General features: G+C 42.9%; 103 protein-coding genes and 1 tRNA gene. 49 read left to right on the top strand and 55 right to left on the bottom strand.

Annotated elements, in window-relative coordinates; translation table 11 throughout:
- Together HRU23_13945 and HRU23_13950 are read left to right on the top strand one after the other, a co-directional pair.
- A partial coding sequence (locus HRU23_13945) for a tandem-95 repeat protein (protein NRA55241.1) occupies window positions 1-3,396 on the top strand: 3,396 nt, incomplete at its 5' end.
- Window positions 3,397-3,802: 406 nt separating this feature from the next.
- Window positions 3,803-4,774, top strand: a complete 972-nt coding sequence (locus HRU23_13950; protein NRA55242.1) for an aldo/keto reductase — start codon at window positions 3,803-3,805, stop codon at window positions 4,772-4,774.
- A gap of 126 nt (window positions 4,775-4,900) precedes the next feature.
- Here the strand turns inward: HRU23_13950 and HRU23_13955 are convergent, their stop codons facing one another.
- From HRU23_13955 to HRU23_13985, 7 genes are all read right to left on the bottom strand, one after another.
- The gene (locus HRU23_13955; protein ID NRA55243.1) at window positions 4,901-5,323 is read right to left on the bottom strand and encodes a type IV pilin protein; all 423 of its coding nucleotides are present in this window, start codon (window positions 5,321-5,323) and stop codon (window positions 4,901-4,903) included.
- Between the two features lie 2 nt (window positions 5,324-5,325).
- Window positions 5,326-8,766 carry a VWA domain-containing protein gene (locus HRU23_13960; GenBank protein NRA55244.1) on the bottom strand — a complete coding sequence of 1,147 codons (3,441 nt, stop codon included), beginning with the start codon at window positions 8,764-8,766 and terminating at the stop codon, window positions 5,326-5,328.
- An 11-nt stretch (window positions 8,767-8,777) separates the two neighbouring features.
- Entirely contained in the window at window positions 8,778-9,251 is a 474-nt protein-coding gene (locus HRU23_13965) for a pilus assembly PilX N-terminal domain-containing protein (protein ID NRA55245.1), read from the bottom strand.
- Window positions 9,252-9,256: 5 nt separating this feature from the next.
- Window positions 9,257-10,348 carry a PilW family protein gene (locus HRU23_13970; GenBank protein NRA55246.1) on the bottom strand — a complete coding sequence of 364 codons (1,092 nt, stop codon included), beginning with the start codon at window positions 10,346-10,348 and terminating at the stop codon, window positions 9,257-9,259.
- A 5-nt stretch (window positions 10,349-10,353) separates the two neighbouring features.
- On the bottom strand, window positions 10,354-10,836 hold the full coding sequence (pilV, locus tag HRU23_13975) for a type IV pilus modification protein PilV (GenBank protein ID NRA55247.1): 483 nt from the start codon (window positions 10,834-10,836) through the stop codon (window positions 10,354-10,356).
- Window positions 10,827-11,408, bottom strand: coding sequence for a type II transport protein GspH (locus tag HRU23_13980; GenBank protein NRA55248.1), 582 nt, complete (start codon window positions 11,406-11,408; stop codon window positions 10,827-10,829). Before HRU23_13980 ends, pilV begins: the two co-directional genes overlap by 10 nt.
- A 751-nt stretch (window positions 11,409-12,159) precedes the next feature.
- Window positions 12,160-12,675, bottom strand: coding sequence for a GNAT family N-acetyltransferase (locus HRU23_13985; GenBank protein NRA55249.1), 516 nt, complete (start codon window positions 12,673-12,675; stop codon window positions 12,160-12,162).
- Window positions 12,676-12,852: 177 nt separating this feature from the next.
- Here HRU23_13985 and HRU23_13990 point away from each other — a divergent pair, with 177 nt between their 5' ends.
- The gene (locus HRU23_13990; protein ID NRA55250.1) at window positions 12,853-13,398 is read left to right on the top strand and encodes a L,D-transpeptidase; all 546 of its coding nucleotides are present in this window, start codon (window positions 12,853-12,855) and stop codon (window positions 13,396-13,398) included.
- Window positions 13,399-13,462: 64 nt separating this feature from the next.
- On the opposite strand, the gene HRU23_13995 is transcribed toward HRU23_13990, so the two are convergent.
- The 3 genes from HRU23_13995 to HRU23_14005 are packed head-to-tail and all read right to left on the bottom strand — an operon-like array spanning window position 13,463 to window position 16,290.
- A complete protein-coding gene (locus tag HRU23_13995; GenBank protein ID NRA55251.1) occupies window positions 13,463-14,473 on the bottom strand; it encodes a Gfo/Idh/MocA family oxidoreductase in 1,011 nt (336 codons plus the stop codon).
- Between the two features lie 56 nt (window positions 14,474-14,529).
- A complete protein-coding gene (locus tag HRU23_14000; protein ID NRA55252.1) occupies window positions 14,530-15,429 on the bottom strand; it encodes a sugar phosphate isomerase/epimerase in 900 nt (299 codons plus the stop codon).
- A 33-nt stretch (window positions 15,430-15,462) separates the two neighbouring features.
- Complete coding sequence (locus tag HRU23_14005) at window positions 15,463-16,290, bottom strand: TIM barrel protein (GenBank protein NRA55253.1); 828 nt, start codon at window positions 16,288-16,290, stop codon at window positions 15,463-15,465.
- A gap of 611 nt (window positions 16,291-16,901) precedes the next feature.
- Here HRU23_14005 and HRU23_14010 point away from each other — a divergent pair.
- A complete protein-coding gene (locus HRU23_14010) occupies window positions 16,902-17,831 on the top strand; it encodes a sugar ABC transporter substrate-binding protein (GenBank protein ID NRA55254.1) in 930 nt (309 codons plus the stop codon).
- 187 nt (window positions 17,832-18,018) lie between these two features.
- Here HRU23_14010 and HRU23_14015 read toward each other — a convergent pair whose 3' ends face one another.
- The 3 genes from HRU23_14015 to HRU23_14025 form a co-directional block, all read right to left on the bottom strand.
- Entirely contained in the window at window positions 18,019-19,050 is a 1,032-nt protein-coding gene (locus tag HRU23_14015) for a LacI family DNA-binding transcriptional regulator (GenBank protein NRA55255.1), read from the bottom strand.
- Window positions 19,051-19,265: 215 nt separating this feature from the next.
- On the bottom strand, window positions 19,266-19,616 hold the full coding sequence (locus tag HRU23_14020) for a DHCW motif cupin fold protein (protein NRA55256.1): 351 nt from the start codon (window positions 19,614-19,616) through the stop codon (window positions 19,266-19,268).
- 30 nt (window positions 19,617-19,646) lie between these two features.
- Window positions 19,647-20,267 (bottom strand): LysE family transporter, encoded by a 621-nt coding sequence (locus HRU23_14025; GenBank protein NRA55257.1) that lies wholly within the window; start codon window positions 20,265-20,267, stop codon window positions 19,647-19,649.
- 587 nt (window positions 20,268-20,854) lie between these two features.
- Here HRU23_14025 and HRU23_14030 point away from each other — a divergent pair.
- Entirely contained in the window at window positions 20,855-21,253 is a 399-nt protein-coding gene (locus tag HRU23_14030; GenBank protein NRA55258.1) for a hypothetical protein, read from the top strand.
- A 220-nt stretch (window positions 21,254-21,473) separates the two neighbouring features.
- On the opposite strand, the gene HRU23_14035 is transcribed toward HRU23_14030, so the two are convergent.
- From HRU23_14035 to HRU23_14070, 8 genes are all read right to left on the bottom strand, one after another.
- A complete protein-coding gene (locus HRU23_14035; protein ID NRA55259.1) occupies window positions 21,474-22,016 on the bottom strand; it encodes a hypothetical protein in 543 nt (180 codons plus the stop codon).
- A gap of 71 nt (window positions 22,017-22,087) precedes the next feature.
- Entirely contained in the window at window positions 22,088-22,621 is a 534-nt protein-coding gene (locus HRU23_14040) for a hypothetical protein (protein NRA55260.1), read from the bottom strand.
- Window positions 22,622-22,990: 369 nt separating this feature from the next.
- Window positions 22,991-23,890: a hydroxymethylglutaryl-CoA lyase gene (locus HRU23_14045; protein ID NRA55261.1), complete on the bottom strand. Its 900-nt coding sequence runs from the start codon at window positions 23,888-23,890 to the stop codon at window positions 22,991-22,993.
- Window positions 23,891-23,893: 3 nt separating this feature from the next.
- The gene (locus HRU23_14050) at window positions 23,894-25,894 is read right to left on the bottom strand and encodes an acetyl/propionyl/methylcrotonyl-CoA carboxylase subunit alpha (GenBank protein NRA55262.1); all 2,001 of its coding nucleotides are present in this window, start codon (window positions 25,892-25,894) and stop codon (window positions 23,894-23,896) included.
- Between the two features lie 4 nt (window positions 25,895-25,898).
- On the bottom strand, window positions 25,899-26,693 hold the full coding sequence (locus tag HRU23_14055; protein ID NRA55263.1) for an enoyl-CoA hydratase/isomerase family protein: 795 nt from the start codon (window positions 26,691-26,693) through the stop codon (window positions 25,899-25,901).
- Window positions 26,694-26,701: 8 nt separating this feature from the next.
- Entirely contained in the window at window positions 26,702-28,309 is a 1,608-nt protein-coding gene (locus tag HRU23_14060; GenBank protein ID NRA55264.1) for a methylcrotonoyl-CoA carboxylase, read from the bottom strand.
- 92 nt (window positions 28,310-28,401) lie between these two features.
- Window positions 28,402-29,571: an isovaleryl-CoA dehydrogenase gene (locus HRU23_14065; protein ID NRA55265.1), complete on the bottom strand. Its 1,170-nt coding sequence runs from the start codon at window positions 29,569-29,571 to the stop codon at window positions 28,402-28,404.
- Between the two features lie 32 nt (window positions 29,572-29,603).
- On the bottom strand, window positions 29,604-29,990 hold the full coding sequence (locus HRU23_14070) for a MerR family DNA-binding transcriptional regulator (protein ID NRA55266.1): 387 nt from the start codon (window positions 29,988-29,990) through the stop codon (window positions 29,604-29,606).
- A gap of 388 nt (window positions 29,991-30,378) precedes the next feature.
- On the opposite strand from HRU23_14070, the gene HRU23_14075 reads away from it, so the two are divergent.
- Both HRU23_14075 and HRU23_14080 read left to right on the top strand, forming a co-directional pair.
- Window positions 30,379-32,280 (top strand): propionyl-CoA synthetase, encoded by a 1,902-nt coding sequence (locus tag HRU23_14075; protein ID NRA55267.1) that lies wholly within the window; start codon window positions 30,379-30,381, stop codon window positions 32,278-32,280.
- 86 nt (window positions 32,281-32,366) lie between these two features.
- Entirely contained in the window at window positions 32,367-32,732 is a 366-nt protein-coding gene (locus HRU23_14080; protein NRA55268.1) for a hypothetical protein, read from the top strand.
- 128 nt (window positions 32,733-32,860) lie between these two features.
- Here the strand turns inward: HRU23_14080 and HRU23_14085 are convergent, their stop codons facing one another.
- Window positions 32,861-33,073 carry a DUF3622 domain-containing protein gene (locus HRU23_14085; GenBank protein ID NRA55269.1) on the bottom strand — a complete coding sequence of 71 codons (213 nt, stop codon included), beginning with the start codon at window positions 33,071-33,073 and terminating at the stop codon, window positions 32,861-32,863.
- Between the two features lie 269 nt (window positions 33,074-33,342).
- On the opposite strand from HRU23_14085, the gene HRU23_14090 reads away from it, so the two are divergent.
- Together HRU23_14090 and HRU23_14095 are read left to right on the top strand one after the other, a co-directional pair.
- Window positions 33,343-33,870: a hypothetical protein gene (locus HRU23_14090; GenBank protein NRA55270.1), complete on the top strand. Its 528-nt coding sequence runs from the start codon at window positions 33,343-33,345 to the stop codon at window positions 33,868-33,870.
- An 82-nt stretch (window positions 33,871-33,952) separates the two neighbouring features.
- The gene (locus HRU23_14095) at window positions 33,953-34,600 is read left to right on the top strand and encodes a DUF2913 family protein (GenBank protein ID NRA55271.1); all 648 of its coding nucleotides are present in this window, start codon (window positions 33,953-33,955) and stop codon (window positions 34,598-34,600) included.
- Window positions 34,601-34,757: 157 nt separating this feature from the next.
- Here HRU23_14095 and HRU23_14100 read toward each other — a convergent pair whose 3' ends face one another.
- From HRU23_14100 to pspF, 7 genes are all read right to left on the bottom strand, one after another.
- Window positions 34,758-35,036 (bottom strand): peptidylprolyl isomerase, encoded by a 279-nt coding sequence (locus HRU23_14100; protein ID NRA55272.1) that lies wholly within the window; start codon window positions 35,034-35,036, stop codon window positions 34,758-34,760.
- A 21-nt stretch (window positions 35,037-35,057) separates the two neighbouring features.
- Window positions 35,058-35,828 (bottom strand): ATP-binding cassette domain-containing protein, encoded by a 771-nt coding sequence (locus tag HRU23_14105; GenBank protein NRA55273.1) that lies wholly within the window; start codon window positions 35,826-35,828, stop codon window positions 35,058-35,060.
- Window positions 35,825-36,826 (bottom strand): ATP-binding cassette domain-containing protein, encoded by a 1,002-nt coding sequence (locus HRU23_14110; protein ID NRA55274.1) that lies wholly within the window; start codon window positions 36,824-36,826, stop codon window positions 35,825-35,827. Before HRU23_14110 ends, HRU23_14105 begins: the two co-directional genes overlap by 4 nt.
- Entirely contained in the window at window positions 36,826-37,719 is an 894-nt protein-coding gene (locus HRU23_14115; protein ID NRA55275.1) for an ABC transporter permease subunit, read from the bottom strand. Before HRU23_14115 ends, HRU23_14110 begins: the two co-directional genes overlap by 1 nt.
- Window positions 37,706-38,737: an ABC transporter permease gene (locus HRU23_14120; GenBank protein ID NRA55276.1), complete on the bottom strand. Its 1,032-nt coding sequence runs from the start codon at window positions 38,735-38,737 to the stop codon at window positions 37,706-37,708. The genes HRU23_14115 and HRU23_14120 overlap by 14 nt, the downstream gene beginning before the upstream one ends.
- Window positions 38,738-38,739: 2 nt before the next feature.
- Window positions 38,740-40,371: an ABC transporter substrate-binding protein gene (locus tag HRU23_14125; protein ID NRA55277.1), complete on the bottom strand. Its 1,632-nt coding sequence runs from the start codon at window positions 40,369-40,371 to the stop codon at window positions 38,740-38,742.
- A gap of 101 nt (window positions 40,372-40,472) precedes the next feature.
- A complete protein-coding gene (pspF, locus tag HRU23_14130) occupies window positions 40,473-41,522 on the bottom strand; it encodes a phage shock protein operon transcriptional activator (protein ID NRA55278.1) in 1,050 nt (349 codons plus the stop codon).
- Window positions 41,523-41,746: 224 nt separating this feature from the next.
- On the opposite strand from pspF, the gene pspA reads away from it, so the two are divergent.
- The 4 genes from pspA (at window position 41,747) to HRU23_14150 (ending at window position 43,959) form a co-directional block, all read left to right on the top strand.
- A complete protein-coding gene (gene pspA / locus HRU23_14135) occupies window positions 41,747-42,409 on the top strand; it encodes a phage shock protein PspA (protein ID NRA55279.1) in 663 nt (220 codons plus the stop codon).
- Window positions 42,410-42,449: 40 nt separating this feature from the next.
- On the top strand, window positions 42,450-42,698 hold the full coding sequence (gene pspB / locus HRU23_14140) for an envelope stress response membrane protein PspB (protein NRA55280.1): 249 nt from the start codon (window positions 42,450-42,452) through the stop codon (window positions 42,696-42,698).
- Complete coding sequence (gene pspC / locus HRU23_14145; GenBank protein ID NRA55281.1) at window positions 42,695-43,096, top strand: envelope stress response membrane protein PspC; 402 nt, start codon at window positions 42,695-42,697, stop codon at window positions 43,094-43,096. Before pspB ends, pspC begins: the two co-directional genes overlap by 4 nt.
- A gap of 290 nt (window positions 43,097-43,386) precedes the next feature.
- Window positions 43,387-43,959 (top strand): peptidylprolyl isomerase, encoded by a 573-nt coding sequence (locus HRU23_14150; protein ID NRA55282.1) that lies wholly within the window; start codon window positions 43,387-43,389, stop codon window positions 43,957-43,959.
- Window positions 43,960-44,059: 100 nt separating this feature from the next.
- Here the strand turns inward: HRU23_14150 and bcp are convergent, their stop codons facing one another.
- Together bcp and HRU23_14160 are read right to left on the bottom strand one after the other, a co-directional pair.
- Window positions 44,060-44,524 carry a thioredoxin-dependent thiol peroxidase gene (bcp, locus tag HRU23_14155; protein NRA55283.1) on the bottom strand — a complete coding sequence of 155 codons (465 nt, stop codon included), beginning with the start codon at window positions 44,522-44,524 and terminating at the stop codon, window positions 44,060-44,062.
- Between the two features lie 141 nt (window positions 44,525-44,665).
- Window positions 44,666-45,175 carry a glycine cleavage system transcriptional repressor gene (locus tag HRU23_14160; GenBank protein ID NRA55284.1) on the bottom strand — a complete coding sequence of 170 codons (510 nt, stop codon included), beginning with the start codon at window positions 45,173-45,175 and terminating at the stop codon, window positions 44,666-44,668.
- 171 nt (window positions 45,176-45,346) lie between these two features.
- Here HRU23_14160 and dapA point away from each other — a divergent pair, with 171 nt between their 5' ends.
- From dapA to HRU23_14175, 3 genes are all read left to right on the top strand, one after another.
- A complete protein-coding gene (gene dapA / locus HRU23_14165; protein NRA55285.1) occupies window positions 45,347-46,225 on the top strand; it encodes a 4-hydroxy-tetrahydrodipicolinate synthase in 879 nt (292 codons plus the stop codon).
- A 12-nt stretch (window positions 46,226-46,237) separates the two neighbouring features.
- Window positions 46,238-47,314, top strand: coding sequence for an outer membrane protein assembly factor BamC (gene bamC / locus HRU23_14170; protein NRA55286.1), 1,077 nt, complete (start codon window positions 46,238-46,240; stop codon window positions 47,312-47,314).
- 200 nt (window positions 47,315-47,514) lie between these two features.
- Window positions 47,515-48,018 (top strand): GNAT family N-acetyltransferase, encoded by a 504-nt coding sequence (locus HRU23_14175; GenBank protein ID NRA55287.1) that lies wholly within the window; start codon window positions 47,515-47,517, stop codon window positions 48,016-48,018.
- Window positions 48,019-48,094: 76 nt separating this feature from the next.
- On the opposite strand, the gene HRU23_14180 is transcribed toward HRU23_14175, so the two are convergent.
- Window positions 48,095-49,321, bottom strand: a complete 1,227-nt coding sequence (locus tag HRU23_14180) for a DEAD/DEAH box helicase (protein NRA55288.1) — start codon at window positions 49,319-49,321, stop codon at window positions 48,095-48,097.
- A 79-nt stretch (window positions 49,322-49,400) separates the two neighbouring features.
- A complete protein-coding gene (locus HRU23_14185; protein ID NRA55289.1) occupies window positions 49,401-51,125 on the bottom strand; it encodes a bifunctional metallophosphatase/5'-nucleotidase in 1,725 nt (574 codons plus the stop codon).
- Between the two features lie 208 nt (window positions 51,126-51,333).
- Here HRU23_14185 and HRU23_14190 point away from each other — a divergent pair, with 208 nt between their 5' ends.
- Entirely contained in the window at window positions 51,334-51,498 is a 165-nt protein-coding gene (locus HRU23_14190; GenBank protein NRA55290.1) for a DUF3545 family protein, read from the top strand.
- A gap of 198 nt (window positions 51,499-51,696) precedes the next feature.
- On the opposite strand, the gene HRU23_14195 is transcribed toward HRU23_14190, so the two are convergent.
- Genes HRU23_14195 through HRU23_14210 form a run of 4 tightly spaced genes read right to left on the bottom strand, consistent with a single transcriptional unit; the run spans window position 51,697 to window position 54,882 of the window.
- On the bottom strand, window positions 51,697-52,275 hold the full coding sequence (locus HRU23_14195) for a DUF4202 domain-containing protein (GenBank protein NRA55291.1): 579 nt from the start codon (window positions 52,273-52,275) through the stop codon (window positions 51,697-51,699).
- A 10-nt stretch (window positions 52,276-52,285) separates the two neighbouring features.
- Window positions 52,286-53,518: an organoarsenical effux MFS transporter ArsJ gene (arsJ, locus tag HRU23_14200; GenBank protein NRA55292.1), complete on the bottom strand. Its 1,233-nt coding sequence runs from the start codon at window positions 53,516-53,518 to the stop codon at window positions 52,286-52,288.
- Window positions 53,502-54,521 carry an ArsJ-associated glyceraldehyde-3-phosphate dehydrogenase gene (locus HRU23_14205; protein NRA55293.1) on the bottom strand — a complete coding sequence of 340 codons (1,020 nt, stop codon included), beginning with the start codon at window positions 54,519-54,521 and terminating at the stop codon, window positions 53,502-53,504. The genes arsJ and HRU23_14205 overlap by 17 nt, the downstream gene beginning before the upstream one ends.
- A gap of 13 nt (window positions 54,522-54,534) precedes the next feature.
- Window positions 54,535-54,882: a metalloregulator ArsR/SmtB family transcription factor gene (locus HRU23_14210; protein ID NRA55294.1), complete on the bottom strand. Its 348-nt coding sequence runs from the start codon at window positions 54,880-54,882 to the stop codon at window positions 54,535-54,537.
- 237 nt (window positions 54,883-55,119) lie between these two features.
- On the opposite strand from HRU23_14210, the gene HRU23_14215 reads away from it, so the two are divergent.
- A complete protein-coding gene (locus HRU23_14215; protein NRA55295.1) occupies window positions 55,120-56,013 on the top strand; it encodes a DMT family transporter in 894 nt (297 codons plus the stop codon).
- On the top strand, window positions 56,006-56,956 hold the full coding sequence (locus HRU23_14220; GenBank protein ID NRA55296.1) for a methylated-DNA--[protein]-cysteine S-methyltransferase: 951 nt from the start codon (window positions 56,006-56,008) through the stop codon (window positions 56,954-56,956). The genes HRU23_14215 and HRU23_14220 overlap by 8 nt, the downstream gene beginning before the upstream one ends.
- A gap of 226 nt (window positions 56,957-57,182) precedes the next feature.
- Here HRU23_14220 and HRU23_14225 read toward each other — a convergent pair whose 3' ends face one another.
- Window positions 57,183-58,169: a transposase gene (locus tag HRU23_14225; protein NRA55297.1), complete on the bottom strand. Its 987-nt coding sequence runs from the start codon at window positions 58,167-58,169 to the stop codon at window positions 57,183-57,185.
- A 178-nt stretch (window positions 58,170-58,347) separates the two neighbouring features.
- Between HRU23_14225 and tmpT the strand changes: the two genes are divergently transcribed.
- Together tmpT and HRU23_14235 are read left to right on the top strand one after the other, a co-directional pair.
- Complete coding sequence (gene tmpT, locus HRU23_14230) at window positions 58,348-58,980, top strand: thiopurine S-methyltransferase (GenBank protein ID NRA55298.1); 633 nt, start codon at window positions 58,348-58,350, stop codon at window positions 58,978-58,980.
- A 113-nt stretch (window positions 58,981-59,093) separates the two neighbouring features.
- Entirely contained in the window at window positions 59,094-60,218 is a 1,125-nt protein-coding gene (locus tag HRU23_14235; GenBank protein NRA55299.1) for a carboxypeptidase family protein, read from the top strand.
- Window positions 60,219-60,264: 46 nt separating this feature from the next.
- Here the strand turns inward: HRU23_14235 and HRU23_14240 are convergent, their stop codons facing one another.
- The 4 genes from HRU23_14240 to HRU23_14255 all read right to left on the bottom strand — a co-directional run bounded on the left by HRU23_14240 (window position 60,265) and on the right by HRU23_14255 (window position 66,148).
- Window positions 60,265-62,604 carry an EAL domain-containing protein gene (locus HRU23_14240; GenBank protein NRA55300.1) on the bottom strand — a complete coding sequence of 780 codons (2,340 nt, stop codon included), beginning with the start codon at window positions 62,602-62,604 and terminating at the stop codon, window positions 60,265-60,267.
- 358 nt (window positions 62,605-62,962) lie between these two features.
- Complete coding sequence (locus tag HRU23_14245; protein ID NRA55301.1) at window positions 62,963-63,292, bottom strand: hypothetical protein; 330 nt, start codon at window positions 63,290-63,292, stop codon at window positions 62,963-62,965.
- A 403-nt stretch (window positions 63,293-63,695) separates the two neighbouring features.
- The gene (locus HRU23_14250) at window positions 63,696-64,061 is read right to left on the bottom strand and encodes a DUF2750 domain-containing protein (protein ID NRA55302.1); all 366 of its coding nucleotides are present in this window, start codon (window positions 64,059-64,061) and stop codon (window positions 63,696-63,698) included.
- Between the two features lie 122 nt (window positions 64,062-64,183).
- Window positions 64,184-66,148: an exoribonuclease II gene (locus HRU23_14255; GenBank protein NRA55303.1), complete on the bottom strand. Its 1,965-nt coding sequence runs from the start codon at window positions 66,146-66,148 to the stop codon at window positions 64,184-64,186.
- A gap of 277 nt (window positions 66,149-66,425) precedes the next feature.
- Between HRU23_14255 and HRU23_14260 the strand changes: the two genes are divergently transcribed.
- Both HRU23_14260 and HRU23_14265 read left to right on the top strand, forming a co-directional pair.
- Window positions 66,426-68,837 carry a hypothetical protein gene (locus tag HRU23_14260; protein NRA55304.1) on the top strand — a complete coding sequence of 804 codons (2,412 nt, stop codon included), beginning with the start codon at window positions 66,426-66,428 and terminating at the stop codon, window positions 68,835-68,837.
- Window positions 68,838-68,889: 52 nt separating this feature from the next.
- A complete protein-coding gene (locus tag HRU23_14265) occupies window positions 68,890-69,540 on the top strand; it encodes a DsbA family oxidoreductase (GenBank protein ID NRA55305.1) in 651 nt (216 codons plus the stop codon).
- Here the strand turns inward: HRU23_14265 and benE are convergent.
- A complete protein-coding gene (gene benE, locus HRU23_14270) occupies window positions 69,515-70,729 on the bottom strand; it encodes a benzoate/H(+) symporter BenE family transporter (protein ID NRA55306.1) in 1,215 nt (404 codons plus the stop codon). The genes HRU23_14265 and benE overlap by 26 nt on opposite strands.
- Window positions 70,730-70,875: 146 nt before the next feature.
- Here benE and HRU23_14275 point away from each other — a divergent pair, with 146 nt between their 5' ends.
- The 4 genes from HRU23_14275 to rraB all read left to right on the top strand — a co-directional run bounded on the left by HRU23_14275 (window position 70,876) and on the right by rraB (window position 73,143).
- Complete coding sequence (locus HRU23_14275) at window positions 70,876-71,415, top strand: helix-turn-helix transcriptional regulator (protein ID NRA55307.1); 540 nt, start codon at window positions 70,876-70,878, stop codon at window positions 71,413-71,415.
- 94 nt (window positions 71,416-71,509) lie between these two features.
- Window positions 71,510-71,800: a hypothetical protein gene (locus tag HRU23_14280; protein NRA55308.1), complete on the top strand. Its 291-nt coding sequence runs from the start codon at window positions 71,510-71,512 to the stop codon at window positions 71,798-71,800.
- A gap of 127 nt (window positions 71,801-71,927) precedes the next feature.
- Window positions 71,928-72,656 (top strand): 1-acylglycerol-3-phosphate O-acyltransferase, encoded by a 729-nt coding sequence (locus HRU23_14285; protein NRA55309.1) that lies wholly within the window; start codon window positions 71,928-71,930, stop codon window positions 72,654-72,656.
- Window positions 72,657-72,732: 76 nt separating this feature from the next.
- Window positions 72,733-73,143 (top strand): ribonuclease E inhibitor RraB, encoded by a 411-nt coding sequence (gene rraB / locus HRU23_14290; protein NRA55310.1) that lies wholly within the window; start codon window positions 72,733-72,735, stop codon window positions 73,141-73,143.
- A gap of 91 nt (window positions 73,144-73,234) precedes the next feature.
- On the opposite strand, the gene HRU23_14295 is transcribed toward rraB, so the two are convergent.
- Window positions 73,235-73,765, bottom strand: a complete 531-nt coding sequence (locus HRU23_14295; GenBank protein ID NRA55311.1) for a thioesterase family protein — start codon at window positions 73,763-73,765, stop codon at window positions 73,235-73,237.
- A gap of 168 nt (window positions 73,766-73,933) precedes the next feature.
- Between HRU23_14295 and HRU23_14300 the strand changes: the two genes are divergently transcribed.
- On the top strand, window positions 73,934-74,782 hold the full coding sequence (locus tag HRU23_14300) for a tetratricopeptide repeat protein (protein ID NRA55312.1): 849 nt from the start codon (window positions 73,934-73,936) through the stop codon (window positions 74,780-74,782).
- A 164-nt stretch (window positions 74,783-74,946) separates the two neighbouring features.
- Here the strand turns inward: HRU23_14300 and HRU23_14305 are convergent, their stop codons facing one another.
- From HRU23_14305 to HRU23_14320, 4 genes are all read right to left on the bottom strand, one after another.
- On the bottom strand, window positions 74,947-75,645 hold the full coding sequence (locus tag HRU23_14305; GenBank protein ID NRA55313.1) for an endonuclease: 699 nt from the start codon (window positions 75,643-75,645) through the stop codon (window positions 74,947-74,949).
- A 102-nt stretch (window positions 75,646-75,747) separates the two neighbouring features.
- Window positions 75,748-76,236, bottom strand: a complete 489-nt coding sequence (locus tag HRU23_14310) for a SprT family zinc-dependent metalloprotease (GenBank protein ID NRA55314.1) — start codon at window positions 76,234-76,236, stop codon at window positions 75,748-75,750.
- A gap of 86 nt (window positions 76,237-76,322) precedes the next feature.
- Window positions 76,323-77,852 carry a SulP family inorganic anion transporter gene (locus HRU23_14315; GenBank protein ID NRA55315.1) on the bottom strand — a complete coding sequence of 510 codons (1,530 nt, stop codon included), beginning with the start codon at window positions 77,850-77,852 and terminating at the stop codon, window positions 76,323-76,325.
- 214 nt (window positions 77,853-78,066) lie between these two features.
- Entirely contained in the window at window positions 78,067-79,017 is a 951-nt protein-coding gene (locus HRU23_14320) for a chemotaxis protein CheV (protein NRA55316.1), read from the bottom strand.
- 274 nt (window positions 79,018-79,291) lie between these two features.
- On the opposite strand from HRU23_14320, the gene HRU23_14325 reads away from it, so the two are divergent.
- The gene (locus tag HRU23_14325; GenBank protein ID NRA55317.1) at window positions 79,292-79,714 is read left to right on the top strand and encodes a DUF3010 family protein; all 423 of its coding nucleotides are present in this window, start codon (window positions 79,292-79,294) and stop codon (window positions 79,712-79,714) included.
- A 71-nt stretch (window positions 79,715-79,785) separates the two neighbouring features.
- On the opposite strand, the gene HRU23_14330 is transcribed toward HRU23_14325, so the two are convergent.
- A complete protein-coding gene (locus tag HRU23_14330) occupies window positions 79,786-80,064 on the bottom strand; it encodes a hypothetical protein (GenBank protein NRA55318.1) in 279 nt (92 codons plus the stop codon).
- Window positions 80,065-80,125: 61 nt separating this feature from the next.
- On the opposite strand from HRU23_14330, the gene HRU23_14335 reads away from it, so the two are divergent.
- On the top strand, window positions 80,126-80,635 hold the full coding sequence (locus HRU23_14335) for a M48 family metallopeptidase (protein ID NRA55319.1): 510 nt from the start codon (window positions 80,126-80,128) through the stop codon (window positions 80,633-80,635).
- A 46-nt stretch (window positions 80,636-80,681) separates the two neighbouring features.
- On the top strand, window positions 80,682-81,722 hold the full coding sequence (locus HRU23_14340; protein NRA55320.1) for an aminoglycoside phosphotransferase family protein: 1,041 nt from the start codon (window positions 80,682-80,684) through the stop codon (window positions 81,720-81,722).
- Between the two features lie 34 nt (window positions 81,723-81,756).
- Here the strand turns inward: HRU23_14340 and HRU23_14345 are convergent, their stop codons facing one another.
- Window positions 81,757-82,983, bottom strand: a complete 1,227-nt coding sequence (locus tag HRU23_14345) for an MFS transporter (protein ID NRA55321.1) — start codon at window positions 82,981-82,983, stop codon at window positions 81,757-81,759.
- A gap of 194 nt (window positions 82,984-83,177) precedes the next feature.
- Complete coding sequence (gene metH, locus HRU23_14350; GenBank protein NRA55322.1) at window positions 83,178-86,894, bottom strand: methionine synthase; 3,717 nt, start codon at window positions 86,892-86,894, stop codon at window positions 83,178-83,180.
- 493 nt (window positions 86,895-87,387) lie between these two features.
- Here metH and HRU23_14355 point away from each other — a divergent pair, with 493 nt between their 5' ends.
- Together HRU23_14355 and HRU23_14360 are read left to right on the top strand one after the other, a co-directional pair.
- Window positions 87,388-88,092 carry an SDR family oxidoreductase gene (locus HRU23_14355; protein NRA55323.1) on the top strand — a complete coding sequence of 235 codons (705 nt, stop codon included), beginning with the start codon at window positions 87,388-87,390 and terminating at the stop codon, window positions 88,090-88,092.
- 48 nt (window positions 88,093-88,140) lie between these two features.
- Complete coding sequence (locus HRU23_14360; GenBank protein NRA55324.1) at window positions 88,141-88,842, top strand: aspartate/glutamate racemase family protein; 702 nt, start codon at window positions 88,141-88,143, stop codon at window positions 88,840-88,842.
- 644 nt (window positions 88,843-89,486) lie between these two features.
- Here HRU23_14360 and HRU23_14365 read toward each other — a convergent pair.
- The 3 genes from HRU23_14365 to HRU23_14375 all read right to left on the bottom strand — a co-directional run bounded on the left by HRU23_14365 (window position 89,487) and on the right by HRU23_14375 (window position 94,700).
- Complete coding sequence (locus HRU23_14365; GenBank protein ID NRA55325.1) at window positions 89,487-90,170, bottom strand: MaoC family dehydratase; 684 nt, start codon at window positions 90,168-90,170, stop codon at window positions 89,487-89,489.
- 176 nt (window positions 90,171-90,346) lie between these two features.
- Window positions 90,347-93,451 (bottom strand): efflux RND transporter permease subunit, encoded by a 3,105-nt coding sequence (locus HRU23_14370; protein NRA55326.1) that lies wholly within the window; start codon window positions 93,449-93,451, stop codon window positions 90,347-90,349.
- A complete protein-coding gene (locus tag HRU23_14375) occupies window positions 93,444-94,700 on the bottom strand; it encodes an efflux RND transporter periplasmic adaptor subunit (GenBank protein ID NRA55327.1) in 1,257 nt (418 codons plus the stop codon). Before HRU23_14375 ends, HRU23_14370 begins: the two co-directional genes overlap by 8 nt.
- Window positions 94,701-94,970: 270 nt before the next feature.
- On the opposite strand from HRU23_14375, the gene ffh reads away from it, so the two are divergent.
- The 8 genes from ffh to greA all read left to right on the top strand — a co-directional run bounded on the left by ffh (window position 94,971) and on the right by greA (window position 100,775).
- The gene (gene ffh / locus HRU23_14380; GenBank protein NRA55328.1) at window positions 94,971-96,374 is read left to right on the top strand and encodes a signal recognition particle protein; all 1,404 of its coding nucleotides are present in this window, start codon (window positions 94,971-94,973) and stop codon (window positions 96,372-96,374) included.
- Window positions 96,375-96,700: 326 nt separating this feature from the next.
- Window positions 96,701-96,949: a 30S ribosomal protein S16 gene (gene rpsP, locus HRU23_14385; GenBank protein ID NRA55329.1), complete on the top strand. Its 249-nt coding sequence runs from the start codon at window positions 96,701-96,703 to the stop codon at window positions 96,947-96,949.
- 9 nt (window positions 96,950-96,958) lie between these two features.
- Entirely contained in the window at window positions 96,959-97,489 is a 531-nt protein-coding gene (gene rimM, locus HRU23_14390; GenBank protein NRA55330.1) for a ribosome maturation factor RimM, read from the top strand.
- A 116-nt stretch (window positions 97,490-97,605) separates the two neighbouring features.
- Entirely contained in the window at window positions 97,606-98,373 is a 768-nt protein-coding gene (gene trmD, locus HRU23_14395; GenBank protein ID NRA55331.1) for a tRNA (guanosine(37)-N1)-methyltransferase TrmD, read from the top strand.
- 17 nt (window positions 98,374-98,390) lie between these two features.
- Window positions 98,391-98,747, top strand: coding sequence for a 50S ribosomal protein L19 (gene rplS / locus HRU23_14400; GenBank protein NRA55332.1), 357 nt, complete (start codon window positions 98,391-98,393; stop codon window positions 98,745-98,747).
- Between the two features lie 399 nt (window positions 98,748-99,146).
- Window positions 99,147-99,284 carry a hypothetical protein gene (locus HRU23_14405; GenBank protein ID NRA55333.1) on the top strand — a complete coding sequence of 46 codons (138 nt, stop codon included), beginning with the start codon at window positions 99,147-99,149 and terminating at the stop codon, window positions 99,282-99,284.
- A 102-nt stretch (window positions 99,285-99,386) separates the two neighbouring features.
- Entirely contained in the window at window positions 99,387-100,178 is a 792-nt protein-coding gene (locus HRU23_14410) for a phenylalanine 4-monooxygenase (protein NRA55334.1), read from the top strand.
- A 120-nt stretch (window positions 100,179-100,298) separates the two neighbouring features.
- Entirely contained in the window at window positions 100,299-100,775 is a 477-nt protein-coding gene (gene greA / locus HRU23_14415) for a transcription elongation factor GreA (protein NRA55335.1), read from the top strand.
- 65 nt (window positions 100,776-100,840) lie between these two features.
- Here greA and yhbY read toward each other — a convergent pair whose 3' ends face one another.
- Window positions 100,841-101,137 carry a ribosome assembly RNA-binding protein YhbY gene (gene yhbY / locus HRU23_14420; GenBank protein ID NRA55336.1) on the bottom strand — a complete coding sequence of 99 codons (297 nt, stop codon included), beginning with the start codon at window positions 101,135-101,137 and terminating at the stop codon, window positions 100,841-100,843.
- Between the two features lie 118 nt (window positions 101,138-101,255).
- Between yhbY and rlmE the strand changes: the two genes are divergently transcribed.
- The 8 genes from rlmE (at window position 101,256) to HRU23_14460 (ending at window position 109,090) form a co-directional block, all read left to right on the top strand.
- On the top strand, window positions 101,256-101,888 hold the full coding sequence (gene rlmE / locus HRU23_14425; protein NRA55337.1) for a 23S rRNA (uridine(2552)-2'-O)-methyltransferase RlmE: 633 nt from the start codon (window positions 101,256-101,258) through the stop codon (window positions 101,886-101,888).
- A 78-nt stretch (window positions 101,889-101,966) separates the two neighbouring features.
- Window positions 101,967-103,943, top strand: a complete 1,977-nt coding sequence (gene ftsH / locus HRU23_14430) for an ATP-dependent zinc metalloprotease FtsH (protein ID NRA55338.1) — start codon at window positions 101,967-101,969, stop codon at window positions 103,941-103,943.
- Between the two features lie 78 nt (window positions 103,944-104,021).
- Window positions 104,022-104,849: a dihydropteroate synthase gene (gene folP / locus HRU23_14435; protein NRA55339.1), complete on the top strand. Its 828-nt coding sequence runs from the start codon at window positions 104,022-104,024 to the stop codon at window positions 104,847-104,849.
- A 118-nt stretch (window positions 104,850-104,967) separates the two neighbouring features.
- A complete protein-coding gene (gene glmM / locus HRU23_14440; protein ID NRA55340.1) occupies window positions 104,968-106,308 on the top strand; it encodes a phosphoglucosamine mutase in 1,341 nt (446 codons plus the stop codon).
- A gap of 154 nt (window positions 106,309-106,462) precedes the next feature.
- A complete protein-coding gene (locus HRU23_14445; GenBank protein ID NRA55341.1) occupies window positions 106,463-107,230 on the top strand; it encodes a triose-phosphate isomerase in 768 nt (255 codons plus the stop codon).
- Window positions 107,230-107,571 (top strand): preprotein translocase subunit SecG, encoded by a 342-nt coding sequence (gene secG / locus HRU23_14450; protein NRA55342.1) that lies wholly within the window; start codon window positions 107,230-107,232, stop codon window positions 107,569-107,571. The genes HRU23_14445 and secG overlap by 1 nt, the downstream gene beginning before the upstream one ends.
- 35 nt (window positions 107,572-107,606) lie before the next feature.
- Window positions 107,607-107,691: transfer RNA gene (locus HRU23_14455), tRNA-Leu, on the top strand.
- A gap of 157 nt (window positions 107,692-107,848) precedes the next feature.
- Window positions 107,849-109,090: a protein kinase gene (locus tag HRU23_14460; GenBank protein NRA55343.1), complete on the top strand. Its 1,242-nt coding sequence runs from the start codon at window positions 107,849-107,851 to the stop codon at window positions 109,088-109,090.
- Window positions 109,091-109,257 lie beyond the last annotated feature (167 nt).

Raw genomic sequence — 109,257 nt, forward strand, 5'->3', positions numbered from 1 at the left:
GTCGTTACTTTATCAGCACCGACTAATGCATCTCTTGGCACTAATACCGCCCATAGCTATACCATTACTGATAATGACGCTGCGCCAATGGTGGAATTTGCTTCGAAAAAATCAAATGGTTTAGAGTCGCTAAGTGCTAAAAGCCTAACTGTAAATTTATCAGCTGTTTCAGCGCAAACAGTGACCGTCAAATATGTAGTATCGGGCACTGCGACAGGGTTAGGCACCGACTATAACTTGGCAAATGGCACGTTAACCTTTACCGCGGGGAAAACCTCTAAAACCATCATCATTAGTTCTATTATTGATGATGATTTAGATGAAACCGACGAAACGGTAGTCGTTACTTTATCAGCACCGACTAATGCATCTCTTGGCACTAATACCGCCCATAGCTATACCATTACTGATAATGATACGACGGCTATAGCGCTTACGATACAAGCCGATGAAAAAACAAAAATAGTTGGTGATGCTGATCCTAACTTAAGCTATCAACTGATCTCAGGCAGCTTAGAGGATGGCGATGCGTTAACAGGCAGCCTCAGTCGAGCGGCCGGTGAAACAGCTGGTTCTTATGTGATAAGCCAAGGGAGCGTACAGGCAGATGCTAAATATTTAATCACTTATATCTCAGCTGCGTTAATTATTGCACCAGCAAATAATGCGCCAATTATTGCTGGCAGCCCTGCAATAACAGTTAAAGAGAATAGCGCTTATAGCTTCACTCCGACAGTGACAGATGCTGATGCCAACGATAGTAAAACATTCTCTATTATCAATAAACCAAGTTGGGCATCATTTAATCCGGTTACTGGGGCATTAATTGGCACGCCAACCAGCAACTATGTTGGTATCACTAGTGGCATTGTTATCTCGGTAAAAGATAACAGTAATGCGTCAGCGAGCTTGCCTAGCTTTAATCTAGAGGTGACCAGTGTCAATGAAGCGCCGATTGCTAATAATATTAGCGTTGAGGTCGCAGAAGATAATGAAATAGCGATCACACTTGAAGGTAGCGATGCTGATAACGATCAATTAACCTTTGTCATCACACAGCAGCCGGCACACGGTAGCTTGTCATTATCGAGTACAAGTGATGCAACATGGCTCTATCAAGCTGATGAAAACTATCACGGCAGTGATGAATTTTATTATCAAGCCAAAGATACAGGCTTAAATTCAGACTCAGCACTCGTTAGCATTAACATTACGCCGGTCAATGACCAGCCATTGGCTGAAAATGATAATGTGACCGTTGAATATAACGACAATGGTAATTACGCCCTTGATGTCTTGGTCAACGACAGTGACATTGACGGTGATACGCTATCAATTGTGAGTGCCAGCGTTAATATTGGGTTAGTTGAGGTTGAGAATAATCAATTGACTTACAAATATAATGGCGCGATTGAAGGGGAAGTTGAGCTTAGTTACTTAATTGACGATGGTTCAGGCTCAGAGAATAGTCGTGCTAAGGCAGCTGTAAAATTATTGATTACAGACGCTGATAATACGCAGTTACCTATTATCACTTTACCCGCTGATATTGAATATAATGCTACCGCATTATTTACCAAAATAGACCTTGGTATCGCAACGGCAATTGATAAAAATGGTCAAATAGTACCGGTATCTTTGGTCGATGGGATCAGTATGTTTAAACCCGGCAATAGTCTTGTTTATTGGAAGGCTGTTGATGAAAATGGTCTTGAGCAAACAGCGACCCAAAAAGTAAAACTACGACCACTCATTACTATTGATAAAGATGCAGTCGCAGCAGAAGGGCAGCATTATAACGTTGGGGTTTATCTCAATGGTACAGCACCAGACTACCCGGTTGTGATCCCTTATACGGTCAGTGGCAGTGCCGATGAAAACGATCACCTATTAACTTCCGGTGAGCTTGTTATCACTCAGGGTACTGAGGGTGTGATCGAAATTGAAACGCTGGTAGATAATCTAGATGAAAGCACCGAAACGGTTATTATTACGTTAGGCGGCGATAAAAACTATGGAGAAAAATCGCAATTTACTTTAACAATCACCGAAGAAAATATTGCGCCTGAGCTAAGTTACAGTGTACGGCAAAATGATGAGCAACGTTTATTGGTCGAGGCCAATAGTGCCGATGTTGTTATTCAATCAATGATTACAGATGCCAATACCAGCGACAGTCATACCTACTTATGGGAAAGCCACGATGGACTATTAAATGATATCGATATCAATGAGGATAGCTTTACCTTTGCTACATCTGAATTAGCTCAAGGCATTTATCAAGTGACACTAACGGTTACCGATGATGGCGTGCCGATGGAATCAACATCAACCATTATTTACTTAGAAGTTACCGCTGCGTTACCTACGTTGACTGATAATGATAGTGACGGCGATTTAATCCCTGATAATATCGAGGGTTTTAGTGATACTGATTTAGATGGTATTCCTGATTATCTTGACAGTATTAACCCATGTAATGTTATGCCTGAGCAAGTGACAGATCCGCGACTATTTTTAGTAGAAGGTGAATCGGGAGTTTGTTTACGTAAGGGCTTAACTGTTGCGAATAATGAAAGCGGCGGTATTCAACTGCAAGATACAGAGGTTGTTACAGACCAAGATGCTAAAAATGTTGGTGGTTTGTTTGACTTTGCTGCCTATGGTTTACCATTAGCAGGTCAGTCATATAACTTGGTATTACCGCAGCGTTTACCAATTCCTGAAGGTGCGATATACCGTAAATATACCGAAACTAATGGCTGGGTTGATTTCTTTGTTGATGATAAAAACTACTATTCATCAAGTCCAGGTGTGTTAGGTTTTTGTCCTCCGCCACTAGATGCAACGTGGGTCAAAGGTTTAGCGCATGGCGACTGGTGTGTGCAGGTTACTATTGAAGATGGTGGGCCAAACGATGATGATGGTGAGGCTAACAATACCATTGTAGACCCCGGTGGGGTTGCAGTAACGTTGAGCGAAAATCATCAGCCAAGTATTACTTCTCGACAATTAACCCTAACATGGAACACCAGCATTAGCATTGATGTGCTGAGCGATTCAACGGATATCGATGGCGACTTACTTACAATTAGCAGTGCCAATGTTGATTTTGGAGAGGTGCTAATTGAAGGCGAGAAATTGTTTTATACACCAGCAGATAGTTTCGTTGGCACAGCATTGATTCTCTTTGGAGTTAAAGATAATCATGGTGGTACAGCGTATGGAACGGTGGAAATTCAAGTGACTGCAAATCAAGCAGCCCCAGTGGAAAATGAAACAACAGAGCTGACGATTAATACCAAAGGAGGTGGTTTTAGTTATTTTATATTATTGCTTAGTGGTCTAGCTTTGGTGTTTCGTCATATCCACAGAAAAAAGAGTAGGGCCGTGTAGTGATAGGGTGAAGAAAAACTCACTTAATAGGAGTGGTTAGTTTTTTAACTGCATAGCTTGTAGAAACATAATTGGTGCTGTCATATGGTATCAATTATTCAAGTCCTAAAAACGCCATTCAATAATAAGCAGTGTGTTCGCTGCTTAGCATAAAGGCGTTGCAACCTTGGTTGTACAAAAACTGCTCGCTTGAAATGATTGGTAAACACTATAGTGGCAACTAGTTTGACAAACGTTGACAATATTTTTAGCGAGTTATCAGTTGAAAACCCACCCCGTTGTATCCACAATAATGAGTAGTATAAAAATAAAACTGAATAACTGTTCCTTATTATCCCTATGTTTTAAAACAATTATCAAGTGGATTTAATTGAGTTAGAATGGATGATTTCACTAGGGTCTTGATATGAAAACTATTCCATTATCTTCTTCGTTGAGTGAGGTGAGCACACTCGTTTATGGCTGCATGGGTTTTGGCGGCGGATGGGGACCAGAGCCAGTCACTAAAAAGCATGTTCTAGCTGCACATGACGCAGTTGAGCAGGCGCTCTTAAGTGGAATTAATATTTTTGACCACGCTGACATTTATACGTTGGGCAAGGCCGAGTTAACGTTTGGGCAGGTACTTAAAGAGCGACCAGAATTACGCGAAAAAATTTATCTTCAGTCAAAATGCTCGATTCGGTTCGAAGACTCACAAGGCCCAGGTCGTTATGACATGTCTAAAGACTGGATTACCTCATCGGTAGAAGGCACGTTGAAGCGTCTTAATGTTGAATACTTGGACATGCTGTTGCTACATCGCCCTGATCCATTAATGGCAGCTGACGAAGTAGCTGAAGCACTGCACCAGCTCAAAGCGGCAGGGAAAGTACGCCACTTTGGTGTGTCTAACATGCACAGTCATCAAATGAACTTTTTGCAATCAGCACTAGACCAGCCGCTGGTGGCCAATCAAATTGAAATGAGCCTGTCGCAGTTAGATTGGTTAGAACAAGGCGTGTTGGCAGGTAACCCACAAGGTAAAGACGTTAACTTTGACCCCGCTTTATTAGATTATTGTCGTAAAAACAACGTGCAACTACAAGCTTGGGGAAGTTTATGTGGCGGGCTATTCACCGGAGTAGACACTGCTAACAAGCCGGCACATGTGCAACAAACAGCGGCACTGGTCACGACATTGAGCCAGCACTACAACGTGAGTAAAGAAGCGATAGTCATTGCGTGGTTAGCGATGCATCCTGCCAATATTCAGCCAATTATTGGTACCACAGATGTCGCACGTATTAAAAATTGTGGCGAAGGGGCCAAGTTAACCTTAAGCCGTGAACACTGGTATGCGCTTTATGTGAGTTCACGCGGTCAAGCATTGCCTTAATGGTAAGCTACAACCCAATAACAACTTAAGTTGCAACAGAGTGACACCCAAGTATTGATTTTAATCTTTTAAATTAATGGGTGTCCCTTTTTCATCATACTTTTCCTTTTTCATCAATAATCGAAACTAGTCCTGCCAGCTCGATTTTTCGCCCCAAGTTCTAGCGCCGGTACTACCGAGCGTTAAGTTACCATTGTTTGCCTGTGGCGTGCCAGCTTGCGCCGTGGCTTTAAGGGAAAAAGCTTGGGCTGTGGCACTGGTAATACTCAGTACATAATATTTGTCCGTGCCGTCTTTTGGGACGTGGTTTGACACGGTAATGCTGCCGCCAGCTGAGGAGAAATTCGCGCCGGCATAACTGCTGTTTTCAGAGTAATAGCGTTCCATGGCCGCTGCTAAGCCCTCTAACGCAACTTTCGCTTGCGAACGGTTGGTTTTAATTACCGAGCTTTGATAATTGGGGTAAACCAGCATGGTTAATATCCCAATAATAGCGACAACCACCATTAATTCAATCAGGCTAAAGCCCGTTTGTTTTGAGTTTTTCATGGTTATTCCTTGTCGGTCCAGAACATGGTTGTAGTATCAACCGTGTCATATTGAGTCACTTCTTTACCGACGACAACGAGCTTGTTACCGTTAACTTTAACGATGATCGGATCCGCGGGTAAAGAGGCGGTTTTTAAATTAGCGTAGCGATCGGTAACCGAGCAAGAAACACCATGGTCACTGCATGATTGTCCGTCGACCGCGCCTTCTTCAACGGGGGAACCGTCATAGTAATTGATGCGATAAAGCCGCGATATTCCTGGAGTAACGACACAATCGACAGTCTGAGGATCTGGCTCGAAGGTAGTAAACCAAATTTCTTGATTGGCGGTGGTACTCGACGAGAGCACTTTTTCACCGAGGTTTGATGCTAAATCAAGATACCAGCCATTTTTTGTCGCTAAAACAGTGCGGTCAATGGCGGTAAAGGCGCCATTGGTATCGCTACTGGTAATGTCCATTAAATTCAACGGGTCATGCAGTAAGTCGCTGTGCGTCGTTGGTGTGGTCAGTGGGGTTTTTATTAAATAAAAATTATCTTCAATCGTTGTACTCAACGGGCTTGCATGAAACCCTGTGCCAATGGCAATCGCTAAGGTCGATTCGTCAAACATTGAGACATCGGGCGCATGGTAAAAGCGGCGATTTGTCGCAGCGGTATCACTGTTAAGATCGGCAATGACATCGCCCTTAATTAAGTTAGATGCGCTATTGCCATTGGTGATATCAAATCGCCACAATTGGCCGCCAACATCACCAATGTACATTTGGTCAGCAAGCTGGTCATTATCAACATCAATTACCTTGATGTCAGATGCAAAGCTGTAATTCATTTTCGCCATCGTTTCAGTGGCTAAATTACCAGAACCATCTTGAATTGCAGATCCGCTACCCCACCATAATCTAGCGCCAGTGGCAGCATCGACAATATAAATAGCGCGCCCCATGGTGTCATCAGAGCGAATAAGCTTAGTATCTTGGGCTTTGTCATAACCGCCGGCAAAAATAAGCACATCTTTGGTGTTACTGCCGATTGCTATTTTTGTTTTTATCGGTTTAGACCAGCTTTGTCCAAGCTCTGTAAAATCATCCAAGTCACTGCTAATTTTCCAAACAAGTCTCGGCGCATTTTTGTCAGTGATGTCAAGGGCATAATAGCTGCGGCCACCACGGCGCATGCCGACATAGAGATACTTTTTATCATCGATTAATGCACCAGTTATATCACCATCCAGTCCATAAATGTGGCCTAAAGTCGAGTGTTCACCGTTGTCGTAAAGGGTTTTCTGGTTTGCTAACAGCTCTTTAGGAATAAAGGCCCAGAGTTCTTCACCGTTGCTGGTATCGATAGCATGGAGCAAGCCTTGATTGTCGCCGACAAACACAACATTTTCTTCAGTCGTGGTGCTTGTGTTGATGGTGTTATAAGAAACAGAAAAAGGGACAGAATGCAGCGGGTCATACATTTGGTAGCTAACATCGTTATCGTCATCAAGTCCGCGTAAAAAATTAATGACCTTGTTTAAGTCATCACTGCTGGCGGCGCTTGGCAAGCCCAACATGGTATTGGTTAACAAGCTATTGGTTGTCACAACATGATTACTAGTATCACTTAATAAACCGTTGCCTAAGTTGGTATAAACATTACGCAATGCGCCTTCAAATTTGCTGGCTACACCACCATCTTTAACCTCATCGCCGTCGGCAATTGTCGACCAAAAGCTTATCGAGTTGGCTTCGAACAGGCCTGTCGCGTCGTCAACGGCTACAGCCCCTGTAGAATCGACCACCTTTCCAGAACCATTTAATTCGTAACGCTTTAAGTTACCGTCCCATTGCACCTGCTTGCTTGGCTTAAATAATGAAAAATATAACTCATTATCGTGGTTTAATCGATTAAAGCTGCTCACCGAAATACCGGCGGATGAAAACGAAGTATTTACATCTAAGATACTTGAAATAATAGTATTAAAGGCACTAAGTAACCCTTCTGTTGAGCTGGCGGTATAATAATCACCACCACCATTGTCCGCACTTGCCAAGCTTTCAAGCCAAGTATCCGCGTGATTAAACCCGATGGTATATAACTTACCGCTATCAACCGTGGTTGCTAAATCGGGGCGTAAATCACCGGTACGAATAAATTGAGCGAGTGTTGTACCACATTGTTTTCCGTTACTGCCGGAGCAAGTGCCACCGGTCAACGATTCGATGGCCGTTTGTTCAGGAGCCGAACTTGATGGATAACCGTCAGTTAACAAAATTACATAATTATTATCAGCGTCACAGGTCTGACTAATGGGTGATATGTAGGTGGGAGCGGTGCCGCTGGTAGAGATGGTTTCGTTTCTGCAGTTGTAACCGTTAGGGTGATAACTAAGACAGTTTGCAGGAGTAGCAACGCTGTTATTGATGTACGAATTAGCGTGCGACACTCTGGCGTATTGATTATAGCCCCGGCTCAACCCAATATCGACCGTTGAACCGGTCAGGTAACGAACCCCTTCATACAATGCATTAACCGTAGGGGTACCGCCTCTGGCATGAATTTTATCGATCACTGAAATCATGGCATCGCCAGCTGTTTGCTCTTCAATGGTAATGGGCGCTGTTTCAATCACTAACATCGCAGGATATTCATCCTTCTTGCTATACGCCGTTCTGTTGCCCTGAGTGTTGGTTAATTTTAAAACCAGACTATTACCACTTTCCCAATCTGCATGGGAGGTAATGGCACTAATAATCGATGTGATGTCGGGTGAGTTATACCATGAATTTTTCGACCAGTGGCCAAACGTCCACTCTACCGACTGACTGGTTGAGGAGCGGCTGCTAATGTTGTAATAGACCCGCTCGAATGTACTGGTATTGCCAGCGTTTTGTCCCGTGATTGTTGCCTTAGCGTTGTGTGTCTCATTTTCTTTGGCTTTTAACTGTAAATACGCCGATGTAATACTATGGTCTTTGGGAATGGTGATATCAGTAAAGCGCAAGCCGATGATATTATCATTGGTGCTTGAAATGCTGTTCGCGCTTAAACTCTGAATATAACCATTTGAGTATTCAACTGAGTCATCCGTGTAGTCGCTGATTATTCGTGCCACGCCGTTAATGGTATGGGCTGGCACGGTTGAGTCGATGTTGGCAAAGGGGTAAATGACACTGCTGCTGGAGCCGCTAAATTGCATCAGCCCAACGTTGATATTTTCAGACGAATCAATTAGTTCAATCATAGCGTCCTGCATTTGCCTCATTCGAGATGAGTCTTTGCCATAATCGATGATGCCCATTGAGCCCGAGCTGTCTAATATAAACAAAACATTGGGGATAGTGCCCGTCGAAAATAACACTTCAGTATCGTCAGCTTGTGCTGGGAATAACGCAAGAGTAGGTAATAATAAGCCCAATACAAAACACGAAACTTTAGGTTGTAACTTACTCATTATTTGCTCCGTTAATCATATTCTATGCCCTGTTCAATGTGGGTTTTTGCGCCTGAATCCGTCCATGCTTCACCGGTAATGACAAAGCGATGGCCAGATATGATGGTGGAGTTTTCATCGGCATTAAGCGAGTTGGCAAAATCGGTCGCCATGGTTGATATATAATTTATCTCGGTTGTTACCGTGATAATATTGCCGGCACTGCTGCTGAGACCATTGTCGTAATTGATGGTTGTGGTTGGCGAATTTAATGCGTTGGCTAATAATATTGAGTCGCCATCAATGACGTTAAGCAAGCGTGCTATACCACTTTCGCTGGCTTGAAATGTTTGATTTTTTTGTTGAATGCTTGCCGCCATGTTTTGCTGTAACGAAGCATTATTGATCCCAGATGCTGCAATTACGGTAATAATGAGTAATACAACTAAGCAAACGATAAGCGCAGCCCCTTGTTGATTTTTTAATGACACGCGTTGATTTATCATTGATATTACCTATTTCTTAATACGATGCTGCTGCTGAATATTTGTCGCAACCGTTTATCGTTCTGATGAACATTAATGCTCGAACCTGACACGCCGGTAATGTTGACATCTAATAACGAATAACTGTTGTTATCGACCGATTGGCGCACACTATTGTTACTGGTCAGCATTAAGGCGATTTTTATCGTTGTAACATCAGCCCAAATGCCAATGTCACTGGCCTTCGCAAAATTCATGTCGCCATTGGCACTTTTCTCACCATAAAGAATTTGCATATTCTCGACCCCCTCGACAATTTCTTGGCTGTTAAACGTGTCATCGTCAAAATTTTCATTGGCTTGGTAAAGTGCGTATATTGGATCGCCATGCGCATTGTCGCGCCCGGTATCGGCGACAAAATAGCTAATTGAGTCAAACTGATAAAGCACGGTATCTTCATCGTAACTGTGGGCCAATGATGCTGAAGTATTTCCGGTAGTTGCAACACCATGAGTCACCACCGTTGTTACTCCCGAAACAGTGACATTGGTAGCAGCAAAAAGATCGGCATTGACGCAGTCCGAGATCAACACCAAATCATCTTTGCTGATAAAATCGCTGATATCACCTGAGGTGGTAATATTGTTATTATTTTGAGTAATATTGCCGGTTAAAGCACTGTCGATTGAGGTCGCTATTTTAATGTTGAGTATATCGGTCCCCAATTTTGGGGAGCGCAGTTTAAGGTTGCCACCGACTGCATATTGAGTCGTTTGCCACCAATTGCTTGTCGTTGCATCGTAACCAATAACTTCATTGTCGATCACGCCACCAACGGGAGGTTTCGCCGCATTGACGTTAAATTCAGTCCCTGTCGCTGTTGAGCAGCCAAGGTAACCTGCCATGCGCACTTCTGTCGCGAGATAATTAAGGCTAAAGCGGCCACTCTCTTGTAATCTTGCCAAAGACTGAGCAAGACGGTCGGTTTGTTTAGCCGTGAAAAACGTAGAAAACACACTGCCGATGACAACTGACGTTAGCAACAACGCAATCATTAGCTCGATTAAACTAAAACCATTCTTTTGTCGGTTATTTTTAAACGTCGGGTATTTTATCATTAAATCTATATCACCAGATTAATACTAAAGGTACTTGCGGTGGCACTTTCGCTTTGCCAGCTTACTTCTATGGTATAAATACCCGCCGATTGCGTCACAGTGCCTTTGCCCGTAGGAATTAAGCCGGTGGTGTTGGTTGTTGTTTTAATCTTCTGGCTCCATTCGAATTTATCCATGTTGACTATTTGCGCTGGCGTGCAAGGTGAACACGAGGTTTGGCTATAGCTGTTACTGGTGTCGATGCCGTCATAAGCTGATAATTGCGTGTCATTACTGCGCATGCGCTCTGCCATATCTTGAGTTAGCAATACAGCTTGAGAGCGGAAATAGGCATCACGGTTGTCTTTTAAGCTCATCAATTGCATTGCTGCAATCCCTAGCATTGCAACCGCTAAAATAGAAACGGCGATTAATACCTCTAACAGACTAAAACCTGAAGATTTTCGATAGGGTGGGTAACCACAGCGCTGGCTTTTTGTTAACTGCATGATGATTCTGCCGCTGTCGCCTTTCGGATCTGGCCGCTCATATTCATGACAAGGCCGTGAATATGTGAGCTACGATCATCACAAACCATGATTGAGCCTGTTTTTTCAGGTTTACCACTGGCCAAGAAAACAATTCTATGATTATTAAAACCACTAAAGTCCAACTTGATCTTAGTGTCATTAATGGCGACTTGTTTCAATAAAACATCTGTTCCATCGATACTTCCCATCGTGCCAGCATCGGTAAAAACGATTAACTTAAAGCCCGATGAAGCATTAGAGCAAGACGTGCCGTTAACCGACTTGCATAGCGTGATATTTTCGCCGTGCCTTTTACTCGCATGCATCCGCGCATAGGCTGTCAAACCAACCATTTGGTTATAGGTGGTGCTTAGGCCATTATCTTTTACCATTGTATTTAAACTAGGTACACCAATGCTCATCGCAATGCCCATAATGGCAATGGTAACCAAAAGTTCAATTAGGGTTAGCCCTGCCGATTTTTTTATCGCGTTTTTTCGTCGCATCAGTAACCCGGTGGTTCTAACTAAAGAGGTGTTAATACTGAACATTGCTCATAACCCTTGCCACTTTTTGATTCCATATAGAGCACCGATCTAGTGTGCAGCCCAATTAATGTCGACTAAACTGTTCGACAGTGACTTGTGCTCAACATAAAGATTCAAGTGGTAAGTTAATAAGAAATTGAGGGCTCAAAGGCAAAGGATGATTAGCAAGAACAAGTCTGTACACAATTTTCCTTTAACCACTTAACCAAGCGTGATTTCTTATTTTTCATCCTGAGGTAAATAGAAATCAAGTAACGAGACTATGTTTAGGTCTTTAGTTACGCCGGTGACAACATCATTGTGTACGACCGTTTGATCATTGAAGTAAAAACTAAGGCGGTACTATTAATAAATATGCAAAACAAGCGACTAATTATTGGTTAAATCAAATCGATTTTTGACTTTTATCTGAGCAGTTTTTAACGATGTCGCATAGTAACTGAACAGTACGATTGAGTCGAGAGACTTTATAAAAATAAGAATTCACATGCTTAATAATTGAACTGTATACGTTTTTTACGTGAACTGTTTTGAGGGTTACTTTGAAATGTTTATCTATAAATTAGCTTTGTGCCCTTTATAATGTACCAAGAACTACGGACCAATCAGCGGCTAAATTACTCTTTTTAAGACGCTAAAATATCGCTGTAAATTAACACTGACTAGAGCGCTGACTAAAGGGTACTGAGTAAACTAGTACTCAGTAATCTAGCACTAAGTAAAATAGTACTCAGTAAAATAGTAATTCCCATTTTCATTTATTTTGGGTCTTTGCTCGATATACCAGCACTCGATTTTCTATGGTTTCATTGCCAAATTCAAAATGATATTCACCGACATCTTTGAACCCAAATTTTTTATAAAACCCCATCGATTCATTACGCACCCATGTATACAGCCAAAAAGTATCACCATAGCGTATTTGAATTTCGGACAGCAGACTGGTACCAATATTTAGGCCTTGAAAAGCCGTATGAACATAGAGTTTTTCAATTTCAAAGCCATTTTTCTCAGGGCATGAGTATTCAGATTGATAACTCGACTCTAAATTTACCAGTGCGTAGCCCCGCAGGTATCTATCATCGACATAAACTAACAGCTTATATTTTTTGTTCAACAGGGTTTCTTTAAAACTACTTTCTGTGAATGTAGACAATGCGAACCGAGCAACTTGGGAATTTATCCCATCAATTGCATAAGCTTTAAGCCATACATCTAAAGACAATGCTGCCAAGGTTACGCAGTCATTTTCGTTAGCTTCTCTTATCACTACAACATTCCATAAGTATGCCAGCCTAATTTAATCAAAGAGTATTATTAAAAACAAAAGATTACCAGCACACTAGTACAAAATTAATACGTGACAGGTGAAGGTTTTTAGCCACGCGTTGTACTCGCATCTCGTAATTGCTAATCTACATTCTAATTCGATAAAGAGGCGGTACTAATGGCGCAGAAAATACACATTGATGACATTTTGCAATCATACTTTCAGCAAAAACCAGCGCTAGAACAAGCTATTGTCGTAAACGTTGCGGATCAACAATGTTTGTTAATTGATAGGGCAGGTAAGGTACATAAAACCTACCAAGTATCTACCGCCGCAGTGGGTATCAATAATGCCGCTGGTAGTAATGGCACGCCGGTTGGCTTGCACTCTGTGTGTGAGTTAATTGGTGATACACAACCATTGGGCCGGCGCTTTATTGGCAGAGTCGCAAATGATGAAATTATCGATATTGTTAAAGAGACTCCTAATATTGCGCCGACAGGGGATTATATCCTGACACGTATTCTAAGACTTAAAGGCGAAGAGCAAATCAATAATAGTGAAGGGGTTGATAGTTTCAAACGCTATGTTTATTTTCATGGCACCAATGAAGAATACTTAATCGGCACGCCAGCTTCACATGGCTGCATCCGAATGCGTAACGATGATATCGTAGAGATTTTCGGTTTAGTCGCACTAGATACGCCAGTTATTATTAGCTAACTTTTCAGTCAACGTAGGGAATTGCCAATAAAGCGCCGTCTCACAATAGAGACGGCGTCGGGGATTACTGGTAAAACGCTGGGCGTTCAGGCATTTCTATACTTTCAATTTGGCCACTTTCTTGTGCCTTAACACATGCATCTGCGGCAATTGAGGCGGCAAAGCCATCCCAAGCCGTAGGGCCAATAAGGTTTTGTGCTTTTACCCCATCGATAAAGTCTTGCAACTCTACGTCATAGGCATCAATAAAGCGTTGTTTCCAATCGGTTAATACAGTAGTGGCGAGTTTAGCTTCTTTGCGTATCAGTAAGCTTTGTGGCTCTGGTAAATTGGCGATCCCTTCTTCGCCGACCACTGAACATTGAATGTCGTAACCGTATTGGCAGTTAACAAACACTTCAACGTCTATGCGTACACCTTTAGTGGTTTCAAGCAGCACAATTTGTGGATCGGCCAATTGGCTGTGTGCATAACGACTTTTACGTGGGAATACGACTTGAGCGCTTTTGTAGTCGTCATCGAGTAACCAGCGTAATACGTCGAGCTCATGTATTAAAGTATCGTGAATAGCCATCGGTGTTAGATAACTCTCCGGTACTTCTGGGTTTCTGTGCGCGCAGTGCACCATTAGCGGTTCGCCGATATCGCCATTAGTAATGGCTTGTTTGAGTAGCTGATAGCCACTGTCATAAGGGCGCATAAAGCCGACTTGTACCAGATTTTTACCGGCCTTTAATTCTGCATCAACAATGTTTTTACAGCCTTGCGCTGTGGTCGCTAATGGCTTTTCACAGAACACATATTTGTTAGCAGCAATCGCGGCTAACACGAACTCTTCATGGGTTGGGCCCCAAGATGTCACCAATATTGCATCGACATCATCGGCGTTTATCAGCTCATGAGCGTCGGTATAAACTTTAGCATTGAGTTGCAGTGTGTCTGCAACGGCATGTGCTTGTGCAAGGTTAACGTCATTGAGGGCGACAATGCTAGCGCCAGTTAAACTGTTGGTGATACGTTTTGCATGATCAGCCCCGATAGCGCCGATGCCAATAATTCCAATTTTAATACTCATAACTATGTCCTTAAGCGTTGATATTTTTTGTGGTTCAAAATGTTGAGTGTCGCTGATTATTGGTTCCAGTACTTGTCGACATAGCGCTGGATTTCTTCGCGCATAAACCGAGATGAATGTTCTGCACGCTCTTCCCAGGCAAATACGCAGCTTGATAAAACGCCGTCAAAGCCCACTTCGTGCAAGGTTTTAAAGAAACAGTCCCAGTCGATTTCGCCTTCACCCATGTCTAAGTGTTGATGTACGCGGGCGTTAGAACCTGGTGGATTGACGATATAGCGCAGCTGTGAAGAAGCCTTGTGGTTAAAAGTGTCGGCGATTCTGGCGTGAGCGAGTATGCCTTTTGTATCACGAATACTCTGTGCTAAGTCGTCACCGTAATAGAAAGAGTGTGGTGCAATATAAGAGCACTTGATCGCATCGGAGTTAATGCTTTTTATAATGTTGACGGCAGGCGCCATTTCCTCGACCCAATCTTCAGGGTGGGGTTCAATACTTAGTGTTAGTCCTTCGCGCTCAAGCATTGGAACAAGTACGTCCATCGAGCGCCAAAAGGCATTTTCACAAGCTTCAGGAGTATGGATGCCAGATCTATCTGCCGCTGATCGTTCAGGCGAACCACCACGGCCAAATTCAGAGATTAGTAACGGGTTGTCCATTTCAACGGCCAACTCAATTGTACGCTTCCAGTTGTCCATCGCCATTTCCCACTCATCAGCGTAAGGGCTCGACCAGCGATACATAGGTTGCAGCGTTGCGAGCGATACATTGTGATCGCGCAGGGCTTTTTTGAATGTTTTAATGCGCTCAGGGTAAACGCGGGGCCTGGTCCACCATTGCAAAAAATCTTCGCGAGGTGACAATTCTATATGCTCATAACCTAATTCCGCGCTTAAACGACAGGTCTCTGCTAGTGATAAATGACGGTGCATGTATGGATCTAAAGCAATTTTCATAACTATTGTCTCTATTATTGTATTGGGAAAAAACTACTGCTCACAGGCTTGGCGAATGTAACTAATGCTCTGGGCTACTGCGCTGATAGGATCTTCAAGATCCCAAATGGCCGGAGAAAATGGTTCGAAAGACACCAAGCCTTGGTAACCTGCGTTGTGCAGCTGTTTAATCTGTTCAATGTTGCCAAGGCGATCTTTAGGCCCGACTAAAACGCGATGACCATCAAGCATGTCATTAAAGCTAATGTCCTCATCTTCTAAGCCCGAGATATGCACAAGTCCTGTTTGCTGTGCAAATACCGATTGCTCAGCGGCGCCGCGATGATGAAAAGTGTCGTGTACAACAGAGAAGCAATCGCTGGCATCGATTGCTTCAATTGCCTCGATAGCTTCTTGCTTAAAACGTAATGAAGATATGGGAAAGCCGAGTGGTTCCACTAATCCTTTAATCTGGTGCTTATCTAAAATGGCTTTTAATGCGCTTAGCGCGTTGCGCAAATCGGCGCTTTTCTCTGCACTTTGTTCAACATGATTGCCATCGTTCAACGGGCAAAGCACTAGCGCTTTGGCACCGCAGGCGCTGGCAAGTTCGGCAAGCGAGTCGGCTTGTGCTGCACGTTCGCTGTTCCAGATATTGAATGGGTACAACGCATTGATACTGATGATATCAATGTTCAATTGAGCAGCTTTAGCGCCAATCGCTCGAGCCTCATTGAGAGAAGTAAGGCTATTGTCACCAATATCAGTACGTAACTCTACCGCGCTCAAACCGAGCTCTGCTGCAGCTTCTAGCAATTGAATTGGTGATAATGATGGTGCAACCATGTGATTGAGGGAAAAATTTAGTGGATAGCTTGGCATATTCTTATTCTCTTTAGTGAATGCCTTAACGGCTTTGGTTAATAGGTGATCCCATTGGGTTAAACGACTTAATCTAAGCGTAAATTAACCAATTTGAATTATTGGTGTCAATCAATTACATCATTGGTGATGCATATCAAATCAAAAGACATCATTTGGCTGTTTTTACCATTCACTAATGATGTAATTGCATCATTAGCGAATTACTTTTAATTATTTTTTTATTGTATAAATCACTGCTTCGAACCGAGGGGGTTTAGCTTTATTGTTTGTGGTGAATGCTCAGGGAATATCAGAGTTTCGGCAAAATAACGGCTAGTTCTATAGCCTATTTAATACGAAGAATTGTTGTGTTTTTTATATTGGAAAATTGTGAAAAATACAGATTTAAGCTTTTTTCAAATTTGACAATGAATGGTCTGCTTGGCAGAGTGAAATGCATATTCCGTATACAAAACGTTCGAAATTATTTTTTCGTAAATTTTAAGTTGGAATATAAAAGCTAGTAAATATAGTGCTTTAAGCGTGTTTTTATGCTGAAAGTTCTGTCGGTGTGTTATGGTGTAAAAACATGCTGGCCATTAATTAAAAAATAAAAGGATAATAAAATAATGAAAAAACTAGTATTAACGGCTCTAGCAGTCTCAGCAATTTCAGCGCCAATATCAGCAGGTGAACTTAAAATAGGCGTTTCTATGGCAGCCTTTGACGATAACTTTTTAACCACTTTACGTTACGGTATTGAAGCTGCAGCCGAAAGTGAAAAAGCGTTTGTTCAAATTGAAGATGGCAAGAATGATGTAGGCGCACAGCTTAACCAAATTCAGAATTTTATCGCATTAGGCGTTGATGCGATTATCGTCAATCCCGTTGATACAGATGCGACGATTTCGATTAGTGATGACGCACAAGCGGCGGGTATTCCACTTATTTATGTCAATCGACAGCCGATCAATGTCAAGCAGTTGCCAGACAATCAGGCGTTTGTTGCATCTAACGAACTGGAGTCTGGGACTTTTCAAACCGAAGAAGTTTGCCGTTTGTTAGGTGGTAAAGGAAATATTGTGGTGATGATGGGAGAGCTCTCTAATCAGGCGGCATTACAGCGCACTAAAGATATTCACGATGTGATTAAACGGCCAGAGTGTAACGGGCTAAAGATTGTAGCAGAGCAAACAGCACTGTGGTCACGTACTAAAGGAAATGACTTGATGACTAACTGGATCTCAGCGGGCATCGAGTTTGATGCGGTGATTTCAAACAACGATGAGATGGCAATTGGTGCGATTCAGGCATTAAAAGCGTCAGGTCGTAGCATGGACAGTGTAGTAGTCGCTGGCATTGATGCAACAGCTGATGCATTAGCGTCGATGAAAGCGGGCGATTTAGATGTAACTGTTTTCCAAAATGCGGCAGGTCAAGGTCGCGGTGCTGTCTATGCGGCTATTATGTTGGCGCAAGGCAAAGAGGTTGAGCAGAAAGTTTGGATCCCTTTTGAGCTAGTAACACCAAAGAACCTTGCTAAGTACATGGCTAACTAGTCAATTTAAATAACCGGCATTCAGGTTAAATATCTATCTAGCAGACCTCAGTTTAATGTAGTCGTTAAGCTGAGGTCGCAAACAGGAGTACACCAAGAGTTACAAGTAATGCCTGTCGATGATCAAACTTATTTGGTATTCAACTAAGCAACTCAACTCAAATCAAGTTAATACATGTCTAATGCGGTTAGATATTCTCAGAGATATATAATTCAGAAGGTACGTAGATCGTATTATTTAAGACAGGGCCTCGCGCTAAAAAAGCGCGGTTGAGCATTGCTATTGCCTCTTGCGCGACACGTTCTACCGGCGTAGCAATAACCATATTGACGATACCGTCTCTTAATGCATCACGGGTCGCAGGCATTAACTCGTTGCAAATAGTCACCAAGTTATCGGGTGTTTCTTCTGATCGCAAAGTCGAAATCATGCCACTTACTCCTCCTCCAGCACTGTAAATACCCACTAAATTAGGATGATCAGCCAATAGTTGCGCAGTTGCTTCTGCGGCCAGTCTATCGTCATCGAGGTTTAAAATCGGGGGTAACAGCGTGAAACCACCACCAAATTCACGAAAGTAAGAGATAAAGCTTATTTCAGCTATTTCCTGATTTAAGTAGCGGTGGCTACCTAACAAAATTGCGACTTCACCGGATTTCTTAGCAAGACTAGAAATAGCCCAACCAGCTGTACGACCTACCTTACGACTGTCTTGTCCGATATGGCCACTTTGAACCGGAGATGAAAGTGGAGAGAGCAAAGTGATAACAGGCTTGCCTTGGTAGATTATTTTTTCGACTTCTTTGTTAACGGTATGATGATCAAGAGAAACGAGCACAATAGCATCGGCTTTCGCCGCTTGCTGTTTTAGCTGCTCGGCAATATGACTTGGGGATACCTCAGCCATAAAGACAATGGAAACCTCGAGTTGAAAATCCATTAATTGGGAAGACGCTTGTTCAATGGCCAAGCCGAGCGATTGATAGAAAAAGTCTGAACTGCGTTGTAATAAACACACGACTCGTTTTATCGGCTTGGACTCTTTATGGCGTATTTTGAGTAACCCTGCCGCGTGATAACCTATTTTTTCTGCCGCAATTAATACTCGCTGTGCTGTTGCATCTCTAACCGTTGAGCGGTTATTTAATACACGATCAACAGTGGCACTGCTGACATTAGCGGCTTGGGCTAAATCGCGAATAGTTGGGCGTTTAGACATAAAGGAGTCCATAGATAGGTTAAAGCACTGATTATATAAGCTTATAGCGATAAAACAAGTTAGGACACTCAACAATTACCAGTTAGGCAGAGCTTGTAGCGGTACTGTAGTAGTACAGTGAATTTGACCACCTAACAAGAGGTGATATACACAGAAAAGTAACAACTAAATGACACTCAAGATTGATTTTAATGATTTAAATTAATGAGTGTCCCTTATTCTGCCAATTTCAAGAAATCGCCATCAATTATCAGTAGATGAACGCCTCCTTTGGTAATTGAACGATGAGAACTAAGATCATCAGAAACAATATATGACATGCCTTCACTCAAAGTGGATTGAGTACCGTCTTTGAATTCATTTATAACTTCACCCTTTAAGCAGTAAACTATGTGACCTTTTTCACACCAATGATCAGCTTTATAATTCTCAGAATATTCAACATATCTCACACGTAAACCACCAAACTGCATTGTTTGCCAATAGGCAGTGCCAGTGATACCAAAATGCTCAGTTTTCGCGATACTTTGCCAGTCAATCGTCTGAAAAGGAATATTGCTACTCATAGATACTCACACCTTATTTACTCAATAACATTAGAAATTTAGAATCAACTTAAGACTACAAAAGCCAATTAAGCCACCAGTCATATAATCAATCCACTTCTTACTTCCAGTATAAATATTTTGTGATTTTTTAGAAGAAAAAACAAAAACAACCACTAAGTTCCAACCAATAGACACCACTCCCACTACTAAAATCGACCAAACCTTTAAAGTCGTAGTAATGTCAGGTGTATAAAGTGTGGCGAAAACACTTGAAAAAAAGATTAAGCTTTTAGGGTTTCCTAAATTGGTCAACAAGCCCGATAAGTACCCTGAAAAAACATTTAGATCTGCGGATACTTCGATATTTTTAGCCAGTGGTGCCTTTGCATTCTTTAATGTTTTAAAAGCGATATACAATAAGTACATACCGCCAAAAATTTGTAATGCTCGTTGCGAACCTTGAAATTGAGCCAGCACCAATCCAAGTCCCATTGCAGCAAGACCAGACCAAAACACACTAGCTGTCGAAACACCCAACGCGACAAATGTAGCGTACAACCTCGACTTACCAGCGGCAGCCACTGAGATAATTAAAAAGTTCGGTCCCGGACTTACTGCCAGCATAAAATATATGCCAGCAATAGTTATCAAAAAGTTCAATTCGTTCATCTGGATTTCCATATTTTAAGTAACCGTAACTTCTTATAGATCAGTAAATGTATATATGAAATATCACGATATCCAAGCTTATTAATTACAGGTTACCCTCTATGTCAGCAGCATTGAGCCTGAATTTCTAGCATAAAAACAATAATTGAAATTATCTAACATTTCAATCGTTTCATTTGTCTACGGAGATACTTTTATTCGTAACAACTAAAGGACACTCATGAGATTGATTTTAATAATCTAAATTAATGGGTGTCCTTATTTACCCATTAACTCGCCGTATTGTCCTAATGCATTTATCATCAATCTTATTTCTTTATTTTAAGAATAAAACCATATAGTTGAGCGTTTATTGCGCTATTAATTTGTAGGTGGTGAATTACGTTATGGAATAGATTTGGCGTGAAACGGCTACTCGTGCAAGGATAATAGTTACGTGACCAAAGTCACTGTGCCACTACAAAGTGGTGTATCCAATATTGGTGTAGTGTATTATCCCCGCCCCTATTTAGGCGGCTAGTCCCGCGATATATATTGCAATATTCTAAATAGAAACCGTAATACTGATTAATCTAAAAAGGTTCAATATGAAAATTAAAATTTTGTTTTTCTTGTCTTGTATACTCGCTTTTACCAGCACAAGTTCATTCGCTGGTAACCCTGGACAGAATGCAATGAATTGTTTAAGCGCGTCAACTAACTCTAAAAGTTATGATAATCTTGTTTTTAAAAATACATGTTCTAGTCGAATTTTTGTCGTTTGGTGTGGCGATTTAAAGCACAGTAAAAAAGAATGTGGGGATGGACCAAAAGACACGTACTATACTCACTCTGCTAATATAGCTGCTTATTCTAAAAAAACAAAAACACTAAAACGTGGTGGTTCGTATTCTTATGCTGCTTGTAAGGGAAGAATCAGTTTTGGAAGTAAAGGAATTAAACACCCTGCAAATAAAAGAGGCCGATTTACCTGTACAAGAACATAAGTATTTAGAGTAACCATTAATAGGTTTAACTCAAACATTAGCGAGTTAAACCTATTAATGTCCACCTGCCTTTACGGCTTCCAGTGCAGTGGTACAGTGAACTTGGTCACCTAACTTGAGGTGATATACACAGAAAAGTAACAACTAAATGACACTCAAGATTGATTTTAATGATCTAAATTAATGAGTGTCCCTTATTCACATGTTGATATTATATTTGTTATTCAGTTTCAACTGAGTTGGAAACTAGAACAGTATTTTTATTGGGTTGCTTTATTACATTAGCTAAAGCGGAAAAACTCATTGTAGGTTTACCAGATGCGATATTAACCCGACTAAAATACTTGCTTTGCCAATGCCAAAACTCAGTCTCGAAGTATTTACCTAAATATTTAGCATCAGCCTCTTTGATATCAATCATAAAGTTTAGCTTTTTATAGAAGTGCTCTATTTTAGATATTTTTTGCCATTCTTCTGGTGTAAGTTGGTGATAGAGGTTGTCCCATGATGGGCAGTCTAACTCATCGATTGCTTTCCTGAGTGCTTTACCTGCATCATTTCGAATTTGAATGTAGCTTGGGGATGTATATTCTTGTATAAGATCAAGTGCTCTGTTCTTTCTTTCACGATTTGTTTCGTGAATAACGATCAATGAAGCTGACAAACCAGCACCAATAGCGGCACCTAATAATGCCGCGCCCACACTTCCAGTTAATGCCCCAACTATTGCGGAAAACACACTTGTTACAGTTATAACTTCCATAAATATTCCATAGTCAATTATTGATTTAATGTACTGTACTGTATGACGCCAACTTAAGCTGCAGATAACGCTTAGACCGACTCTAAAGCTTTATCTGTTATATCAACAAGTTCAGATATAAATCTTACACATTTATCTAGTTCATTTCTTTTAATTAAATCGGGTTTTGTAATATCAACTTGAGATCGGTGAACCGCTTCCCCTCTGCGCTTTAGCCAGCCATCTAAGGTTTGCTTTACTTGCTTAGGAGTTTGGTAGCTATTCCATACCCAACTTTCAGTAACATTGACATCAAAAAATTCTTCAAAGATCTCTTTGGTTTTTTGTGAACCTGGATTATGAAACATTTTCAATTTTGATGAGAATTGACGCTCAAGATAGTTACCAATATGGCAGCCTTGCAGTGCACCAAATTTATTAGTAAATAACTCAGTTGCAATATCTTCTACATAGGTTTCCCAAGCTGTCAAAGTCATTATCAACGCTGCCCGTTTTAGTGCTTCAGGTGGCGATGCATCATCTTTAACATTCAATAAGTCGTAACATTGTGCGAGTTCTTTCGCATCTGTTATTGCGAGTTTAAAGTTGTTTAATGAAATGGACATTTATGGGGATATCTCCTTGGCATATTAACAATATATTATCCAAATTCCGCAATAAGCCCGAAATTGAAACAACAATTTGAAGCAGACTCTAAACCTAAAATCAAATTAACACAATGACTTAAGATAAGATTGCTAACAAAGCGTTAAAAATAGCCCTGAAGAAAAATTGCCCACGGGCTTATTGGAAACACTGCGCTAGATACACACAGCAAAAAAAATTTAAGAGCCTTTGTACCAACTAGCTAAAAACATTTGAGGGATGGAGAGAGTTGAGTTGTTAGCCCTAACAACAGCCAAGTTGATAGCTGTAATTAGGACTTTAATGAGAGCCTTAGTTAGGGCTTTAGTTTGGGGGCGGTGAGTAGAGCACTAAACCGCAGGCTTTAACGCCAAGGCCACTTTTGAATTAGGTACTTTTCCTAGAGCTTTGCTGATATCCCAGCCAGCACTGACCAGTTTTTCAAGGTCGACTCCGCTGATAATGCCAAGGCCGTTTAACATGTAAACTAATTCCTCTGTTGCAACATTGCCCGACGCACCCTTAGCGTAAGGGCAGCCGCCGAGTCCTGCCACTGCGCTATCAACTACGCTAATGCCTAGTTCTAACGCGCTGTAAATGTTGGCTAATGCTTGGCCGTAGGTATCGTGAAAATGTACCGCGAGTTTATCAACCGGTACTACCTTAATTACTTCGGTTAACATGGTTTTTACGGCGAGTGGCGTACCCACGCCCACGGTATCGCCAAGGCTTATTTCATAACAGCCCATTTGGTAAAGTCTTTGCGCGACCATCGCTACTTTTTCAGGCGCAATCTCTCCGTCGTAAGGGCAACCTAAGACACAAGACACGTAACCTCGCACCCGCAATCCTGCTTGCTCGGCACGTGCCATTAATGGTTCAAAGCGTTGTAGTGATTCTTCGACACTGCAATTGATATTCTTTTGGCTAAAGCTTTCTGACGCCGCGCCAAACACTGCTACCTCATCAGCGCCCGCCGCAATGGCGGCTTCTAAACCTTTAAGGTTGGGCGTTAGCGCCGAATAAGTAATGCCATCGCCACGTTCAATTCGGCTAAATAGCGTGCTGCTGTCGGCCATTTGTGGCACCCATTTCGGTGATACAAAGCTGCCTGTTTCAATCATCTTTAGCCCTGTTTCACTCAAAGCGTTGACTAAGGTGATTTTATCTTCAAGGCTAACCGCGGCTTCATTTTGCAAGCCGTCGCGGGCACCCACTTCAACAATTTTTACAAATTTTGGTAACGCCATGAGTTACTCCTGAGCCTCAAATTCGACCAACAGTTGACCGTCTTTTACCATATCACCGTCGTGATAAAATATCTCAGTTACCGTGCCATCGTATGGCGCGGTAATGGCGTATTCCATTTTCATCGCTTCCATGATCACTAAGCTATCACCAGCTTTGACGGTTTGATTTTCTTGGCACATGACACTAACAATGGTGCCATTCATTGGCGCGGTCAGTTTTGACTCGGCTTCTTCACTGACAAATTCGGTGCTGCCGTGACCTTTAATCGAGAAATGATGAATGTCTTGCTTAATAAATAAACTGACATGCTGATCGGTTTGATCAAGCAGTAAATTGATTTTATGGCCATTAATGGTGGCGCTTAACTGATCATCACTAAGTTGGCCACTGACCGTTAACTTCACATTGTCAAAATCAAAGTGATAACTGTCGTTATTTTGGGTGACATGAATAAAATGAGCAATGCCGTGTTGATCAGTCAGTTCAAGCTGGTGGCTTGGCAATTCATTTAAACGCCAGCCGCTGGTATTAGCCCAAGGTGAAAAAGGATCGTTACATTGGGTACTCGCAACCTTATTGTGTTGCTGGCGGCCAAGCAAAATGGCCAAGCTTGCCAAGGCGAGGGCACGGTGACTGGTATCAGTTGCTGGGCTAAACAGTAAGTCGGTGTGCTTTTCAATAAAGCCGGTATTGAGCTGTGCCTGTGCAAACGGCTCGGCACCAACAAGGTTGGTTAAAAAGCCAAGATTCGTTTTTAAACCGCCAATCCGATATTCGTCAAGCGCATGCAACATTCGAGCAATGGCGCGTTCACGGGTCTCGTCCCATACAATTAATTTGGCAATCATCGGATCGTAAAAACTGCTGACTTCGTCATTTTGACGAACCCCAGTATCAACTCGCACATGGCGCGATTGTTGGGGCTGGCGCAAATAATTAAGTTGGCCGGTCGCCGGTAAAAACTCGTTGTCAGGATCTTCGGCATAAATACGCACTTCAATCGAGTGACCATCAACCGTTACTTGCTCTTGCGTTAAAGGCAGGTGCTCGCCGCTGGCTACTTTTAACTGCCACGCGACTAAATCTTGGCCGGTGATCATTTCAGTAACCGGATGCTCAACTTGCAAGCGGGTATTCATTTCCATGAAGTAAAACGAGCCGTCTTCGTCGTATAAGAACTCAACCGTGCCAGCGCCTTGATAATTAATCGCTTTTGCTGCAGCGACGGCTGCTTCACCCATCGCCACTTTGATTTCGCTTGGCATATTAGGGGCAGGCGCTTCTTCGATCACTTTTTGGTGACGGCGCTGAATTGAACAATCACGTTCTGACAAATAAATACAGTTGCCGTGATTGTCGGCAAACACCTGAATTTCAACGTGACGGGGTTTGGTTAGGTAGCGCTCAATGAGCATTTTGTCGTTACCAAAACCGGCCATTGCTTCACGTTTGGTTGAAGCTAGTGCCGTGTCAAATTCGTCAAGGTTCCAGACCACACGCATGCCTTTGCCACCACCGCCATAGGCTGCTTTGAGCAGTTGCGGGTAACCAACAAGTTCAGATTGCTGCTTTAAGAACGCTGGATCTTGGTTGTCACCGTGGTAACCGGGCACTAACGGCACACCCGCATCGGTCATAATGATTTTGGCCGCACTTTTAGATCCCATCGCGTCAATAGCGCCAACCGGGGGGCCAATAAATACGATACCTTGCGCTTGACAGGCTTTGGCAAATTCGACGTTTTCAGACATAAAACCGTAACCGGGGTGAATAGCTTGTGCGCCCGACTCGCGAGCCGCGGCTAAAATACGATCCATTCTAAGGTAAGAGTCTTTCGACGGTGATGGCCCAATATGGAATGCTTCATCGGCCATGGCGACATGGCGTGCGTCTTTATCTGCATCAGAATAAATCGCGACGCAGCGTACCCCCATTTTGTGAGCGGTTTCGATAATACGACACGCAATTTCACCGCGGTTAGCAATTAAAATTTTATCAAACATAATGTTATTCCTTGACCCAAGACGGCGTTCGTTTGTCTAAAAATGCGTTGAGGCCTTCTTGGCCTTCGTCTGATACACGAATGGTGGCAATGCGCTCTGTGGTGCCATGGATAATTCTTGAGTCAACGGGTTTTGAGCTGACAAATTCAATTAACTCTTTGGCTGCGGCCATCGCCGCGGGGCTGTTGCCAAGCAACGAATCAATAATCGGGGTGACGCCCTTGTCTAAATCATCAACCACTTGATGAACCAAACCAAAGTCGACGGCTTGCTGCGCTTTAAATCGCTCGGCGGTTAAAAAGTAGCGCCGTGCTTGGCGTTGGCCCATCGCGGCGACCACATAAGGGCTGATAGCCGCTGGAATTAAGCCAATTTTAACTTCACTGAGGCAAAAGCTGGCTTGTGGGGTCGCCAGTGCAATATCGCAACAGGCTACTAGGCCTACTGCACCGCCAAAAGCCGCGCCTTGTACTAGCGCAATGGTTGGTTTTGGAAAAAAGTTGATCGCGGCCATTAATTTGGCCAGTAGCGCAGCGTCATCAATATTTTGCTGGAAATTATTATTGACCATGGCGCGCATCCAATTAACATCGGCACCCGCAGAGAAGTTTTTACCCTTAGAACGTAAGACAACGCCACGCACGTTATCGTCATATTTTAAGGTTGAAAAGGCATTCATCAGTTCGGTTATCATGACATCGTCAAAGGCGTTATGCACTTCAACGCGGGTCATGGTAATGGTGGCAATGGCACGGCTATCAATTGTTACGGTAAGGTATTTATAGTCAGTGGTATTCATGGCGGCCCCTAAATTCTGAAAATGCCAAATTGAGTGTCTTCAATTGGCGCGTTTAATGCGGCGGAAATGGCCAGCCCAAGCACTTGACGTGTTTGCGCCGGATCAATAATGCCATCGTCCCATAAACGGGCACTGGCATAATACGGATTACCTTGCTCTTCATACTGTTTAATAATCGGCTGCTTAAATTGCGCTTCTTGTTCGGCGGTCATCGACTCACCTTTGCGGGCTAAGCCATCTTTCTTAACTTGGGTTAATACACCAGCGGCTTGCTCGCCACCCATCACCGAAATTCTGGCGTTGGGCCACATCCACATCATAGTCGGATCATAAGCGCGGCCACACATGCCGTAGTTGCCTGCGCCATAACTGCCACCAATTAACACGGTAAATTTAGGCACCTTGGCACAAGATACCGCAGTAACCATTTTCGCGCCATGTTTGGCAATGCCTTCGGCTTCGTACTTTTGGCCAACCATAAAGCCGGTAATATTTTGTAAAAACACCAACGGAATTTTGCGCTGACAACACAATTGAATAAAGTGAGTGCCTTTTTGAGCTGATTCAGAAAACAAGATCCCGTTATTGGCAATAATGCCCACCGGATAACCGTGAATACGAGCAAAACCACAAACCAGCGTGGTGCCGTAATATTGCTTAAATTCATCAAAGTCGGAGCCATCAACCACGCGCGCTATTACTTCTCGCACGTCGAACGGCTTTTTCAAGTCGGTGCCAACAATGCCGTAAAGCTCTTTGGCGTCAAATAACGGTTCAACACTTGGCAGCAAGCTGATGTTGGGCTGCTTAACGTGGTTAAGGCGGCTGATGCTTGAACGAATAATTTGCAAGGCGTGTTCATCGTTTTGAGCGTAATGATCGGCCACGCCTGATACTTTACAATGAACATCGGCGCCGCCTAAGTCTTCGGCGCTAACGACTTCGCCGGTGGCTGCTTTTACCAATGGCGGACCCGCTAAGAATATAGTGCCTTGCTCTTTAACGATAATCGACTCGTCGGCCATCGCGGGCATGTAAGCGCCACCGGCGGTACACAAGCCCATCACCGAGGCTATTTGTGCAATGCCTTTGGCCGACATGTTGGCTTGGTTAAAGAAAATTCGGCCAAAGTGATCGCGATCAGGAAATACTTCATCTTGGCGTGGCAAAAACGCGCCGCCAGAGTCGACTAAATAAATGCAGGGCAGGTGACAACGTTCGGCAATGTCTTGGGCGCGCAAGTGCTTTTTAACCGTTAACGGGTAATAGGTGCCGCCTTTTACTGTGGCGTCATTTGCCACAATCATGCACTCAATGCCGCTGACTCGGCCAATGCCAGCAATAACTCCAGCGCAAGGCACAAAGTCTTCGTAACATTGCCACGCGGCAAATTGACTAAGTTCTAAAAACGCCGAGCCATTATCAAGTAGGGCGTTAATGCGGTCACGCGCCAACATTTTTCCGCGTGATTGGTGACGTTGCCGCGCAACCTCACCGCCGCCTTGTTTTAAGGTTTCAAGGTTGTCATTAAGCTGAGTAACCAGTGTTTGCATCGCGTCAGACTTGGCGATAAATTCTTGACTACGGGAATTGATTTTTGAAGCGATAATTGCCACGAGCGAGCTCCTGATAATCGCTGGGCCACAAGGGCCCAGCAGATGAAAAAGGGATAATAAGAAAGGTTCGAGTTATGTAACCGGTACTTAGGCTATTTAGACTCGTTAAATAATTCGCGGCCAATTAACATCCGGCGAATTTCAGAGGTGCCTGCGCCAATTTCATACAGCTTAGCATCGCGTAATAAACGACCCGCGGCAAACTCGTTAATGTAACCATTGCCACCGAGCAGTTGAATGGTGTCTAAGGCCATTTTAGTGGCAAGTTCAGCACTGAATAAGATAACAGCGGCGCTGTCTTTGCGGGTGGCTTCACCACGGGCACAAGACTGAGCCACAGCATAAACGTAGGCTTTTGCTGCGTTCATTTGGGTGTACATGTCGGCTATTTTGCCTTGCACGAGTTGAAACTCACCAATCGATTGTCCAAACTGCACGCGGTCGTGAATGTAAGGTACAACTAAGTCCATGCACGCGTCCATAATGCCTAATGGGCCACCGGCTAGCACTAAGCGTTCGTAATCAAGGCCACTCATTAACACTTTAACGCCGTTATTTAATCCGCCTAAAATGTTTTCTTCTGGTACTTCGCAGTCTTGAAATACTAGCTCGCAAGTATTTGAGCCGCGCATGCCTAATTTGTCGAGTTTTTGCGCTTGAGTAAAGCCTTTAAAGCCACGTTCGATAATGAATGCGGTAATGCCATGCGCACCTTTATCAAGATCTGTTTTGGCATACACGACATAAGTTTGAGCGTCGGGGCCGTTGGTGATCCACATTTTTGTGCCGTTTAAAATGTAACGGTCGCCGTCTTTGCGGGCATGAAGTTTCATTGATACGACGTCAGAACCAGCATTGGGCTCACTCATGGCTAGTGCGCCAACATGCTCACCACTGATAAGTTTTGGTAGGTATTTTTCTTTTTGGGCTTGGTTGCCGTTACGGTTGATTTGATTAACACATAAATTTGAATGGGCACCGTACGACAGGCCAACCGACGCCGACGCGCGGCTGATTTCTTGCATTGCTACTACATGGGCTAAGTAGCCCATATCAACTCCACCGAATTCTTCCGCTACGGTAACGCCTAATAAGCCCATATCACCGAATTTACGCCATAAGTCCGCTGGAAATTCGTTGTCTTTGTCAATTTGTTCGGCGCGCGGCGCTATTTCATCGGTGGCAAATGCGTTGACGGTATCGCGCAGCATGTCGATGGTTTCACCGAGGCCAAAGTTAAGTGAGCTAAAGGTTGATTGCATGTCAGTCTCCGTTGTGCCGACATTTGCGACGGCTAAGTTAAGTCTTTTAATTCGCTTTTACAGCGAGCCTCCACCGAACTCAACTCCATTAGTACTACAGTTATGTCTTCCATTTGTTGTTGCAGATGATCTTTTTTCTCATCGATTAAACTTAACATGGTGTGTAACTGCTGCACGCTAGAGCGATCGGCGTCGTATAATTCGAATAAACGACGAGTTTCTGCTAACGAAAAACCTAATCGTTTACCCCGTAAAATTAATTTCAGTCTGACTCTGTCTTGTGGGCTATAAATACGTGTTTGGCCACGACGATTAGGTTTGATCAAACTTTGATCTTCATAAAACCTAATGCTTCTGGTTGTGACATCAAACTCTTTTGCCAGCTCACTAATTGAGTAGCTCTTTTGTGGTTCATTCATTACTAGTCATCCTGCTATTGACTACACCTTATATGAAGTTTACGTAAAGGTAAAGTTCGTTTGGGCGCAAGTTATATATTGTTGTTATCTGAATTAATTTTATCGACCTTTCTACCGGACTGATTATCGATTTTTTTACTGGAGTTAGTGTATTACTTTCGCGTTATTTCGTCACCCGCTGCCTAGTGCTTTAGTGGTGATTATTTAAGTTAAATTGGCGCTAAAGCCATAATTTTTACTGAAAATAAGCCGGTTTAGCCGCTGTTAGCGCTAAGTCTAACACGCTAAGGTCTAATAATTTACAGTTACCTTTACGTGTTAGTAATAGTTGCACAGTCGTAGTCGTCATAATAAAACCTTGTCATTAAATGTGTAACAGGAGCATCTTGTGGAACAGAGTGAAACCTATCAGCAACTTTATCGTCGTTCAATTGAACAGCCTGAACAATTTTGGGCTGAGGCAGCCGAGCAAATTAGTTGGAGCAAACCTTGGGATAAGGTTTTAGATACCAGCGATAAGCCCTATTATCGTTGGTTTAGCGGCGCGATGCTTAATACTTGTTACAATGCGGTTGACCGCCATGTTGAAGCGGGATTTGGTCAGCAAGTCGCGATTATTTATGACTCTCCCGTTACCGCTACCAAACAGAAAATAACCTACCTTGAGTTACAGGGTCAAGTGGCCAAACTCGCTGGCGTGTTAGCCGGACTTGGCGTGGTGAAAGGCGATCGGGTGGTCATTTACATGCCAATGATCCCGCAAACCTTAGTGGGCATGCTCGCTTGCGCACGTTTAGGGGCTATTCACTCGGTTGTGTTTGGCGGTTTTGCGGCCAACGAACTGGCCAGTAGAATTGATGACGCCAAACCCAAGGTAATTTTGGCGGCTTCTTGTGGCATTGAACCAAACAGACAAGTTGCCTACAAACCACTGCTTGACGAAGCGTTAGCGATTGCGTCGCATAAACCAACCAATACGATTATCTATCAGCGTCCGCAGTTGCTGGCAGCGATGACCCCAGGTCGAGATCTAGATTGGCAAGAGGCTAGCGACGCGGCCAAACCGCACCCTTGTGTTGATGTAGCGGCAACCGATCCGCTTTATATTTTATATACCTCGGGCACCACGGGCCAACCTAAAGGGGTGGTGCGTGACAATGGTGGGCATGCGGTTGCGCTTGCGTGGTCGATGAAACATATTTATAACGTTAAGCCCGGTGATGTATTTTGGGCGGCCAGTGATGTCGGCTGGGTGGTTGGCCATTCTTACATTTGTTATGGGCCATTAATTAATCGTTGCACCACGGTGTTGTTTGAAGGAAAACCCGTTGGCACACCAGACGCTGGCACGTTTTGGCGGGTAATTGAAGAATATCAGGTTAAAAGCTTCTTTACTGCGCCAACGGCATTTCGCGCGATAAAGGGCATAGATCCTGAAGGTCTGTTGATTGATAAATACGACATCAGTTGTCTTAATGCCTTGTATTTAGCGGGCGAGCGCTGCGATCCGGCAACGCTAAGCTGGGCTCAGAAAAAACTCAAAATACCCGTGGTCGATCATTGGTGGCAAACTGAAACTGGCTGGTCTATTGCCGCTAATTTATTGGGCAGTTGTCCTGCGCCAATAAAAGCGGGCTCACCGACCCGAGCAGTGCCTGGTTATAACGTTGCCGTGCTCGACTCTGATGGTGAGCCTGTACCAGCGGGGCAGTCGGGTTTAATTGTGATTAAATTGCCATTACCACCGGGCACCTTGCCGACGCTTTGGCAAAACAATCAACGCTATTATGATGCTTATTTGAGTCAGTTCGACGGTTATTATCTTACTGGGGATGCGGGATATATTGATGAAGACGACTATTTGTGGATTATGAATCGGATTGACGATGTCATTAATGTCGCCGGTCATCGTTTGTCGACTGGGCGCTTAGAAGAAGCTTTAAGCAATCATAAAAGTGTCGCTGAAGTTGCAGTTATTGGGGTGAACGATCAGCTAAAAGGCGAATTACCTTTAGGCTTAGTGGTGCTCAACAGCGAGTGTCAGCTAAGTATCAAGGAAATTGAGCAGCAGTTGATAGCGCAGGTTCGCAATGAAGTTGGGCCTGTCGCGGCATTTAAATTGATTGCGGTGGTCGATAAATTACCGAAAACCCGTTCTGGTAAAATTTTACGCGCGACCATGAAAAGCATTGCCAATAATCAAGAATATGGCATACCGGCAACGATTGAAGATGTGTCGGTGTTGCGTTCAATTGAGCAATCGCTGCAAAATCTGGGTTACGCGCAGTAGCAATATTAGTAGACTCGGTCATAAGGCTAGTGACCGAGTGCTATTTTGCGTTATCATAAGCTGTCTAAGGTAAACCGAGCAAAACATTGGCCGAACAAGTACAAATGAATTTATTGTCTTTCCAGCGAAAAACAATCAACTCTTATCAACTAAAGGCCGACATTCGGGCCACTGGCGCGGTATTAATGCGCAAAGGGCGCTCGCGCAACTGGATTTTACAGGCCGATAACGAACAGATACAACAGATTATCGCGCACATTGAGCAAGCAGAGCAGCCAAGCTGGTTGTGGTTAATCAAGGTGCTTAATAAGCAGCATCAGCAGTTAACGAGTCAGCAATTACTCAATCTTGTTGAACGTAATCCGGCGATATCGCTTAATCAATTAATCGGTTTAACCAATTGTACCCGCGCGCAAGCGAGAGAGGCAATGGATCAGTTTGAATGGCTGTAGCCCTAGCTATTTACATTAGTTAACGCCGCTTGCAGGAAGTTAAACCATTAAGATCAAAAAAGGAGCTGTTATCTCTAACAGCTCCTTTTTTTAACTCTTAAGCACCAATTCGTGATTGGTGTTAACGCTTAGTTAGAGCGTCGTGCATTACGTCGCTTAAGGTTTTCTAAGAATGATACTAGCTCTGTTTGAGCCCACTGCGTTGCTTCAGCTTCAGTAGCAAAACCATCTTGGGTTTTTGATACGATAGTTTCGCGTGCTGTTTTACGTCTTACGATTTGTGCAGTCCAAGTCTCGTTGTCTTGTTCAATGCGGTAATCGAATTTTTTACCTTTACTCATGTCGCTTGTTTCCCGGCGGTCGTTGATTATTAGGGCTATAAATGGCGTTTTTTTATTCAATAATGCCACGCCAAATTGCTATGGGGGCAATTCTACCGTAAAGCGAGAGCTTGGGCACTAAAAAAACGTAAAAATAGGGTAAAGATCGTGTTTTATTTGCTAAACTGCCTCGGTGTTTTGGGTGTTGTGAACACTTGTTTATTTATTATATCAACAGTCTGATAGGCGAGGGGTTTGCCCCGTCGAGATTGCAGCTGTACGGAGTACAAATGTTAAAAATTATTGCTTATGTTGTGCTCGCACTTTTTTTAGCCTTAGTGGCGGTGTATTTTTGGGTTGAAGCGCAACGAAAAAAAGAAAAAGAAGAGAAACAACAAGCTATCGCGCTGCAAATCAGTACGATGAAAGACAACTTTAAGAAAGACCTAAACCAGATGGTCTCAGATCAGTTATTAAGCAAAGCAGGCAGTGATAGTATTTATCGCATTGCTAATAACTTTTTTGTTTTTCAACCGATCAGTGACGATAACATCTTTTATTGCGAACAAATTTTATGCCGAGTGCGCGATGCTTTACCGATGCTCAATGGTGAGGCCAACAATTTAGAACAAGCACAAGAATTTACCAGTCTGTTTGTTCAATCGTTGCCAACAGATGCCGGTGGCTACAATGCGCATTTTTATCGGATGCGACTACCTGAATTAATTTCCCAGCTGACGACTTATCAAGAACAAGCGGGCGAAACTAAATCACAAACCCTGCCACAAGCTGAATCTGTAGCTGAGCATGTGGCATAACATTTATTAAAATAAACACTCGCGTCATCATGCTTTATAGGGATAACGCGAGTGTGGTTAACATTATTATTAGGAAATTAAGATGGCTTTATTTTGTCAGGAAATCTATCGAGTGGTGAGTGACGGCCTGAGTGATCTAACCCAGGCGCAAGAGGCCGGAAAAACCCCGACCAATCCACTGAGTGAAAATCATTTTTTTAGTGCTTGGATCACCAAAGCATTAAAATCGCATCGGTTCGACATTTGTGTCGTTCCGCCGCTGTCTGGTTGGCAACGCCAAGCAAGAACCCAAGGAGTTCAAGCGGGTCTTAAACAACAATTTTTAGCGATACAACGAACTTATGCGCCAATTTTGGTGGATAATAACGAAAGTAAGCCAATCGTTAAAACCCAGTTTACTAAGCTAACTGAATTGCTAACTACTGCTGACTGGCAAGTGACAATTGAGCTTGAAGTTGGAAAAAAGTTGAGCCTTAGATCTAGTGGGTTGTCTTCGTTGGTGATCTGTAGCAAACGTTGGTCGGTTGCTTTTGATGACGATGGTCAATTGATTAAACCGATTTCGTTATATGTCCGTGGTGACACTCAAGGTTTGATCGATTTGGCGCATAGCGTTGATTTGTTATTGCATAAGAAAACCGACTACAAATCAGCGGTAAAATATCATGGTCAATACCTGATCCATCCATTGAATAATGGCAGTGATTTACCTTGTATTATTAGTGAATAAACTAGTTGTTATTCGGTAATCTGATTAGCTTAGTTTTAAACGGTTACAAAACCTATATCTAGAACACAGGTTAAGTAATAATGCTGGCGCGCGAGATAACGTATTATCTCGCGGCTAGTGGAAATGTTATGCGGGCAGTTTTGACGTTAAACGAGGATTAGTTACGGTAAAGCGTCTTAATTAAATGAAAACCAAATTGGGTTCTAACAGGACCATGCACTTCTAAAATCGCTTTTTTAAACACGACATCGTCAAAAGCCTTAACCATTTGTCCAGGCTTAAACTCGCCCAAATCACCACCTTTTTTCCCCGAAGGACACGTTGAATACTTTTTTGCTAGGGTCGCGAAACTTTCACCTTTGGCTAACAATTTTTTGATTTTTTCGGCTTCTGGTTTGGTTTTAACTAAAATATGTACTGCGCAGGCTTTAGCCATCATGTTTTCTCTTAAAAAATATCAACAGTCGATATTATAAAGTAATTTTTTAGATACGTCGTTTGTTGGCGCATTTAAAATTTGCTTAGCATCACCAAACTCAATCATTTTACCTTGATCCAATACCATAATTTTATCGCTAATATGACGCACTATATTCATGTTGTTCGATACAAACACGTAAGACAGTCCCATATCGTATTGCAGTTTCAATAATAAGTTAATGATTTGAGAACGAACTGACATGTCTAACACCGACAAGGCTTCGTCGGCCACAATAATGTGTGGGTCTAACATTAAGGCTCGGGCAACCCCAATGCGTTGCTTTTGGCCACCTGAAATCATGTGGGGATAAAAATGGGCATGCTCGGGCAATAACCCCACCTGACGCAGTTTGCTGTAGACTTCTTTTTCGCGGTCTTTTTTATTAATATCGGTCGCAAAAATTAACGGCTCCTCAAGCAAATTACCAATTCTGATCCTTGGGTTAAGCGAGGTATCAGCGTCTTGAAAAATCATTCGGATATAGCGACAGCGTTGGCGGTGGTTTTTTGATTCAAGCTGTTCGCCTTCAAGAATAATTTCACCGGCACTGCGTTGTTCTGCGCCAACTAAAATGCGGGCTAAAGTCGATTTACCTGAGCCACTGCTGCCAATAACAGACAGGGTTTGTTGCTCAGCCAATGAAAAAGAAATGGGTCCTAATGCATGTTTATATTGGGGAATTAACCATTTATAACCTGTGTGAAATGATTTTTTTAGGTCATTGACCTCAAGCAGGTTAGTCATTATTGGGACTCAGCGTTGTCATAAGTAATGGGGAAGTGGCAAGAGTAGAAATGGCCATTCTTCTCTTTCATTTTTGGCATTTCGACACAACGGCGTTGCGCATTGGGGCAGCGAGGGCCTAGCCGGCAGCCGATCGGCAAATGTTGCATGGTCGGCACACAGCCAGACAGCGAGCTAAGCTGAGATTTATGACTTAGTTTGTCATCAAAATGCGGCATGCTGCGCAACAGCGCAATGGTATAAGGGTGAAATGGCCGGCTAAATATTTGCTTGGTTTGACCCGACTCAACGGTTTGACCGCTATACATTACGGTGATTTTTTGGGTCCAATGTTCAATGTACTCCAAATCATGGCTGATTAGCAGTATTGATACATCATTGATTTTATTTAATTTTTTAAATAATTTAAATATTTGAGCCTGAGCGCCACTTTCTAATACCGTGGTTGGTTCGTCGGCAATTAACAGCCGGGGTTTGTAAGCTATCGCCATCGCGATTAATACGCGCTGACACATGCCTTCAGTTAACTCGTCTGGGTAACTGTCCATGACGTGGCGGTGATTATCTATTCCTACTTTATGCAATAATTGACGGATCCGTACTTCGCGCCACTGTTTTCTCTGCCAAAACGGGACGTCGGGGGCGATGGTCGCCAACGACTCGTGCATTTGATGACCCACTGTGTCATTAGGATCAAGACAAGTAGAAGGATCTTGAAATACCATGGCTATTTCGCTGCCCATTAACTTGCGCCGTTCACGAGCGGTAAGTGACAGCAAATCGATGCCGTTATAACGCAGGCGATCAGCCGAGACCCGCCAGCGGTTACTTAAAATACCCATGATCGCTTTTGCGACTAACGATTTTCCTGAGCCCGATTCGCCGACCAAGCCACGAATTTCGCCGGGATCAATCTGTAAATTTACCCGATCGACCGCTTTAATTTTGCCGTCAGGGGTATCAAGTTCAATGGTTAAATTTCGGATGTCGAGTAAAGGCATTAATCGATCCTCTCTTTGAGGGCACGTTGCAGACCGTTTCCTATCATGTTGATTGATAACACACTACAAAAAATGGCCAAACCAGGGATCGCGACATTCCACGGCGCTAAAAATATTAAGTCGAGCCCTTCAGATAACATCGCGCCCCATTCTGAACGTGGCGATTGCGCCCCTAGTTTTAAAAAACCTAAGGTCGCAATATCAATGATAGCAATTGAGATTGATAAGGTAATTTGAATCACTAGTGCATCGAGAATATTGGGTAAAATAGAATGAAAAAATATTTGCGATTTATTGGCGCCATCGAGCTTGGTCGCGGTGACATATTCTTTTGATAACTCATGATGTACTGCGTTATGGGTTGCACGCATAAATTGCGGGGTTAATGAAATGCCAACGGCTAACATCACATTGGTGATGCCAGGTCCGCTGATAGCGACAAAGACTATCGCTAGCAACAACGATGGAATAGCCAGGGTAGCATCGAGAATATGGTTGAGAATACTCGATTGCAGGCCATGACTCATACCCGAGAATATGCCAATGATACAGCCAAAAAACAAGGCAATAAAGGTCACTAAAATACTGGAACCAAAGGTTGTTCTGGTGCCATAAATGAGGTTTGAAAAGATGTCTCTTCCTAGGTCATCGGTACCAAAGAAAAAAGCAACATGTCCTTCGGGATGCCACGACGGAGGCATCAGCAAGGCGCTAGAATGTTGATAGCCCTGTGGGTAAGGGGCCAACAAAGGGGCAAAAATGCTAATTAACATAAAAATGGCAAAAATCCACAGACCGAGCATGGCCAATGGTGATGCTGCAAAGTTACGCCAAATTTGCTGCAACGGCGAAGGAATAATCTCATCCTGATAAATGTGGCTAGTTCTTGCCATGACGAAGGCTCCGGCGTTTGGTGGTGCCAACGATAGCGATTAAATCACTGACGATAGAAATAACGATAATCAATCCGGCGCAAATTAAAATACCCGCACTTATCACCGGGAAATCCCGTTGATAAATAGCCGACATTAACCAGGTGCCGATACCGGGCCATGAAAAAATAACTTCGGTGACCATCGCACTGGTTAACAAGGTACTCAACTGCAAACTTACTTGTGCTAATACTGGCTGCATCGCGTTGGGCAGGGCATGGTGCAATACTATGATCAGCGGTGATACCCCACGGGCTTCTGCGGCTTTGATGTGATTGGTATTAAGCTCTTCTAACATCGCAGCACGGGTAATGCGTATAACCACGGTGATGGGGAATAAGGCCAAGGTAACCGTCGGCATAACTAAATGAAAAAAGGCATCGCGTAAGGCCTGCGCCTTACTGGTTAAATCAGATAACATGATATCAATTAGGGTAAAGCCGGTGACCGGTTCAATTTGATAGAGTAAATTCAGTCGACCAGCGACTGGCAGTAGTTGAAATTCGAGTCCTAAAAACATAATGCCGATTACACCGAGCCAAAAAATAGGGATTGAATAGCAGACTAGGCTAACGGAAACAATCAACATATCGGACAGTTTTTTATAACGAAATGCCGCCAGTACCCCAAAAGGGATCCCGATAAACAAGGCCAAAATCATCGCATAAATACACAGTTCAATGGTAGCGGGCAAGCGTTGGGTGATTTCGTTAAGGATCGGTTGAGCCGAGGTTAACGAAAGCCCGAAGTTACCACTGAGACGTTCGGTGGCAAAGGCAAGGTATTGATTAATCACCGAACCATCAAGCTGGTATTGCTGATCTAATAGTTCAAGTTGATGAAAGGTCGGGCTGGTAATACCGCTTAAGTTGACTAAGGGATCACCGGGTAAGGCTTTGTGCATTAAAAACACCAGCAAAAATAAAATGGCCAGTGTCAACACGAACAAATTAAACCGTCGGGCTATGTAAAACCACATAATTAAAATTTCTCCTTAGTAATGCGGTGGCTTTTAGCAAAAGAAATACCGCCGTAAGGATTAAGAGATATGCCACCGACTGTTCGGTCACGCACTTGAAAACGTAATGCATGTGCTATTGGCACCAAAGGCACTTCATCATAAAGCATTTGCTGCGCTTGCCGATAGAAATCGACGCGTTTACCCAGATTGGTGTGACCGCTCGCGGCATTAAGTAATTGATCAAATTGGGGTTGACACCAATTAACCCGATTATTACCAGACATCAGTGCGGCGCAGCTTAAAATTGGTCGGAAGAAATTATCGGGATCGGAATTGTCGGCAGTCCAACCTAACAAGACCGAGTCATATTGATATTCATTGAGCTTGTTCATGAATACCCCCCAGCCGTAACTGACTATTTTAACCTTAACGCCGATTTCAGCCAGTTGACCTTGAATTAATTCGGCCATTTTTACCGCATTAGGATTATAAATACGCTGCGCTGGAGCTGCCCATAAGGTCATTTCAAAACCGTTTGGAAAACCAGCATCGGCTAACATTTTTCGTGCTTTGCGTGGGTTGTATTCATAAATAGGCAGCTGTCGATGATAGGCCCATGATAACGGTGGTAAGACGGTTTTTGCAGTAGTGGCACTGCCGTAATAAACAGCTTTTACAATGGCTCGTTTGTTGATCGCATGGGCCAAAGCTTGGCGAACAATTAAGCGGTCAAATGGCGGCGCTTGGTTGTTAAACGCCCAGTAGGCAACGTTAAGCCCTGTTTGCACTTGCAATTCTAATTTTATATTACGACGAATAACGTCTAGTTCGCTCGATTGTGGCAAAGCAGATACGTCACAGTCACCCGTCATTATTTTGGCGATGCGGTTGGTGCTTTTTGGCGTAATATCATAAACCAATTGCTTAATTTGTGGTGCACCATTCCAATAGTGCTCATTACTTTTGTAACGAATAAAGTTGTCTTTGTAGTGAGACTCTAAAATAAAGGGTCCGGTGCCAACAGGTTTAATATCGATTAATTGCGGCTGGCCAGCCGATAATAAATAGTCGCCATATTCTTGCGATAATATCACCGCAAAATCGGTCGCTAAGTTGGCTAAAAAGGAGCTGTCTCGGCTACTTAAATGAAAAGTAACGGTGTGTGGGTCAATTACTTCAATTCTATTGATCGTATTAGGTAAATCTATGCTGTTGAAAAAGGGATAGTTGCCACCGGAAACATCGTGATAAGGGTGGGTTGGGGTAATAATACGATTGAAACTAAACGCCACATCAATGGCAGAAAAAAGACGTGAGGGTTTAAAAAATTTGGTTTGATGAAAAACCACATCATCACGTAAAGCAAACGTGTAGGTACGGCCGTCGTCTGAAATCGACCAACTTTTAGCCAGTGCCGGTTCAAGCTTACCTAATCTTGGATTATATTCGACCAAGCGGTTATATAACTGATTTGAGGTCGCGTCAATGGTGGTGCCAATGGTCGTTAATTGTGGATTAAAGACCGAAGGATCACCTTCAGAGCAATATACTAAACCCTGTTCACGCTGAGTATTATCCTCGGCTGATGGCGAACAACCAAATTGAGCGAAAATAGCGCTAACTAGGACTAGTTTGGTGGATAATCTTGAAATTTTATTCATGCTGTTTTGTCGCGGCTGCCGATTACTAGTAATGTAACGCTCAATGCCAATAACATCAATAAATTTAGCCCATTACCCCTGAGTATTTAGGGTTAAATCTGGTATTTTTTTAATAGGCCGCGTAACTGATGATAAGTGATGCCTAAAAGCTTGGCTGCTTGTTGTTGATTATGGCGGCTGGTGCTCAACGCTTGGCTAATTAAGTTCATCTCAAAATCGGCACTAACCGTTTTAAAACACAAGGGGAAATCGGGAGCGCTAATTGGATCAATTACTTGAATATTGGTCAATGGTTCGATAGGTAAATGATGATTTTGTTGCGGCATATTTGTGGTGGTGTCGCCATTTTGTTGTGGCCGAAACGGTGAATCAAAAGCATCGAGAATAATATCTTGCACCGGTGACGTCGGATCCTGATGACGATAAAGAGAGCGCTCAACAACATTTTTTAGCTCTCGCACATTGCCGGGCCAGTGATAGCTTTGCAAGCTTTGTTGGGCTGACGCTGAAAAACCGGCGAAATACTCATATTGCAGTTGTCTTGCCATGTTTATCGCAAAAGTTTGAGCCAATAGCATGATATCGCCAGTGCGGCTGCGTAAAGGCGGCAGGGTAATAACATCGAAGGCTAAGCGATCTAATAAATCGGCTCTAAAATGACCTTGCATCACCAATTGCGGTAAATCTTGATTGGTTGCACAAATTAGCCGGACATCGGTGTTAACGGGCTGGTTACCACCAACCCGTTCAAATTCACCATATTCAATGACATTGAGTAATTTTTGTTGGATTAAACTCGACGTATTAGCGAGTTCGTCAATAAACAAGCTGCCTTGGTCGGCGCGTTCAAAACGGCCTAAATGACGTTTGTTGGCTCCCGTAAAAGCACCTGATTCATGACCAAACAGTTCACTTTCGAGCACGTTTTCATTGAGCGTGGCGCAATTGAGTTTTAAATATGATTGCTGCCAGCGTTTAGACAAATAATGAAGACGTTCGGCAATTAGCTCCTTGCCAGTGCCGCGTTCGCCAATGATTAAGACCGGTTTATCGATCTGAGCGACCAATGAAACATGATCTAATACTTCTAAAAAGCAACTTGCTTGACCAATCAGGTTATCTTTACGACTAAATCTATTCATTGGCGATTATCACTAGTTTGTGGCTGATTTGACTAATTTATAGTCTATCAGACTAATTTAATAATGGGTTGTTTTTATTGTGATAGTAGGTTTGTGTGGTTTTGTGGTTATATTTCAATCTGTTAGGTTGTTACGTTTGAGGTTGGCACTATTTCTGCTATGTAGAGCATAAGTTGGATAAACCAGCATCGATGATTTTATAGCAATTAGTTAAGAGGTGTATGATGGGAATTTTTAGTCGATTTGCCGATATCGTTAATTCGAATATCACGTCTTTGTTAGATAAAGCGGAAGATCCAAGCAAAATGGTGCGCTTAATCATTCAAGAAATGGAAGATACCTTAGTTGAGGTGCGTTCAAATTCAGCACGAATTTTGGCCGATAAAAAACAATTGCAACGTCGGATCATACGAGCAACTAGTTTAGTCGATGACTGGCACAATAAAGCGGAATTAGCGTTGAGCAAAAATCGTGATGATCTCGCTCGGGCAGCGTTAATTGAAAAGCAAAAATCCAGTCAACAAAGTCAGCTGTTGGCGCAAGATATGTTACATATCGAGGAGCAACTTGAACTGCTTAAAAGTGAAATAAGCCAGCTGCAACTTAAACTAGACGAAGCGCGAGCCCGTAAAAAGTCGATGGTTGTGCGTAAAGACACAGCAACTACTCGCTTGCAGGTAAAACAGCAACTCGACCGGACTAAAGTTGCGCAAACGGTTGAAAAGTTTGAGCAGTATGAGCGTCGTATTGAAGACATTGAAGCGCAAGTTGACGCTCAAGATTTAGGTAGTAGTGCGCTTAATGAGCAATTTGCCGAGTTAGCGGCCCAAGACAGCGTTAGTGAAGAGCTGGCGGCAATGAAACAACAATTAGCCGATAAGCAATAATCGCCGCCCGCAGAATTTTTAGATTAAGGATGTACAGATGATGAATTTAGGTGTGGTCGAGCTACTCAATAATTTAACGATATTACCGATCCTGTTTTTAATCTTTGTCGCGCCGTTATGGTTGTTTTTACATTATCGTAGCAAGCGTCAAGTTAGCCAAGGGCTAAGCTATGAACAAGTTGAGCAATTAACCGTATTAAGCGGCCAGGCTGACACCATGGCTAAACGTATTTCGGTGCTCGAATTACTGCTTGATCACGAAGCACCGCATTGGAGGGAGCGATCATGAGCCAAGGTAAACAACCCAACGTGCTTTACCGCATTCCAGAGCAAGGGCGCATTGCTGGTGTTTGCGCAGGTGTCGGCGAACGCTTTGGGGTTGAAGTTTGGTTAATTCGGATTGGCGCGGTTTCAGCCTTTTTTCTTGGCGTGCCCTTTATGCCGGTACTTTATATTGCCGCGTGGTTATTGCTAGATAAAAAACCTGCAGTACAGCGTGAGCAACCGCAAGGGTTTGAGCATACCGTGTCGGTTAAATCTAAGGTGTGGCAGCAAGGACAATTGCCCCAAGCGGCCTTTAAAGAGCTGGAACAGCAGTTCAATCAAATTGAACTACGGTTACAACAAATGGAGAGTTACGTAACGTCTGCTGAATTTAACTTGTCCAACGAAATTAACAAATTGTAGTGAAGTAGTTTAAATAAGTCGCTTAAAGTGACTGGCTTAAAGAGACAATCTCAACTTTTTGTTAACGTTGTAGTGGCGACAGCGAATTAAATATAAGCATAAAACAGTTGCTTGTCATTAATAAATGACTGAAAATCCTGAGCAATAAAATGCCGTATGCTTGCTGTTTATTAGCACTAACATTGTTGGACTATCGCAATAGTTAGTATAACAAAGCCGTAATATACAAACTAAATTTGCTCTAAAGCTTAGGAAAAGAAGTAATGAAATTGAAAATTGGTGTGTTTTTTATGTTATTGGTCAGTGCAACCTTTGCTCATGCTGGGCAAGAGTTACTAGTGACCCAAAAGACTTTTATGGATATAACGATTGGTGGCAAACCTGCTGGGCGGATAGTGATCGGTCTATTTGGTGAAACCGTGCCTAAGACGGTGAAAAATTTCTCTGAGCTATCTACTCATGCGAACGGCTTTGGTTATAAAGGGTCTAAATTTCATCGAGTGATTAATAATTTTATGATCCAGGGTGGTGATTTCACCAATGGCAATGGCACCGGCGGTAAATCGATTTATGGCGGCCAATTTGCCGATGAAAATTTCAAACTTTCTCATGCGGGTGCTGGTTGGTTATCAATGGCTAATCGAGGCCCTAACACCAATACTTCACAATTTTTTATTACCTTAAAGCAAACAGCTTGGTTAGACGGTCGCCACACCGTTTTTGGTAAAGTCATTGAAGGTATGGATATCATAAAACAAATTGAAAAAGTTCAAACTGACTCGCGCGACCGACCAATCAAGCAGGTTCAAATCGCTGATTCTGGTGTATTAGCACTGGCTGAACCTTTTGTGGTGACTCAGTAACATAGAGTTTGTCATGTTGAACTTTAAGTTGGCCGGCTGATATGAAAAAGGAACGAAATTCGTTCCTTTTTTTGTGTCAAAATTTAATTGAGAGTCTGCGTTATTGAGCATTTTCTAGGTAGTTTAAAACAACTTCGTGATGATCTTTCGTTTTAAATTTATTAAAGATATGAGCTAAATTACCTTGCTCATCAATTAGAAAAGAAGTTCTTACTACGCCCATACTTTCGCGGCCCATAAACTTCTTTAGTTGCCACACGCCATAAGCTTCACATACGCTGTGATCTTCATCGCCCAACAAAGTAAAGTTAAGAGATTGTTTGGTAATGAAGTTGGTTAATTTCTTTGGCGTGTCTGGGCTTATACCCAAGGTAACGACATTGTGCTGTGCTAACAATGTCTGAGAATCTCTTAACGCACAGGCTTGGGTAGTGCAACCTGGCGTTGAAGCGCGAGGATAGAAAAATACCAAGACTTTTTTGCCGCTGTAATCACTTAATGAAACACTCGAATTGTCTTGATCATTGAGGGTGAAATTTGGTGCTGCTGTGCCGATTTCTAACATGCTATTTTCCTAACTATTACGTGATTTATTATCATTAGCGGCTTTAGGTATAATATAATTAACTACCGCGTTTCAACATTAAATTTTATTGTTGAACTTTGCCCTGCTCAATGAGTCTTTAATGGGTAATTTAAATTTGATTCAATCAGTTGATATAATATTAACGGTTAAATTTAAACTATGGGCCAAGGTGGTGAAGTCATCGCTTAACTGGGTAAACTCCACGGAAGCTGGCAATCGTATTTGCATTGAAATTTGCTGTTGACCGTCTTTGGCTTGAGTTCGCAAACTGGCCAAATCAACATGACGCTTAGCTAAGTATTCGGTAAACTTTCCAATGCAGCCAGGGGCATCTTGGCCTTGAATTTGAACTGAAGCATTAGACGCATAATTGACAAGTTTGTGTTCACTGGTTCTTTTTATTAATGTAATGAGCTCTAATTCGGCGCTGCGCGCTGATAAATCGGCTTCAAAACGTGTGATGGCATTCCATTGACCACTGAGTAACAAAATGAAAGTACATTCGTTACCAAATACAGCCATGCGGCTGTCAACTATGCTGCAGTTTGAATCAGTTGCGAGTGTGGTTAACTCATTAACAATGCCTGGACGATCGGTCCCCATGGCGGTTACCACCAAAAAATTTGTCATATTTAGCTTGGCCCTAGTGAATATTGTTTTTATCTAGTTCAATTAAAAATTTGTTGGTGTTGAAAATTGAAAAAATATTTTATCATAGTTAAAGGATAAGGCGATTAATTCCTTGAGTTTATTAGTCTTGAACCTTAACATAGCCTACCGAGATTATCAGAGGATTTGTAGATGTTATCTGGCAGTATTGTTGCATTAGTGACGCCATTTTTACCAAACGGTGATGTGGATTATAAAAATTTAGAACGTCTTGTTGAAATGCATATAAAACAAGGTACCGATGGAATTGTGGCTGTTGGCACCTCAGGCGAGTCGACAACACTGAGTATGAAAGAACATGTTGCCGTTGTTACAGCGGTCGTTAATGTTGCCGCTGGGCGAGTGCCTGTAATAGGTGGTAATGGGTCAAACTCAACCGCAGAAGCTATCGAGCTAACTCAGTTGTTAAAGAGTTCAGGTGTCGTAGCAATGCTGGGTGTTACTCCTTACTACAACAAACCGACCCAAAAAGGTTTAATTGCGCATTTTACGGCGATAGCAGAGTCAACCGATATCCCGCAAATTTTGTATAACGTACCGGGACGAACGTGTTGTGATCTGTTGCCTGAAACCGTGGCAATCTTGGCAAAAATTGACAACATCGTTGGCATTAAAGAAGCGACCGGTGATGTATCGCGTTTGGCACAAATAAAAGCCTTGGTCGGTGATGACTTTTTAACCTTTAGCGGCGATGACGCCACCGGGTTAGAATTTATGTTGCTTGGCGGCAATGGTGTTATTTCTGTCACCAACAATGTAGCGCCAAAGTTAATGAGCGACATGTGTCGTTTTGCATTAGCAGGTGAGAAAGAGCAGGCGCAAGCGATTAATGAACAGCTTAGTGCCTTACACAATGATTTATTCGTGGAAGCAAACCCTATTCCAGTTAAATGGTGTGTTCACCAATTAAAGCTGATAGACAATGGTCATGTGCGTTTACCATTAACTGAACTTTCGCAAGAGCATCACGGTTTATTGACCGCAGCAATGAAGCAGGCTGGCGTCCTTTAGGTTGGAGAAACCATGAGAAATATTACTGTAGCTCTTTGCTGTGGCCTGTTTATGACTGGTTGTAGTAGTTTTACTGAACGTAACCAAAGTACCGGTAGCTTTGACTATGTCGCTGAGCAAGAGGCAAAAGCCTTAACGCTGCCAGCAGGTTATAGCGCTATTGAGTTAAGCAATCAATATAGTATTCCAGTGTTGGCCACAACGGCTAACAGTGCATTAGTTGGTCATAAGCTTGATATTCGCGCGCCCGCATTAGCAATGGCGGTAGCACCTGAGTCATTAATATCGCAAAATCGTCAACAAACAGAAATTGTGTTTGAGTCATTTAAGAATGTAACTGAGTTTCGTGCCGATCTGTGGAAAAAAATCACCGGATTTGTCGACGTTCAAACGTATGGTATTAGCATGTCACGTGAGGGTAGTAGCTTAACCACGCGTAACATTGAATCAGATCCTTTTTTCATGCAAATATTTGGCTTAGAAGAGCAAACACTGACTCAGCAATATCAGTTTGAGCTTAATGTTGCACCGCAAGGCCACCGCGCTAACGTCGCGGTAAAGTTGGTTAAACACCAGCAACAAGGTCAAGACATTGAACTTAACCAGTTTGCTCAGCGCCGTTACGAAACAAGAATGCTCAATGCTTTCTTGTCGCATCTGCAATCGTTAGAGCAAACCGATAAGGTTGCTACTATCGTTAAGGCAAAACCTGCCGTGGCGATGGAGTTAGGTTTTGATGACGAACAAAATGTCGCGTACATTATTAAGTCGCCTTTTGAGCCTACTTGGGAAAAGTTAGCGGTTATATTACCTAAATTAGGGTTTATGATTAAAGATCGCGATAAAACGCTTGGTACTTACTTTGTTAATTTTGAACAACAAAATCCAAATTATTTAGCTGTCTTATTTAAAGTAAAGCAAATAATGCCGATTTATTTAGCGGAAGGGAAATACCAGATTAAGTTGCAAGAATCAGGCGCGCGCAGCGTGCTAACGATTATTGATAACACTGGTGAGGCTCTGACGGCAGATAAAATGGCCCAAATGAGCAAGAGTATTAAAGAACGATTTGCCAAAAAAGCAGAATAATTAGCCCTGACTAATTATCTTTAAAAGCCCCGTGCATTGCTAATGCACGGGGCTTTTTGTGCTCAGTAAAAAATATTCATATATAAATCAATAGACAAATCAAGTAGTAGCTTTGGTACTGCAGCTGTAGTATGGTACTTTAACGTCAAGGGAAGCCTATTTTCTAGACAAGTGGCAGCCGTCAGTAAAGGAGGATTAAGGTGCAGCAGTTAAAAATAAGAACAGCAACCGCTAATGATTCAGCTGAAATTAGCGCGTTAATATCTCGTAATACCAAAATGCTATTAAATGATGATTTCGATGAAGACGGCTTAGAGTTCTTTTTACGCAGTGTCGAAACTCAGTCGATTCGTGAGTATATGGATCAAGGCTTTTTTTATTTAGTCGCCCAAGAAGCTAAACGTATCGTTGGGGTGATTGCGATTAAAGATAACCGTCACATGTTTCATCTCTTTGTTGATCAGAACCACCATAAATGTGGGATTGCAAAGATGTTGTGGGAGCAGATGAAAGCACATAGTCTCGAGCAAGGAAATGATGGTACTTTTACCTTAAATTCGACCACCTATGCACTGCCAATTTATCAACGCTGGGGTTTTGAAGTGATCAGTGAAGCTAAACATGCGTATGGGATCCGTTACACGCCAATGAAATTGGTCGTTAAACAGGTTCAACTAGAAACGGTTGATGGGCAAAATAATTAAATTTGCACTGGAAATTTTTTACAAAAAAGCACCTGATAATTCAGGTGCTTTTTTTCATATTAGCGAGCTGGTAAGTTTAGCGGCGACGTTTGTTGTTACCGCCAAAGGCACGGTCTTGGGCACGGCGCTTTTGCGCTGTGTTGGTGTTTTTCTTGTTGCTAAATACCTTGGTTAAATCAGGTTCAAAGCCAGGGATCCATTCTTGCGCAATGCGGGTATCAAGAACTGCCTCGACGGCTTCAAGCAAGTAGGTTTCTTCAACGCTTAATAACGAAATAGCTAAACCACTGCTGCCTGCACGGCCAGTACGGCCAACTCGGTGGATATAATCTTCAGCAATGTAAGGCAATTCGTAGTTAATTACATATTGTAATTGGTCGATATCAAGACCACGTGCTGCAACATCGGTTGCGACTAAGGCACGAATTTTCCCTTCTTTAAACTCTGCTAATGCCCGCTCACGTGCTCCTTGAGATTTGTCGCCGTGAATTGACTGGGTTTTAATGCCGTCTTTACACATCTCTTTGGCGAGTGCATCACAACCTTGACGGGTGCGGGTGAAAATAAGCACCTGTTTCCAATTTCTTGAGCCAATTAGGTATGACGTTAGTTCGCGCTTGCGGTGGCTGTCGACCCCATAAACCACTTGTTCTACTTGCGAAGCGGCAGTATTACGTTGGTCAACTTCAATCAGTTTTGGATCATTGAGCATAGTTTTGCTCAGGCTAAAAATGGCATCATCGAAGGTTGCTGAAAATAACATCGTTTGGCGCTGCGATGGCATCCGCTTTAAAATCCGTTTAATGTCGATAATAAATCCCATATCGAGCATGCGATCGGCTTCGTCAAAGACCAAGTGCTCGATATCGTCTAAAGACACAGTGCCTTTAACTAAATGATCAAGTAAACGGCCAGGCGTAGCGACTAAGATATCAGCTCCGGCTTTTAGTGCCGTAATTTGGGGATTAATGCTAACACCACCGTAAGCAATCGCCGTGTTAAGCTCAGTAAACTCGCCGTACGTTAGAAAGCTTTGATAAACTTGCTGAGCCAGTTCGCGGGTCGGGGTTAAGATTAACGCCCGTAACTTCTGCTTGGCAGGGGCCGATTGCGCTAGCTGCTGTAAAATTGGTAGTGCAAAGGCGGCCGTTTTACCGGTACCAGTCTGGGCACCAGCCATTACATCTTGCTTGTTTAAAATGGCAGGAATGGCTTCGGCCTGAATTGGTGTAGGTTTATCATAACCTTGCTTTGACAATGCTTTAATTAAATTTTGATTAAGATCTAACGCGGAAAAACCCATAACAACCTACCCAATAACACGACTGAAAAAATATTTGGCGCAGTGTATCAGATAATTGGGCTTAGGTTCGTTATAGATCTCACAAGATTAAGCTATTTTGAGGCGATTGGTCGATATTTATGCCTGGACCACTGAGCAGGTTAATAAAGGCATCGGCCATTGTCACTTGGTGATCAAAATGATCGGTTGAATCACGCAATGCATCGTAGCCTTCTTTGCCTGCTAAGGTGTAACCCGACGAAACGCCGCGGTATTGTTGGTCGTCATCGATTGTGTGCCATTGCTGGTCGCGATAAATTTGCAACGAACTAATGCGTTGCTGCGCTGGGCTGGCGGCCTGATATTCAAAGCGTAATTTATGGGTATAGGGATAACTGCCACTGCCAGTACCGTTAACCCCATTGTCAATCGCGTTATTAATTGCGCCTTCTAATGCTTGTTTTAACACTTTACCGGTCACGACATAACTAATAATAGAAATAGCAAAGGGTAATAACCGACCACATATTTCAGCTTGAGTGAGTTGTCCGGCATTAATTGAGACGCGAACCCCGCCGGCATTGTGAATTGCAAAATCGATTGGTTTATCTTTGCTGGCGCTATGATAAAAGCCTTGAGCTACTAATGGCGCAATTTCGCTACCATAAGGTAACTGCGCCGTTGGCAGCCGAGTGTGGCTTAGTGGTGTGTCGATGGTCGTTACTACCTTGCCGCGCATTTTGTCGACGGCAGGGCGGTAACGGACATTAATCAGTTGGGTAATGTGGTCATCAGCGCCTAATTGGCTAAAGCAGCTGCTGGCCTTGATAAAATTCGTCATGGCTAAATGGGCGCTATTGCTAACAGCATTGTTTTCAATAGTGGCTTGCCAGTCATCGTTAATCATAAACTTGACCCCCCCCCGCATGTTAGTAACGAGCCCGTGTTGGTCAAAGTCTATTTCACAACAACCAATCGATTCGGCGTGTTGGCCGCCGTGTAAGATCAGGGTGTTATTAACCCGCTCGTCGGCGCATCCGGTGCTAGGCAGGTTAAGCTCACTAAAGTCGCCAGAAAGGGTATGAGTGTGGCCGCCAACAATGACACTGATGCCATCGACAGCTTGTGCTAGCGCCTTGTCACCTTGATAACCGAGATGGCTTAATACCACAATGTGTTTTATGCCTTGCTGGTGTAAGTGGCGCACGGTGTTTTGGGTGGTGGTGATGGCATTAACAAAATGACAATCAGGATCGGGGCAGCCAATTTTGGCCATTTGATCTAATGTGATGCCGACAATCGCGATTTGCGTGTGTTGGCCATGCTCGCCTAATAATGGTTTAACGAGGTAATTGGCAATTTGGCGCTGGTTATCATAATAATATAAATTGGAGTGTGGTTTTAATGGCGCCGCTTTAGTTTGATCTTCCTGGCTTAGATCCATGTTGCCAGCTAGTACCGGAAAGCCGACTCGTTTAAGAAAATCGGCAATGGGGCTATTGCCCAAGTCAAACTCATGATTGCCAATGGTCATTGCGTCTGGTTGCAGGCAATTGAGCAAGGTGGCGTTCGCTTCGCCTTTAAAGCAGCTAAAATACAGGCTGCCTTGAAAACTGTCACCGGCATGTAAAAATAACGCGGTTTGTTGCAGCTTAGCTGCGCGTTGTCTTAAGGCTTGCACGGCGCTAGCGATGTTGGCATATCCACCACAGTGAGCATCGAGTCGGTATTTGAGTTGATCGATCGTAATCTCAAAATGTAATAACGATGGTTCAAAATGGGAATGGGTATCATTAATGTGCGCTAAGTGCAGGGTGTAAGTCATAAAATCTCCAGCTAAAGAAAGATTTTAGCCTATCTTATTAGTCAATTACTAGTGTTAAGCCTGTTTCATCACTTTGTGTTTTCGTTGTCATTTGATTGTCACGGTATCGTCATTTCACTTTCACAGTATTGTCACACAGATTTATTATTTTGTTTCATAGCCTAATAAGTCGGAGCATATAATGAAAAGCAATTGGTCAGCACCAGAAGTGGCATTTGAATTTGAGTCAGAGCAAGTTTTGCCGCATAAACAGCGTCGGTCAAAGCCGCGTAAATGGCGTGAAATTGAGGCATTTAAAGATCGTGAGCGATTACGGCGCGAGTTGTCACTATACGACGGTTATGACTACAAATATGAATATGACAGTGAATAGCTCGGGAAGTAGTGCGGTGAATGTACTGAGAGAGTATTGAGAGAGAGTTGTGAGTAGGATTAACACTAGTGTTTTAAATAGTGTTTTAAAGAATGCTGTAAATAGTCCAGTAAAGAGTGCTGTAAAGAATAACCGCTACGGTTGAGAGCTAAGTAGCGGTTATTTTATGGTTTACTGGTAATGAAGCCAGTCAATTAATTAAGCGAGCGCTTGCTGCACTAAACTTAATTCATTGGCACCAAAGTTGATTTTTAATGCCAGTTGATGACCATTGTCAGACATTTTTGCCCAGGTTTTTTGGACAATGCGAATGATTTTTTCATCGTCATGTGCCTGCGCAAAATCAACAAATTGAAACTCAAGAAACACTAAACACGCCGCATCTTCCATCAGCTGGGTATCAGGGTTTGACTTAATATCCTTTTTACGGACAATGTCGTAAACCTTATCGCAACTGACTTGATCATAACCATTATCGGCCATCGCTTGCGCCGCTTTTTCGCCGTGATACTTACCTTGGGCAATCCGCCATTTATAATAACCGGCGCGGTTCATTTCAAAGTCTGCGCGTGGTAACTGCCAGCGGCATAAATGCTGCGAGCGCGCGGCAATTTGGGCAAACTCACTTGGGGCATCGGTTAATTTGTTAAGCCAGGTTGTCATCTGCTGAGCATAAAGTAGCTCATTGGCGATTTCGTTACCATTGTCAATTACCTGAGTGGGATCCGCTTGGTGTAATAAATCGATCGCGGCTAATGTGTTGATTAATTTGCTCATAATTAAACCTTTATAATATATTCTTGCGATATTTTTGGTCATTATGTCTTGGAAGCGATATTGAAATCAATGCCGCAATCAAAATAAATAGCCCAGAAATTATCAGACAAGCGATTAAACCCGCTTGGCCATAAACCCAGCCAGACAATAACGTGCCCAGTAATCGACCTAACGCATTGGCCATGTAATAAAAGCCGATATCAAGTGAGCTGGCGTCCTCTTGGGCATAACTCACAATTAAATAGCTATGAATTGATGAGTTTACCGCAAACACAATGCCAAATATGATCAAGCCGATGATTAAACACCAAGCAACGGCAATTTCAAAATTGAGCGCTAGGGCAATCAGCAAAGGGATGGCTGATAATGCCAAGGCCCAACGTTGCGCTGACTGGCCGTCAGGCAGTTGACCACTGAGCCGGCGCGTTATCAGCGGCGCAACACTTTGAATTAAGCCATAACCGATAATCCAGCTTGCCAGAAATGCGCCCACCTGATAATGATCCCAGCCTAATTGGTCGGCTAAAAATACCGGTAACGCGATTACAAACCAAACATCGCGCGCGCCAAATAAGAACATCCGGGCGGCTGATAAACAGTTAACCTGACGGGTTTTGGCAAACAACTGACTAAACTTAGGCTTGGCCGATGCCTTGCCCAAATCTTGGGTTAAGCAAAATAAACTGACTAACCAAACGGCAGTTAAAGCCAGCGCCATCACTAAAATGGCCTGACTAAAACCAATTAGACTTAATAACAGCGAACCAACAAAAAAGCCAATGCCTTTGAGAGTATTTTTCGAACCCGTTAGCAGAGATACCCAGCGATAAAGCTGATTTTGTGCATCTGCAGGCAACAAGGTTTTTATTGCACTTTTGGCACTCATTTTATTGAGATCTTTAGCGATGCCACTGAGCGCTTGCGCCGCCATTACCCAACCGACACTTAAAAAATCGGTTGGCACCAGCAGCATCACTAACGCAAATACCTGCAAACCAAGGCCGATATTCATGGTGCGATTAAGACCAACCAGCGCGCCAAGGTAGCCGCCAACTAAATTGGTTACCACCCCAAAAAATTCATAAAACACAAACAACATTGCAATGGCGAGCGGGCTATATCCGAGCTGATAAAAATGCAAGATAACCAACATTCTTAACGCGCCATCGGTCAAGGTAAAGGCCCAATAATTACCGGTCACAATCAGGTATTGTTTCAAGGGGGTGTTAAGCACTGTCTTGATCCATGAGTCCGACCATAATGACTAACTCGGCCGCGCGGTTGGCATAACCCCATTCATTGTCATACCAAACATAGAGTTTAACTTGGGTCTGATTTACCACCATGGTCGACGGTGCATCAATAATCGATGAACGGGCATCGGTTCGATAATCAATCGATACCAGCGGGCGCTCTTCATAGCCTAAAATATCTTTTAACTCACCGCGGCTAGCGTCGCGCAGCAGTTGGTTTATTTCTTCGACGCTGGTGGCGCGCTCCATCTCAAACACACAGTCGGTGAGTGACGCATTGGCCAGTGGCACTCGAATAGCATGGCCGTTAAGCTTTCCTGCAAGTTCTGGGAAAATATGGGTAATGGCGGTCGCAGACCCCGTGGTGGTCGGAATAAGGCTCATGCCACAAGCGCGCGCGCGGCGTAAGTCTTTGTGTGGGGCGTCTAAAATAGTTTGAGTATTGGTAATGTCATGAATCGTGGTCATTGAACCATGTTTAATGCCAATGCTTTCGTGTAATACCTTAACCACTGGCGCTAGACAGTTAGTCGTACAAGATGCAGCGGTAATGATCGGATGAATCGCTTTGTCATATAAATGATGATTAACGCCCATCACCACATTTAAAATACCGGGTTCTTTAACCGGGGCTGTGACCACCACGCGTTTTACGCCCTGATCAAGATAAGCTTGCAACAAGGCGGTGGTTTTCATCTTGCCTGAGGCTTCTAAAACCACGTCACAAGCAGACCAGTCGGTTTCGTTAATCGTTTGATTGTGGGTGACCTTAATCTGGTGTTGGTCAATAATCATCAGATCGTCACGGCTGGTGGCTTCAAAATTCCAGCGACCGTGAACCGAATCAAAATTAATTAAATGCGCTAAGGTCGCAACGTCGCCCGCGGGATCGTTTATTTGGACAATTTCAACCTGATCGCTTAACCACGCAACTCGCATTGCTAGGCGACCCATTCGGCCAAAGCCGTTAATACCCATTTTAATTTTTTTCATTATAGTGTTTCCATTATTCGCAGCAGCTAATGATGCGTGCAGGGCGTTGACCCATGGCTTCAAGGCGATTGATATCGGCTTTGATATATGCGGCGTTATTGCTCAGTGTTTGCACAATGGTACTGTGTGCCCAATTGACTAACTCGCTATTGAGTCGGTAGAAAATCCACTGACCCTGACGGCGATCGCTTAAGATCCCTAGGCTTTTTAGTTGGGCTAAATGGCGCGAGACTTTTGGCTGACCAAGATCTAATGCCGTTACCAATTCGCACACACATAATTCTTGGTAATGGCTAATTAACAACAGGCTTTTTAGCCGGGTATCGTCGGCCAATGCTTTATAAAATTGAACAGGATTCATTAATATTCCAACGGTTAAATATTGGTGATTTATTATCTATTTATGCACAATCCATTACTGGTAAAAATAGTACATGGGGTAAAACATATATACGATAAATCATATATGTGTTTTTCCGTATGTGCAATGTAATATTTTCGGTCAATTTAATGTTTGGGATCAAAACAGCAAGAATCGGGTTGTAGCACTGATTTTAGCTGGTCATACTGTGGTTTGAATCGATCAAGAGGTAACATCATGACATCCGTTAACTTTATGCGACTATTATTGCTTGCTGCATTGTGGGGCGGCTCGTTTTTATTAATGCGGGTGACGGCAGGTACTTTAGGCCCAACCATGCTTATTGGTGGCCGGGTTGGATTTGCTGCGTTATTTTTGCTGGCGATTGGCTTTTATTTAAAGCGCCAGCTGGTGTTTAGACGCCACTGGCAGCATTTTTTTATTATTGGATTTTTTAATTCCGCCTTGCCGTTTTTACTGTTTGCTTATGCCGCACAAACATTAACCGCGGCCACAATGTCGGTGGTCAATGCAACAGCGCCTATTTGGGGCGCTATTATTGGCGCTATTTGGACTAAAACAGCCTTAAATCGTCAAACGGTAATTGGGCTGGGACTCGGCATCGCTGGTGTCAGTATTTTGGTCGGTTTGCAGGCTAATTTTGATTTAAGCGTTGCTATTATTCCTATTTCGGCTGCGACACTCGCAGCGGTAAGTTACGGTATAGCGACCAATTACGCTAAATCTGCACCAGCGGTTAGTTCATTTGATAATGCCCATGGCAGCATGTGGGCTGCCACGCTGATAATTGTGCCACTGTTACCCTTTTTTCCAGCCACCGAGCCGGTCAGTTCATCAATAGTATTGGCGGTTATTGCGCTTGGCGTATTATGTACTGGCGTGGCGTATTTGTTGTATTTTAAATTAATTGCCGACGTTGGCGCAGCACCGGCGTTGTCAGTAACATTTTTAGTGCCGGTATTTGGTATTTTATGGGGTTACTTATTTTTAGACGAGTCGGTTGGCTGGCATACGGTAGCCGGATCGGCGTTAGTTATCTGGGGCACGATGTTAGTCACTGGCTTTTCAGTGCAGACGTTTTTCAAAGAAAGGAAGGCGAGTTATGAATAGCAAAGTAACCGGATTAATCGATGATGAAAGCTCTGACGAAAGTACTAATAAAAGTACTATCAAAAGTGCTATCAAAAGCACTAATGAAAATACTAATGAAAATATAGCCCATCAGCATTATGAGGTGATAAGCCGAGCAATTGCCTATATCCGCGGACATGTTCAAGACCAGCCAAGTTTACAACAGATTGCAGAGGCCGTTCATTTAAGTGAATTTCATTTACAGCGGGTATTTGCTAGTTGGGCTGGCATTTCACCGAAACGTTTTTTACAGTTTGTAACTAAAGAGCGGGCACTGGCTCAGCTGGCACAGTCGCAAGACTTACTTAATGTCGCGTTAGAGTCGGGGTTGTCAGGTACTGGTCGACTGCATGATTTACTGGTTACCTGTGAAGCGATGACCCCAGGGCAAATAAAAACGCTCGGCAAAGACTTAACAATTTCGTATGGCCGGGCAATGACGCCCTTTGGCGCAGCTATTTTTGCGTGGACCGGGCGCGGGTTGTGTCATCTTGAATTTCTTGACCATGATAGCGAGCGCGATTATCAAATTGAGGTCGAGCAATTAAGATTGTCGTGGCCATACGCCTCGCTCAAAGCCGATGCTAAACAGGCGAACGAATTAGCCGCGACAATTTTTAATGCGCCGTTAACCCCTGGCAAAATCCATTTGGTGGTTAAAGGCACTAATTTTCAACTTAAAGTGTGGCAAGCCTTGCTTAAAACCAGTGGCGATCAGTTAGTATCCTACGGTCAATTAGCCAATATGGCGGGATCACCTAAGGCCCAGCGGGCGGTTGGCAGTGCATTGGCAGCCAATAACATTGCTTTATTAATCCCTTGTCATCGGGTAATTCGCGGCAACGGTGAACTGGGTAATTATCGCTGGGGTGAAAATAGAAAACTGGCCATTCAGCTGTGGCAACACAGTAATGCCATTTAAGAAGTATTTAATAAGGGACAGCCATAACTAAATCGTTGATATAAAGCATTGGCTAAGCTTATAGGTATGACTATTGAAGTATCAAAAATACTCATCTCAGATGTGAGCTAACGATATATTCACTAAATTTTCAGAGTTGGCTTCATTTATTAACACCCGATTGAATTTTGGACAAAGCGGTGCCGGAGATAACTATTACCTATTTGGTATTATGATTATTAATCGATTAACAGGGGTGCTTACACCAACTCTTACCGTGACTATGGGCAAAGTCGCGTAAATGTTCATTCGTGCCAGCAAAGCTGCCATATTGCCGCCTAAAATGTTTAACAGCTGTTAGCCAGTCATCTTCAGCAATACCTAGTGTTGTTAGTATTTTGGGCTCATCTGAATCAATATAGCTGGTTTTGTTAGGGTCTACATGACGGCCACTCCAATCAACCAATTCAAAATAATCGCTATAGCTAAATGGAATAACTTTTGTATTATTAGTACCAGCGAATGGCAGCAGGGTCTTTGGTTGCTCGGCTACAGAGGTATCCGGATTGGTAGTGGCGTCTTGTTTCTGATGGGATTTATATTGGACAATACGTTTTTGAATCGAGGTGAAATTACTTTCAGATACGTTGGATGCTACGCCTGCTCGAATAGGATTTAAATCAACATAAGCCATACAGCTAAGCAGAGCTATATCATCAAGTAACGCCTGAGATTTAAAACGGCCTTCCCAAAAACGCCCGGTACATTTATCTTCTTTATTTGCTTGTCGCGCAATATGTTCATTCAAACATTTCATGTACCAAGATATGTCGTAAAGCCTTGCCCGCCATAGCTCAACGAGTTTTTCTACCGCGATAAAATGAGCAGGGCTTATTGTATCTTCGGTTAGGTACTGGTCGACTAATAAATGGCCATTAAACAAACGGTACCAACGCTCGATAACTTCATCCATTGACCAGATATCTGCTGCCACCTTATCGACGTGAAGTACCAGATGATAATGATTGCTCATCACCGCATAAGCGGCAATGTTAACTGAAAAAACATCAGACAAAGTGGTGAATCTATCGACTAGCCACTGTCTGCGGTGGTCAAAGTTTTTACCGCTAACGTCATCATCACCACACAAATAACTGCGTCGAACACAACGGTTGATAACGTGATAAAAACTGGTTGCGGTTAAATCAATTTGAGAATGTCTTGCGCGGGTCATGTTTCACCTCAGCTAGTCGACTGTAACACCGAGAGTATAGGACACGGATGGTGTAAACTCTCACAAATTAGCTAGGTTACTGTAAAATCAATAATATAGTTATGGGTGTCCCAAGTTAAGGTCCCATGTTAATGTTATTCTACTGCTTGATGGTAATTAATAAGTTAAAGGATACATAATGGACGTAGATTTTTGGCACCAAAAGTGGAGACTTAACCAAATAGCTTTTCATATGCACAAAGCTAATCCGATGTTGGTGCAGTATTTTAGTCGGCTAAATTTGGTGGCTGGTAATCGAGTATTTGTGCCATTGTGTGGCAAAACACTCGATATTGGTTGGTTGTTGGCTCAAGGTTACCAAGTAGTCGGGGCCGAATTAAGCCAAAGTGCCATTGAACAGTTATTTGTTGATCTGGATGTTACTCCAACAATTACTGCTGTTGGTGAACTCAAACGTTATAGCGGCACTAACATCGATATTTTTGTGGGTAATATCTTTGCATTGACCGCTGATATTTTAGGGCGGGTTGATGCGGTTTATGATCGCGCCGCGCTGGTGGCATTGCCAAAAGAAATGCGTAATAACTACGTTAGTCAAATCCTTGAAATTACCAAGACCGCGCCGCAATTGTTGCTAACTTTTGAGTATGATCAATCTTTGCTGAGCGGTCCGCCATTTTCATTATCAAAAAATGAAGTAGCTCAGCAATATCAAGCATCTTATACCTTGTCAGAACTGGTTTCGTTTAATATCGCTGGTGGTTTAAAGGGTAAATGTCCAGCGCTGGAAACGGTCTGGTTGCTGCAATAGCTGGGCGCTCGATGTTGCTAGGTTAAATAGCTGCGGCTAATCAACTATAACAGCGCTAGTGCATGGTAAATTTGCTATCATGGATTTTTTTATGATGCCTGATAAGGTCTACTATGCAAATTAGCCACAATTTCGACGGCGGCAATATCCGTTGTATCGATGTCAGCGATGCCAGCAATATTCAATTAGAAATCCCCAAAGACAATAACTCTGATTTTTATCAGTGGTTTTATTTTAAGTTAAGCGGTGCTAAAAATCTTGATTGCCGGTTGAATTTTGTTAATGCCGCTAATGCTGCATATGTCGATGGTTGGCCAGACTACCAAGCCGTTGCTTCGTATGATCGCCAAACGTGGTTTCGGGTTGCTACTGATTTTGATGGTTCGGTCTTAACCATTAATCACACTCCTGAATGCGATGTGGTGTATTACGCCTACTTTGCGCCTTATCCGATGGAACGCCATCATGATCTTATTGCTAATGCACAATTGAGCGATTTGGTTGAGCATACTCATTTGGGTTACACCCTCGATGGTCAAGACATGGATTTGCTACGCGTTGGTGAGCCGGGCGCTGGTAAAAAGATTTGCTGGTTGATTGCGCGGCAACATCCGGGTGAAACGATGGCGCAGTGGTGGATGGAAGGCATGATTAATGCGTTGCTCGATCCTGAAGACCCAATTTCGCGGGCGTTGCTCGATCAAGCGGTGTTTTATGTGGTACCAAACATGAATCCTGATGGTAGTCGTCGTGGTAATTTACGTACTAATGCGGCCGGCGCCAATTTAAACCGCGAATGGCAAAACCCGAGCATGGAATATAGCCCTGAAGTATTTTTAGTTCGCCAGAAAATGCAACAAACTGGGTTAGATTTTTGTCTTGATGTGCATGGCGATGAAGCCTTGCCTTATAACTTTATTGCTGGAGCCGAAGGCATACCAAGTTGGAATGAACAGCGCCAAGCTGAACTAGACCATTACCAACAAGCGTTAGTTAATGCCAGCCCTGATTTTCAAACTGACATTGGTTATGAAAAAGATCTACCGGGTCAGGCATTAATGACAGTTGGTACTAATTATATTGCTGAACACTTCAATTGTTTGGCGATGACGCTGGAAATGCCCTTTAAAGATACCGTTGATACCCCAGATGAAGAGATGGGTTGGTCGCCTGAACGTTCGCGTAAATTAGGTGTAGCCAGTCTTAATGCGCTTTATCAAACCTTAGCAAAATTGTAATAAGTTGATAATATCTGATGACAGAGCAAACTCTGTCATCGGGTTATTAAGCTTCATCACGACCATTGAGGATAAATTGCAGCTCAAAGTCGGCGCAGGTCAAAGGTTTAGCGACATGGAATCCTTGACCAAATTCACAGCCCATCTCTTGCAATAACATCAATTGCTGTTTATTTTCGATGCCTTCGGCAACCACCCGTGTACCGAGCTTTTTTGCCATAGTTACTATGGTATCGCATAACACAAAATCATCATTTTCACTGGTCATGCTATGAACAAACTGACGGTCTATTTTTAGATAATCGATGTTAAATTTCTTAATATAGGCTAGCGAGGAATACCCCGTACCAAAATCATCGATAGCAATTTCAATGCCCAGTGTGCGTAAATTATTGAGGATATCAATAATATCGGCTTGGGAATCCATCAGAATGTTTTCGGTGATCTCAATAATAATACTTGAATGGTCAACGCCCGGCTCGGTCAGTACGTCAAGCCAGCGCTGAGCGGGCTTAGTATTATTATATTGAACCGGCGAGGTATTAACGCTGATTTGAAACGAGTGGCCAAGCTGTTTTTTCCAGTGTGCTGCCTGACTCAGCGCCTGATTGATTACCCATTCACCGATCGGAATAATTAATCCCGTTTCTTCAGCCAAGCCAATAAACTCGTCGGGGTTAACTAAACCACGTTGTGGATGAAACCAACGGATCAGTGCTTCGGCTTTGTTAATTTGTCCGCTATGAAGATCGATAATCGGTTGATAATATAGAACGAATTCGTCGTTAGCCAATGCTTGGTGTAAGTCATTGATTAAAGACATTCGAGCACGCGACGCTTTTAGCATATTATACGTAAAGAAATGGTAGCAATCGCGGCCGAGTCCTTTGGCATGGTACATTGCCTGATCGGAATTTTTCATTAAGCATTCGATATTATCGGCATCATTAGGGTACAAACTAATGCCGATGCTCGCTGAAATATGGACGATGTCCTGACCTAACGAAAAAGGTAAGGTCAATTGCACCATGATCTGCTGGGCCACACGTTCAATTTCGGCGCAGTTGTTAAGCTCGGCTAAAATGACGATAAATTCATCGCCACCAAATCGCGCCACCGTGTCGACCGGCCGGACACTGAGTTGGATCCTTTTTGCGCTTTCAATTAACAGGGCGTCGCCTTCAGCATGACCTAGGGTGTCATTAACCTCTTTAAAACGGTCGAGATCGATAAACATCACCGCAACCTGTTGCTGAGATCGTTTGGCATTAACCATAGCCGTCGCAAGATGCTCACGGCACAATTGTCTATTTGGTAAGCCAGTTAAGGCGTCGTAGTTGGCCTGATGCCAAATCAGCTTGTTGGCTTGGTCTCGCTCAATGGCAATGCTGGCCAAATGGGCCGATTGCTCGATTAATCGAAACTCAAGTTCACTGGGAACGGTAATTTTTTGATGGTAAATCGCAAAAGTGCCAAGCACGTCACCATGGACGCTAAGAATAGGTTGCGACCAACAAGCACCAAGATTTGCTCGTTTGGTCAACGGGGTAGCGCCGACCCAGTAGGGGTGGCTAGCAATGTCGCTAACGACAAACCGCTGCGCTCGAAAAGCCGCCGTACCGCAAGAACCAACATTGTCGCCAATCGCTAAGCCGTCAACGGCATCATTGTAGAAATCGGGCAAGGATGGAGCAATGCCATTGCAAAAGTGGGTTTTTTGTTGATTTAGTTGCAAGATGCTGCAGAGCATTTTCGGAAATTCTTGTTCAACCCCGGTAATGATTGAGCGCAACACTGTCATTATCGGTTTACCCTGAGCAACTAACTCTAAGGTATGATTTCTTAACTTGCTTAATTGATTGTTACTGCGTAGTTGCTGCGACATTTGGGCTAACTGCTGTGAGTCAATCGCATCATTTGAAATTTTTGGCGCAAGCAGCGTCGTTAGCGTACTGGCCAGATCAATTAAACTATCAATCTCTGCGGCAGTGAGTTCGCGTGGCTGTTGGTCTGAAATCGACAAACAACCAATGCATTCTCCGTGACTGTTATGCAAAGGTACAGCGGCGAAAAAGCGGATGTTAGGGCGTTCGACAACGGAGGTTAACTTGATTGCGATAGGATCGCTAATCGTATCGTTTATAATCAAGGGCGCGTCAGTTTGCTTGGTATATTCAATAAAAGTACTAAGCGATGCTGGCAGATCTTGTGCTAAATGTGGCATAGACATGAAACGCTGGGCCTGCTCATCACCTAAGAAAAGGGTTACCTGCGAGGCATTTAAACATGCGTTGGTAATACGTAAGATCCGTTCGATTGACTCGGACTTAATTAACTCATCACTAACACTAGACTTGTGGCAATGTGCGGCAATAGTAGCGCTCAAAATAATTCCTTGGTATTGAATCTGATCATAAATACTCTAATACTAAACGGTCGTTATTTGAGTAAAACTAGCACTAATGGCTTATATTTTCAATGTCAGATTAGTTAAGCGCAGTCTAGATGGTGATATTCGTGGCGTTGTAATCGAGAAATTCAACTTGCATAACAGCTAACAGATATTCAAACGATTATCATGGCACAATAGATGTTAGGTGTGTCAGCTCCCACTAAATGACTGAATCTGTGGTGGCATTTAGTGGCTTATTAATAGAAAAATTATTCGAATACTGAGTGTGAGCAAGATTATTACCATCGCTATCAGTAAATATGTTCGGTCGTTATTTTTCAGTTGTTCAAACCTAAGTCGATGATGATTCAATAGATATTTTTGGGACATAGACAAAGCTGTATTCCTGATCCTGACACAAGTCGATTTGATCAAGCACGAAGGTCGGTTTTTCCATCACACTTTGCTCTAGGTAGTACTGGTAATCACTGTTTTTACCATTGCAAAGGGCGAAATTTAACGTTAATTCGTATTTATACTTTAATTTAAGGTGCGATTGAGAGAACTTAATATAATGGCTAAGCACGAAGTAAAAATATTTGTAACTGAGTGTGATGATCAGAATGATCCCGACCATGATTAGCCAATAATCGACGTTGTGCCTAAAACTAATCGATTTCACTAAGATTAGATCAATGTTTAATAAGGTCAAAACCGCGATTAAGCCGCCGAAGTGATATTTTAGCTAAAATGAATGAGCATCAGCCGCCGTATCTTTCATGGTTTGGGTTAAACACTCTAACTGTTTTCTATTACGTCCATTTATTTTGTCTCTAAATCACGACTGGCAAGGTCAACAGCAGGGGAGAATGCTTTTACCATAGTCTAATTTTTAACGTGCAAGACACATTTATCTGGTGAGGTAATATCTGGTGGCTAAAGTTAGAAAAGAAGGGCAGGGGCAGAGCAAAGGGGCCAAACTCTCAGTTACCTGACAGGTGGCACCCTAACTTTATAAGTACTCTTTTTAAACGTTATTTAAGTACTTTTTTTAATATTATTTAAGTACTTTATAAATTAGCGTCTTATTTGCTTAACGCTTCAACAGTCGCTAATTCTAATGAAAATTTTGATAATTCCATTTCAACGCAATCTTGTTCTTCGTGCCAGTTAACCCCAATCATCACGCCATCTTCGTTTAAGTCTTTTTGCCAAAACTCAAACCAGTCATTGAATGATATTTGCGCCGGCGAAAAATCTTGCCATTCGCCATTACAATGTTGCTGCGCTAGCTCTTGTGAAGACCACAGTGGCATTACATCTGTTTTCTCGAAATTAATTGAGTCGACAATTACCCAGTCTTGGGTTGATTTATCTTGCAGGCCCCAGATGGTTTGAGTTGGTTTTACGGCATTGATAAATTGGCTAATGGTGCTGTTTGAATCTGTCATGGTAATTGCTTCTACTATAAATTGGGCGCAATTATACAAAGATTAAGACAGTAGGACAAGTCAGCCTACCCATTGCAAATACATCGCAAGAGCATCGCAATGAGTGGGCTGATTGATAGAGTTTACTCGGTGACTACTGGGCTAGCAATTAAGCTACGTTTTGGTAGGTTTGCTTGAGTGATAACAAGTTCAACCTGATCATTGAGACTAAAACAAACTTGACCATTAATGGATATTTGTCCCGCTTCGGTATCACACTTACACGCTTTACGATCGGCATGTAAATTCGACGTTGGCACAAAGACCACGGCGCCGTTATCACGTAATTTGGCCATAAAACCAGCGCGATTAATATTAAAAATATTACCGACAAATGGCTGCTTGGTCGTAACGGCACCGGCCAAGTAGTCAACGTATAGCCAGTTGCCAATGTCGCGTTCCACTAATCGTTGGTTATCACGTTGCGTTTTTAATCGCAGTACATCAGCTTCAACAATGGCGGCAGCCGTAGCGCCTTGACTAATAATTGACTTAATTAAGCGATGGTTTAGTAAATCGCCGTATTTACGGATAGGGGAGGTCCAAGTCGCATATTGCTCAACACCTAAACCAAAGTGAGGTAACGGCTCGGCACTAATAGTGCCGTAGTTTTGGAACTTACGAATACGCGCGCTGAGCTTATTGTCATTACGACTGATTAATTCACGCTGCAGTTGGCAATAGCCTACGATGGTTAAAAGGTGCGCTTTGCTGTAAATGTAACGGTGTTCTTTGAGCAATATTTCCGCTTTCGCCGCTCGGTCTGGATCAATGCCTGGGTGGGTATTAAATACGCCGTTATTTAAGTGATTTTTTAATAACTTTGCCCCACAAATATTGGCCAATAACATTGACTCTTCAACCATTTGGTTGGCTACCCCATGATACTGAACACGAATGTTCGCAACTCGGTTGTTTTCATCAAGTTCAAAACGGTAATCGGGGCGGCTTTCAAATAACTGACTGTTTTTCGCTCGCCACATGCCACGAGCAAACGCCATTTCAGATAAGGTCGTTAACGCTTGCGCTAATTGAGGGGACGGTTGCCATTCTTGTGCTGTTTGCTCAATAAAATTGGTGACCTGATGATAACTAAGGCGGTGCGATGAGGTTATCCAACCCGCATTAAATTCAATGTGCTCGGTTAATGAGCCTTTACTATTGATCTCCATTTGACACAACATTACCGGGCGGCGTTCGCCAGCAACCAATGAACATAAATCGTGACTTAAACTTTGTGGCAACATGGTAATGTTTCGACCCGGTAGATAATGGGTATATCCCCGTTGCTTTGCGACAACGTCATACTCTGAATCTGGTAAAATATATGCACTTGGATCGGCAATCGCAATCGTGAGCTGCCAGTTTCCATTCTCGAGCAAACTAATGCTAATAGCATCATCCATGTCTTGCGTTTTTTCGCCGTCAATGGTGAAAAATAGCAGGTGAGATAAATCAATCCGTGCTAATTCTTGATCGGCCATCTGCCATGTTTCGGGTTCAGTCGGTGCTTGGCTTGGTAAGTCAGCGCCTTGCGCATTGTGCTTAGCCAAAGTCACCAACCAAGGTGCGCTAGTATCGTCTTCCGTTGCAATTAAGTGATTTATTTGCGCATAAAAACTCGCATTATCAGCGTCGTCGGTCAGTGGATGGCGAGTAAGGGTCGCATTGACCCAATCATTTTCTGCCAATGGTTGGCCGCTAATACCTTTAGCACGAATCGGCTTTATTTGCGGCGCGTTGTCGACCACGACATATAACTTATTGTTGTGCTGCTTCACCCGGCCAATAAACTGGGTTAACGCCGCAGAGACTAACGCGAGAGGCTCGGCTTGAGTTTTACCTTTGTCGGTACGTAATAGTGCTGTAATTTCATCGCCATGCATCAATTTTTTCATCAACGGCGGGGCAATAAAATGGCTCTTGCCTTTGTCTGTTTCTAAAAAGCCAAAGCTCTTATCCGTGGCCTTAACTCGGCCTTGAATTTTCGGTAAATTTTCTTGAATGTTGTTTTTTAATTGCGCTAGCAGCGCATTATCTTTAAACATGGTTAATTCTCAGTAAAGCGATGGCGTGACTATAGGATAATTAGCGTGGCGATGCTAGTCAAAATGTGCCTGCCAAGCAAAGCGAGTCATGTTTATTATTGCTAGATAAAAGTCGCATCGTCACTCAAATTTTAATGATTAAATAAAGTAATATTTTGTAAAAACAGACAACTCTTACTATTTTTAATGCTTAGCTAAAGCCAGTGATGGCTATTCAACTTCATGGATCGATGGCGACCATGTTTTTCTACTGGAGCGTGAGAACGTGGTGAGTGATATGTTAAAGAAACTTGGACTGTTGTTGGTTTTATTTGCTGTGCTTGGTGCAGTTACGGTGATTGGACTAATGCAAGTGTATCAATTATCCTTTACTAGCTTGCTTAATAAGGCCGCGCTAAAGTTTAATTTGGTTGATCAAAGTCAGCATTTTATTGCCTATCAGCAACGCTACCAAGACTTGAACGTGATTCAAAAGGCTAGCCGTCCCTATCCACGAATATTTTTAACCCAGTTACGGGGCTGGAATGGCCTGACTACACCCCATTTTTACCAAGGGCGCTTAGATCAACTCAAATCAAATCGCATCGGATTTCGTCCTGCCTGCAAAAAAAATCAACTTAAACATCAGCTACATTGTTTTTTAGCGCTGCCAAGCCACCAAAGCATGCGTAAGTTAGAACAATTGCTAATTGACTACAAACTGACTACCCCAACCGTAACGGGCAGCTATGGCAACAGCTGGTTGTTTGCCATGGTGTATGACATTGCTAAAGCAAGCCCATATTTTTCACCTGCGGCATCGCAAATCATTAATACTAAAATTTCTGCGATGCTTAAAATTTATCTTGAGCTGCTCGATGGCGACATTGTGTCTCTGTGGCACGGACGCTCATCACTGGCCGCCAATGCTTTTTTGCTGGCCACGGTGTTAGAGGCTGAAACGGCGACACAGCAGATGTTGTATCGCCGGGCTTATGGACATTTTAACGATGTTTATCAGGCTATTTCTGCGACCGAAGTGTGGCCAGAGGGTTATAACTACTGGATTAATACGCGAGCCGTCGTTACTGTGTTGGCACTATCTGCGTTGGCCGAACAGCAAAACATCACTAAAGCCAATCAAATCAAAAAAACGATAGGCCGGATAGGTTTGTGGCATATTTATCTTACTCGTCCCGATTTTAAAATTGAAGGCTGGGGCGATGAAGGGCCACGAATTGATTTAAAAGATGAAACGGCAAAGGTGATTGATCTTATTGGTCAAATAACCGGCGAGGTGTTTTTTTATCAGTTTGGCCAAGTGATTAGAAAAAAACATAAACAAGACAGCTATTACCCCAGCTATCGTTGGTTGTTACCCTTTTTTTATGCAGCTAGCGCCGTTAACACCTTAGCAACTAATCAAAGTTCGATGTCACAATTGGCGGGTGAGTTAAAACCCAGTGAATTATTTGGGGCTAATTTTAGTAATCATTTAAGTATTCGAAGCGACTGGGGCAAGGATGCAACGTTTATCACTTATCGGGCTGGTCATACTTTCGCTCATCATCAACATTATGATGCGGGACATTTTTCGCTGTTTAAAGGCGCACCCTTAGCAGTCAATAGTAGCTATTACTCTGGTGAGATCAATACCGATAACAGAAAACATTATTCGATTAGAACCATCGCTAAAAATAGTTTATTAATTCAGAAAACCGCAGAAGTTGTTAAGCCGCATCGTTTGTTTGATCTCAACGTTGCCGCTGGTGGTCAACGGCTGGTTATGCCTCTGGGCAGCGCTATTACAAGTTTTAAGCACTGGCAACAACAGCTGTATCAGGGGCTGCATGTCGAAGGGGCCAAGTTACTAAAATATCATCATGAAACTGGCTTATATACAGCGATAACGTCAGATCTAACGGCGGCTTATAATAGTAATCGTTTTGATAGCAACGGGGAGCAAGGTAAAGTTCGCCGGGTTGAAAGAACCCTCGTTTATCTTAATCGCCAAGATATGATGTTGGTTTATGACAATATCAAGACGATTGACCCGCAGGACAAAACGAAGTGGCTACTACATACTATTAATAAGCCGATTTTTTCTCGCATGCGCCAACTAACAGGGGATGATAACGGTGGCATATTTACCACAAAAGGTGAAACCGTTACTGTTGTTAACAAACACAGCACTATGCGGGTAGACATTTTAGCGCCTGAACATGCCAAAACATTAGTGATTGGTGGGCATAAGTATCGTAACTATGTTGAAATTGACGGTGATGATGGTGAGCTCAACGGCCGTAATATTGCGGGCAAGCAAAAAAATAAAAGCTGGTTTGACTCACCGCAATGGCGCTTAGAGATTTCACCGCAACAGCAAGAACTTGCTACTCACTATTTAGTGACAATGCAACCACGAATTGAATACGATAATACCGCGGTTATCACGCCAACTCGGTTGATGAGCACTGGGATAAATGCAACACAGTTTAATAACTTATTGCTGTTGTCTGAGCCCAGATACAATAATTGGGCGGTCACACTAGACTCTACCGTTAAAGAATTGGTGATCTTTGTCGACAAAGCGCAACGGATTAAAATTGGCCAGGCCGCGACAGTATATAACTTAGAGCAGGGCTTTAATTACTTGGCGTTAACCAATGAACTTAATGGCCAAGTGAACATAGCGATAGTTGATGAGTTTTAATATACTAAAGACATGGCAGAATTAAATATATGGCTGAATAAGAGAAAATAACATGAAATTAACCCTAGATTTGGTGTCAGATGTATCTTGTCCTTGGTGTATTATTGGTTACAAAGGCTTGGAGCTGGCGTTGGCGACATTGGGTGATGATATTGAAATTGAACTTAATTGGATCCCGTTTGAAATAAACCCTGATATGGCACCTGAAGGTGAAGAACTGGGCCGTTATTTAAATCGTAAATACGCCATGAACGCACAACAACAGCAAGAGAACAATGCCACAATTGTTGAGCGTGGACAAGCGGTGGGTTTTGAGTTTTCACCACTGGAACACCGGCATATTTATAATAGTTTAGACTGTCACCGCTTATTGCATTTGGCCAAACAGCACCAACTGCAAACACCGTTAAAATTGGCGTTGTTTAAGGCGTATTTCAGCGATGGCATTGATATTAGTGATATCGTCAAACTAACGACAATTGCGATTAACGTTGGTTTGCCAGAGTCGGGGGTTAAGCAGTTATTAGTTGGCGATTTATATCATCAAGAAGTGTTGCAACAGCAACAACTGTATCGGCAACGCGGAGTGACCAGCGTGCCGATGTTAATTGTAAATGATAAATACGGTATTAATGGCGCAGAAACAGCGGCCGGTTATCAAGAAATTTTGAATAATATTATTTCTGAGATACAGGCTGGTTAATGGTTGGCGCTTGGTTATTATTCTTTTTAGGCGATAAGTATCGCTGCGCCGTTAAGGTGATTATACCGGCAACTATGCCCCATAACGGCGAACCAATCCCCCACAACACCAGATCTGACGCAGTAATTAAAAACGTGATAATGGCCGCCTCATTAAACTTAGGGGTCGCTAATGCCTGTTTTAAACTCGCTGCAATGGTTGAAAATAATGCGATGCCTGCCAATGCTAAGATTAACGCTTGAGGCAAGGTTTCAAACAAGCTCATTAGACTGGCGGCGCCCAAGCCTAATAAGATATAAAAGAACCCGCCGGCTACTGTGGCCCAATATCGTTTACTGTGGCAGGGGTCGACATCTTTGCTCATACATAATGCGGCGGTGATAGCGGCTAAGTTAATTGAAAATCCGCCAAATGGTGCAATCAGTAAATTTATTAAACCCGTGGCGCTGACAGTTTTCGAAATGGGCAGCTGATAATTGTGCGCATGCAATACCGCAATACCGGGCACGTTCTGTGAAGCCATTGTCACGATAAATAACGGCAATGCAATACTGATAATGGCCGCAACATCAAATTGCGGACTAATATATGTAAACTCGGCGAGCTGCCATGTCACCTGACTTACATCGACTAGTTGCAACTGCCACGCCAGACCAATGCCGAGCGCTAATACAATAAGCATGGTAAAACGCGGCATTAGCTGCTTGCTAATTAAGTAACCGGTTAACATCACCCCAACAATAATCACGTTTTGATTGACTAAGTTAAAGACCTCAATCCCAAAATTGAGCAAGATCCCAGCTAACATCGCATTGGCTAATGGTTTGGGGATCTTTGTCAGCAATTTTTCAAACCAACCACTGATCCCACTTAAAAATATTAATAACGCGCACACCATAAAGGAGCCAATCGCTTGGTTAATAGTAAAACCTGCAGTACTGGTAATGAGTAAAGCCGCACCAGGTGTTGACCATGCAATGAGAACAGGCATTTTAAAGGCCAAGGATAAGCCAATTGACAGCAGACCCATGGCGATTCCAAGTACCATAATCCAGCTGGCGACTAAGGCTGAGTCGCCCCCAAGGTTAATTACCATTTGATAAATTAATGCGATACTGCTGGTAAAGCCGACTAATACGGCGACAAAACCTGCGGTGATACGGCTTAGAATATTGTTGATGCGGATCATGGCGCCCTCTGAGGCAACAAATAGGTTGCGGCAATGCTGGTGGTTAATGTTGTGCGTTAAAGCGCACGGGACTAATCTAGCATTGTATGTTATAACGCACAAGGTAATTGTCATATCGGTATGGCACGATAAATAGGTAAGTTAAGATGCAACGCGATAATATTAATCAAGAACTGGGCACTAATCTAAAAGCCGCACGCGCGAACAAAGGTTGGAGCTTAGATGCTTGCAGTGCCCAAACTGGGGTTTCTAAAGCAATGCTGGGCCAAATAGAGCGCGGGGAATCGAGCCCAACCATTGCTCGGTTATGGAAAATTGCCAATGGCTTTGAGTTGCCATTATCGTATTTTTTAACCAAACCCAATGCGCTAAAGCCTGCAAGCCCGGTAGTGACCAGTGAAGCCGATATCAGCTTTGTGACCTTATTTGAATTTGATCCGGTGACGGCAATCGAGGTATTTGAAATTACCTTAGCGCATAATCATCAGCACATATCACAGCCACATAACGATGGCGTTATTGAGCATATTATGGTGCTCAAAGGCTCGATGGAATATTTCCTTGACGGTAAGTGGCGACCGCTGGAAACAGGCGAGGTCGTTAAATTTTGTGCTAACCAAGCACATGGTTATCGAAATTTGAAATCTGAAGCAGCCGTTTTTAACAACATTATTTGTTACGGCTAAATGTGGAGCGGTAAATAATCTAAACCTCAGGGTATTAATCACGTATGATGTGCCTTTTCAGAACATCCGATCATTGATCTAAGCAGGTATTTTCTTGAGTTCAAATCAACGGGCCATCCGATTGGCTATTTCTGGTTTATTAATTGTTTTTGGTTTGATATCACTGAGTCAGGCCGGATTTTATGTAATTCGTTATTTAACCTTTGATGCCGCATTAAATCCTCAGGAAATGATTGGTTTTCTGCTCAGTTTTTGGCGTGGTTATTGGTCAGTGTTAGCGGCAATAATAATTCACTTTACGATCAAAGCCATTGTGAACTCAGTGGCTTGGCGACTGACTTTAGTGGTGAGTTTTGGCTTAACACTCTTTAGTTTCATCGGCTAGGTTATTTTTAATAAAGCCGATTTATTTCAAGTATTAGCTAAATTTTGAGCTTACAACTGTATACATCTGCTAAGGCTTTAATCATAATAGCGCCATTATTTTTACATTGAATATGTTAGGGATTTCAATGATTGCATTTGTTCGAATTATTTTTCTAGTGCCAATTTTTATACTTGTTTGTATTGCCGGTTGCTTATATTGCTTGCTCCGGCCATTTCACAGTAACAACACTCACGTTTGTGCTGGCATGTTAAGTAAACTAGCGCCATTACTTGGCATTAAAATGGTGATACGGGTGCCTGAAAACCTTGAATATATGCCTCGGGTTTTTATTGGTAATCATCAAAACACTTATGACTTAGTGACAATTTCTGCGGCAGTGCTTGAGGGCACGGTTAGTATTGGTAAAAAAAGTATTAAGTGGATCCCATTTTTTGGCCAGTTATATTGGTTAGCGGGTAATATTTTAATTGACCGTAAAAATAAAACCCGCGCCGCAGGAACGATCAATCAAACTGCTGAACGTATGGTCAAAGACAAACTATCAATTTGGATGTTTCCTGAAGGCACTCGTAGCCGGGGAGAGGGTTTATTACCCTTTAAAACTGGCGCATTCCATACCGCGATAATTGCCCAAGTTCCTATTATTCCTGTTGTGTTAAGCAGCACCAAAGACTTTAGCCTTAACCGCTGGAATAACGGTTACGCCATCGTTGAGATGATGGACCCAGTAGCGACTGAGCAATACGATAAAAAGAGTGTGCGAAAGCTCGCTGATCACTGTCACAGCTTAATGAGTGACAAACTCGAAGCGCTCGATCAGCAAGTCAATGAGCTTAACCTCCCGAAGTCGTGATGTAGTGATGAATTTGTTTAACTTACGCGGCTATTTTGCTTTATAATAGCCGCGTTGTTACCTGATGAGAAAAATTATGTCTGTTGAAAAAGAAATTGAACATCAACAAATAGAAAACCGTGAAATTGTCGACGCTTTATTAGCCGATGGTAGCGCGCCGGATGTTGAATATCCAATTGAACACCACATGTCTTGTGCAAATTTTGATGCTTTAGAAAAAGCAGCAGTTGATGCATTTAAACTGGGTTTAGAAGTTTCTGACGCTGAAGAATTAGAACTAGACGATGGTGCAATCATTTTCTGTTTTGATGCGACGATTGATCACAAATTAAGTGTTGAACGCTTAGACAAAGATAGCGAAGCATTAATCAGAATCGCCGTGAAGCATCAGGTTCAATACGATGGCTGGGGCACCTATTTTATGGATGAAAATGGCCCAGTATTTGATGACGAGCTTGATGATGAATTCGACGAAGACCAAGAATAATACTTAAGCTTTATCATTAAATAAGACCTCCGTTGCATCACTGCTCGGAGGTTTTTTTATATCTACGCTATTTAACTTGAGTGCTGAATATTTAGCTGTTGGCTTTTTTTGCGGTTAACAACGCTTGCCAATGAATAATGTTTAACGGTAACTCAGGGCTGCTAATCGTCTCACCGGTTAACTCAATTAACTTATCCATATCGACTACTTTACGCTTATGGACAAATAAACCACGCAAGTTAGCAATCGCATGCACTTTTCCGTTACAAACAAAGCGTTGCTCGATGTAAAAATACTTGTGATCCCACCCAATAACCTTTGTTTCAATATCACAAGATTGCCAGGGTTTAATATCTTTAATAAAGGTAATCTCAGTTGAACTAACAATTGGCAGCCATTTACGTTTAAGCATTTTTGAGAATAAACCACAGTCACTCATCATCAACGTTCTGGCGAGATCCATTAAGGCTAAATAACGTGAATTGGTCAAATGTAGGTTTATATCACAATCGAGCGGTAACACTTTAAATGAGTAGTGACTGGTGTCGAGCAAGCTTTGCTTCGTTTTGTTACGAGGGATCTGCCATAATAGCAAAAATAGCAATCTAAAATATAAGTTCATAGTGACGGTGTCTTAACTCGATGTTTTAAGTGAAAAGCATCATAACAAGCTGGACCGACCACATACAACATATTATAAACATAAATAAAACCTACTGCCTCATTGTAATTAGCCCTAAGCGCCCTCAAATTACTCTGTAATAGTACTGTTTTAATAGGAAATGATTACATGACAAATATTGTCGAAATAACCGCAGAAAATTTTCAGCAAGTTTTATTGCAACAACCTGAACAATTGATTTTGGTCGAACTTTATTCTCCGCGCGATACCGCTAGTGCGCCGATGTCTTCACAACTGCGCCATTTAATGTTTGAACTGGGATCTCGTGTTGTTTTGGCTCGGGTTGACTGTGATGCGCAAGGGCAAATTGCGGGACAATTTGGCGTCACATCAGTGCCAACCTTGGTCTTAATTCGCGCTGGCCAACCAATCGATACTATCAATGGCGTAGTTCCGATTGAGCAAATACGAGCGATGTTAGCTAAGTACTTACCTAAACCTGAAGAAGAATTATTGTTAAAAGCCAGTGCAATGTTGCTCGATGAGAGCGCTGAAATTAACGAGATATTCAGTGTTATCGACCAAGCTTATCAATTAGACAGTGAGCGAGTGGATATCAAATCTTGCTACATTGAGGTGTTAGTGAAACTTGGCCAACTTGAGCAGGCAAAGGGCTTGTTGGCTAGTTTTGCGCTAGAAGATCAAAATGCCAATTACCAACGCTTAGTTTCAATGTTAGAACTTGCCGAAGAAGCGGGGCAGTCACCAGAGATTAAAGCATTAGAGCAAAAATTAGCGGCTAACCCAACTGATAATCACGTTAAACTCAGCTTGGCAATTAATTATAGTCAGGCTAATCGTAGTGAAGATGCGCTGGAGTTATTGTTTAATGTATTACAGGGAGATCTTAACTTTGAAGACGCTAAAAAACGTTATTTAGATATCATTGCTGCATTGCCAGCAGGTGATGCGGCGGCTTCAGTTTATCGTCGTAAATTGTACAGCTTATTACACTAAACCCTACACGGACCCCTAGACTAAACACCATTGTCACTGCAACCGCCGTTTGGCCGTTGCAGGGGCAATCATTTCGCCGTGTAATGCTTATCGAAATTAACTCAATTATTTCAATCGAACAATACTCATTAAGCTATGCCGGTTAAGAAATGTTCAGGATCAGGTTAGCTGTTAAAACACAGGGCTCTAACAAATGGATTACTATTGCCTTGTGCTTTAGCTATTCGACGCTCACGGCGACACTCGGCTTGATCAACCGGATCGATTTTATTCCACGCGCTAAATAACTTTAGTTGCGACTTGGCTATTTTTAAGTGGTATTGCTGCTGAAAATAGAAGTATATTCGCGCGATATCACCACGTCTATTCGCTGGCGGTTGTGCTTTGCGGCCTTTAAAATCGACGATAAAATCACACTGACCATATTGCTGCGGTTGCCCACCCCACTGGCTGAAACGATAGTTAGATCGATCGCCATTGACCTCGCCAACCGCGGGTACTAAATTATGTAGATCACCTTCCATCCGTTTAAATACTTTATCATTTTTCGAACAGTTTTTACGTCGTCCTTGCTGCCAACATTGGCGTTGGTGACCAAATTCCCAAGCCGGCACCACATGTTCCCATTCAATCCGGCTGGCGCGTTTTAATTGTTTGCGATAGCGATAACCACAACCCAACAGGTCGGGCACCAGTTTTTTACCATTGCGCAGAATGTCACAGCCACAATAGAAACTCGGATCTTGGGGTTGATGTAACGCGAGCGCAATTTTTTTTGCCTGACGAAAGTTTTTTGGTGAGGCTTCACTAAGCCAAGGCAGCAATAAAATGGCGGCCAGTAATAACAATCGATTCAAGAGAATTCCTTTAGTAACAAGAGGCACAGCCAAATACGCTTGGTTGCACAGTTGATGTTTGGTGTAGTGGGGTTATTACAACGTTGAAGGCACTGGTTAAGGCAATGGTTATGGCACCGGCTGTAACTCACTTCGACAGCTGCGGCACAGGTAACGAGTACCTTTAAGCACCATGTTATGGCGCCTAACCGAAAACTTAATCACCGAGCACTGGCACTGGTAACTAATTTCTTTAATGCCAATATTGTCGGTGTTATAACTGTGGGTTCTGGCAGCGGGCAAATTAAATACTTGCGTCATTACGTATTGCCAGTGTTTGCCATGAGGTTGAACTCTGCCATAACGTTGCCACACAATTAAATGGGCAGCTTCGTGAGCAATAACATGTTCGAGATAATGCGATATATTTTGGCGTAATATCTGCGGATGAAATCTTAAAGTATTACGTTGCAGTAGTGCAGTACCGGCAATTTTACCACGTTGATTAAACAAAATTATCGGCCGAGCTAACACACAATTTAATTGTGTTTCAGCCTGAAGATAACATTGTTCTACCCGTTCTAGTACTTGCTGTGTGAGTTGTTCAGGCAATGGCATGACGCTACTGTAAATCCATCGTTAACCAGAAAGAAAAACGGCCCACAAAGTGGGCCGTTTATGTCCGACAAGTGCAATTAGCTAAATTAAGCTAGCTTGTCAGAAGCGACGTGATAGGTAGGATCTTCTATCAGGTTAACTTCCACTAAGTCACTGGCTTTCTTGAGTAAAATAGTACACTCAGGGCTTAAATGACGTAGGTGTAAGCGCTTGCCTTGGGCTTTGTAACGTTCGGCAATAAAGTCTATCGCTTCAACGCCAGAATGGTCATAAACTCGTGAGTCTTTAAAATCAATAATGATGTCGTCTTGATCATCGATAAAGTTAAATTGCTCTTTAAACGAGGCAATAGCACCGAAAAATAACGGCCCTTCAACATGGTAAACGGTCCAGTTGTTTTCGTCGATTGAACGGGTAACAGCCACATGCTTAGCGTGTTGCCACGCGAAAACCAATGCCGAAACAATCACGCCAACAATAACGGCAATTGCCAAATCACTGGCGACGGTAACACCTGAAACTAAAATAAGAATAAAGGCATCTGATTTTGGAATCTTCTTAATTTGCTTGAAGCTAGACCATTCGAACGTTGCGATAACGACGATGAACATCACGCCAATTAATGCAGCCAACGGGATTTGTTCAATTAATGACGATGCAAACAAAATGAAACCTAGCAATGCTAGTGCTGCTACTACGCCAGACGTACGACCACGTCCACCTGAGTTAACATTGATCATTGACTGACCAATCATTGCACAGCCGCCCATACCACCGAAGAAACCAGTAACAGTATTAGCTAAACCCTGCGCCATACACTCTTTATTACCCTTACCACGAGTTTGAGTTAATTCATCAATCAGGGTAAGCGTTAGTAGCGACTCAATTAAACCAATCGCGGCTAAAATTGCGGCATAAGGGAAAATGATCACCAAGGTGTCCCAATTAAATGGAACATCAGGTATGCTAAATTCAGGTAAACCGCCAGCAATTGACGCAACATCGCCAACAACCTTGGTGTTTAAATCAAGACCGACTACGGCAAGCGAAACGAGTACGATAGCAACGAGTGCTGAAGGCACTGCTTTGGTGATTTTTGGTAAAAAGTGAATAATGGCCATGGTGGCGGCGACTAGGCCAAGCATCATATAGAGAGCTTCACCTTGCATCCATTGTAAAACCCCATCGCTATCAAGCTCTTTGAACTGACCTAACTGCGCGAGGAATATCACAATCGCTAAGCCATTAACAAAACCTAACATCACCGGGTGCGGCACAATGCGAATGAATTTACCGAGTTTAAACACCCCAGCTAATATTTGTAATATGCCCATTAATACCACTGTCGCAAATAGATATTCAACGCCGTGGGTTACGACTAACGATACCATTACTACAGCTAATGCACCTGTTGCGCCAGATATCATGCCTGGTCGGCCACCAAAAATAGCAGTAATAAGTCCAACGATGAAGGCGGCGTATAAACCAACGAGAGGGTCAACCTGGGCAACTAGTGCAAATGCAACTGCTTCGGGGACGAGTGCAAGGGCAACGGTAAGGCCCGACAAAACATCAGCTTTTTGGCTAATGACTTTATTAATATGTATCTTAAGCATGTAGGTATCTTTTAGTGGTGTTGGAGATATTTAGCGCAAATTAAATACGTTAAAAAAGGCGCTAAATTGTAGAGAATCTGGACAAAAAGTCAACCAATATTACTGATTGGTTGACTTTTTGTCGAAGTCAAAGCAGAGCCTTGAGTAGTTATACTAATCCGCATTGGTAGGTGATCTTACTGTACCGGCACGTCATTGCTCATTCAGTTTGATATTAGGCAGTTTTTGCCAATTTATCGCGCATTCGTTCTTGCACAATCTCAACCAGTTTATCGGGTTGAAATTTAGATACGAACTTATCACAGCCAACTTTCTCAACCATCGCATCATTAAAACTGCCACTTAGAGATGTATTTAATGCAATGTATAAATCCTTTAAATCGGGATCACTACGAATTTCATGAGTTAGCTTATAGCCATCCATTTCGGGCATCTCGGCGTCGGTGATCATCATTAAAAGGTCTTCGGTTACATTAATGCCTTCGCTTTGCCATTTTTTTAGCTTATTTAATGCTTGTAAACCATCCGAGGCTTCGATGACTTGAATACCAATCGAAGTTAATGTTTCACGTACTAGATTACGTGCGGTGGATGAATCATCGACGATCAGAATCTTTTTCCCTTGCAGATCTGTAACTATGTCTTTATCTAGTATGCCTTCACTGACACTTGTATCGTAAGTCACAATTTCGGCAAGTACTTTTTCAACATCAATGATCTCAACAATCCGGTTGGCATCTTGATAATCAATTTGAGTTATCGCGGTAAGGTAGTGATTACGACCCGCAGTTCTCGGCGGCGGCTGAATCGTATTCCACGTTGTGTTGACAATTTGTTCTATTTTTCCGACCAAAAATCCCTGTGTTGTTCGGTTATATTCAGTAACTATTAAATTCTCTTCACAGGCGTTATCAATATTTCGCATGCCAATGGCACCGCGTAAATCAATGACAGGAATAGTATTACCACGGATATTGATAACACCTTTAATATTGGGATTCGAGTTTGGCAACACAGCAATATGTGGCACCCGTACAACCTCCTGAACCTTAAATACATTTATTGCAAATATTTGATTTGAACCAAGTCTAAACAGTAACAGCTCTAATCTGTTTTCACCCACAAGTTGGGTTCGTTGATTTACCGTATCCAGCACACCAGCCATAGTAAAATCCTTTTTATTTCTTTTGAAATAATAATAAAAAATCGTTTATTAACGATAAACAATTTTGGACACAAATACCAATCAGTGATGACACTATATCAAGGTATATAATTTTTCATTATACACCAGCGGAGTTCTTAGAGCGAAATGTCAGCTGATAGGGGGAATTAATTGCTCTAGATCGCTAATGGCGAGTCTTTGCGTTTTTCTTCGGGCTGAAATCAGTCTATAATGGCGGCCAATGATATATAAGTAATACTTTCTAGGGAAAAAAATGAGAATCTGTGCGGTCGAATTTAAAGACAATATGGCAAACATCTGCATTTTGCAGCAAGAAAACGATGTATTCGACATTCCTGATTGTCGTCAGCAACGTTTTTCAGTACAAAACGTTAACGATAACGAACAGTTAAAAGAGTTTCAGTTCTCGTTCTTCAAATTAATGGAAGATTATCAAGTAGAACGAGTGGTTATCGCTGAACGAATTTCAAACGGTAAACATGCGGCTAAAATGGCAACGTTCAAGTTAGAAGCTGTATTACAGGTATCTGACAAATATAATGTTGACCTAATCCCATTAAGTGTACTTAAGCAGTGGATAAAACGTTCACCACCACCAGTAGAATTTAAGCAAACTGGGTTAAAGCCATTCCAAGAACAGGCATTTTTAACGGCCTATTACTACCTTAGCCACTAAGTTAGTTTGCGTAGCAGGTAGACTAATACCAATTACATTTAATTTATGGGATTGGTATAACTTCTTAACAGTTAAGCTACCCGCACTCGTACCACGTTCATCACTTCGATCGTGAATCCGGCAACCGTCTGTGTTGCTGGATAGTAAGTAAGATTAACTCGCGCACCAGTCAATTCTCGATATCGTTTTTTTCGTTTGTATTTAAATGGCACATCGACATTAGCCAGCATTAGGGTATTTAAAAACCAATCACCTTGCTGACGCTGCTGGTGCGAAACTACTTTTACGTCTTGAGAGTGCGTGAGTTTTTGGTGCGTTTGCAATAATTTGTCGACCGGGGATTTTGCCATATAATACAATGTTCTCGTGTTTAGCCTTGAGACATATTACACCAACGGGTATTACAATAAAATGTCAAAGCAATTAACTTATTTACAGGGCTATCCAGCGACCATTGTTGAGCAGACTCAACAATTACTTGATCAGGACAAATTGGCACAGTACTTATTAGCGCGTTATCCACACCGACATCAAGTGACAACAGACAAAGCGCTTTATCAATATGTTCAGCAGCTTAAATCACAATATATCCGTCAGTCAGCACCGATCAGCAAGGTGGTATTTGACGACAAAATTCATGTGATAAAAAATGCTTTAGGCACTCATACTTTTGTTAGCCGAGTTCAGGGTAATAAATTAAAAGCTAAAAATGAAATTCGCGTAGCTAAGGTCTTTAAGCAGGCGCCGCTAGAATTTTTAACCATGATAGTGGTTCATGAGTTGGCCCACGTCAAAGAAAAAGAACATAACAAGGCGTTTTACAAACTGTGTCAGTACATGGAACCGAATTACTTTCAGCTAGAACTTGATTTGCGACTGTACCTAACCCAGCTCGAACTCGTGGGCAAGATTTATGACTAAATGTTATTGGGTACAGCCCCAACCAAAAGTTAAGGTAAAATAAACCATGAATTTGTCAGCACCAGAAATAATAGCGGCGTTAAGTTTATTTAGTCTGCAACCGAGCAAAGTACAGTGGCAGCCGCTGGGCAATGGCCTGATAAATCAAACGTTATTGGTTGACGACAACGGCGATAAATTTGTATTACAGCAGATTAACCAGCAGGTGTTTCCTAGCCCTAATGCGGTGGTCGACAATGCAATGTTAATTAACCAATGTCTTAAAGACCGCGGCGCTGCGTATTCCTTAATTTCAATTGCGCCGCTGCCAAGTTTGCACGGCAACTTGCTTGAGAAAATTAATGGTCAATATTGGCGCGCTTTTGAATTTGTCACTGGCAGTCACAGCATTGACGAAATTAATGATCCGGTGATTGCCCATGCTGCCGCCAGTGCTTTTTCTCACTTTAGTAGTGCTTTAGCGCCATTAAATCCGGCATTGCTAAAAGACGTCATTGCCAAATTTCACGATGTAACGTATCGGCTCGATAACCTCAGTGCGGCGGTCACGCTTAATAAGGCAGGGCGGGTTGAATCAGCGCAGGGTTTGCTCGCGCAACTTAATAACCAACAAGATTTTATTACGTTAATGCTTGATACTCTTTCAATCCTGCCGCTGCGGGTAACGCACAATGATACCAAGATTAATAATTTACTCTTTAATGCTGATAACAAGCCATTGGCGGTGATTGATTTAGATACCTGCATGGCGGGGTATTTATTGCATGACTTTGGCGACATGGTACGTTCTTGCTGCAGTAGTTTGGCTGAAGATAGCCCCGACATAAAGCAGATGCGGTTTAAGCCCGATATTTATGATGCGTTATTGCAGGGTTATATTACTGGCGCCAATGGTGAAATTACCGAGCAAGAAATTGCCTCATTACCTTTAGGGGCTCGTTTGATGCCCTTAGTATTAAGTATGCGATTTTTAACGGACTATCTCGAAGGCGATAACTATTTTAGCACCCAATATCCGACCCATAATTTAGTCAGAGCGAATAATCAGTTTAAGTTATATCAGTTGACGACGGCAATGCTGTCGTAGGAACACCCAAATTAGGTGTTCCTAAATGGTGATGTTAAGCCGTGCTCACTTGAATTTGGGCACGTACTCGAGCGACAGGGCGTTCGTCGATAAAAATATGGATTAGCGCGGTAAGCAACGCGATGCCAGCAGCGGTCCACCACACAATATCGTAGGTGCCTGACTCATCATAAATATAACCACCTAACCACACCCCTAAAAACGAACCTAGCTGATGGTTTAAAAACACAATGCCGTATAAAGTGCCCATGTGTCTAAGGCCAAACATTTGGGCTACCAGTCCTGAAGTTGGTGGCACGGTCGCCAACCACAAAAATCCGGTCGCAATTGAAAATAAATAAACCGTGATAGTGGTCATTGGCACCAGCATAAATAAGGTAATGACAATGGCACGTAAGGCGTAAATTATGCCCAATAGATTCTTCTTTGAATATTTACCCGACCAAGAGCCAAATAGTAAACAACCAAAAATATTAAACAAACCAATCAGTGATAAGCTGGTGACCGCGACAGAGGTATCAAATCCTTGATCGCTTAAAAACGCCGGCATATGTACGGTAATAAAAGCGAGTTGAAAACCACAAACAAAAAAACCGGCAATTAATAGCCAATAGTGAACGTGACCCGTGGCCTCTTTTAATGCTTGCGGCAGGGTTTGGCCGTCATCAATATTAGCTTGTGAGCCTGTGGTTGGCACGCTGCGAAAAGGGGCTGAAAAAAACATCATACATAAAGCGCCGCCTGCCATTAGCAACAACGCAATTTGCCAGCCATAACTGGTAATAAAACTTTGCGCCACCGGAATTAATAACAGCTGACCCGCAGAGCCTGCCGCAGTGCCAAGTCCTAAGGCGAATGCTCTTTTTTCTGGCGCAACCATTTTGGCCAATGCTGGCAAAACAATACCAAAGCCAGTCCCTGAAATACCCATGCCAATTAATAAACCAGCGCCGATATTTAGTTCCCACACACTGCCTGAAACAGAGGTTATATATAAACCTAATGCATAGAGCAAGGCACCAATAATTAAAGTGCGCACGGTGCCAAACTTGTCAGCAAACGCACCGGCTGCCGGTTGAAATAATCCCCAGCACAGGTTTTGTAATGCCAATGAAAAAGCAAAAACTTCACGCCCATAGCCAAATTCTTGAGAAATAGGGGCCATAAAAAAGCCTAATGACGAGCGTAAACCAAAGTTTATCGCCAACAAAACACAGGCAAAAGCGACAAAAACGCTTAATAGTTTGATAGGGGTTGCCATCGTTGGATCTTCCGAAATAGTGTGCAGTTAAATGAGCAACAACTATACACTTAAAATTAACGATGAGTATTTTTTAACAACAGCAAGTTGTTAGACGTTTGTCTAGTAAGGACGCAATTTAGTCAATTGATTTATCAGGTATAAGCATCATTGTTTGGATATGATGCTTTATACCTGAGCTGTGATTGAATAATTTATTCGGGATCATAACCCAAAATTGGTGATAACCAACGTTCGGTTTCGCTAATGCTCATGCCTTTACGTTTGGCGTAATCGTCGACTTGATCGCGCTTGATATCCGACACGCCAAAGTAACGAGACTCTGGGTTGGCAAAGTACCAGCCAGAAACCGCAGCGGTAGGGTACATCGCAAAACTTTCAGTAATGTTAAGGCCAATTTCTTGATCCGGTTGTAATAAATCCCATAACAAGGCTTTTTCGGTATGATCCGGACAAGCAGGGTAACCAGGCGCCGGACGAATACCTTTATATTTTTCACGGATCATCGCTTCGTTATCGAGTTGCTCATCGCTGGCATAACCCCAAAACTCCTTACGAACACGTTCGTGCATATGCTCGGCAAAGGCTTCGGCTAAACGATCGGCCAATGATTTAAGCATAATCGCGCTGTAATCATCTTGCGCGGCTTCAAAGCGTTCAATATGTTCGTCAATGCCAATGCCGGTGGTTACTGCAAAGCCGCCCATGTAATCGGGCACTTTAGAGTCTTTGGGTGCGACAAAATCGGCGAGGCAGAAGTTGTTATTGCCAATGCGCTCAATTTGCTGACGTAGATGGTGAGTGGTCATTACCACGTCATCACGATTTTCGTCACGATATATTTCAATGTCGTCGTCATTAACGGTATTGGCCGGATAAAGTCCAATCACTGCGCGCGCGGTTAACCATTTTTGCTCGACAATTTGAGTTAACATAACTTGGGCATCAGCAAACAGCTTAGTTGCTTCTTCGCCAACAACCTTGTCGGTTAAGATATTAGGGTATTTACCATGGAGCTCCCACGAACGGAAAAACGGGGTCCAGTCAATGCGTTCAAGCAGCTTTTCAAGCGGGTAATCTAAAAACACCTGTTTGCCCATGATCGCTGGTTTGATTGGTGGGTTGTCGGTGTAATCATAGGTACTTTTATTTTCTCGCGCTACCTTGAGGCTAATTAAGGCCTTACGTTGCCCTTGCGCTAGGCGCTTAATGCGCATCGCGTCATATTCTTGATAATGCTCATCGATGCATTGCTGGCGTGTAGCTGGGTTAATTAATTTGGTCACAATAGGCACTGCACGCGAAGCATCGGCAACATATAACGCGCCATGTGCGTAGTGCGGGGCAATTTTTACCGCGGTATGAATTTTAGAACAGGTTGCGCCGCCAATTAATATCGGAATATCAAAACCTTCACGGGTGAAGGCTTTAACGTTATGGACCATTTCATCTAAACTTGGCGTGATTAACCCTGATAGCCCAATAACATCGGCATTGTGCTCTTTGGCGCATTTCATGATCGCTTCCACACTCACCATCACGCCTAAATCAAAGACTTCATAACCGTTACATTGCAATACGATGCCAACGATGTTTTTACCGATGTCGTGGACATCGCCTTTAACCGTTGCCATGACTATTCTGCCGTTAGAGGTTATCTCTGTTTTTTCGGCTTCAATGTAAGGATTTAAATAGGCGACCGCTTGTTTCATCACACGAGCCGATTTTACCACTTGCGGCAAAAACATTTTACCGGCGCCAAATAAGTCACCAACAATGTTCATACCGTCCATTAATGGACCTTCAATCACCTCGATTGGGCGGCCACATAATTGGCGTACTTCTTCAGTATCGGCAACGATAAACTCATTAATGCCTTTAACGAGTGAGTGGGCTAAGCGCTCTTTAACAGGCAACTCGCGCCAGCTAAGATCGGGGCCGGTACTTTTCGACCGAGTGCCAGCGCCAATATATTCTTGCGCAATTTCAAGCAACCTTTCCGTAGCATCGTCGCCTTTATTAAGCACCGCGTATTCAACTGCGTCACGTAAGTCTTGGGGAATGTCGTCATAAATCGCCAGTTGGGCGGCGTTAACAATGCCCATGTTCATGCCTTCCTTTATCGCGTAATAAAGGAATACGCCGTGAATAGCTTCGCGCACGGGATTATTGCCACGGAACGAAAACGATACGTTTGATACCCCGCCAGACACACCCGCGTGTGGTAAGTTTTTACGGATATAACGAGTCGCCTGAATAAAATCGACGGCGTAGTTATTGTGTTCGTCAATACCGGTGGCAATGGCAAAAATGTTTGGATCAAAAATGATGTCTTCGGGTGGGAATCCCACTTTGTTGACTAAAACATCGTAAGCGCGGTGACAAATTTCAATTTTTCGCTGTAAGGTATCCGCTTGACCGTCTTCATCAAAGGCCATCACAATAGCCGCGGCGCCATAACGTTTAATTAGGGTTGCGTATTTAATGAAGAGCTCTTCGCCTTCTTTTAACGAAATAGAGTTAACAATGCTTTTACCCTGAACACATTTTAGTCCGGCTTCAATCACGTCCCATTTCGAGGAATCAATCATAATTGGCACGCGGCAGATATCAGGCTCAGAGGCGATCAAGTTTAAAAACTTAACCATTGCTTCTTTTGAGTCCAGCATGCCTTCATCCATGTTGATATCGATGATTTGCGCGCCAGCTTCAACTTGATGAGCGGCCACTTGCAAGGCCGTGATGAAATCTTCTTCTTTAATTAAGCGTAAAAATCGCGCCGAGCCAGTAACATTGGTTCGTTCACCAACATTGGTAAACAGCGAACTTTCATCTGTGTTGTAAGGCTCTAAGCCAGCTAAACGACTTTTAATTGGTAGTTTTGGTGGCACACGCGGTACTAGGGCCGACAACTTGTCACTAAATTGCTGAATATGTGCCGGGGTGGTGCCACAACAACCGCCAACAATGTTTAAAAAGCCACTGTGGGCCCATTCATCAATGTGCGATGACATTTCAAGGGCACCAAGATCGTAGCCACCAAACTCATTAGGTAAGCCAGCATTAGGGTGTGCGCTAATATAACACTCACAAATGCGCGATAATTCTTCAACGTATTGGCGCAGTTCATCTGGCCCTAAGGCACAGTTTAAACCAATGCTTATTGGGTTAGCGTGGCGCAGCGAGTTATAGAAAGCTTCTGTTGTTTGACCCGTTAGGGTACGGCCTGACGCATCGGTAATGGTGCCTGAAATCATAATTGGCAGTTTATAACCTATAGTTTCAAACAGCGTTTCAATCGCAAACAAGCACGCCTTGGCATTAAGGGTATCGAAAATTGTTTCGACCATTAATATATCGGCGCCGCCCTCAATTAAAGCTTGCGCCGATTCAGTGTAAGCTTCAACCAATATGTCGAAGGTGATATTACGAAATGACGGATCGTTAACATCGGGCGAAATACTACAGGTTCTGTTCGTTGGGCCTAGTACACCCGCAACAAAACGAGGCTTGTCAGGGTTGGCAGCCGTAAACTCATCGGCGACCTTGCGCGCGAGTTGGGCTGATACTAGGTTAATTTCTCGCGAGTGTGCTTCCATGCCGTAGTCGGACATGGCGATGGTCGTTGAGTTAAAGGTGTTGGTTTCAACAATATCGGCGCCGGCTGCAAAATAAGCGCGGTGAATTTCACTAATGGCGTCGGGTTGAGTTAACGACAGCATGTCGTTGTTGCCCTTAACTGCACTGGGCCAATCTTTAAATTGCTCGCCGCGAAACTGCTCTTCGGAAAAATCATGAGCCTGAATCATTGTGCCCATTGCGCCATCGAGGATCATGATACGACGGGCTAATATTTCGTCCAACTCTGATCTTACTTGCTCGAAATGTGCTTGCTTGCTCAACTGACTCATCTTAAAACTACCCTATAAAAATTTACTAAATGCCAACATTAAAAGCAACATGATAGACGTTTAGACGTCTGAATGATTGTGATACTACGTTGCTTTACCCTAAATTACGAGAATTAATTTATACAGTACAATCACTGCAGTATCAAAAATAAGGTAGTTATATTGTTAGAACCTTTTGTACCAAAATGTCAGCAATTGAACTGGTTAGCTAATAAATGCCATTAAAGGCTGATTTTAATGTGTTTTAGACACCAAATATTACAATTTTTGTCGAGTTAATTGCAGGTGTGGTTAATAAGTGCTCATTTCGGGGCGGTATATTCGATGTTGCAATAACAGCCTAAGACTAAAAACCGCATCAATGCCAGCGTATTTAGATTTTAATATCGTGTTACCTATTGGTAACAATTAGTTATCGTAATAGTATTGAGCAACTACTCTGGACAAATTATTTCATAAATCATTCTAATCAATCAAAGTGAAAGGTAACAAGATGAAGCTAACTAATAAGACCGCGCTCGTTTTTGGTGGCACTTCAGGTATTGGTCTGGCGACGGCGTCGCTGCTTGCGGCACAAGGCACCACTGTTATTGCGATTAGCCGAAACCCGGATAAAGCTGGCCCATTACCAGCAGGCGTTACGGCCAAACAATGTGATGTGCTTGACCGTGAGGCGTTGGCAACGTTATTTGAAGAGTGCGCTCCCTTTGATATTTTAGTCAGTGCGGCGACGGGCGGCTCAAGGGCTATTGGTCCTTTTCTTGATATGGATCTCGACGGTTATCAAGCGTCATTTGACAAGTTATGGGGCTATACCAATGTGGTGCGCTTAGGCACCAAGCACCTGAGTGACGACGGCACTATTGTCTTGGTCAGTGGTACCCCAGCCAGAAAAGCCAAACCCGGACAAGTCGCTTTGTCGTCGGTCGGCGGTGCTGTTGAAGCCTTTGTTAAAGCGGTTGCCCCAGAAATTGCGCCAAAGCGCTTAAATGTGGTGGCCCCAGGGGTTATTGATACACCGATGGTATCATTACAAGGTGAGTCGCGTGAGGAGTTATACCGTAATAATACCGCTAATCACTTGATCTCTCGTGCGGGGCGCCCAGAAGAAGTGGCACAAGCCATTGTATTTTTGATTGAGAATGATTTTGTGACTGGCACGACCATTGATGTCGATGGCGGTTGCTTATTGTCATAATAAATCGCTAATAACTAATTTGTAATAATTAAGGAGTAACCAAGTCTCATGAAAACAATTGGTTTAATCGGTGGCATGAGCTGGCAGTCCACGGTTAGTTATTATCAAGCGCTCAATCAGGGAGTACAACAAGTACTTGGTGGCTTACATAGTGCAAAAATCTTACTCCATAGTGTCGATTTCTCACCGATAGAGCAATTGCAACATCAGGGGGATTGGGACGAAACAGCAAATATTCTAATCAGCGCGGCGCAGGCCGTTGAAGCTGGCGGCGCAGATTTTTTGTTAATTTGTACCAATACCATGCATAAAGTTGCACCAGAGGTTGAGGCCGCCATCACCATACCGTTACTGCATATTGCTGATGCGACAGCGATGGCGTTACGCAGTGACAATATTACCCGAGTCGGCTTGCTCGGTACTAAATTTACGATGGAACAAGATTTTTACAAATCGCGGCTAACTGATGAGTTTGGGATTGAGGTGCTGGTACCTAATGAGTCACAGCGCCAAGTCGTGCACGACATTATATATAACGAGTTATGTTTGGGAGTAATTCGAGATGAATCGCGCGAGCACTATTTAACGACTATCGCGCAGTTATTTAAGCAAGGGGCCCAAGCGGTGATTTTAGGCTGCACCGAAATATCATTGTTAGTGGCTCAAGCTGACACTGATGTCGTTCTGTACGATACCACGGCTATTCATGCGAACCACGCGGTAAAACTAGCATTGAGCGACCATCAATAGAGTTCCGATTAATCTGATTATTGAGCACTTTAGTACAACAGAGCCCAAACCATTAGAATTACGGCAAAGCCGTTAAATATGGAATAGCATGAGCTTATGTTTTATAAGTGATTGTTATTGAATTTGCAGATACAAAATGTTCTGGAAACATTTTGAGCGCCGTTTGCGGCGACCTTTGGTGGAATACACGGATGTATTCCATAATAAAGCTGCGGTTTAATGACAAAAGGCGCAAGAGTAATATACCCAAAATCATTGGAATTGCAGTGCAGCCGTCAAATATGAAATAGCATGAGCTTATGTTTTATAAGTGATTGTTATTGAATATGCAGATACAAAATGTTCTGGAAACATTTTGAGCGCCGCTTGCGGCGACCTTTGGTGGAATACACGGATGTATTCCATAATAAAGCTGCGGTTTCAATGATGAAAAGCGCAATAGTAATATACCCAAAATTATTGGAATTGCAGTGAAGCCGTCAAATATGGAATAGCATGAGCTTATGTTTTATAAGTGATTGTTATTGAATATGCAGACACAAAATGTTCTGGAAACATTTTGAGCGCCGTTTGCGGCGACCTTTGGTGGAATACACGGATGTATTCCATAATAAAACTGCGGTTTCAATGATGAAGGGTAGCGCTTAATTAAAATATAAGCGCAGTACTGTCTCTGCAATACAAGCAACACGTTTGCTATTTTCTATCTCAATGCTCACTTCGCTAATCACTTCAATACTGCGTTTCATTGGGGTTAGGCCAATTAATCGGGTGCGGGCGCGCACTCGGGTACCCGATTTTACCGGAGATGGAAATCTAACTTGATTTAGACCGTAGTTGACCGCCATTTTGGCGTTCGGATACGGGTTGCGATCGGGGTTGACGGTATCGGTTAGCGTTGGGATCAAGGCCAAGGTTAAAAAGCCATGCGCGATGGTTGTTTTAAATGGCGATTCGGCTTGAGCACGCACTGGATCGGTATGGATCCATTGGCTGTCTCCCGTTACTTTGGCGAATTGATCGATGCATTCTTGATCGACCATATGCCACTCGCCGAGAAAGGTTTCTTCACCAAGTTGTTGTTTTAACTCAAGGTACATTTGCTCTGTTTGCGCTGACATCACCAGTGGTTTACTGGTCAGATCGGTACTTTTGTCGTCATCATGTGGCGCAAATCGTGACATCCACGGATTATTAAGGGTGTTGGTAAAAGTATCGTTGAGCAGTTGTGACCAATCTTTAATCTTTGGCTCTAGCAAAGCTCTAAACTCCGCGTTGCTCTGTTGAAAATCCATTTGTTTTTGCTTGATAAACTCAATTACTTTCATGTTACTTCCTGTGGCTCCGATCCCATCATATGACAGACTAGATCCTACTATATCTGTTAAGTAATCGCACGGGCTGATGTCAAAATACTTGATCTGTAACATTGGGTGATGACGTTATTTCAACTCAATAATCTGATGAAGAAATTAAATTGAAATAACGCTATTGTGGCTAATAATTAACGATTGACCCATTGATGATAGCGCTGTTGCAAGGTTTCAGCGATAACGTAATTAATCGGGACCATGATCAAAGTAATTAAGGTGGCAAAAATAATGCCAAAAGCTAATGACACGGCCATCGGGATTAAAAACTGCGCTTGCGTTGATTTTTCAAACAGTAAAGGCATTAAGCCAATAAAAGTGGTCAGCGACGTTAACATCACCGGTCTAAATCGGGCTGCGCCGGCGCTTAACACTGCCTCAGTGAGGCTCATTTTACCGTTACGGTAATGGGTATTAATATAATCGACCAAGACTAATGAATCGTTAATAACCACCCCAACGAGTGCCATCATGCCCATTAGGCTTAAAATGGTCAAATTCATGCCCATAATCCAATGGCCAGCGACCGCGCCAATCACCCCAAATGGAATAACTGACATTACAATCAAGGGTTGAATGTATGACTTAAACGGAATGGCGAGCAAGCCATAAATGACAAATAACATCACGAATAAGCCAATTAACATTGAGCTGAACGATTCACGCTGCTCACGCGCCTCGCCTTCGAATTTGTAATGGATGCCCGGATATTGTAGCAACAGCTGGTCAATATATACCTTAAGATCTTGCTGAATTAAGGTCATGTTAGCTTGAGATTTTATCGCATCTGCTGTTACTTTTAGCGTGCGGTAACGGTCGACTCGCACGATAGAGCTTGGCGCGGTCCCCGCAATAAACTCCACCAATTGACTCAGTGGCACGCTTAAACCGTCGGCGCTTGTTATGCGTAAATCTTTGAGACCTGCCAGAGATAAACGTTCAGACTTTGGCAGTTTTAGCATGACTCTAACGTCATCGCGGCCACGTTGAATGCGTTGAACCTGAATCCCAAAATAGCCACTTCTAATCTGACTTAGAATATCGCTGCGGCTAAAACCCAGCGCATAAGCCGTTTGGGTTAATTCAATTTGCAACTCTTCCTTGCCATCTGACAACGAATCGGTAATGTCGTATAAGGCAGGGTAGAGCGTTAAACGTTGTTTAACCTTAAGTGCGATGTCATTGAGGGTCGCTAAATCGTTACCGTAAAACTGAATGTCGACCGGATCTGAAGTGCGACCAATTTCTGCGCGATACGTTAAGCTTTGCGCGCCTGGTATATCGCCAATTAACGCGCGCCATTCCTTGATCAATTGACTGCTGCTAATTTGCAGTTGACGTTTTTCGGGGGCGACAATTTCAAACATCACCCGACCACGGTGCGAGCCCTGCGAGCGACCGCTGCTGCCGGTAACCGAGTTAATGTCTAAAATGAGATTGATGCCTTCTTGCTCATAATATTTTTGTTTGAGTTTGAACGCACTGTCGGTCATTTTTTGAATGTATTTATCGGTGACAGCATAAGGCGTACCAGTGGGCATTGTTAGCGATGCGCGCGCTATTTCACTTTCAACGCGTGGAAAATAAGTAAACTTCATCCAGCCACTGCTGATCATGGCACCGATAATTAATAACATGCCGACAAAACTAAAAATAGTGATGCGTTTATTACGTAGGGTAACAGCAAGCAACGGGCGGTAGTAGGTTAAAATTCCGCGCTCGAAGCCGTCGGCAAATCGTTGCTGAAATACGCTAAATCGGCCAGGTGTTTGCTGATGATTACGCAATTTTAAGTGTTTTAAATGTGCGGGTAACACTAACTTTGATTCTATCAGTGAAAACAATAAAATAGGGATAACCACTATTGGGATTTGAGCAAACAAATCGCCTCGCTGACCGCCAATAAATGCTAACGGCATAAAGGCTGCCACCGTGGTTAAAATACCAAAGGTGACCGGCACAGACACTTCCTGGGTGCCACGAATAGCGGCTTGCAAGCCGCTATCACTACTATTGAGGTGAGTATAAATATTCTCACCGGTGACGATAGCGTCATCAACCACAATGCCGAGCACTAAAATAAAGGCGAACAGGCTAAAGATGTTGAGTGAGACGTCAAACAACGGCATCACCACAAATGCGCCCATAAAGCTCACTGGAATGCCAATAAAAACCCATAACGCGACGGCAGGGCGCAGAAACAGGGTTAATAATAACAACACTAAAATACCGCCTTGCAATGCATTGGTCGATAATGTCTTTAAACGACTTTTGACAATCGTTGAGCGATCTCGCCAGTAACTAAGTTCGATGGCTGAAGGCATTAACGGCTGTTTATTTTTAAGGTAGTTTTTAACTTGGTCGGCCACATCGATTGCACTTTGATTGCCCACGCGATAAATATCGATAAAGGCGGCTGATTTACCGTTAAACCGACTCGAAAAATCACTGTCCTCAAATCCATCAAATACGCTGGCCAAATCTTTTAGTCTAATCAAGCTGCCATCGGCTTGGGTTAAAATTATAATATTGTCAAAGTCGTCTTGGCGGTAGGCTTGGCCCGATGAGCGAATAAGCACATCACCGCCTGCGGTACGTAAGTTACCAGAAGATAAATCTTGTGAGCTATTACTAATGGCGTTCGCCACTTGTTGTAAACTGATCGAGTATTGACGCAGGGTAGTTTGGTTTATTTCAATGCGTACTTCATAAGGGCGCACTGAGTCGAGTTCTACTTGGGTAATGCCATCAAGGCGCAAAATGTCATCACGAACTCGTTCGGCCCATTGGCGTATTTCTAACTCGCTGACATTGCCAGCAACGGCAACACTAATCACTTCGTGTTGGAATTTAGCGAGGCTAACAACCGCTCGTTCTGCGGCAACCGGAAAGTTATTTATCGCATCAACCCGACTTTTTATATCATTTAGTAGGATCCGGGGGTCGTAACTATTTTCCACTTCAATAATAACGTTGGCGCTGCCTTCATTAGAATGGCTGATTATTTGTTTTATGCCTTCTAAATCGGCAATCGCTTCTTCAATGAGGATCGCAATACCTTGCTCGGTATCTTGCGGTGTCGCGCCGCGTAAAGCCATTGATACTGAGATCGTACGTGGCTCAACCGACGGAAACACCTCTAACGGGATTTTAAAATTTAATGACAACAAGCCGACCAATAACAAACTTAACATTAGCAAGTTAGCGGCAACGTCGTTTCGAGCAAACCAACTAATCATTCGCGCTATCCTTGATGCTGGTATTGGTGGTGATATCAGTGCTTATATTAGTACTTATATTAGTACTTATATTAGTACTGATGCTGTTATCTTCAGCCCCCAGAATTTTTATCGCTAGTCCCGAACTAACCTGACCGAGCGGCGTGATAATTAATATTTCACCCGCGACCAGCCCTTGCGTAATCACGGCTGTATTGCTGTTTTGATGGCCAACTTTCACCGCACGTCTTTGCAGCGTGTTTTGCTGCGCAATATACACATAACTGCCTTGATAAATCGCAGAGTTAGGAATGACAACAACGCTAGGAATAAGTTTTCCGGTAATGGTGGCATTTACAAACTGACCAACATTTAACGATCTAAACTGCGGATGATTAAATGGTTGCTCGATTTGTGCTAACACATGAAGTTGTTGGCTGTTGTCATCAATGGCGCCAGCTGTACTCAGCAAAGTGGCTGACCAAGGCTGAATTTCGCCACCAAGACTGTTGGTAATAATGACATTATTTGGGGTTAACGCCGTCGTTGCTTTAGTTAAGTTGTTTTGCGGTAATTCGATTAGGTCTAATTCTGAATTTTTAATCGGCAAACTGACTTGAACGACATCGGTAGCAAAGATTTGAGCAATACTGGTATTGGTATTGATAACTTGACCTAAGCCGATGTGCTTAACTTTTATTCGGCCATTATAAGGGGCGCGAATAAAGGTACGTTCAACATCGAGTTTGGCTTGCTTGAGGTTGGCATTAGCGGCTTGCATTTTAGCCTTGGCAGCGGCCATTTGTGGTTTACGCAGCGCGAAAGCCGATGCGGCCTTGGTTAACCCCAGATTTCTGCGGTCTTTAATCGCTTGCTTAGATAGTGCGACCTCTTCATCAAAAGTGACCTTAGCTTGCGCTAATTCGGCGTCGGCCGCTTCGACTTTAATTTTATAATCACGGGGATCTATCGTAACTAAAAGGTCTCCAGCATTAAAAAACTTGCCTGGGCTAAATTTATCACTAACCGCTATTACCAAACCTGCAACTTGGCTGGTGAGATCGCTTTGGGTCTTGGGTGTTATTTTACCAAAGGATTCAATCTTAACCTGATAATCTTGGGTGACTATTGGCTGCACCTCAACACTTAATAAAGGTGCCGAGACATGGCGACGTTTTTTTAATTCAGGTTTAGTCTCACTGATGCCATAAGCTATCGCGATCAAGACAATGAGCAGTAGATAAGGCAGATTCTTTCTAACCAAGTTCATTAGGATATTTCCAGTAGGAAGACAATATTAGCAATGTCAGTAGCTTAATATCCTACGTTGTTTCACCAATTGCGTCATTAACCTTGGGTGGTCAGCTGCCAGAATTTACAATATTTTACATAACTTTGAGTCATTACTGGTTTTAATCGCGCTTGAATGATTCGACTATCACGCAAAACACTCATTTGTGATCAAGGCGCTAGCGTATTAGGAAATGCTTAGGCTATAATGGCAGCAATTAATTATTTACTTTAGTGGTTTGCTTTTACTATGTTTGAAAACCTTACCGATCGATTATCCAGTACGCTAAGAAATATCAGTGGCCGAGGTCGTCTGACCGATGACAATATTAAAGAAACTTTGCGCGAAGTGCGCATGGCTTTATTAGAAGCTGATGTTGCTTTACCAGTAGTACGTGATTTTATTAGCAAGGTTAAAGAACGTGCCTTAGGTACCGACGTTACTAAAAGCTTAAACCCTGGCCAAGTGTTCCTTAAAATTGTACAAAGTGAACTCGAATCGGCAATGGGTGAGGTTAATGAAGGCCTTAACCTAAATGCCCAACCGCCAGCTGTTATTATGATGGCCGGTTTGCAAGGTGCTGGTAAAACGACCAGTGTCGCTAAGTTGGCTAAATTTTTACGCGAGCGTGAAAAGAAATCGGTTGTTGTTGTTAGTGCCGACGTTTATCGTCCGGCGGCAATTAAACAGCTAGAAACCTTAGCCGCTGAAGTTGAAGTAGATTTTTTCCCATCTGATATCTCTCAAAAACCGGTCGACATTGTCAACGGCGCGATTGCTCACGCCAAAAAAGCCTTTGCTGATGTAGTCATTGTCGATACGGCTGGTCGTTTGCATGTTGATAGCGACATGATGGACGAAATTGTGGCACTGCATAAAGCGGTTAACCCAATAGAAACGTTGTTTGTTGTTGACGCAATGACCGGCCAAGATGCGGCGAATACTGCCAAAGCGTTTAATGATACCTTGCCTTTGACCGGTATCATTCTAACGAAGACCGACGGTGATGCACGCGGTGGTGCAGCGTTATCAATTCGTGCAATTACCGGCAAACCAATTAAGTTTTTAGGTGTTGGCGAAAAAGTTGATGCATTAGAACCTTTCCACCCAGATCGCGTTGCTTCACGTATTTTAGGCATGGGTGATGTACTGTCACTTATTGAAGAAGTTGAACGTAAGGTTGATAAAACCAAAGCCGAAAAATTAGCGAAGAAGCTTAAAAAAGGTAAAGGTTTTGATCTAGAAGACTTCCGCGACCAGTTAGCGCAAATGCGTAATATGGGTGGCATGATGGGCATGATGGACAAATTGCCTGGCATGGGACAAATTCCCGATGCCGTTAAAAATCAAATGGACGATAAAATGACCGTGCGCATGGAAGCGATTATCTCTTCAATGACGCCAGGCGAACGTGCTCGTCCCGATATTATTAAAGGTTCACGCAAGCGTCGTATTGCAGCGGGCGCCGGGGTACAAATTCAAGAAGTTAATAAACTGCTGAAACAATTTACTCAAATGCAAAAAATGATGAAGAAAATGTCGGGTAAAGGCGGCATGCAAAAAATGATGCGCGGCATGAAAGGTATGATGCCCCCTGGAATGGGTGGCATGGGAGGAATGGGCGGCATGGGTGGTTTACCACCGCGCCGATAATTCCTAAAGCCACAAGCACAACCTAATGTGCTTGTGGCAAGTTGTATTTTTATTAAGTAATCACCTAATTTTCTCTTCATTTGTCTCTTCTTTTTAAAAATCAAGTCAATTATTTTCAAAATTGTGAAATATAAAGCAATTTACACGTTGCATTGAACTCCAAATAGCGTAAAATTTGCGGGCTTTCTAATCTGGGTGCGTTCGATATTGGCCTAAGATGTCGGCGAGCTTGGATAATATATTTCAAGTCTTGTCAGAATTAGGCTGTGAAAACATTTAGATAACACTCTGGTTAATCACCAGAAACATTAGAGGAATATTTACCTATGGTAACCATTCGTTTGGCTCGTGGTGGCGCAAAGAAGCGTCCATTCTACCAGGTAGTAGTAGCAGATAGTCGTTGTGCACGTGACGGCCGTTATATTGAGAAAATTGGTTTCTTCAACCCAATGGCTCGTGGCCAAGAAGAGACTCTACGTCTTGATCTTGACCGTGTTGAACATTGGATTGGCCAAGGCGCTCAAACTACTGATCGCGTAGCAAAATTAATTAAAGACGCGCGTAAAGCTGCGTAAGGGTATTTGATGAGTAACTCCAGCGAAAATGTACTGTTAGGCTGCATAGGTGCACCATACGGTATCAAAGGTTGGATGAAAATCACTACCTACACCGACACCCCTGAGAGTATTTTTGATTACTCGCCTTGGTTACTTGAAGTAGCCGGGAAATGGGTTGAAGTGGAAGTCGCCGAATGGCGAGTCCATGGCAAAGGAGTTGTAGCAAGGTTAGCCGATGGTAATGGCCGTGATGACGCAGTGCGTATGACCGGTTGTAAAATCGCTGTTAACTCTGAGCAACTTGTAGCGCTTGACGACAATGACTTCTACTGGCGTGAACTTATCGGTATGGAAGTGAAGAACACTAAAGGTTATACCATGGGGCATGTCGATGCGCTAATGGAAACCGGTTCTAACGACGTACTGCAAGTAAAAGCGAATATTCGCGACGCGTTCGGTAAAAAAGAAAGATTAATCCCTTTAGTCGATGGTGAAGTGATCATTAATATTGATCGTCAGACCCGGGTTATTGAAGTGGACTGGGATCCTGATTTCTAAGTGGTTGGAGTACGTTATATGTTGTTAAGCGTTTGTGCTTTAAATAAAAGTACACGTTTTTCTAAAATGTTTCGTGCGAATACCGAATTGAAGATGTCAGTTGTGAGGTGGTTAAAATGTGGTTAGGAATTATAACGTTATTTCCTGACATGTTTAAAGCCATCACAGAGCAGGGCATTACAGGACGTGCAGTTAAGAATAACTTATTACAGTTGCAATGTTGGAATCCTCGTGATTTCACCCATGATAAACATCGTACCGTTGATGATCGTCCTTATGGCGGTGGTCCGGGTATGTTAATGATGGTGCAGCCACTAACTGATGCAATCAATGCCGCGCAAGCAGCATCGATTGAAGAAACTGGTGGTAAAGCTAAGGTTATCTATTTATCGCCACAGGGCCGTCGCTTAGACCAAACTGGGGTTGAAGAGCTGGCTACAAATAAGAATTTAATTCTAATTTGTGGTCGCTACGAAGGAATAGATGAACGGATCATTACAAGTCTTGTCGACGAAGAATGGTCTATTGGTGACTATGTATTAAGTGGGGGGGAACTTCCTGCGATGACATTGATTGATGCAGTGTCTCGTTTTGTTCCTGGAGTATTGGGTAAACAGGCATCGGCAGAGCAAGACTCATTTGCTGATGGTTTATTAGACTGCCCGCATTATACTCGCCCTGAAACCTTAAATGGCGAATCAGTTCCTGCGGTATTACTAAGCGGAAATCATGAAAAAATAAGACGTTGGCGTTTAGAGCAATCAATTGAGAGAACTTATAAACGTCGACCCGATTTAATCGATGACCTAGCTCTGACTGACGAGCAAGCTAAAATGCTTGCCCTTGTTGTTGAAAAAAACAACGGTTTGAAGAGTTCAGTATAATCTAGGATGAGAGAATTATGAAAAATCCAATTATTCAAGCAATCGAAGATGCACAGCTAAAGCAAGATCTTCCTAGCTTCGCACCTGGCGACACTGTTGTTGTTCAGGTTCGAGTTGTAGAAGGCGAGCGTACTCGTCTACAGGCATACGAAGGCGTAGTAATCGCTATTCGTAGCCGTGGTTTACATTCAGCATTTACCGTACGTAAAATTTCTAGCGGTGTTGGTGTTGAGCGTGTTTTCCAAACTCACAGCCCTGTTGTTGATAGCATTACAGTTAAGCGCCGCGGACTTGTTCGTCAAGCGAAACTTTACTATCTTCGTGACCTTTCAGGTCGTGCTGCACGTATTAAAGAGAAATTGGCTAAGCGATAAGCAAGCTTTTTCCCACCCAAAGATTAGTAAAGCACCAAGAAGCCCGCAATTGCGGGCTTTTTGACGTTTAAAAAACCAACAAAACCCCACCAATGTTTGATCCCGATCAGTTTGATTTCCCCCAGTTTGCTTATCATAGAGCTCATACCAATTACATTATTTGTTTTAACCGTGAAAAATGATCACCTTTTTAATGTAATTGGCATTATCCAATGCCGTTAAATTAATTATCGGATTTGATATCACTTAAATCAAACCTCTTAATGATCCGTGATTGTTTACGACAAAAGTAATAAGTTGTTCTCAGACGCTTTTGGCCACACAAAACTGATGATTTAATTTCGAGGAATTGCAATAACAAATAGCACTATTAATGATTAATAGAGACTGGAGCTTACAATGGACTGGATAGAATTTGTATTAAATAACGATGCGGCACTTGGCAGTGTCATCGGCTTAAGTGTGATGGCGGCTATTGTGGTCTTTATGATCTTTTACGCCACGTCACACCTGATGAATGACAAAGGTGAAGATTAATCGGATGCTGAACTTTATTATCGTCGATAGGTGATATCAAACGAGATAAATTGCTATTATTAAGCTAGCTGTTGATTATTAATCTAGCTAGCGAGGCCCGATATGGCAAAGGCAACAGTATATAAAGCCAAGCAACCAGCGAGTGATGGCACCATTGATTATAGTGCGCAAGAACATCAAGTTTGGTCTGAATTAATCGCTCGGCAAATGGCCGTTATTAATGAAACGGCATGCCAGCCCTTTTTAGATGGTTTATTGTTACTCAATTTACCGCTAGACCGGATCCCCCAACTTGAAGAAATTAATCAGGTATTACGCGATACTTCCGGCTGGCAAGTCGTACCGGTACCGGCATTAATTGGTTTTGAGCACTTCTTTAGCTTATTGGCCCAACAGAAGTTTCCGGTTGCTACCTTTATTCGTAATCGTCAAGACATTGATTATTTGCAAGAGCCCGATATTTTTCATGAGATATTTGGTCATTGCGCGATGTTGACCAATGATCATTTTGCGACGTTTACCGAACACTATGGTAAGTTGGGTTTGGCAGCGACCAAGCAAGAACGGGTATATCTCGCTCGTTTATATTGGTTTACGGTCGAATTTGGTTTGGTCAAAAGCAGCGATGGTTTGCGCATTATCGGTGGGGGTATTTTGTCATCACCCGGTGAAACCCAGTATGCCTATCGAAAAGAAGCTCAAATTAGTCCGCTCGATCCACTGACGGTATTTAGAACCCCGTATCGAATTGATATTATGCAGCCACAATATTTTGTGCTCGACAATCTTGCCCAATTGACGGCCTTAACCAAAATTGATCTGATGGCTTTAGTGCGTCAGGCGGTAACTTTGGGTCTACTACCTGCTCAGTTTCCAGCTAAAGCGGCTAAGTGAGCGCCCAGACCAATAATTGCTGAGTCATCAGATGGTGATAGGATCTTTTTGTGTTTGCCAATCGCTTCGTGCTGTTCTAAAATGGCTGCAATTATTTATATTTTCCATTAAAGAGACTTTATGAGTTCAGTACCTATGACCGAGCAGGGTGCCGTTGCACTTCGCACTGAGTTAGAACATTTAAAAACTGTATTACGCCCACGTATTGTAAACGATATTGCAATCGCTCGTGATCATGGTGATTTAAAAGAAAATGCCGAATACCATGCAGCGCGTGAAGAGCAAGGTTTTTGTGAAGGCCGTATTCAAGAGATTGACGGTAAATTGTCAAATGCACAAATTATTGATGTAACAACAATCCCAAACAAAGGTCGTGTGATTTTTGGTACGACAGTAACGGCACTCAATCTTGATGATGACTCGCAAGTGACCTATCGCATTGTTGGTGATGATGAAGCGGATATTAAAGCGAATTTAATCTCGATTAACTCACCGATTGCTCGTGCTTTTATCGGAAAAAATATTGATGATGAAATTACGGTGCAAACACCCGGCGGTGTTAAAGAATTTGAAATTATTAAAGTAGAATATATTTAGCCGGTATTGGGCTATTATCTATAAAAAAAGGAGCCAGTGGCTCCTTTTTTATCAGCTCAATGAGCTTAACCGCGTGGTAATACTATTTTTTGTTCAGAGTTTGGCTTATAAATAACCAAAACATGACCAATCGTTTGTACTTGTACTGATTCCGTTTCACGAACGATCGCTTCAATGATAAGTTTTTTCATTTCACGGTCGCTAGTTGCTACTTTAACTTTTATTAATTCGTGATGTGCTAAGGCATTTTCGATTTCAGCAAGAACACCTTCAGTTAAGCCATTAGAGCCAAGTTGTACGACGGGTTTCAGGCTGTGGGCTAAACCTTTAAGGTGTTGTTTTTGCTTATTGCTCAATTTCATCTTTGAAAAATTCACTGTAGTAGGGTTGAAAGGTTGCTATTTTACCCCCATATCATTTTTAATTCTATTAGCTAAGTCCCATAAAGCTGTAAATAGCTTACGTTTGAGAAATAATTTAATGAAACATGAAAGAAAACCTCGTACCAAAAGTAGTAATCGTTGGATCGAGGAACATTTTAACGATCACTATGTTCTAAAAGCCCAGAAATTGGGTTATCGTTCACGTGCGGTTTTTAAGTTATTAGAAATACAAGAGAAAGATAAGCTAATTAAAGAAGGCATGACTGTTGTTGATTTAGGAGCAGCGCCTGGTGGTTGGTCGCAACTTGCGGCAAAAGTTGTTGGAGATAAGGGACAGGTTATTGCCTGTGATCTATTACCAATGGATGCAATTGCTGGTGTTGCTTTTTTACAAGGCGATTTTCGTGAAGAAGCAGTACTTAATGCTTTATTAGCCCGAGTGGGTGATAATAAAGTTGATGTGGTATTATCTGACATGGCACCAAATTTTAGTGGCACCAGTTCTATTGACCAACCCAAGTCAATGTATTTGGTAGAATTAGCACTAGATATGTGTCGTCAAGTATTAGCGCCCAATGGTAGTTTTGCGGTTAAAGTATTTATGGGAGCAGGATATGAGGATTATATGAAAGAAATTCGCACGATGTTTAAAGTAGTTCGAACCAGAAAACCTGATTCATCACGTGACCGTTCACGTGAAGTTTATATTGTTGCTACGGGTTACAAGTAGCATAAGAGTAGCAGCGGGTTATAAAGTATAGTAACCTTATATTTGCATTTAATTAATTTCATAAGAAGAGGTCATACATTGAGTGACATGGCTAAAAATTTAATACTGTGGTTAGTAATAGCTGTTGTATTGATGTCAGTATTTCAAGGGTTTGGTAGCGACAGTCCAAATGCCAATAAATTAGATTACACATCATTTGTTCAAGAAGTTGATCGGGGCAGTGTGGCGAACATAAATGTTAGTGAAGATGGCATCACCTTTAATGGCGAACGTCGTGATGGTAGCAAGTTTGTTACTATTTTACCGATGTATGATTCAAAACTAATCGATCAGTTAATTATTAAAGGAGTTCGTGTCGACCGTAAAGCACCAGAAGAAAGCAGTGTGTTAATGTCGATTCTAATTTCTTGGTTCCCAATGATCTTATTAATCGGGGTCTGGATCTTCTTTATGCGCCAAATGCAAGGCGGCGGTGGTAAAGGCGCGATGTCTTTTGGCAAAAGCAAAGCCCGCTTAATGAGTGATGATCAAATCAACACCAGTTTTGCAGATGTTGCCGGTTGTGATGAAGCCAAAGAAGAAGTGGCTGAGTTGGTAGATTACTTACGCGAGCCGACCAAATTCCAAAAACTTGGTGGTCGTATTCCAACGGGTATATTGCTAGTTGGTCCTCCAGGTACGGGTAAAACATTACTGGCTAAAGCGATTGCCGGTGAAGCTAAAGTTCCGTTCTTTACCATATCAGGTTCTGACTTTGTTGAAATGTTTGTTGGTGTTGGCGCATCACGTGTCCGTGACATGTTTGAGCAAGCTAAAAAATCTGCGCCTTGTATTATCTTTATCGATGAAATCGATGCCGTTGGTCGCCAACGTGGTGCAGGTTTAGGTGGTGGTAATGATGAGCGTGAGCAAACATTAAACCAGATGTTAGTTGAAATGGATGGTTTTGAAGGTAATGAAGGTATTATCGTTATTGCCGCGACTAACCGTCCAGACGTGTTAGATCCAGCATTGCTACGTCCTGGTCGTTTTGACCGTCAAGTGGTTGTTAGCTTGCCTGATATTAAAGGCCGTGAGCAAATACTTAAAGTGCATATGCGTAAAGTGCCATTAGGCGATGATGTTGTAGCGAGTGTTATTGCTCGTGGTACACCTGGTTTCTCAGGTGCAGATTTAGCGAACTTAGTTAATGAAGCAGCGTTATTTGCAGCCCGTGGTGTTAAACGTGTTGTTAGCATGGAAGAGTTTGAAAAAGCCAAAGACAAAATCATGATGGGCGCAGAGCGCAAGTCAATGGTTATGCGTGAGTCAGAGAAGAAGATGACTGCCTACCATGAAGCTGGACACGCGATTGTTGGTCGTTTGGTACCAGAACATGATCCAGTTTATAAAGTAAGCATCATTCCTCGTGGCCGTGCGTTGGGTGTGACTATGTATCTACCCGATCATGATCGCGTAAGCCATTCTAAGCTGCATTTAGAAAGCATGATCTCGAGTTTATACGGCGGTCGTATTGCTGAGTCACTTATTTATGGTGAAGATCGTGTTAGTACTGGCGCTTCGAATGACATTGAACGTGCTACTGAAATTGCACGCAAAATGGTTACTCAGTGGGGTCTTTCTGAAAAATTAGGACCGTTGCTTTACGCTGACGAAGAAGGCGAAGTATTCTTAGGCCGTAGTGTTGGTAAAAACAAGCACATGTCAGAAGAAACAACACGTGCCATTGACCTAGAAATTAGAGCGTTCATTGACCGTAACTACGAACGTGCACAAAAAATCCTTGAAGAGAACATTGATATTCTTCATTCGATGACTGCTTGTTTGATGAAATATGAAACTATCGATGCATTGCAAATTGATGACTTGATGGAACGTATTGAACCTCGTCCGCCAGCAAACTGGACCAAAGATGATGTTGCTGCCAGCAATGACTCAGACAATGATTCAGGCGCAACTGTTGTAAAGGATGAAGCAACAACTAAAACTGATACCGACGCCGATAAAGCGCCTACAGTTGATAGCACAGAACCAAAAACTGATTCTCCTAGCTAATCTTAGCTCAGTTGATGATTTTAAATTAGCCTCGATTTAGATCGAGGCTTTTTTGTATAACCAGTACTGTGGTAGCAGATGTTAAAAAGTAAAAATAAGATCTTACGGCTGGACACCCCGAAAATAATGGGGATTTTAAATGTCACGCCCGACTCATTTTCTGATGGTGGCCGCTTTAATAATCATCAACAAGCACTTGTTCAAGTTGAAAAAATGCTAAACGATGGTGCTACCATCATTGATATTGGTGGCGAATCAACCCGTCCTGGTGCACCCGATGTAGCGGTTGCACAAGAACTGGATCGAGTTATTCCGGTGATTGAAGCCATTGCGACACGGTTTGACTGCTGGATTTCAATTGATACCAGTAAAGCACCAGTGATGGCTGCGGCTGTTAATGCCGGCGCTGATTTAATTAACGATGTTCGGGCACTACAAGAGCCTGATGCTTTATCTGTCGCAGCGCAGCTCGATGTGCCCGTGTGCTTAATGCACATGCAAGGGCAACCGCGCACTATGCAAGCGGCACCAAAGTATGACGAACTAATTAGTCAAATTATCGTTTTTTTTGAGCAACGCATTGCAGCTTGCGAGCAAGCTGGCATTAAGAAAGAGCACATTATCGTTGACCCAGGTTTTGGTTTTGGTAAAACCATGGGTCACAATTTTAGTCTGATTAAACATTTAACAGCATTTGAAGCACTAGGTTTGCCTATTTTGGCCGGATTATCACGCAAGAGTATGTTTGATCATTTGTTGTCTCGGGCGCCAAATGAACGTTTAGCGGCCAGTTTAGCCGGCGCGCTATTATGCGCTCAGCAAGGCGCTAAGATAATTAGAGTGCATGACGTTAAAGAAACCGCAGACGTCATTAAAGTGCTTGCTGCGACTCAGCAGGCAGTTTAAAAAGTACAGGCTAACGTGACGTTAGCCTGTACTGAGAACGAACAAGTTAACCGGACTATTCACGATGACAATCATCACCGTCACGGTTAACGACAAGTAAAATGATAAAGGAAATAACATGTCACAACGTAAATATTTTGGAACAGATGGAATTCGAGGCAAAGTAGGCGAGGGACATATCACCCCAGCGTTCGCGATGCGTTTAGGTTACGCCGCCGGTAAGGTACTTGCCAAGCTAGGCACTCGAAAAGTTATTATTGGCAAGGATACCCGGATATCTGGTTACATGTTCGAATCAGCACTGGAAGCTGGTTTGTCTGCAGCGGGTTTAAACGTTGTGTTGGTTGGCCCAATGCCAACGCCTGCGGTGGCCTATTTAACGCGAACCTTCCGCGCTGAAGCGGGCATTGTTATTAGTGCATCGCACAACCCATATTATGATAACGGCATTAAGTTTTTCTCGGCAGACGGTACCAAACTTGACGACGATCTTGAGTTGGCGATTGAAGCTGAACTAGATAAAGAAATGGGCTGTGTTGAATCTGAGTTGCTGGGCAAAGCGACTCGAATTGATGATGCCGCAGGTCGCTACATCGAATTTTGTAAAAGTAACTTCCCTAATGCCTTATCACTTCATGGCATGAAGTTAGTGGTCGATTGCGCCCACGGCGCCACGTATCACATCGCTCCTGCCGTATTTTCTGAATTAGGCGCTGAGGTCATTACCATCGGTTGTTCGCCTAACGGCTTAAACATTAACGATGGTTATGGTGCAACCGATTTAGCTAACTTGCAAAAAAAGGTTGTTGAAGAAGGTGCTGATTTAGGGATAGCGCTTGACGGCGACGGCGATCGCTTAATGATGGTTGACCGAACAGGTTACGCGCTTGACGGTGATGAAACGCTTTACATTATCGTGCGTGAAGCACTTAAAAGCGGCATGTTAGGTGGCGGTGTTGTCGGCACTAAAATGAGTAACCTTGGTTTTGAGCTTGCGTTGAAAAACCTAGGCGTGCCATTTATTCGCGCCGATGTTGGCGATCGCCATGTCATGGAAGCGCTAGCAGCCAATGGTTGGAAAATTGGTGGTGAAAACTCAGGCCACATTATTTCACTTGATCATAATACCACTGGTGACGGCATTGTTGCGGCCTTGTTGATCTTAACAGCCATTCAGCACTCAGGGCTCGATCTGGTTGATTTACGCCAAGGCATGACCTTATTACCGCAAACTATGATTAATGTCCGTTACAAAGCAGGGCAGGAAATTATGACTAACGCGCAAGTCTTACAAGCGGTTGCAGACTCTGAGCAAGCCTTAGGCAACGATGGTCGGGTACTGCTGCGCAAATCAGGGACTGAACCAGTAATCCGCGTTATGGTCGAAGGTGTTAATGAAGACGACGTTAACTTCCACGCACAAAAAATTGCTGCCGTGGTAAAAACGCTTTGTGATTAATGAGTAAGCTATTTATGACTTTGTCACATGGATGTGACACTAAATGATTAAAAAACCCTCGAACAACCATAAATATTAATATATTTCGCTTTGTAACTTGTAACGAGCACTAAGAATAGTTAATATCAGCCCCGCCTTAATGGAGAGAATACGAATGACCAAGTTGAGACCATTGGTTGCCGCCAATTGGAAAATGAACGGTAACAGATTGTTAGCTGAAGAATTTAGCAAAAGCTTTTCTACTCAGCAACTTAATAGTGTTGATGTTGTTTTATGTCCTCCTAGTGTGTATCTTGAATCGTTAATCACACAAGTTGCAACTAACGGATCAGTAATTAAAGTCGGCGCTCAAAATGTAAGTGAGCAAGCCAAAGGCGCTTTTACTGGTGAACTATCAACTGAAATGTTGTTAGACCTAGGTTGTGAATATGTGATTGTTGGTCACTCTGAACGTCGAAGCCTATATGGTGAAACACCGGAGCTTGTTGCCAATAAGTATCAAGCCGCGTTAGCCGCTGGTTTAGTCCCGATATTATGTACCGGTGAATCAGACGAACAGCGTGAGCAAGAACTAACATTTAATGTTATCGCACAAGATATTGATGCGGTTATTGAACAAAGCTCTATCGCTGCGTTTACTAACGGTGTAATAGCGTACGAACCTGTATGGGCTATTGGTACAGGCAAGAGCGCAACCCCAGCTCAGGCACAAGAAGTTCATCGCTTTATTCGTCAACATTTGGCGAAGCACGATGAAGAAGTGGCCGCTGGAGTAAGAATTCTATACGGCGGCAGTGTTAATGAAAACAACGCTGCTGAACTATTTAAGCAAGATGACATAAATGGGGCCTTAGTTGGCGGCGCGAGTTTAATCGCTGAAAAATTTATGACCATTTGTCAAAACGCACAGAGAAACGACTAATGTATGAAATACTAATTGTAATATATTTGGTAGTAGCACTCGCTATCGTAGGTTTGGTGTTAATTCAGCAGGGTAAAGGAGCTGACATGGGCGCTTCTTTTGGTAGCGGCTCATCTGGAACTCTTTTTGGTTCATCAGGTGCAGGTAACTTCCTAACTCGTAGCACTGGTGTTTTAGCAACTATCTTCTTCTTGATAAGCTTAATACTAGGTAATCTGACTGCTGAACGTGCTAATAAAGTAGATGAGTTTGAAAATCTTTCAAACCCAGTTATCGAAGCCGTTGAACAAGCTAAAGACGCTGATGTGCCAGTATCTGATAGCGCAGATGTACCAAACTAGAAAACTTGGCTTAACAGCCTAAATGAAATAAATTTGCGGATGTGGTGAAATTGGTAGACACGCAGCCTTGAGGGGGCTGTGCTTTAGGGCGTGGGGGTTCAAGTCCCCCCATCCGCACCAAATTAGAAAAGCCCGTTACTCGAAAGAGTAACGGGCTTTTTGCTATCTAGAATTTAAGTTTTAGCTTTAAGGCATTGAACCGCTACACAGCAGCGTAACCATACAACAGCCTTCAAGTCGAATTACTTAACGACACACTCACTATGGATTAATTATTTTGCAGACACTTTCTCAGCTACAATCTGGCGAACTAGCAGGTATTCAACGCTTAGCCTTATCTGAAAACTTAACGTCATTTCCATTAGAAATATTGTCATTGGCTGACAGCTTAGAAATTCTTGATTTATCCAACAACCAATTAACCTCATTGCCACCAGAATTAGCGCAGTTAAAGCAGCTTAAAATTATTTTTGCTTCAAACAACCAGTTTGAAACATTACCTGAAGTACTCGGACAATGCCCTAATTTAGAAATGGTCGGCTTTAAATCAAACCAAATTAATCAGGTTCCGGCTAGTGCATTACCACCAAAATTACGCTGGCTGATCTTAACGGATAACCGGATTGAAGTATTACCTGATGCCTTGGGCGAACGGCCACGCCTACAAAAATTAGCATTAGCCGGGAATTTGTTAACAAAACTGCCGGCAACCATGGATCAGGCTACTAACCTTGAGTTAGTACGCATTTCTGCCAACCGCCTTGCCGAGTGCCCAGATCAATTGTTAGGCTTACCTAAACTTGCGTGGTTGGCGTTTTCAGGTAACCCATTTAGTCAGTCAGATATCAGCATTGAGCCTGTTCCTCACGTTTCGTCATCAAGCTTTACCTTGCATCAAATATTAGGGCAGGGGGCGTCAGGGGTTATTTCAAAGGCTACGTGGAATAACGAGCAAGCGAGATTTCCTGATGAGGTTGCGGTTAAAGTGTTTAAAGGCGAAGTAACGAGCGATGGTTACCCTGAAGACGAATTACAAGTGTGCTTGAAAGTAGGTAATCATCCAAATCTGGTGCAGTCTTTAGCGCAAGTGAACGAGCAAGGCTACTTAGCTTTGATCATGAACTTAATACCCGCTCGCTTTAATAACTTGGGCCTACCGCCATGTTTTAAAAGCTGCACCCGCGATACCTTTCCAGCGAGCTTTACGCTGTCGATTGACCAAATTGCTAAAATCGTTGTTCAAATGGAAGCTGTATTTACACACCTACATCAAAATCAGGTTTGTCATGGCGACTTATACGCCCATAACACCTTGTTCGACGACCAAGCCAATATCATCTTCGGCGACTTTGGTGCTGCCACGATGTATCACATGCTGACCCAAAAGCAGCAAGCACAAATAAAGCAGATAGAAGAGCGAGCACTTGATCATTTTATCGATGATCTATTAAGTATTTGCGCCATCGATGATCAACACAGTGAGCAGTTTAGCGTTCTTAAGCAGCGAGTAGGTAATTAGAAAAATTTGGTCACCCATAATATGTTAATAACAAAAATTGTTAAATATCAGTAATATTTTTATGGGTGTCCCTTTTTATTATCAACACAGCCCGAATTCAACATGCAAGTGCACCACAAGCAGTAAGATATTCTAAATGAAAGCATTCTGAAGTATTTGCTAATGTA

The organism is Gammaproteobacteria bacterium, from assembly GCA_013214945.1.
In the GTDB taxonomy this organism is placed as follows: Bacteria; Pseudomonadota; Gammaproteobacteria; order Enterobacterales; family Psychrobiaceae; genus Psychrobium.

Excerpts from the sequence above, each read along its gene's own strand:
- HRU23_13950 (NRA55242.1), top strand. The coding sequence starts at position 3,803 with ATGAAAACTATTCCATTATCTTCTTCGTTGAGTGAGGTGAGCACACTC.
- HRU23_13955 (NRA55243.1), bottom strand. The coding sequence starts at position 5,323 with ATGAAAAACTCAAAACAAACGGGCTTTAGCCTGATTGAATTAATGGTG.
- HRU23_13960 (NRA55244.1), bottom strand. The coding sequence starts at position 8,766 with ATGAGTAAGTTACAACCTAAAGTTTCGTGTTTTGTATTGGGCTTATTA.
- HRU23_13965 (NRA55245.1), bottom strand. The coding sequence starts at position 9,251 with ATGATAAATCAACGCGTGTCATTAAAAAATCAACAAGGGGCTGCGCTT.
- HRU23_13970 (NRA55246.1), bottom strand. The coding sequence starts at position 10,348 with ATGATAAAATACCCGACGTTTAAAAATAACCGACAAAAGAATGGTTTT.
- pilV (NRA55247.1), bottom strand. The coding sequence starts at position 10,836 with ATGCAGTTAACAAAAAGCCAGCGCTGTGGTTACCCACCCTATCGAAAA.
- HRU23_13980 (NRA55248.1), bottom strand. The coding sequence starts at position 11,408 with ATGTTCAGTATTAACACCTCTTTAGTTAGAACCACCGGGTTACTGATG.
- HRU23_13990 (NRA55250.1), top strand. The coding sequence starts at position 12,853 with ATGGCGCAGAAAATACACATTGATGACATTTTGCAATCATACTTTCAG.
- HRU23_13995 (NRA55251.1), bottom strand. The coding sequence starts at position 14,473 with ATGAGTATTAAAATTGGAATTATTGGCATCGGCGCTATCGGGGCTGAT.
- HRU23_14000 (NRA55252.1), bottom strand. The coding sequence starts at position 15,429 with ATGAAAATTGCTTTAGATCCATACATGCACCGTCATTTATCACTAGCA.
- HRU23_14005 (NRA55253.1), bottom strand. The coding sequence starts at position 16,290 with ATGCCAAGCTATCCACTAAATTTTTCCCTCAATCACATGGTTGCACCA.
- HRU23_14010 (NRA55254.1), top strand. The coding sequence starts at position 16,902 with ATGAAAAAACTAGTATTAACGGCTCTAGCAGTCTCAGCAATTTCAGCG.
- HRU23_14015 (NRA55255.1), bottom strand. The coding sequence starts at position 19,050 with ATGTCTAAACGCCCAACTATTCGCGATTTAGCCCAAGCCGCTAATGTC.
- HRU23_14020 (NRA55256.1), bottom strand. The coding sequence starts at position 19,616 with ATGAGTAGCAATATTCCTTTTCAGACGATTGACTGGCAAAGTATCGCG.
- HRU23_14025 (NRA55257.1), bottom strand. The coding sequence starts at position 20,267 with ATGAACGAATTGAACTTTTTGATAACTATTGCTGGCATATATTTTATG.
- HRU23_14030 (NRA55258.1), top strand. The coding sequence starts at position 20,855 with ATGAAAATTAAAATTTTGTTTTTCTTGTCTTGTATACTCGCTTTTACC.
- HRU23_14035 (NRA55259.1), bottom strand. The coding sequence starts at position 22,016 with ATGGAAGTTATAACTGTAACAAGTGTGTTTTCCGCAATAGTTGGGGCA.
- HRU23_14040 (NRA55260.1), bottom strand. The coding sequence starts at position 22,621 with ATGTCCATTTCATTAAACAACTTTAAACTCGCAATAACAGATGCGAAA.
- HRU23_14045 (NRA55261.1), bottom strand. The coding sequence starts at position 23,890 with ATGGCGTTACCAAAATTTGTAAAAATTGTTGAAGTGGGTGCCCGCGAC.
- HRU23_14050 (NRA55262.1), bottom strand. The coding sequence starts at position 25,894 with ATGTTTGATAAAATTTTAATTGCTAACCGCGGTGAAATTGCGTGTCGT.
- HRU23_14055 (NRA55263.1), bottom strand. The coding sequence starts at position 26,693 with ATGAATACCACTGACTATAAATACCTTACCGTAACAATTGATAGCCGT.
- HRU23_14065 (NRA55265.1), bottom strand. The coding sequence starts at position 29,571 with ATGCAATCAACCTTTAGCTCACTTAACTTTGGCCTCGGTGAAACCATC.
- HRU23_14070 (NRA55266.1), bottom strand. The coding sequence starts at position 29,990 with ATGAATGAACCACAAAAGAGCTACTCAATTAGTGAGCTGGCAAAAGAG.
- HRU23_14085 (NRA55269.1), bottom strand. The coding sequence starts at position 33,073 with ATGAGTAAAGGTAAAAAATTCGATTACCGCATTGAACAAGACAACGAG.
- HRU23_14090 (NRA55270.1), top strand. The coding sequence starts at position 33,343 with ATGTTAAAAATTATTGCTTATGTTGTGCTCGCACTTTTTTTAGCCTTA.
- HRU23_14095 (NRA55271.1), top strand. The coding sequence starts at position 33,953 with ATGGCTTTATTTTGTCAGGAAATCTATCGAGTGGTGAGTGACGGCCTG.
- HRU23_14100 (NRA55272.1), bottom strand. The coding sequence starts at position 35,036 with ATGGCTAAAGCCTGCGCAGTACATATTTTAGTTAAAACCAAACCAGAA.
- HRU23_14110 (NRA55274.1), bottom strand. The coding sequence starts at position 36,826 with ATGCCTTTACTCGACATCCGAAATTTAACCATTGAACTTGATACCCCT.
- HRU23_14115 (NRA55275.1), bottom strand. The coding sequence starts at position 37,719 with ATGGCAAGAACTAGCCACATTTATCAGGATGAGATTATTCCTTCGCCG.
- HRU23_14120 (NRA55276.1), bottom strand. The coding sequence starts at position 38,737 with ATGTGGTTTTACATAGCCCGACGGTTTAATTTGTTCGTGTTGACACTG.
- pspF (NRA55278.1), bottom strand. The coding sequence starts at position 41,522 with ATGAATAGATTTAGTCGTAAAGATAACCTGATTGGTCAAGCAAGTTGC.
- pspA (NRA55279.1), top strand. The coding sequence starts at position 41,747 with ATGGGAATTTTTAGTCGATTTGCCGATATCGTTAATTCGAATATCACG.
- pspB (NRA55280.1), top strand. The coding sequence starts at position 42,450 with ATGAATTTAGGTGTGGTCGAGCTACTCAATAATTTAACGATATTACCG.
- pspC (NRA55281.1), top strand. The coding sequence starts at position 42,695 with ATGAGCCAAGGTAAACAACCCAACGTGCTTTACCGCATTCCAGAGCAA.
- HRU23_14150 (NRA55282.1), top strand. The coding sequence starts at position 43,387 with ATGTTATTGGTCAGTGCAACCTTTGCTCATGCTGGGCAAGAGTTACTA.
- bcp (NRA55283.1), bottom strand. The coding sequence starts at position 44,524 with ATGTTAGAAATCGGCACAGCAGCACCAAATTTCACCCTCAATGATCAA.
- HRU23_14160 (NRA55284.1), bottom strand. The coding sequence starts at position 45,175 with ATGACAAATTTTTTGGTGGTAACCGCCATGGGGACCGATCGTCCAGGC.
- dapA (NRA55285.1), top strand. The coding sequence starts at position 45,347 with ATGTTATCTGGCAGTATTGTTGCATTAGTGACGCCATTTTTACCAAAC.
- bamC (NRA55286.1), top strand. The coding sequence starts at position 46,238 with ATGAGAAATATTACTGTAGCTCTTTGCTGTGGCCTGTTTATGACTGGT.
- HRU23_14180 (NRA55288.1), bottom strand. The coding sequence starts at position 49,321 with ATGGGTTTTTCCGCGTTAGATCTTAATCAAAATTTAATTAAAGCATTG.
- HRU23_14185 (NRA55289.1), bottom strand. The coding sequence starts at position 51,125 with ATGACTTACACCCTGCACTTAGCGCACATTAATGATACCCATTCCCAT.
- HRU23_14195 (NRA55291.1), bottom strand. The coding sequence starts at position 52,275 with ATGAGCAAATTAATCAACACATTAGCCGCGATCGATTTATTACACCAA.
- HRU23_14205 (NRA55293.1), bottom strand. The coding sequence starts at position 54,521 with ATGAAAAAAATTAAAATGGGTATTAACGGCTTTGGCCGAATGGGTCGC.
- HRU23_14210 (NRA55294.1), bottom strand. The coding sequence starts at position 54,882 with ATGAATCCTGTTCAATTTTATAAAGCATTGGCCGACGATACCCGGCTA.
- HRU23_14215 (NRA55295.1), top strand. The coding sequence starts at position 55,120 with ATGACATCCGTTAACTTTATGCGACTATTATTGCTTGCTGCATTGTGG.
- HRU23_14220 (NRA55296.1), top strand. The coding sequence starts at position 56,006 with ATGAATAGCAAAGTAACCGGATTAATCGATGATGAAAGCTCTGACGAA.
- HRU23_14225 (NRA55297.1), bottom strand. The coding sequence starts at position 58,169 with ATGACCCGCGCAAGACATTCTCAAATTGATTTAACCGCAACCAGTTTT.
- tmpT (NRA55298.1), top strand. The coding sequence starts at position 58,348 with ATGGACGTAGATTTTTGGCACCAAAAGTGGAGACTTAACCAAATAGCT.
- HRU23_14235 (NRA55299.1), top strand. The coding sequence starts at position 59,094 with ATGCAAATTAGCCACAATTTCGACGGCGGCAATATCCGTTGTATCGAT.
- HRU23_14250 (NRA55302.1), bottom strand. The coding sequence starts at position 64,061 with ATGACAGATTCAAACAGCACCATTAGCCAATTTATCAATGCCGTAAAA.
- HRU23_14255 (NRA55303.1), bottom strand. The coding sequence starts at position 66,148 with ATGTTTAAAGATAATGCGCTGCTAGCGCAATTAAAAAACAACATTCAA.
- HRU23_14260 (NRA55304.1), top strand. The coding sequence starts at position 66,426 with ATGTTAAAGAAACTTGGACTGTTGTTGGTTTTATTTGCTGTGCTTGGT.
- HRU23_14265 (NRA55305.1), top strand. The coding sequence starts at position 68,890 with ATGAAATTAACCCTAGATTTGGTGTCAGATGTATCTTGTCCTTGGTGT.
- benE (NRA55306.1), bottom strand. The coding sequence starts at position 70,729 with ATGATCCGCATCAACAATATTCTAAGCCGTATCACCGCAGGTTTTGTC.
- HRU23_14275 (NRA55307.1), top strand. The coding sequence starts at position 70,876 with ATGCAACGCGATAATATTAATCAAGAACTGGGCACTAATCTAAAAGCC.
- HRU23_14285 (NRA55309.1), top strand. The coding sequence starts at position 71,928 with ATGATTGCATTTGTTCGAATTATTTTTCTAGTGCCAATTTTTATACTT.
- rraB (NRA55310.1), top strand. The coding sequence starts at position 72,733 with ATGTCTGTTGAAAAAGAAATTGAACATCAACAAATAGAAAACCGTGAA.
- HRU23_14295 (NRA55311.1), bottom strand. The coding sequence starts at position 73,765 with ATGAACTTATATTTTAGATTGCTATTTTTGCTATTATGGCAGATCCCT.
- HRU23_14300 (NRA55312.1), top strand. The coding sequence starts at position 73,934 with ATGACAAATATTGTCGAAATAACCGCAGAAAATTTTCAGCAAGTTTTA.
- HRU23_14310 (NRA55314.1), bottom strand. The coding sequence starts at position 76,236 with ATGCCATTGCCTGAACAACTCACACAGCAAGTACTAGAACGGGTAGAA.
- HRU23_14315 (NRA55315.1), bottom strand. The coding sequence starts at position 77,852 with ATGCTTAAGATACATATTAATAAAGTCATTAGCCAAAAAGCTGATGTT.
- HRU23_14320 (NRA55316.1), bottom strand. The coding sequence starts at position 79,017 with ATGGCTGGTGTGCTGGATACGGTAAATCAACGAACCCAACTTGTGGGT.
- HRU23_14325 (NRA55317.1), top strand. The coding sequence starts at position 79,292 with ATGAGAATCTGTGCGGTCGAATTTAAAGACAATATGGCAAACATCTGC.
- HRU23_14330 (NRA55318.1), bottom strand. The coding sequence starts at position 80,064 with ATGGCAAAATCCCCGGTCGACAAATTATTGCAAACGCACCAAAAACTC.
- HRU23_14335 (NRA55319.1), top strand. The coding sequence starts at position 80,126 with ATGTCAAAGCAATTAACTTATTTACAGGGCTATCCAGCGACCATTGTT.
- HRU23_14340 (NRA55320.1), top strand. The coding sequence starts at position 80,682 with ATGAATTTGTCAGCACCAGAAATAATAGCGGCGTTAAGTTTATTTAGT.
- HRU23_14345 (NRA55321.1), bottom strand. The coding sequence starts at position 82,983 with ATGGCAACCCCTATCAAACTATTAAGCGTTTTTGTCGCTTTTGCCTGT.
- metH (NRA55322.1), bottom strand. The coding sequence starts at position 86,894 with ATGAGTCAGTTGAGCAAGCAAGCACATTTCGAGCAAGTAAGATCAGAG.
- HRU23_14355 (NRA55323.1), top strand. The coding sequence starts at position 87,388 with ATGAAGCTAACTAATAAGACCGCGCTCGTTTTTGGTGGCACTTCAGGT.
- HRU23_14360 (NRA55324.1), top strand. The coding sequence starts at position 88,141 with ATGAAAACAATTGGTTTAATCGGTGGCATGAGCTGGCAGTCCACGGTT.
- HRU23_14365 (NRA55325.1), bottom strand. The coding sequence starts at position 90,170 with ATGAAAGTAATTGAGTTTATCAAGCAAAAACAAATGGATTTTCAACAG.
- HRU23_14370 (NRA55326.1), bottom strand. The coding sequence starts at position 93,451 with ATGATTAGTTGGTTTGCTCGAAACGACGTTGCCGCTAACTTGCTAATG.
- HRU23_14375 (NRA55327.1), bottom strand. The coding sequence starts at position 94,700 with ATGAACTTGGTTAGAAAGAATCTGCCTTATCTACTGCTCATTGTCTTG.
- ffh (NRA55328.1), top strand. The coding sequence starts at position 94,971 with ATGTTTGAAAACCTTACCGATCGATTATCCAGTACGCTAAGAAATATC.
- rpsP (NRA55329.1), top strand. The coding sequence starts at position 96,701 with ATGGTAACCATTCGTTTGGCTCGTGGTGGCGCAAAGAAGCGTCCATTC.
- rimM (NRA55330.1), top strand. The coding sequence starts at position 96,959 with ATGAGTAACTCCAGCGAAAATGTACTGTTAGGCTGCATAGGTGCACCA.
- trmD (NRA55331.1), top strand. The coding sequence starts at position 97,606 with ATGTGGTTAGGAATTATAACGTTATTTCCTGACATGTTTAAAGCCATC.
- rplS (NRA55332.1), top strand. The coding sequence starts at position 98,391 with ATGAAAAATCCAATTATTCAAGCAATCGAAGATGCACAGCTAAAGCAA.
- HRU23_14405 (NRA55333.1), top strand. The coding sequence starts at position 99,147 with ATGGACTGGATAGAATTTGTATTAAATAACGATGCGGCACTTGGCAGT.
- HRU23_14410 (NRA55334.1), top strand. The coding sequence starts at position 99,387 with ATGGCAAAGGCAACAGTATATAAAGCCAAGCAACCAGCGAGTGATGGC.
- greA (NRA55335.1), top strand. The coding sequence starts at position 100,299 with ATGAGTTCAGTACCTATGACCGAGCAGGGTGCCGTTGCACTTCGCACT.
- yhbY (NRA55336.1), bottom strand. The coding sequence starts at position 101,137 with ATGAAATTGAGCAATAAGCAAAAACAACACCTTAAAGGTTTAGCCCAC.
- rlmE (NRA55337.1), top strand. The coding sequence starts at position 101,256 with ATGAAACATGAAAGAAAACCTCGTACCAAAAGTAGTAATCGTTGGATC.
- folP (NRA55339.1), top strand. The coding sequence starts at position 104,022 with ATGTTAAAAAGTAAAAATAAGATCTTACGGCTGGACACCCCGAAAATA.
- glmM (NRA55340.1), top strand. The coding sequence starts at position 104,968 with ATGTCACAACGTAAATATTTTGGAACAGATGGAATTCGAGGCAAAGTA.
- HRU23_14445 (NRA55341.1), top strand. The coding sequence starts at position 106,463 with ATGACCAAGTTGAGACCATTGGTTGCCGCCAATTGGAAAATGAACGGT.
- secG (NRA55342.1), top strand. The coding sequence starts at position 107,230 with ATGTATGAAATACTAATTGTAATATATTTGGTAGTAGCACTCGCTATC.